General features: G+C 48.9%; 104 protein-coding genes and 1 tRNA gene (1 of these 105 cut by a window edge). 59 read left to right on the top strand and 46 right to left on the bottom strand.

Annotated elements, in window-relative coordinates; all coding sequences use genetic code 11:
- Positions 1 to 479: 479 nt before the first annotated feature.
- Positions 480 to 1,430, bottom strand: a complete 951-nt coding sequence (locus G441_RS18555) for a DUF1835 domain-containing protein (RefSeq protein ID WP_034474904.1) — start codon at positions 1,428 to 1,430, stop codon at positions 480 to 482.
- 122 nt (positions 1,431 to 1,552) lie between these two features.
- On the opposite strand from G441_RS18555, the gene G441_RS0111325 reads away from it, so the two are divergent.
- Together G441_RS0111325 and G441_RS0111320 are read left to right on the top strand one after the other, a co-directional pair.
- Entirely contained in the window at positions 1,553 to 2,479 is a 927-nt protein-coding gene (locus G441_RS0111325; RefSeq protein ID WP_026376457.1) for a hypothetical protein, read from the top strand.
- A 28-nt stretch (positions 2,480 to 2,507) separates the two neighbouring features.
- Positions 2,508 to 3,668, top strand: a complete 1,161-nt coding sequence (locus G441_RS0111320) for an iron-containing alcohol dehydrogenase (RefSeq protein WP_026376456.1) — start codon at positions 2,508 to 2,510, stop codon at positions 3,666 to 3,668.
- Between the two features lie 45 nt (positions 3,669 to 3,713).
- Here the strand turns inward: G441_RS0111320 and G441_RS0111315 are convergent, their stop codons facing one another.
- On the bottom strand, positions 3,714 to 7,046 hold the full coding sequence (locus G441_RS0111315) for an amidohydrolase family protein (protein ID WP_026376455.1): 3,333 nt from the start codon (positions 7,044 to 7,046) through the stop codon (positions 3,714 to 3,716).
- Between the two features lie 183 nt (positions 7,047 to 7,229).
- On the opposite strand from G441_RS0111315, the gene G441_RS0111310 reads away from it, so the two are divergent.
- Positions 7,230 to 8,636, top strand: coding sequence for a hypothetical protein (locus G441_RS0111310; protein WP_156896355.1), 1,407 nt, complete (start codon positions 7,230 to 7,232; stop codon positions 8,634 to 8,636).
- 2 nt (positions 8,637 to 8,638) lie between these two features.
- Here the strand turns inward: G441_RS0111310 and G441_RS0111305 are convergent, their stop codons facing one another.
- The 3 genes from G441_RS0111305 to gorA all read right to left on the bottom strand — a co-directional run bounded on the left by G441_RS0111305 (position 8,639) and on the right by gorA (position 12,252).
- The gene (locus G441_RS0111305; RefSeq protein WP_026376453.1) at positions 8,639 to 10,186 is read right to left on the bottom strand and encodes a DUF3369 domain-containing protein; all 1,548 of its coding nucleotides are present in this window, start codon (positions 10,184 to 10,186) and stop codon (positions 8,639 to 8,641) included.
- Between the two features lie 82 nt (positions 10,187 to 10,268).
- Positions 10,269 to 10,892 (bottom strand): hypothetical protein, encoded by a 624-nt coding sequence (locus tag G441_RS0111300; protein ID WP_034474901.1) that lies wholly within the window; start codon positions 10,890 to 10,892, stop codon positions 10,269 to 10,271.
- A 10-nt stretch (positions 10,893 to 10,902) separates the two neighbouring features.
- A complete protein-coding gene (gorA, locus tag G441_RS0111295; RefSeq protein WP_026376451.1) occupies positions 10,903 to 12,252 on the bottom strand; it encodes a glutathione-disulfide reductase in 1,350 nt (449 codons plus the stop codon).
- 144 nt (positions 12,253 to 12,396) lie between these two features.
- Here gorA and prlC point away from each other — a divergent pair, with 144 nt between their 5' ends.
- From prlC to G441_RS0111265, 6 genes are all read left to right on the top strand, one after another.
- Complete coding sequence (prlC, locus tag G441_RS0111290; RefSeq protein ID WP_026376450.1) at positions 12,397 to 14,436, top strand: oligopeptidase A; 2,040 nt, start codon at positions 12,397 to 12,399, stop codon at positions 14,434 to 14,436.
- Positions 14,433 to 15,125, top strand: coding sequence for a DNA-3-methyladenine glycosylase I (locus G441_RS0111285; protein WP_026376449.1), 693 nt, complete (start codon positions 14,433 to 14,435; stop codon positions 15,123 to 15,125). Before prlC ends, G441_RS0111285 begins: the two co-directional genes overlap by 4 nt.
- Before the next feature lie 72 nt (positions 15,126 to 15,197).
- Positions 15,198 to 15,995, top strand: coding sequence for a bifunctional demethylmenaquinone methyltransferase/2-methoxy-6-polyprenyl-1,4-benzoquinol methylase UbiE (gene ubiE / locus G441_RS0111280; protein WP_051275550.1), 798 nt, complete (start codon positions 15,198 to 15,200; stop codon positions 15,993 to 15,995).
- The gene (locus tag G441_RS0111275; protein ID WP_026376447.1) at positions 15,995 to 16,645 is read left to right on the top strand and encodes a ubiquinone biosynthesis accessory factor UbiJ; all 651 of its coding nucleotides are present in this window, start codon (positions 15,995 to 15,997) and stop codon (positions 16,643 to 16,645) included. The genes ubiE and G441_RS0111275 overlap by 1 nt, the downstream gene beginning before the upstream one ends.
- On the top strand, positions 16,642 to 18,288 hold the full coding sequence (gene ubiB / locus G441_RS0111270) for a ubiquinone biosynthesis regulatory protein kinase UbiB (RefSeq protein WP_026376446.1): 1,647 nt from the start codon (positions 16,642 to 16,644) through the stop codon (positions 18,286 to 18,288). The genes G441_RS0111275 and ubiB overlap by 4 nt, the downstream gene beginning before the upstream one ends.
- Before the next feature lie 63 nt (positions 18,289 to 18,351).
- On the top strand, positions 18,352 to 19,314 hold the full coding sequence (locus G441_RS0111265; protein ID WP_026376445.1) for a S41 family peptidase: 963 nt from the start codon (positions 18,352 to 18,354) through the stop codon (positions 19,312 to 19,314).
- Positions 19,315 to 19,420: 106 nt separating this feature from the next.
- Here G441_RS0111265 and G441_RS0111260 read toward each other — a convergent pair whose 3' ends face one another.
- Both G441_RS0111260 and G441_RS0111255 read right to left on the bottom strand, forming a co-directional pair.
- On the bottom strand, positions 19,421 to 20,752 hold the full coding sequence (locus G441_RS0111260; RefSeq protein ID WP_026376444.1) for an amidohydrolase: 1,332 nt from the start codon (positions 20,750 to 20,752) through the stop codon (positions 19,421 to 19,423).
- Positions 20,753 to 20,820: 68 nt separating this feature from the next.
- Positions 20,821 to 21,789 carry a hypothetical protein gene (locus tag G441_RS0111255; protein ID WP_156896354.1) on the bottom strand — a complete coding sequence of 323 codons (969 nt, stop codon included), beginning with the start codon at positions 21,787 to 21,789 and terminating at the stop codon, positions 20,821 to 20,823.
- Positions 21,790 to 21,983: 194 nt separating this feature from the next.
- Between G441_RS0111255 and tatA the strand changes: the two genes are divergently transcribed.
- From tatA to G441_RS0111205, 10 genes are all read left to right on the top strand, one after another.
- Positions 21,984 to 22,217 (top strand): twin-arginine translocase TatA/TatE family subunit, encoded by a 234-nt coding sequence (gene tatA / locus G441_RS0111250; RefSeq protein ID WP_026376442.1) that lies wholly within the window; start codon positions 21,984 to 21,986, stop codon positions 22,215 to 22,217.
- A complete protein-coding gene (gene tatB, locus G441_RS0111245; RefSeq protein WP_026376441.1) occupies positions 22,217 to 22,516 on the top strand; it encodes a Sec-independent protein translocase protein TatB in 300 nt (99 codons plus the stop codon). The genes tatA and tatB overlap by 1 nt, the downstream gene beginning before the upstream one ends.
- The gene (tatC, locus tag G441_RS0111240; protein ID WP_026376440.1) at positions 22,513 to 23,259 is read left to right on the top strand and encodes a twin-arginine translocase subunit TatC; all 747 of its coding nucleotides are present in this window, start codon (positions 22,513 to 22,515) and stop codon (positions 23,257 to 23,259) included. The genes tatB and tatC overlap by 4 nt, the downstream gene beginning before the upstream one ends.
- On the top strand, positions 23,256 to 23,831 hold the full coding sequence (locus G441_RS0111235) for a hypothetical protein (protein ID WP_026376439.1): 576 nt from the start codon (positions 23,256 to 23,258) through the stop codon (positions 23,829 to 23,831). The genes tatC and G441_RS0111235 overlap by 4 nt, the downstream gene beginning before the upstream one ends.
- Before the next feature lie 2 nt (positions 23,832 to 23,833).
- Complete coding sequence (locus tag G441_RS0111230; RefSeq protein WP_026376438.1) at positions 23,834 to 24,658, top strand: TatD family hydrolase; 825 nt, start codon at positions 23,834 to 23,836, stop codon at positions 24,656 to 24,658.
- Positions 24,645 to 26,540 (top strand): sensor domain-containing diguanylate cyclase, encoded by a 1,896-nt coding sequence (locus tag G441_RS18550; RefSeq protein ID WP_051275549.1) that lies wholly within the window; start codon positions 24,645 to 24,647, stop codon positions 26,538 to 26,540. The genes G441_RS0111230 and G441_RS18550 overlap by 14 nt, the downstream gene beginning before the upstream one ends.
- On the top strand, positions 26,537 to 27,535 hold the full coding sequence (hemB, locus tag G441_RS0111220; RefSeq protein ID WP_026376437.1) for a porphobilinogen synthase: 999 nt from the start codon (positions 26,537 to 26,539) through the stop codon (positions 27,533 to 27,535). Before G441_RS18550 ends, hemB begins: the two co-directional genes overlap by 4 nt.
- 108 nt (positions 27,536 to 27,643) lie before the next feature.
- Positions 27,644 to 29,836: an ATP-binding protein gene (locus G441_RS19330; RefSeq protein ID WP_051275548.1), complete on the top strand. Its 2,193-nt coding sequence runs from the start codon at positions 27,644 to 27,646 to the stop codon at positions 29,834 to 29,836.
- 127 nt (positions 29,837 to 29,963) lie between these two features.
- Complete coding sequence (locus G441_RS0111210; RefSeq protein WP_156896353.1) at positions 29,964 to 30,416, top strand: hypothetical protein; 453 nt, start codon at positions 29,964 to 29,966, stop codon at positions 30,414 to 30,416.
- A 1-nt stretch (position 30,417) separates the two neighbouring features.
- Positions 30,418 to 30,633, top strand: coding sequence for a helix-turn-helix transcriptional regulator (locus G441_RS0111205; RefSeq protein ID WP_051275547.1), 216 nt, complete (start codon positions 30,418 to 30,420; stop codon positions 30,631 to 30,633).
- 13 nt (positions 30,634 to 30,646) lie between these two features.
- Here G441_RS0111205 and G441_RS0111200 read toward each other — a convergent pair whose 3' ends face one another.
- Complete coding sequence (locus G441_RS0111200) at positions 30,647 to 32,158, bottom strand: Ppx/GppA phosphatase family protein (RefSeq protein WP_051275546.1); 1,512 nt, start codon at positions 32,156 to 32,158, stop codon at positions 30,647 to 30,649.
- Between the two features lie 6 nt (positions 32,159 to 32,164).
- Positions 32,165 to 33,451: an ATP-dependent RNA helicase RhlB gene (gene rhlB / locus G441_RS0111195; protein ID WP_026376433.1), complete on the bottom strand. Its 1,287-nt coding sequence runs from the start codon at positions 33,449 to 33,451 to the stop codon at positions 32,165 to 32,167.
- 99 nt (positions 33,452 to 33,550) lie between these two features.
- Here rhlB and trxA (G441_RS0111190) point away from each other — a divergent pair, with 99 nt between their 5' ends.
- From trxA (G441_RS0111190) to G441_RS0111175, 4 genes are all read left to right on the top strand, one after another.
- Entirely contained in the window at positions 33,551 to 33,877 is a 327-nt protein-coding gene (gene trxA / locus G441_RS0111190) for a thioredoxin TrxA (protein WP_026376432.1), read from the top strand.
- A 238-nt stretch (positions 33,878 to 34,115) separates the two neighbouring features.
- Positions 34,116 to 35,381 carry a transcription termination factor Rho gene (rho, locus tag G441_RS0111185; protein WP_026376431.1) on the top strand — a complete coding sequence of 422 codons (1,266 nt, stop codon included), beginning with the start codon at positions 34,116 to 34,118 and terminating at the stop codon, positions 35,379 to 35,381.
- Positions 35,382 to 35,524: 143 nt separating this feature from the next.
- On the top strand, positions 35,525 to 36,814 hold the full coding sequence (locus G441_RS0111180) for an amidohydrolase (RefSeq protein WP_026376430.1): 1,290 nt from the start codon (positions 35,525 to 35,527) through the stop codon (positions 36,812 to 36,814).
- A gap of 43 nt (positions 36,815 to 36,857) precedes the next feature.
- The gene (locus G441_RS0111175; RefSeq protein WP_026376429.1) at positions 36,858 to 39,608 is read left to right on the top strand and encodes an ATP-binding protein; all 2,751 of its coding nucleotides are present in this window, start codon (positions 36,858 to 36,860) and stop codon (positions 39,606 to 39,608) included.
- 29 nt (positions 39,609 to 39,637) lie between these two features.
- Here the strand turns inward: G441_RS0111175 and nhaA are convergent, their stop codons facing one another.
- A complete protein-coding gene (gene nhaA, locus G441_RS0111170) occupies positions 39,638 to 40,849 on the bottom strand; it encodes a Na+/H+ antiporter NhaA (protein WP_420806151.1) in 1,212 nt (403 codons plus the stop codon).
- Between the two features lie 19 nt (positions 40,850 to 40,868).
- Complete coding sequence (locus tag G441_RS0111165; protein ID WP_026376427.1) at positions 40,869 to 41,768, bottom strand: LysR family transcriptional regulator; 900 nt, start codon at positions 41,766 to 41,768, stop codon at positions 40,869 to 40,871.
- Positions 41,769 to 42,043: 275 nt separating this feature from the next.
- Here G441_RS0111165 and purE point away from each other — a divergent pair, with 275 nt between their 5' ends.
- The 14 genes from purE to G441_RS0111090 all read left to right on the top strand — a co-directional run bounded on the left by purE (position 42,044) and on the right by G441_RS0111090 (position 53,697).
- Positions 42,044 to 42,535: a 5-(carboxyamino)imidazole ribonucleotide mutase gene (gene purE, locus G441_RS0111155; RefSeq protein ID WP_026376426.1), complete on the top strand. Its 492-nt coding sequence runs from the start codon at positions 42,044 to 42,046 to the stop codon at positions 42,533 to 42,535.
- The gene (locus tag G441_RS0111150; protein ID WP_026376425.1) at positions 42,532 to 43,683 is read left to right on the top strand and encodes a 5-(carboxyamino)imidazole ribonucleotide synthase; all 1,152 of its coding nucleotides are present in this window, start codon (positions 42,532 to 42,534) and stop codon (positions 43,681 to 43,683) included. The genes purE and G441_RS0111150 overlap by 4 nt, the downstream gene beginning before the upstream one ends.
- Positions 43,684 to 43,757: 74 nt before the next feature.
- Positions 43,758 to 43,833 (top strand) — tRNA-Thr (locus tag G441_RS0111145).
- Positions 43,834 to 43,914: 81 nt separating this feature from the next.
- The gene (locus G441_RS0111140; protein WP_026376424.1) at positions 43,915 to 44,406 is read left to right on the top strand and encodes a copper chaperone PCu(A)C; all 492 of its coding nucleotides are present in this window, start codon (positions 43,915 to 43,917) and stop codon (positions 44,404 to 44,406) included.
- Positions 44,407 to 44,451: 45 nt separating this feature from the next.
- Complete coding sequence (locus G441_RS0111135; RefSeq protein ID WP_026376423.1) at positions 44,452 to 44,922, top strand: Dps family protein; 471 nt, start codon at positions 44,452 to 44,454, stop codon at positions 44,920 to 44,922.
- Positions 44,923 to 45,039: 117 nt separating this feature from the next.
- Positions 45,040 to 45,885 (top strand): thioredoxin, encoded by an 846-nt coding sequence (gene trxA / locus G441_RS0111130; protein WP_026376422.1) that lies wholly within the window; start codon positions 45,040 to 45,042, stop codon positions 45,883 to 45,885.
- Between the two features lie 124 nt (positions 45,886 to 46,009).
- Positions 46,010 to 47,179, top strand: coding sequence for an aminotransferase class V-fold PLP-dependent enzyme (locus G441_RS0111125; protein WP_026376421.1), 1,170 nt, complete (start codon positions 46,010 to 46,012; stop codon positions 47,177 to 47,179).
- 5 nt (positions 47,180 to 47,184) lie between these two features.
- Entirely contained in the window at positions 47,185 to 47,370 is a 186-nt protein-coding gene (locus tag G441_RS18540) for a DUF2065 domain-containing protein (protein WP_034474894.1), read from the top strand.
- 67 nt (positions 47,371 to 47,437) lie between these two features.
- Positions 47,438 to 48,736, top strand: a complete 1,299-nt coding sequence (locus G441_RS0111115; RefSeq protein ID WP_026376420.1) for an adenylosuccinate synthase — start codon at positions 47,438 to 47,440, stop codon at positions 48,734 to 48,736.
- Between the two features lie 202 nt (positions 48,737 to 48,938).
- A complete protein-coding gene (locus G441_RS0111110) occupies positions 48,939 to 50,336 on the top strand; it encodes an aldehyde dehydrogenase family protein (RefSeq protein WP_026376419.1) in 1,398 nt (465 codons plus the stop codon).
- 13 nt (positions 50,337 to 50,349) lie between these two features.
- Complete coding sequence (locus G441_RS0111105) at positions 50,350 to 50,772, top strand: VOC family protein (protein ID WP_026376418.1); 423 nt, start codon at positions 50,350 to 50,352, stop codon at positions 50,770 to 50,772.
- A 17-nt stretch (positions 50,773 to 50,789) separates the two neighbouring features.
- Entirely contained in the window at positions 50,790 to 51,542 is a 753-nt protein-coding gene (locus tag G441_RS0111100) for an MBL fold metallo-hydrolase (protein WP_026376417.1), read from the top strand.
- A 48-nt stretch (positions 51,543 to 51,590) separates the two neighbouring features.
- Entirely contained in the window at positions 51,591 to 52,868 is a 1,278-nt protein-coding gene (locus G441_RS18535) for a M14 family zinc carboxypeptidase (protein WP_051275545.1), read from the top strand.
- Position 52,869: 1 nt separating this feature from the next.
- Positions 52,870 to 53,697: a type 2 periplasmic-binding domain-containing protein gene (locus G441_RS0111090; RefSeq protein WP_026376416.1), complete on the top strand. Its 828-nt coding sequence runs from the start codon at positions 52,870 to 52,872 to the stop codon at positions 53,695 to 53,697.
- Here G441_RS0111090 and G441_RS18530 read toward each other — a convergent pair.
- The 3 genes from G441_RS18530 to fadB all read right to left on the bottom strand — a co-directional run bounded on the left by G441_RS18530 (position 53,662) and on the right by fadB (position 57,900).
- Positions 53,662 to 54,339 carry a YitT family protein gene (locus G441_RS18530; protein ID WP_051275544.1) on the bottom strand — a complete coding sequence of 226 codons (678 nt, stop codon included), beginning with the start codon at positions 54,337 to 54,339 and terminating at the stop codon, positions 53,662 to 53,664. The two genes, G441_RS0111090 and G441_RS18530, sit on opposite strands and share 36 nt — an antisense overlap.
- Before the next feature lie 226 nt (positions 54,340 to 54,565).
- Positions 54,566 to 55,729: an acetyl-CoA C-acyltransferase FadA gene (gene fadA / locus G441_RS0111080; protein ID WP_026376415.1), complete on the bottom strand. Its 1,164-nt coding sequence runs from the start codon at positions 55,727 to 55,729 to the stop codon at positions 54,566 to 54,568.
- A gap of 20 nt (positions 55,730 to 55,749) precedes the next feature.
- A complete protein-coding gene (gene fadB, locus G441_RS0111075) occupies positions 55,750 to 57,900 on the bottom strand; it encodes a fatty acid oxidation complex subunit alpha FadB (RefSeq protein ID WP_026376414.1) in 2,151 nt (716 codons plus the stop codon).
- A gap of 215 nt (positions 57,901 to 58,115) precedes the next feature.
- Between fadB and G441_RS18525 the strand changes: the two genes are divergently transcribed.
- The 4 genes from G441_RS18525 to G441_RS0111055 all read left to right on the top strand — a co-directional run bounded on the left by G441_RS18525 (position 58,116) and on the right by G441_RS0111055 (position 62,569).
- Positions 58,116 to 60,089 carry a lytic transglycosylase domain-containing protein gene (locus G441_RS18525; RefSeq protein ID WP_084407351.1) on the top strand — a complete coding sequence of 658 codons (1,974 nt, stop codon included), beginning with the start codon at positions 58,116 to 58,118 and terminating at the stop codon, positions 60,087 to 60,089.
- 63 nt (positions 60,090 to 60,152) lie between these two features.
- On the top strand, positions 60,153 to 61,472 hold the full coding sequence (gene pepQ / locus G441_RS0111065; protein WP_026376413.1) for a Xaa-Pro dipeptidase: 1,320 nt from the start codon (positions 60,153 to 60,155) through the stop codon (positions 61,470 to 61,472).
- Entirely contained in the window at positions 61,465 to 62,145 is a 681-nt protein-coding gene (locus G441_RS0111060; RefSeq protein WP_156896352.1) for a hypothetical protein, read from the top strand. Before pepQ ends, G441_RS0111060 begins: the two co-directional genes overlap by 8 nt.
- A gap of 40 nt (positions 62,146 to 62,185) precedes the next feature.
- A complete protein-coding gene (locus tag G441_RS0111055) occupies positions 62,186 to 62,569 on the top strand; it encodes a hypothetical protein (RefSeq protein ID WP_026376411.1) in 384 nt (127 codons plus the stop codon).
- A gap of 118 nt (positions 62,570 to 62,687) precedes the next feature.
- Here G441_RS0111055 and G441_RS19325 read toward each other — a convergent pair whose 3' ends face one another.
- The 3 genes from G441_RS19325 to ispB all read right to left on the bottom strand — a co-directional run bounded on the left by G441_RS19325 (position 62,688) and on the right by ispB (position 65,759).
- A complete protein-coding gene (locus G441_RS19325) occupies positions 62,688 to 63,233 on the bottom strand; it encodes an acyloxyacyl hydrolase (RefSeq protein ID WP_169726077.1) in 546 nt (181 codons plus the stop codon).
- A complete protein-coding gene (locus tag G441_RS0111045) occupies positions 63,230 to 64,699 on the bottom strand; it encodes an amidohydrolase family protein (protein ID WP_026376410.1) in 1,470 nt (489 codons plus the stop codon). The genes G441_RS19325 and G441_RS0111045 overlap by 4 nt, the downstream gene beginning before the upstream one ends.
- Positions 64,700 to 64,787: 88 nt before the next feature.
- Positions 64,788 to 65,759 (bottom strand): octaprenyl diphosphate synthase, encoded by a 972-nt coding sequence (ispB, locus tag G441_RS0111040; protein WP_026376409.1) that lies wholly within the window; start codon positions 65,757 to 65,759, stop codon positions 64,788 to 64,790.
- Positions 65,760 to 66,030: 271 nt separating this feature from the next.
- Between ispB and rplU the strand changes: the two genes are divergently transcribed.
- The 4 genes from rplU (at position 66,031) to folA (ending at position 68,375) form a co-directional block, all read left to right on the top strand.
- The gene (gene rplU, locus G441_RS0111030) at positions 66,031 to 66,342 is read left to right on the top strand and encodes a 50S ribosomal protein L21 (RefSeq protein ID WP_026376407.1); all 312 of its coding nucleotides are present in this window, start codon (positions 66,031 to 66,033) and stop codon (positions 66,340 to 66,342) included.
- A gap of 15 nt (positions 66,343 to 66,357) precedes the next feature.
- Positions 66,358 to 66,615 carry a 50S ribosomal protein L27 gene (gene rpmA, locus G441_RS0111025; protein ID WP_026376406.1) on the top strand — a complete coding sequence of 86 codons (258 nt, stop codon included), beginning with the start codon at positions 66,358 to 66,360 and terminating at the stop codon, positions 66,613 to 66,615.
- Between the two features lie 107 nt (positions 66,616 to 66,722).
- Positions 66,723 to 67,874: an Obg family GTPase CgtA gene (gene cgtA / locus G441_RS0111020; RefSeq protein ID WP_026376405.1), complete on the top strand. Its 1,152-nt coding sequence runs from the start codon at positions 66,723 to 66,725 to the stop codon at positions 67,872 to 67,874.
- 9 nt (positions 67,875 to 67,883) lie between these two features.
- Positions 67,884 to 68,375: a type 3 dihydrofolate reductase gene (gene folA, locus G441_RS0111015; protein WP_026376404.1), complete on the top strand. Its 492-nt coding sequence runs from the start codon at positions 67,884 to 67,886 to the stop codon at positions 68,373 to 68,375.
- A gap of 8 nt (positions 68,376 to 68,383) precedes the next feature.
- Here the strand turns inward: folA and G441_RS0111010 are convergent, their stop codons facing one another.
- The 4 genes from G441_RS0111010 to G441_RS0110990 all read right to left on the bottom strand — a co-directional run bounded on the left by G441_RS0111010 (position 68,384) and on the right by G441_RS0110990 (position 70,730).
- Positions 68,384 to 68,893, bottom strand: coding sequence for a hypothetical protein (locus tag G441_RS0111010; protein ID WP_026376403.1), 510 nt, complete (start codon positions 68,891 to 68,893; stop codon positions 68,384 to 68,386).
- A 465-nt stretch (positions 68,894 to 69,358) separates the two neighbouring features.
- Positions 69,359 to 69,673, bottom strand: a complete 315-nt coding sequence (locus tag G441_RS0111000) for a helix-turn-helix domain-containing protein (protein WP_026376402.1) — start codon at positions 69,671 to 69,673, stop codon at positions 69,359 to 69,361.
- Positions 69,660 to 69,992, bottom strand: a complete 333-nt coding sequence (locus G441_RS0110995) for a type II toxin-antitoxin system RelE/ParE family toxin (RefSeq protein WP_026376401.1) — start codon at positions 69,990 to 69,992, stop codon at positions 69,660 to 69,662. The genes G441_RS0111000 and G441_RS0110995 overlap by 14 nt, the downstream gene beginning before the upstream one ends.
- Before the next feature lie 291 nt (positions 69,993 to 70,283).
- Entirely contained in the window at positions 70,284 to 70,730 is a 447-nt protein-coding gene (locus G441_RS0110990) for a GNAT family N-acetyltransferase (RefSeq protein ID WP_026376400.1), read from the bottom strand.
- A gap of 173 nt (positions 70,731 to 70,903) precedes the next feature.
- Between G441_RS0110990 and G441_RS0110985 the strand changes: the two genes are divergently transcribed.
- Complete coding sequence (locus G441_RS0110985; RefSeq protein WP_051275558.1) at positions 70,904 to 71,950, top strand: serine hydrolase domain-containing protein; 1,047 nt, start codon at positions 70,904 to 70,906, stop codon at positions 71,948 to 71,950.
- A gap of 38 nt (positions 71,951 to 71,988) precedes the next feature.
- On the opposite strand, the gene rpoS is transcribed toward G441_RS0110985, so the two are convergent.
- The 12 genes from rpoS to G441_RS0110925 all read right to left on the bottom strand — a co-directional run bounded on the left by rpoS (position 71,989) and on the right by G441_RS0110925 (position 81,655).
- The gene (gene rpoS, locus G441_RS0110980; RefSeq protein WP_026376398.1) at positions 71,989 to 72,954 is read right to left on the bottom strand and encodes an RNA polymerase sigma factor RpoS; all 966 of its coding nucleotides are present in this window, start codon (positions 72,952 to 72,954) and stop codon (positions 71,989 to 71,991) included.
- A 72-nt stretch (positions 72,955 to 73,026) separates the two neighbouring features.
- Entirely contained in the window at positions 73,027 to 73,875 is an 849-nt protein-coding gene (locus G441_RS0110975; protein WP_026376397.1) for a peptidoglycan DD-metalloendopeptidase family protein, read from the bottom strand.
- Positions 73,876 to 73,891: 16 nt separating this feature from the next.
- Positions 73,892 to 74,470 carry a YqaA family protein gene (locus G441_RS0110970; RefSeq protein WP_026376396.1) on the bottom strand — a complete coding sequence of 193 codons (579 nt, stop codon included), beginning with the start codon at positions 74,468 to 74,470 and terminating at the stop codon, positions 73,892 to 73,894.
- Positions 74,467 to 75,105 (bottom strand): protein-L-isoaspartate(D-aspartate) O-methyltransferase, encoded by a 639-nt coding sequence (locus G441_RS0110965; protein ID WP_026376395.1) that lies wholly within the window; start codon positions 75,103 to 75,105, stop codon positions 74,467 to 74,469. The genes G441_RS0110970 and G441_RS0110965 overlap by 4 nt, the downstream gene beginning before the upstream one ends.
- 92 nt (positions 75,106 to 75,197) lie before the next feature.
- Entirely contained in the window at positions 75,198 to 75,941 is a 744-nt protein-coding gene (gene surE, locus G441_RS0110960; RefSeq protein ID WP_026376394.1) for a 5'/3'-nucleotidase SurE, read from the bottom strand.
- A 1-nt stretch (position 75,942) separates the two neighbouring features.
- Positions 75,943 to 77,031, bottom strand: coding sequence for a tRNA pseudouridine(13) synthase TruD (gene truD / locus G441_RS0110955; RefSeq protein WP_034474890.1), 1,089 nt, complete (start codon positions 77,029 to 77,031; stop codon positions 75,943 to 75,945).
- Positions 77,032 to 77,042: 11 nt separating this feature from the next.
- A complete protein-coding gene (ispF, locus tag G441_RS0110950) occupies positions 77,043 to 77,522 on the bottom strand; it encodes a 2-C-methyl-D-erythritol 2,4-cyclodiphosphate synthase (RefSeq protein WP_026376392.1) in 480 nt (159 codons plus the stop codon).
- Positions 77,519 to 78,214, bottom strand: a complete 696-nt coding sequence (gene ispD, locus G441_RS0110945) for a 2-C-methyl-D-erythritol 4-phosphate cytidylyltransferase (RefSeq protein WP_026376391.1) — start codon at positions 78,212 to 78,214, stop codon at positions 77,519 to 77,521. Before ispD ends, ispF begins: the two co-directional genes overlap by 4 nt.
- A gap of 3 nt (positions 78,215 to 78,217) precedes the next feature.
- Positions 78,218 to 78,493 (bottom strand): cell division protein FtsB, encoded by a 276-nt coding sequence (gene ftsB / locus G441_RS0110940; protein ID WP_026376390.1) that lies wholly within the window; start codon positions 78,491 to 78,493, stop codon positions 78,218 to 78,220.
- A gap of 91 nt (positions 78,494 to 78,584) precedes the next feature.
- Complete coding sequence (locus G441_RS0110935; protein ID WP_026376389.1) at positions 78,585 to 80,315, bottom strand: TIGR03545 family protein; 1,731 nt, start codon at positions 80,313 to 80,315, stop codon at positions 78,585 to 78,587.
- A gap of 32 nt (positions 80,316 to 80,347) precedes the next feature.
- The gene (locus G441_RS0110930) at positions 80,348 to 80,983 is read right to left on the bottom strand and encodes a LysE family translocator (RefSeq protein WP_026376388.1); all 636 of its coding nucleotides are present in this window, start codon (positions 80,981 to 80,983) and stop codon (positions 80,348 to 80,350) included.
- A 66-nt stretch (positions 80,984 to 81,049) separates the two neighbouring features.
- Positions 81,050 to 81,655 (bottom strand): TIGR04211 family SH3 domain-containing protein, encoded by a 606-nt coding sequence (locus G441_RS0110925; RefSeq protein WP_026376387.1) that lies wholly within the window; start codon positions 81,653 to 81,655, stop codon positions 81,050 to 81,052.
- Positions 81,656 to 81,810: 155 nt separating this feature from the next.
- Between G441_RS0110925 and G441_RS0110920 the strand changes: the two genes are divergently transcribed.
- The 3 genes from G441_RS0110920 to G441_RS19320 all read left to right on the top strand — a co-directional run bounded on the left by G441_RS0110920 (position 81,811) and on the right by G441_RS19320 (position 85,735).
- Positions 81,811 to 83,298, top strand: coding sequence for a CYTH domain-containing protein (locus G441_RS0110920; protein WP_026376386.1), 1,488 nt, complete (start codon positions 81,811 to 81,813; stop codon positions 83,296 to 83,298).
- 6 nt (positions 83,299 to 83,304) lie between these two features.
- Positions 83,305 to 84,444, top strand: a complete 1,140-nt coding sequence (locus G441_RS0110915; protein WP_026376385.1) for a helix-turn-helix transcriptional regulator — start codon at positions 83,305 to 83,307, stop codon at positions 84,442 to 84,444.
- Between the two features lie 88 nt (positions 84,445 to 84,532).
- The gene (locus G441_RS19320; protein WP_051275541.1) at positions 84,533 to 85,735 is read left to right on the top strand and encodes a GGDEF domain-containing protein; all 1,203 of its coding nucleotides are present in this window, start codon (positions 84,533 to 84,535) and stop codon (positions 85,733 to 85,735) included.
- Between the two features lie 10 nt (positions 85,736 to 85,745).
- Here the strand turns inward: G441_RS19320 and mutH are convergent, their stop codons facing one another.
- The gene (gene mutH, locus G441_RS0110905; RefSeq protein ID WP_026376384.1) at positions 85,746 to 86,426 is read right to left on the bottom strand and encodes a DNA mismatch repair endonuclease MutH; all 681 of its coding nucleotides are present in this window, start codon (positions 86,424 to 86,426) and stop codon (positions 85,746 to 85,748) included.
- Positions 86,401 to 87,099, bottom strand: coding sequence for a lysoplasmalogenase (locus tag G441_RS18510; RefSeq protein WP_051275539.1), 699 nt, complete (start codon positions 87,097 to 87,099; stop codon positions 86,401 to 86,403). The genes mutH and G441_RS18510 overlap by 26 nt, the downstream gene beginning before the upstream one ends.
- 73 nt (positions 87,100 to 87,172) lie before the next feature.
- On the opposite strand from G441_RS18510, the gene rppH reads away from it, so the two are divergent.
- Both rppH and ptsP read left to right on the top strand, forming a co-directional pair.
- Positions 87,173 to 87,703, top strand: coding sequence for an RNA pyrophosphohydrolase (gene rppH, locus G441_RS0110895; protein ID WP_026376383.1), 531 nt, complete (start codon positions 87,173 to 87,175; stop codon positions 87,701 to 87,703).
- Positions 87,704 to 87,772: 69 nt separating this feature from the next.
- Entirely contained in the window at positions 87,773 to 90,064 is a 2,292-nt protein-coding gene (gene ptsP, locus G441_RS0110890; RefSeq protein ID WP_026376382.1) for a phosphoenolpyruvate--protein phosphotransferase, read from the top strand.
- Here ptsP and G441_RS0110885 read toward each other — a convergent pair whose 3' ends face one another.
- The 3 genes from G441_RS0110885 to G441_RS19315 all read right to left on the bottom strand — a co-directional run bounded on the left by G441_RS0110885 (position 90,065) and on the right by G441_RS19315 (position 95,910).
- A complete protein-coding gene (locus G441_RS0110885) occupies positions 90,065 to 91,306 on the bottom strand; it encodes a metal-dependent hydrolase family protein (RefSeq protein WP_169726076.1) in 1,242 nt (413 codons plus the stop codon).
- A gap of 229 nt (positions 91,307 to 91,535) precedes the next feature.
- On the bottom strand, positions 91,536 to 91,994 hold the full coding sequence (locus tag G441_RS0110880) for a RidA family protein (RefSeq protein WP_026376380.1): 459 nt from the start codon (positions 91,992 to 91,994) through the stop codon (positions 91,536 to 91,538).
- A gap of 103 nt (positions 91,995 to 92,097) precedes the next feature.
- Positions 92,098 to 95,910 carry an EAL domain-containing protein gene (locus tag G441_RS19315; protein WP_051275535.1) on the bottom strand — a complete coding sequence of 1,271 codons (3,813 nt, stop codon included), beginning with the start codon at positions 95,908 to 95,910 and terminating at the stop codon, positions 92,098 to 92,100.
- Between the two features lie 411 nt (positions 95,911 to 96,321).
- Here G441_RS19315 and G441_RS0110870 point away from each other — a divergent pair, with 411 nt between their 5' ends.
- Genes G441_RS0110870 through G441_RS0110850 form a run of 5 tightly spaced genes read left to right on the top strand, consistent with a single transcriptional unit; the run spans position 96,322 to position 100,792 of the window.
- Positions 96,322 to 97,131: a sulfite exporter TauE/SafE family protein gene (locus G441_RS0110870; RefSeq protein WP_026376379.1), complete on the top strand. Its 810-nt coding sequence runs from the start codon at positions 96,322 to 96,324 to the stop codon at positions 97,129 to 97,131.
- 2 nt (positions 97,132 to 97,133) lie between these two features.
- Positions 97,134 to 97,946 (top strand): prolipoprotein diacylglyceryl transferase, encoded by an 813-nt coding sequence (gene lgt, locus G441_RS0110865; RefSeq protein WP_026376378.1) that lies wholly within the window; start codon positions 97,134 to 97,136, stop codon positions 97,944 to 97,946.
- Between the two features lie 15 nt (positions 97,947 to 97,961).
- Entirely contained in the window at positions 97,962 to 98,795 is an 834-nt protein-coding gene (locus G441_RS0110860; RefSeq protein WP_026376377.1) for a thymidylate synthase, read from the top strand.
- A gap of 9 nt (positions 98,796 to 98,804) precedes the next feature.
- Positions 98,805 to 99,815, top strand: coding sequence for a response regulator (locus G441_RS0110855; protein WP_026376376.1), 1,011 nt, complete (start codon positions 98,805 to 98,807; stop codon positions 99,813 to 99,815).
- A 5-nt stretch (positions 99,816 to 99,820) separates the two neighbouring features.
- Positions 99,821 to 100,792, top strand: a complete 972-nt coding sequence (locus G441_RS0110850) for a sensor domain-containing diguanylate cyclase (RefSeq protein WP_156896350.1) — start codon at positions 99,821 to 99,823, stop codon at positions 100,790 to 100,792.
- Positions 100,793 to 100,798: 6 nt separating this feature from the next.
- On the opposite strand, the gene G441_RS0110845 is transcribed toward G441_RS0110850, so the two are convergent.
- From G441_RS0110845 to rapA, 5 genes are all read right to left on the bottom strand, one after another.
- On the bottom strand, positions 100,799 to 102,121 hold the full coding sequence (locus G441_RS0110845) for an AmpG family muropeptide MFS transporter (protein WP_240485126.1): 1,323 nt from the start codon (positions 102,119 to 102,121) through the stop codon (positions 100,799 to 100,801).
- A gap of 113 nt (positions 102,122 to 102,234) precedes the next feature.
- Positions 102,235 to 102,558 (bottom strand): hypothetical protein, encoded by a 324-nt coding sequence (locus G441_RS0110840; protein ID WP_026376373.1) that lies wholly within the window; start codon positions 102,556 to 102,558, stop codon positions 102,235 to 102,237.
- 112 nt (positions 102,559 to 102,670) lie between these two features.
- Positions 102,671 to 103,501: a DUF3530 family protein gene (locus G441_RS18500; RefSeq protein ID WP_051275533.1), complete on the bottom strand. Its 831-nt coding sequence runs from the start codon at positions 103,499 to 103,501 to the stop codon at positions 102,671 to 102,673.
- A gap of 66 nt (positions 103,502 to 103,567) precedes the next feature.
- The gene (locus G441_RS18495) at positions 103,568 to 104,284 is read right to left on the bottom strand and encodes a pseudouridine synthase (RefSeq protein WP_051275531.1); all 717 of its coding nucleotides are present in this window, start codon (positions 104,282 to 104,284) and stop codon (positions 103,568 to 103,570) included.
- A 12-nt stretch (positions 104,285 to 104,296) separates the two neighbouring features.
- The gene (gene rapA / locus G441_RS0110825; protein WP_026376372.1) at positions 104,297 to 107,119 is read right to left on the bottom strand and encodes an RNA polymerase-associated protein RapA; all 2,823 of its coding nucleotides are present in this window, start codon (positions 107,117 to 107,119) and stop codon (positions 104,297 to 104,299) included.
- A gap of 354 nt (positions 107,120 to 107,473) precedes the next feature.
- On the opposite strand from rapA, the gene G441_RS0110820 reads away from it, so the two are divergent.
- Positions 107,474 to 108,871, top strand: a complete 1,398-nt coding sequence (locus tag G441_RS0110820) for a PhoH family protein (protein ID WP_026376371.1) — start codon at positions 107,474 to 107,476, stop codon at positions 108,869 to 108,871.
- A 3-nt stretch (positions 108,872 to 108,874) separates the two neighbouring features.
- Positions 108,875 to 109,786: a GGDEF domain-containing response regulator gene (locus tag G441_RS0110815; RefSeq protein WP_026376370.1), complete on the top strand. Its 912-nt coding sequence runs from the start codon at positions 108,875 to 108,877 to the stop codon at positions 109,784 to 109,786.
- On the opposite strand, the gene G441_RS0110810 is transcribed toward G441_RS0110815, so the two are convergent.
- The 3 genes from G441_RS0110810 to G441_RS0110800 all read right to left on the bottom strand — a co-directional run bounded on the left by G441_RS0110810 (position 109,779) and on the right by G441_RS0110800 (position 114,051).
- Complete coding sequence (locus tag G441_RS0110810) at positions 109,779 to 110,723, bottom strand: hypothetical protein (protein ID WP_240485125.1); 945 nt, start codon at positions 110,721 to 110,723, stop codon at positions 109,779 to 109,781. The genes G441_RS0110815 and G441_RS0110810 overlap by 8 nt on opposite strands.
- Before the next feature lie 63 nt (positions 110,724 to 110,786).
- Entirely contained in the window at positions 110,787 to 112,181 is a 1,395-nt protein-coding gene (cysG, locus tag G441_RS0110805) for a siroheme synthase CysG (RefSeq protein ID WP_026376368.1), read from the bottom strand.
- Positions 112,182 to 112,329: 148 nt separating this feature from the next.
- Positions 112,330 to 114,051: a DEAD/DEAH box helicase gene (locus G441_RS0110800; protein ID WP_026376367.1), complete on the bottom strand. Its 1,722-nt coding sequence runs from the start codon at positions 114,049 to 114,051 to the stop codon at positions 112,330 to 112,332.
- A gap of 216 nt (positions 114,052 to 114,267) precedes the next feature.
- Here G441_RS0110800 and prsT point away from each other — a divergent pair, with 216 nt between their 5' ends.
- Positions 114,268 to 115,343: the start of an XrtA/PEP-CTERM system TPR-repeat protein PrsT gene (gene prsT / locus G441_RS0110795; RefSeq protein WP_026376366.1), read on the top strand. 1,696 nt of this gene lie beyond the right edge of the window; 1,076 of the gene's 2,772 nt are visible here — the first part of the coding sequence; its start codon is at positions 114,268 to 114,270; the stop codon falls past the right edge of the window.

Here is a 115,343-nt window from a genome sequence, read left to right as displayed (position 1 = left end):
CCATCCTATCCGTTTGTCTGTGCACTGTAGTTGATACAGCAATCCGTCCGTGGATTTTGGCTTTCCCTAGTGCATCCTGTGTTTCGGTTGACCCCTAGCCGTGTTGCATCAATCCCTGACGCGGCGACCGTTGTTGGTCCGCCTAACCGATCCATCTCGTTGCATGACTTCCGTTTACTATTTCCGACATTCCTGACGTCTTCCATGTCCGTTACCGAAATGCGAACGCTCAGGTTCAGCTTTTCGGTGGGCATCCATGGCATCCCATTCCATGACGCCTCCTTTGCCCTTTTGCTGTATTAATTACGCAGCTGTAGAACTGTCGATGAGTAGCGTTCCTTGCTACACGCTAATCAAGATAGAAGAGAGGTAAATGTTACTGCATGCGAATTTGGGTCAGCCCTTTGCAAAACTGAGACATTAGGCTGCAACGCTTGCGGGACGCGAGGCGTACGCTGTCCCACAAATGGGACAGCGACTTATAAATTTGCTTTAGTTGACGAAAGAGTGGCTCGTACCGGATCCCAAAAATAACGATTGCCGGAAGGCTCGGAAATACAATAACCACCCAACCAGTGAGGTTGGCTGTAGGCGCGATCCCAGAACAGCTGCCCCTTAGCAACCTGCTTACCAAGCTGAGTGAGTTCAATGCCATCTGGACTTTCACAACATACCGCTGGCGCATCCTGCATCAATTGCTGCAGGTACCAGAAAAACCCGCTATCACCGTGAAACACATGTTCCTCTTTTGCTGAATAGGCCCGGAGCAAACGGCCTCTGGGCAATGCACACGGCAATAAGGACTCAATAATCATAGACTCAGTGGCATTCAGGCCATTAGTCGTAAATGGCAATTCCTGAAGAGATCGTAAAATTGCATCATGCAAAAAAGGCAGTGTTTGCGTGTCCTGATGGAGTAAAGCATGCCATTGTTCAGGAGAGGTGTGGCCAAACGCCTGCCATGCGCGACGAGCAAGCTGTAATTGCACAAAGGTGACCCTTGTTCTTTGTTGCCAAAGCGCCGGCACTTCCTCTGGCGTGTGATAATTCAGGTGTTTATCCGTGTTGATAAGCCACAGTTCAGGGAGGTCTTGCGATATCGCTAATTGTTGGCAGTGATCGAGGAGCTGTAACAGTTGTAACTGATCGTAAAGATCGTGCTCAAACCACAGGATGATCTGATCAAAACCACTGGCTTGCTTCACTACCATATCTCTTTGTTTGAAATCGCCAGCGACTTTGTTCGGCTCAAGTCCGAAAACATGCGAGATATATTGCGCGCGCTGTGCTGACAACTCAGTAAGCGATAGTTGTGTGTTGACTGGCCCCATATGCAACACATCTCGCCACGGTAAAAACTGACCCTCGATACCGCCCGCGAGCAGCAGTTCGATAGCGGCGTCACCATTTGTTATATGCAGTGTTTTCATTGAAAATGTTTCTTGGATTGATGAGTGGCCGATGCCCAATTGTATTTATTGCATCCTCGCTTGTTATAACATGAGTTTGGACTAAGACACTTAACAATTAAAAAAGGGCTTCCAGATTCATTATGGTTAGGTTTGTATTGCATACCATCATTGTTGTCATAGGGCTGGCTGCACTTACGCTTGTATCACTACGCTATCTATATTCTGAGAGGGACCAGTCGCTAAATAAAAGTCATCATTCTGGTCATCCGCCGGTTGGCGATCGACAAAAACCAACATCGTCAGATAGCAAAGTGTATGTGAATACCAGGAATAATGTGGCGACGAGTGAATTTTCTAATGAGTCTTATGAAGACTTATTTGAGGAAGCGAATCTCAATCCTCAGAATTACAATTCTTTTCAATTAAATGCTCTGGATAAAGCAAAGCGTGGGGCAAGACTGTCCGATAGAGAACTATCGGATTTATTATCCTTTTTGGTAGATCGCGAGTTTCATCGCGCTCAATGCCTGCATCCAAATAGCGAGTTCAGGAATACAGAAGCTTATGATGTTATCAGCAATCGAAATTACAGTATCGAGCACTGGAAGATTATGTCAAAACAGACAGACCCTACTGTAAAAATTCCCGCGTTACTGATGTTGGCAAATTTGTTTCGAAAAGCGAATTGGTTGGAGGAATATGAAAATGTCATTATTGCGGCACTGCCGTATTTGGAGAAAAAGAGCCAGTACGTTTTGCTAAGTCGTCTGGCAAAAACATTAAGTCGTCACGCTCGATTTAGAGATGCAGACGAATTAAAAAGCAGACTCACACCGTACTTATTTATTTTGATGAGAGACTATGACGATCTCGATAAAGAAATAGTCGAACAACGAGTTTTACTCAGCGAAGCCGACCAGACTAAAATGCTTTCAGGTGTTGAAGCATTACAACATGCACTGGTTGACCGCTCTTGGCAAGAAGAAGGGGATAAACTTATCTCAGTCATTCCTGTTAAGCGGCCTAAAACTGAGCAGCAGGCGTACTGTGAATCTCTGGACTATTAATTCTAAAAAATGTGAATGTGGGAATACTATGCCAGCAGACATATATGTACCGTCGATGATGAAGATTGGCGGCGGGTCAATACAGCAATTGCCTCAGATCCTCTCCGAGTTGGGGGTAATACGCCCTTTTATTATTGCCGATCCCATTATGGCTGAATTAGGTGTTACCGATAAGTTAAAGACAATGATGGCAGAGCAGCAGATTCATGCAGACGTGTTTTCAAACGTCATGCCTGAGCCGGATGACAGATCAATTATCGGCGCTGTTGAGCAGGTTACACGTGCGAATGCAGACTGCCTGATTGCGATTGGCGGCGGCAGCGCCATTGATAGTGCAAAAGCGATTGCACTACTGGCGAGTCACGGTGGTCACATTCGTGACTACAAGGTGCCGTATGTTATCCATCAGCAAAGCATGCCCCTTATTGCTATTCCGACAACCGCAGGAACCGGGTCGGAGTGCACCCGTGTTACGGTGATAAGCGACAGTGAGTCGGCGGAAAAAATGCTTTGCATGGGCCCTGGACTGATGCCCAAAGTTGCTATCATAGATTATGAGCTGACCCTTACCGTGCCGTTTCGTGTAGCAGCCGATACCGGCATCGACGCATTAACTCATGCCATTGAGGCATGGGTAAGTAAAAAGGCTAATCCGTATAGTGACCAGCAGGCTATTGCAGCGATGCGCATGATCTCCGCAAACCTGATTGATGCCTGTACTGACGCGGATAATCGCGCCGCAAAAGAAGCCATGATGCTCGGTGCAAGTCTGGCCGGTATTGCGTTTTCGAATGCCTCGGTGGCGCTGGTACATGGTATGAGTCGACCTCTGGGGGTCCATTTCCATGTCCCGCATGGTATGAGTAACGCCATGTTGCTGCCAGCGATAACTGAGTTTTCACTGGCGGGTGCATCGCAACGATACGCGGATTGCGCCCGACATATGGGACTGGCAAACGTGGATGACGATGATGCCAGCTGTCATGCCGCGCTGGTTACGTTTCTTAAAAAGGTGAACGACACTTTGCACGTGCCATCAATGTCTGAGTTTGGCATCGCTAAGGGTGAATACGATGATAAGTTGGCACTGATGGCTAAGCAGGCACTGGCATCTGGCTCACCAGCTAATAATCCTCTGGTGCCGGATGAGAACGCCATGATAGAACTGTACAAGCAGGTTTACCGCTAGATAAAGAAAAGGCGGCTCGAAAGCCGCCTCATGTTTTTACATTGATTAATGTACCCAGTGGTGACGTTTCGCTTTTGCGTCTACCGCCATCTGTGTGGCCGCAGGCATAAATGCCTGGTTGCGTGCCTCAAAGAAGAACGGCTTGCGCTCGCGTCCGCCTACCTCATTCATTGTTGCAGCATCATATACACGACCATTAAGTACGGTATAAGTGACGTATTCACTGCGGCTTAAATCACTCAGCACATCCCCATCAATGACGACCAGATCGGCCAGTTTGCCGGTTTCTATGCTGCCGATATCAGCATCCATTCCCAGGTGTCTGGCGCCATCAATAGTGCCACCGCGAAGCGCTTCCCAAGGCGTGAATCCACCCTGATGCATAATATCCAGCTCCCAGTGCGCAGCCAGACCTTCGCGTTGGCCGTGCGCACCAATGTGCACGCCCACACCGCGATTACGCAGTTCTTTGGCATATTCTGCGACGGCTACGTGATTGTATTGATTGTCAGGTGCCGTGGGGCGACGAATAGAACGACGGTCGACAATGTAGTACGGCGTGTAGCGCATCAGACGCTCGTTTTTCCACACTTCTCTACGGTCATAGAAGTATTCTTCGCCCATCATACCGCCGTAAGAGACCACAAATGTTGGTGTGTAACCGAATTTTGTGGCACCCCACAACGCGCTTAGGTCATCATAACCGCGCGCGATTGGAAGTGCGTGCTCGAGACCGGTATGACCGTCAACTAGCATAGAAATATTCTGCTGGAACTTACCCCCACCCTCGGGGACGACCATCATTCCTAACTCGCGGGCCGCTTTAAGAATTTGCTGGCGCTGATCGCGACGTGGCTGGTTGTAGCTTTTCACCGAGATTGCACCGACGTCTTTCAAACGTCTGACGTGGAAATACGCATCCTCATAGTTATTAACGATGGCTTTATATCCAAGTGCTTCTGCGCCATACAGAATCGTACCGGTTGAATAGATACGAGGAGCAACAATCTTGCCTGCCTTTTGCAGCTCTGCAGCGGCAAAAATTTCGGTCGTGTCGTTGGAAGGATCGTGGATCGTTGTCACGCCAAACGCAACGTTAGAGTACTGGCTCCAATTCTGTTGTGGGATCAGTTCTTCACGACCTTGCGCACCGTGAGCATGGGTGTCAATAAGACCCGGGATAACGGTTTTGCCCGATGTATCAATTACCATCGCATTATCGGGAACACTGACCTCATCAGCACTGCCTACCGCCACGATGCGGTTGCCATCGATAACGACTACGCCATTGTCGATAACTTCCTGCACATTGTCAGCGTCGCGCATGGTGACGACATTACCACCAACCAATGCTTTGACGCCTTCAGGTTTATCGGTTGTCTGCTTGAACGACAGGTTCAGGCCTTCTTCGACGGGCTCAGGCATATCCTCAGCGGCACCAGCAACAAAATCAAAGGCTTGATTCAGGCTGCGCTCAAAGAAGTAAGGACCGTGGAACCAGCCAACAGTCTGACTGTCTGCTGACCAGGTTAAGTATTCGCCCGCACGCTTGGATAATTGCTTAACCGGCAGTGAGGTCATTTTGGGCCCCAGATTCAGTTTTTGGCCATTGTCAGCAAACGGTGCAACAAACGCATTGTATTGGTGTACAAACGCAACCCATTGACCGTCAGGTGACAGGCGGTACTCGCGTACCATATCTCCGCCATACAGGTGTACGCGTTTATCATCACCCTGCAGATTCACACTCACCAGCTGTGTTTCAGGGTAGTCTGTGCCGGGGACGGACTCGGTGATATAGACACGCTCGCTGTTGCCCGCAAAATGAGGCTCACGTCCTGATGTGGCAATGCGTGTGTTGGTTTCTTCCTCCAGATCATGGAGATAAATGCCGGGTTCAACCGAATTACGAGAATCCAGCAGGTAACCGCCAGTGAAACGACGGTATGTGATCATATTGTCATCTGTTGAGAAACTGGGCTCGACATAATGGCCGGCTACATCAGTAATGACTTCTCCGCGACCACCCCTTGCAGATACGACACGAACGCTGCCAAGCTCCTGATCGTGCCAGGTGGTATAGACAATCTTTTTACCATCGTGCGAATAACGAGGATAGTATTCGTCATGGTCGTTCTGCTTGGTCAGGCGTTTGGTTTTGCCTGATTTGATATCCCGCACGTAGAGTTTGCCCAGCGCCTGGAATAATACAGACTTACCATCCGGTGACTTTTGCGCCCAGCGCACCATTTTGATATCAAATTCATCTGGCGCCACATCAACATTAAAACGAACAGCATCTGCGTATTGCAGTTCTGTGTTCACTGACACATTCAAGGTTGCCAGTGTCTGGTCTTCTACATTGAGTTTATGGAACTTGCCAGCTGTCCAGAACATGATGTGCTCTGAATCTGGCGTCCAGTCAAAGTAAGAGAAGTAACCCTCTGTACCAAAGCCTTCCTGCATATCACGTTCAAGGCCCATAAATAGTGGCGCTTCTTCTCCGCTCTGGACATCTTTTACCCATAACGTCGTTTTATCTTTGATACGTCGAATGAAAGCAACATGCTTGCCATCTGGAGACGGAGTAGGCACGACGGCACCGCCGGTGCCACTGATATAACGCTCTTCTTCACCCGTTTCACGATTGTAGCGAGTGATAGCGAAAATACCCTGTAATGGATCGCGGTTATATTCAAATCCGGCGCCCGGCACCGTATTTTGTGTCCAGTACAGGTATTTGCCGTCTGGCGAAAATGCTGGATCGGCAATGTTGTTCTGTTCACGGTTGCCACTCGGACGGGCTTTGATTTTCATGCCGTCACCACCGCTCTGGTGATACAACCAGATTTCGCCAGCCGGAATACTGCGGCTGGACATGATCCCCTTCATTGCCACAATGTACTGGCCATCCGGGCTCCACTTCGGTGCGTGGATCAGGTTTTTCTTTTCTTTGGTCACCTGACGCAGATTACCGCCATCAATATCCATGACCCAGATATTCGATAAACCGTCACGGTCTGAGATAAACGCAACCTTTTTGCCATCCGGACTGACTGTGGGGTGCAGGTCCCAGGCAAAGTCATTGGTCAGAGACCTGGCTTCACCACCGTCGATGCCGGCAATGTAGATGTTACCCAGCATATCAAAAACAAAATGCTTTCCATCTGGGGTAATGTCCAGACTGGACCAGGTGGTTTCGTCAGTATTTATGGATACAGAGTTAAGCTCGAAAGGTGGATTTAGTACATCCCAGTCTTCATAGCTGGAAGTTGCTGCTGCGCCATCTGAGGTTTCTGTCTCTGCAAATGTGAGACCTGAGTTTACAGACAACGCCAGGCCAAGCGCGAGGGCTGCTCGCGTGAGGGTATTTTTCATAGTGTTTCCCGGGAATTCAGTATCGTTATTGTTGTCACTGAATGACTGTCGTTATTTATGACGCATCAGTTTACGCCATGTAAATTACTATACGCCAATTCACCCTGGGTTTGTTCACAAAACTTTTACAGGCATCTGCATTGCTGTATGTTTTGCTTTACTTTGTAAAAGCGATGAACCCTTATGTCGACAGGAAGTACCCACCACAGGTTTTGGATTGCCGCCCTATTGCTGAGCGTTTCTAGCACGCTAAGTGCTGTGGAGTTTCTTGACTATTATCCGCGCTGTGACTATCGCGTTATCGATTCTGTGAACGTCAAGCGTAAGATGCTGATGGAGAATGCCAAACTAACCGAAGAGCAGCGGAATATTGCCCGAGAAAAGGTGCTGGAGGCCATTCGCAACATGGCCAATGAACGCGCCGCGCAAGGCATTATCCTTACCGCGAGCCGCATTATCTCACCATCACAAAACGCCAATAGCCGTATCGGACCAGATGCATTCTTTTATGAGATGGATGCGCAATTAATCACCCTATGCGATGAAAACGAAGAATTAGATCTTGTTGCTGCTCCCGTAACAGCGAGCGGTGGAAAGGCCGTATCTTTGGGTAAGATAGGTTTGGCCTTTGAGATTGAGTTAACTCTGCCGGAGAAAGCACGGTTTGACTATCCTGACATCGATTCGGCAGAGCTTATTTCTACAACTGACATTGCTGGCGTACACTTCGGCGATACACCAAAGCAGGTTAAAGCGAAGCTTGGGCAACCGAGCGTTGAACTTGCATTGTCAGCGAAAGAGGGATTACTCGGGTTTGGCCGTTCTTTATGGTTATTGTTTCAAGACAGTCGGCTGGTTGAAATTGCCAGTCAGAATAGATGGCTGAGCACCGAGTTTGTTAACCTGTTGAATTTTGATCAACGCTTTGACGAGCATCCCTGGACCGTCGAAGGTCAGCGCCTATACGATGCACCAGTCGAGCAACTTGCCGCACATCTGTCCATTCCCTTCGAGCAGGGCCAACAGAGATTACAAAGAAGCGTTGGACAAGCTCAGTTATATCTTGATGTTGAATACTTTCTTGATCACAGCGGTGGCGACGCTAATGGCATTGTTAAATCATTCTCCATTCAGCATGCTTCTCTAGAGTCAACACTGACGTCGTTTACCAAAACCGTCACGCCGGATTTTTTTGGTTTGTTGTATGAGTTAGTCATACGTCATGAACAAGGACTGCCGTTGACGCCGGAGGATATTAAAACCGCACCCATCGGCCAGTATTTTACTGAGCCTGGCAAGCGTCACTGGATTTATCCGAATCACGTGATCATTGAAGCCGATACATACGCGATCTCGCATGTTCGCTTATTGTCATCAATTTACACAAGTAGCCAGAATCATGTTGGTTGGCGATGGGGAGAGCTAAAACAGGGGATGGCATTGGATAATGTGCGGCCATTACTGCCAGACAATCATTTTGAGCTGTTTGATGAAATTGAGGTGAACGGCGCACATTACTTACAGAAGTTATTCTTTTATGAAGAAAAGGGTGACACCTTACTCAGTTCATCTACTATCCAACTTTTTTAAAGTTAAGAGTGTGGCTTTTCATTCTCCGGGTCGGGGAAGGCCTTTCGAATCGCGACAAACTGGTCAATATTTTGTAAAAGGAGATCGACAAGTTTGGGGTCGAAATGTTTTCCTCTCTCCATCTCAAATAACTCAACAATACTATCCAGCGACCAGGGTTCCTTGTAGCAACGGCGACTTCCCAATGCATCAAACACGTCTGCCACGGCGGAGATGCGTCCTGCAATGTCAATTTGTTCGCCTGCCAGACCGCGCGGGTAACCTGTCCCGTCCCATCTTTCGTGATGCTCCCTTGCAATCACCGCACCCACATTAAGAATAGGATTATCTGATTTTTTCAGCATGTCGTAGCCGATGTTGGCATGCGTTTGCATAATCTGCGCCTCACGCTGATCGTGACGACCGGGCTTATTCAAAATGAGGTCGGGTATCCCCACTTTGCCAACGTCGTGTAGCGGTGAAGCCAGCTTGATCATTTCAGCTTGCTGCTCTGACAAGCCGTAAAGTTTGGCGAGTAAGTAGCTGTAATGAGCAACCCGTTTAACATGGCTACCGGTTTCCTTGGACCGCATTTCGACTGCTTCACCTATCACATAGGACAGTTCTTTTTGCGATTCTCTGATCACTTCACGTAATTTCAGATTCTCGTGAGCAACCGCAATATTATGTGCGAAAAAGTCCAGTAAGTGGTGCTGCAGAGGGTCAAGATCTTTATCTCTGGCGACGTACAGCAAATTTTCATTGCCACGTTTGGTAGTGAAGTAACCGATAAAATAATCGCTCTCATGAATCGATTCCCTGCGGTCTAGCGCATCCTGTAAACGCTGATCAACGCGGTTACAAATTGGTGAGCTGTTTTCTGAATCGATATTACTGGCAAGAACATTCACTGTAGCGCGACTGGATGTAGCTTCCCGAGCGGCTGCGCAACAAATGACGTCACTGGTTTCGATGCCGAGTACCACCACAATTTGTTTGAGGATGGCTGATGCAAACTGAGGCAATGTATCGCACTCGATAAATTCTGTGGTGGCGGCGATGATTTTTTCCAGGCCGGCACGATGTCGCTCTATGGTCAGAATATCCCTGTATCCACGCAGCGCCGAATAAACAACGGTTTTGAGTCTTAGCGCGGTAAGCTCGGTTTTATTTTTATAATCATTGATATCGTAATCATGGATAACCCGCTCCTCAGGCGCCTCACCAGGTTGTCCGGTTCGCAACACCAATCGAACTTTATGGTTGTCCAGTTCCTGACGAACCCATTGCACAAATTCAAGGCCAGCATGAGAGGTTTCCATGACAACATCGACAAAAGCGACGGCAATATCATCACCAATTTCGCTGAGCATGATTTTTTTCGCCTCAGCAGCCGAGTGGGCGCTTATCAGTTCGAGAGAGCGATTATCAAAGCGGAAATCACTTAAGACCAGGCGGGTGATGTTGTGGACTTCTTCTTCATCATCGACGATTAGAATGCGCCATTTGGCTTTTTCCTCTTCGACCTCTTCAATCTCGTCATCTTCAGCAAACAGGAAATCACTACTCATCGATATTTACTCACGACATATCACTAACACTAACTATAGACCGTTCAATCTATTAACGTGTCCATTTCGTTAATCAAACGTTTCAATTTGCTTGTTTATACAGGCTTCGCAACATGTGACCGCGTTCAGTATTGTGAAAAACCAACCAAATGGGCTGTTGTGGCAACACCGGGAAGGCGCTGAGTTTGTCTCTCATGCCCTCAGGGACGTTATGTTCATAGTCGAGGATGATTGAAATCTTGCCTACTGACAGCAACCTGTAAGCAAGCTGTGAATCCTCGTAGTCAAAATGGCCTTTATAGTCTGGAATGAGATGCTCAAATGAGTAACCTCTGCGCCAGGCAATCATAGTACCGTTAAGATTCCTTAACTCGATGAATTGAACGCCGTTTTTAAGAAAATAAGCAAATAGCTCATTTTCAATATCAAGTGGAGCATCGGGGTATAACTCTTGCGGGTAATCATCGCGATACGCACCAATCAGTATGTCAGCTCGGCCAGATTCGAATAGCCGCCTGGCCCTGGCAAACTCGCCAACATCCCATTTTATCTTTACGTTTTCAGGAAACGATTCGCGTATTTGGGTCAGATAAATACCGGTGCCGTCTGGATTAATATAATCTGGCCAGTGAGCACCCGCTACCACAATATTAGTTTCCTGAGCGGCAGCCGAAAATAAATTGGTGATGACCCATAATAAGGCCACACACCCGGCTTTACGACATCGTGACATATTCTTCAGCCGACGTAGGGTGAATCGCCACACAGGCATCAAAATCCGCTTTAGTCGCGCCCATCTTAATTGCTACGGAAAACCCTTGCAGGATCTCATCCATGCCATGGCCAATACCGTGCAAGCCCACTACTTTTTCATCAGGACCTGCACAAATGAGTTTCATTCGTGTGACCTGACGATGGCGGGTTACAGCGGTATACATGGCACCGAAACTTGAACGGTATACTTTGATGTTACCGTGTCCGTACTTTTCCTCTGCTTCCGGCTCTGAGAGGCCAATTGTGCCAATCGGTGGATGGCTGAATACGACGGTTGGTATGGTGTCATAATCCATCTTGGCATCGGGTTTATTGTTAAACAGCCGTTCCGACAACAGTCTCCCCGCTTTGACGGCAACAGGCGTAAGCGCGACTTTGCCGATGTTATCTCCTACTGCATAGATTCCTGGCACGCTGGTGTTCTGATATTCATCAACTTTGATATTGCCCCAACGATCTCGCTCTACACCAATATCATCGAGGCCGATGCCATCGGTCATCGGCACCCGACCAATTGCCCATATGACACAGTCAGTATCTATGTTTGCGCCGTTAGTAAAATGGATTGTCAGGCTGCCATCTGCATTTTTATCGATTCGCTCTGTTGCACAATGGGTATGGAGGTTCGGACCTTCATCGGCCATCACTTCCATCAGTGTGTCGTATAGCATGGGGTCAAAATTACGTAATAGTGCGTGCTTGCGCACTACCAGATGCGTCTCACTGCCGAGTGAATGCATCACGCCCGCCAATTCAACACCGATATACCCGGCGCCGACGACAACGACCCGCTTGGGCTGTTCTTGTAAGGCAAAAAATCCATCCGAGTCTATCCCATATTCAGCACCCGGCACGTCCGGGATCATCGGCTTGCCGCCAGTAGCAATAGTGATGTGGGGCGCCGTGTATCGCTCGCCATCGACTTCGACAGTGTGTTTGTCTACAAATTTTGCGAAACCTTTGATGAGGGTAACCCCATTGTTGTTCAACACATGGTCGTAGGATTGATGAATTCGGGATATATAGGCTTCGCGGCTTTCAACCAGAGTATTCCAGCTGAATCCATTTACCTCGAGGTCAAATCCATAATCCGGTGCATAGCGATTAATCGCCTCGGCGACCTGTGCGCCAAACCACATCGCTTTTTTAGGTACGCAACCTACGTTGACACAGGTACCTCCAATCGCCTTTGCTTCGATAATCGCAGCGCGTTTACCATAACGTGCTGCGCGATTGGCTGACGCTATGCCGCCGCTTCCGCCACCGATACAGATATAATCGAATTCTTTCATGAATGATGTTCCCGAGTATTCGTGCGTTATTTGTAGTAAATAATGACATCGATAAAAGTGACTTACCAGCCGTTAAAGCGCTTGTGTTTTGACTCATCACCCTTATGTTTAATGCAGATCAAATAATTAAGTACAAGGCGATTCATGAGTAATAATCCACTGACCGATCTTAACGGCCTGCCACGTTTCACGGATATTCGTCCTGAGCACATACAGCCAGCCGTTGAACAAGCCATTGAGATGTGTAAACAAGCGATAGAGAAGGCAGTTTCTGGTGACTCAATCAGCTATGAGAGCATCGTAGAATCGGTCGAAGAAGCGGACGACAAACTGAGTCGCATATGGTCACCGATCTCACATATGAACTCAGTAGTGAGCAGTGAACCACTTCGTAAAGCCCATGATGCCTGCCTTCCTCTATTATCTGAATACGGTACCTGGGTAGGTCAGCATCAAGGTTTGTACAATGCTTATAAAGCGTTGACTGAGTCTGACACCTTCGCATCGCTTGATGAGGCAAAGCGCAAAGTGGTCACCAATGCACTGCGGGATTTCACTCTGTCAGGCGTGGCATTAGAGGAAGATAAGAAAAAACGTTTTGCACAAATCAGGGCGAGACTGTCGGATCTTGCCTCGACCTTCAGTAATCAGGTCATGGACGCGACCATGGGCTGGCAAAAACATATTACTGACGAAGCGCTGCTGTCAGGCATGCCGGAGTCTGCTCTGGCTGCCGCTAAACAGGCCGCACACAGCAAGGACCTGCAGGGATGGCTGTTCACTCTGGATATTCCCAGCTATTTGCCAGTGATGATGTATGCTGACAACCGCGAGTTGCGTCAGGAAATGTACTTTGCCTACACCACAAGGGCATCAGATCAGGGACCTAACGCAGGCAAATGGGACAACGGCCCCATCATTGATGAAACCCTGGCGCTCAGACACGAGCTTGCACAGCTGCTTGGATTTGATAATTACGCAGAGTATTCTCTGGCCACCAAAATGGCAGATTCTACGCAACAGGTTGTTAGTTTTCTGACCGATCTGGCCACCCGTTCGCGTCCTCAGGCGCAAAAAGACTACGAAGAGGTCGCCGAGTTTGCCGAGCAAGTTGCTGGAATTTCAGACCTTCAAGCCTGGGATGTCGCCTATTTTAGCGAGAAACTTAAGCAGCAAAAATATGCCATTTCCGACGAAATGCTGCGTCCTTACTTCCCGAAGGACAAAGTGATTGCGGGTCTGTTCGGTGTAGTGAATCGACTCTACGGAGTAAACATTACTGAGCGAACCGACGTTGATACCTGGCACAACGATGTGCATTTTTATGACATCCAGGATGCTCAGGGTAGTGTACGCGGCAGTTTCTATCTTGATTTGTATGCCAGGGCGCACAAGCGCGGTGGCGCCTGGATGGACGAATGTCAGGTTCGCCGAATAACAGCAAACGGAGAGTTACAACGACCTGTCGCTTATCTGACGTGTAACTTTAATGGTCCTGTAGGGTATACACCGGCGCTGTTCACCCACGATGAAGTGATCACGCTATTCCACGAGTTCGGTCACGGTATTCACCATATGTTGACTAAAATAAGTGTTGGCGGGGTGTCAGGTATTCATGGTGTGGCCTGGGATGCCGTCGAATTGCCCAGCCAATTCCTGGAAAACTGGTGCTGGCAGGACGAAGCATTGGCATTTATTTCAGGACACTATGAAACGGGTGAAGCGTTGCCACATGATTTGCTGGAAAAAATGCAGGCCGCACGTAACTTCCAGTCAGCGATGCAAATGCTCAGACAACTTGAATTCAGCCTGTTTGACTTTCTGCTACACAAGGATTACCAGCCTGGTATGGATGTGCAGACACTGCTCAATAAGGTTCGTGAAGATGTTGCGGTGGTCACGCCACCATCGTTTAATCGGTTCCAGCACAGTTTTGGTCATATTTTCGCGGGGGGCTACGCTGCAGGATATTACAGCTACAAATGGGCAGAGGTATTGTCTGCTGATGCATTCAGTCGATTTGAAGAAGAAGGCGTGTTTAATGCCAAAACAGGACAGGACTTTCTGCATAACATTCTTGAAATGGGTGGCAGTCGCGAACCAATGGAGTTATTCGTCGCATTCCGCGGACGAGAGCCAAGAGTGGATGCACTGCTGCGCCATTCAGGTATAGAAAGCGCATGAGTCGGGCCGAACCTTTCAGCAAGATCTACCAGCGCGCCAGTCAGCGCAAGGGGGGAGATGGTGTGCTTGAGTCTTTGCTGGGGGCGCCGTTGACTGAGCAGCAGTTAGCGCGCGTCGGTGATGATCGCTTTCTGGCAGAATTTACCCGCAAGGTGTTTCAATCGGGCTTTGTGTGGCGCATCATTAATCAAAAGTGGCCAGACTTTGAGCGACTGTTTTTCAATTTTGATATTGAGAAAGTGTTGCTGATGCCCGACGAAATGCTGGAGCAGCGCGCTCAAGATAAAAGTATCGTGCGCAACTTCAACAAGATTAAAACCATTCGTGATAATGCCCTAATGATTGATGATGTCCGCAGTCAGCACGGCAGCTTTGCGCAGTTCGTTGCGGCGTGGCCAGGCACAGACATTGTTGGTCTATGGGAGTACCTGAAAAAGCATGGTGCCCGACTGGGCGGCAACACCGGACCGTATGCCCTGCGATTTGTTGGCAAAGACACCTTCCTGCTCAGTAAAGACGTGGTGGATTATTTCCGTCAACACAACCTCATCACAGGATCTGAGCGCAGTAAATCGAATTTAGCCACCATTCAAAAGCAATTTAACGATTGGCAGCAGCAAAGCGGCCGTTCGTTGCAAGCCATTAGTCAGGTCGTAGCATTCAGCTGCGGTGATAATCACGTTAACTGAGTGACATCGCCAGACTGTTCGTGACAGGCGATTTTCGCTAGACTTGCCGGCAAACAAAGTACGGAAATGATAATGCGCGACGACAATTCGCCTGCATCTGATGTGTCACCAGGTGCTAACCAGGGCCAGCAGGAAACGACTCACTTTGGCTTCAAGCAGGTTGACGCTTCTCAAAAAGCGTCATTAGTGGCTGGAGTCTTTGATTCTGTGGCAGCGAAATACGACGTCATGAATGACATGATGTCCATGGGGATCCACAGACTATGGAAACGCTATACCCTCGACTGCAGTGGGGTTAGGGCGGGGCAGCACGTGCTGGACCTGGCGGGTGGTACAGGCGACCTGGCTGCCAAGTTTTCCAAGATGGTTGGCGCTACCGGCAAAGTTGTGCTGGCAGACATTAATGACTCCATGCTGAAAGTAGGGCGCGACAAGCTTCGCGATAAAGGGCTGGTTAGTAACCTTGAATATGTGCAGGCTAACGCCGAAGCCCTGCCGTTCCCGGACAATTCCTTTGACTGCATTACCATTGCATTTGGTTTGCGCAATGTGACAGACAAAGACAAAGCGCTGGCATCAATGTTTCGCGTGTTAAAGCCTGGCGGTCGGTTGCTGGTGCTGGAGTTTTCCAAGCCCACCAATGACACGTTCAGCAAAGTGTACGACTGGTACTCATTCCACATTTTACCCAAAATGGGGCAGGCGATCGCCAATGACAGCGAAAGTTATCAGTATCTGGCCGAGTCTATTCGTATGCACCCGGATCAGGAAACCTTAAAAAGCATGATGGAGAACGTCGGGTTTGATCAGGTGACCTATCACAACATGACCGGTGGGATTGTCGCGCTGCATCGCGGGTTTAAGTTTTAATGCCAGCCGCACAGCTTGCTTGTGCAGCGATTGAAGCTGTACTCAATGCGCTGATTTCATTCGATCGCAGTGCAACCTCACGGGGTAAAGCGCTGCAAAGTAAAAGGGTCGGCGTGACACTGGCAGAATCTCCCTGGCCGCTGGCCTTCCAATTTGACGCGGATGCGCCGTTGACCGTGAGGGTTCATGAGCGCGTCGATGATGACAGCACGCCGGTGGACTGCGAAATTTCATTGTCTATTAGTACGTTAAGCGAGCTAAGCGACGCCAGTCAGATAACAGGTTTAATCAAACAAGGCCGTCTCAATGTTGATGGTGATATTCAGGTGGCTCAGGCATTCAGCCAGTTGCTCGGTGAACTGGACATCGACTGGGAAGAGCAGCTTGCGTCTCGGACCAACGATGTGTTCGCCCATCAGTTATTTTCTAGCGTAAAAAGTGCTGCCAACGGCTTTTCCCGAGTTGCCACCTCATTACACAATACTGTAAGAAATGCGGTTCTGGAGGAAAAGCCCATTGCCGCGCATCCCATTGCTATTGCGCATTTTTCAGACCAGGTAGATGCGTTACGGCAGGATACTGACCGCTTAATGGTACGTCTCGAACAGCTCGAAAACTCAGCAAACTCGCCACAGGGCAAAAACGCATGAGACTGTGGCGGCTATACACGATTAACAAAATCGTACTTGAGCACGGTCTGGATGAGTTAATTCCAGATAAGTGGTTACCCTGGTATGCGCGCCTTGGCCGGGCCTGCATATTCTGGTTACGCAATAAGCACAAGGATAAACCGGTTGCCGTACGTTTACGTCTGGCGTTGCAATCGTTGGGTCCGGTATTTATAAAATTTGGCCAAATGCTGTCTACCCGCCGTGATCTGCTTGATAAAGACATGGCAGATGAGTTGGCGATGTTGCAGGATAAAGTCCCCCCTTTTGCAACCGCACTAGCAAAAGAGATCGTCAAAGCGTCGTTGCAGCTAAAATATCTCGAAGAAGTCTTTGCTGACTTTTCCGAACAGCCGCTCGCGTCGGCGTCCATTGCTCAGGTACATACGGCAACGCTGAAAGCGACAGAGCAGCAAGTCGTCGTCAAGGTTATTCGTCCTTCTATCAGACACACCATAGAAGCCGATATTGAGCTGTTGCAAGCTATCGCCCAGGCGGTGCAGGCCTGGTTGCCTGATGGTAAGCGGTTACGCCCTGTAGAGGTGGTTGAGGAGTATCGCAAAACCATTATTGATGAGCTGGATCTGCGTCGAGAGGCAGCCAATGGTATCCAGCTAAGGCGTAATTTTGAAGATTCTCCAGCGCTTTATGTGCCCGAAATCTATAGCGAGTTTTGTCATACCAATGTCATGGTCATGGAACGAATATATGGCGTGCCCATTTCTGATATTGCCACCCTGAAGCAGCGGAACGTGGATATGAAAAAACTTGCTGAGCGGGGCGTAGAAGTCTTCTTTACGCAGGTTTTTCGCGACAGTTTTTTCCATGCCGATATGCATCCGGGCAATATTTTTGTCTCTATTGCTGATCCGCAGGAACCACAATACATTGCCATTGACTATGGCATTGTTGGTACCCTCAATCGTGATGATAAACGCTATCTGGCAGAAAACTTTATCGCGTTTTTCAACCGGGATTATCGCAAAGTGGCGGAGTTACATGCAGACTCAGGCTGGGTGCCGTCAGATACCAATATCGATGAATTTGAAGTGGCTATTCGTACTGTTTGCGAGCCGATATTTCAAAAGCCGCTGGCCGACATTTCATTTGGGCATGTACTGCTGCAGCTTTTCAATACCGCGCGACGCTTTAACATGGTGGTGCAGCCACAGCTTGTGCTGTTACAGAAAACATTACTCTATATTGAAGGCTTGGGCCGCCAGCTCTATCCACAACTAGATTTGTGGCAGACGGCCAAACCATTTTTGGAAAACTGGATGAAACAGCAAGTTGGCTTTAAGGCCATGTATAAAAAAGTCTATGAAAACCTACCCTATTGGTCAGAAAAATTGCCTGAAATGCCAGACCTTCTGCATGACAGTCTGAGGCAACTTAAACAACTCCCGGAACTTCAGCAAAAGCAGTTTGAGTTGCAGCAACAACAGCAAATGCGCGCGCAAAAGGGACTTTGGTATACCCTCGCTGGCTCTACCATGCTGCTGATGTCAGTGATGGTGTGGGCGCTGACTGAACATCGTGAAATAGCCGTCATTATTGGTGCTGTTGGTCTGTTGGGATGGGCTATGGGCTGGCGAAAAAGTCATCCGTCACCGAGGCACGATTAGTCATCTGAAACGAATGGTTGTGCATACAAATCAATAAAACAGAAACACGCGAAGCAACGTTACTTGAAAACTTTCTTACCAACTATCCTGACATTACTTTTTTCTGTTAGTGCTTACAAAATCGCTTATGCAAGACAGCCAGCATTTCAGTTACAACACGAAGAAGTGGTTGAAATCGTGCAGAACACCGCGAGTGAGTTTGAGACGCGTTATCTTTTTCCTGATAAAGGCGAGCACGTCGCAAGGTTACTGCGAAAGAAGCTTGCCGCCGGAGATTTTGACCAGGCTTTTGATTTTGACCGACTTAAACACAGTCTTGAAGCAACCGTCATTCGCACAACTAACGACAGTAATTTCGAACTCGTTAAAAGGGAGGCGCTCGCAGATACACCGGATGATGCTGATTCACAGCAAGTTAGCGTTATAGATGCGCAGATACTGGATAACAACGTTGGCTATCTGACGTTGAAAGGCGACTTTGTATTTAATGAATCTAAGCAAAGCATTACGGCAGCTTTCCGACACATCACTGATGTTAACGCATTGATCCTGGATGTCAGAGATGTTGGTCTGGGTAACGTTGAGCTGACGCAACATCTGATAAGCTTTTTTACCGCACCCAACACCCATCTTGCAGACATTCATTTTGGACATGGAAATAAGAGGCCGTTAGGCTCATTGGAAATACAAGGCTTTACCTTCAAGAACAGAGAGTTGCCAGTTTTCATACTGACGTCTTCATTTGTCTCCGGTCCCTGGGAGCTGCTTGTTTACACACTTAAAAAGTTAGAAAAGGCCACGATTGTCGGTGAAGACACTATGGGGTTGGGCATTATGACAATACCCACCACTGTTAGTGAACATACGAGTATTTTTCTCTCTTATGCTGAGATCAAACTAGAGTCAACAGGTGATAATTGGCAGACGTGGGGCGTTGTTGCCGACTACCAAACATCTGCCGATGCGAGTTTTGAACTGGCTGTTAAGCTTGCACATGAGATTGATAAACCAACGACATCCGAATGAGCTTTTTTGGGTGAACCAGCCTGAAATAGCGTGTTTGGTTACACCCTCCGTCGAACGTCCGCCTATGCGGACGTGACATGGCGATTCTTTGTTTGCGTGGTAGGCGTTATTGCAAACGCCCCATAAGGTCAAGTAGCGCGGTTACCGTGGAATCGACAGCATAAGCAACGGATTCAGGTTCGACCTTAAAAAACGGGGAGTGATGAGAAGGGATCTTATACTCACCTTTTTCCTGCGCCTGGATATCTTCACTACTGGCTCCACCCACTGACCAGTAAACGCTTGGAATATCGAAGCCGGTGACGAAGAAAGGAAAGTCTTCAGCGCCCATGCCCTCGTCAGGCACTGATACAACATATTGCTCACCGTATTGCTGCTGCCAGCGCAGCGTTAACCGCTGAGTCAGTTCCCCGTCATTTATCTGAGGAGGCGTATCTTCATCCTTGGAAACAATTACTTCGGGCAATTTATCTTCCGGCATTCCGGCAACTCGCCCCATATTCTCGGCAATGCGTTTGATGCCCTCAAGGATGGTCTGCTTGGTTTTCGGGGACGTGTAGCGGGTAGTGATTTTCAGATGAGCACGGTCTGAAATAACATTATGTTTAAAACCGCTATTAAATGCCCCCACGGTAACGACGGCTGGTTCTTTCGGACCTATTTCACGCGACACCAACGTCTGCAGCGCCATAACGATTTGTGAACCCAGTACCACAGGATCTATGCCACCTTGCGGATAGGCGCCATGGGTACCCTCACCGTGAACAATGATATCAACACTGGTAGAGCCTGCTGATATAGGTCCTGAACGTACGTCGATTTTGCCCATTTCCACTTCAGCAAAGACGTGCAGAGCGAGCGCAAAGTCGGGCTTGTCAAACTTCTCCCACAGGCCGTCTTCAATCATCTTGCGGGCACCCATAATGCGCTCTTCGGCGGGCTGCGCGATCAGCATCAGCGTACCTGACCATTGGTCTAAATGTGATGCCATATAGCGGGCAGTACCAACCAGACCTGTGATATGCACATCATGGCCACAGGCATGCATTACTGGGCGAACTTCCTTACTGATGGGGTCAAGCTGTTCAGCCTCTGACATGTAAGACAGACCACTATCTTCTTTGACAGGAAGCCCATCCATGTCGCCACGCATCATTACCGTTGGACCGTCACCATTTTTAAAAATGGCAACCACACCGGTTTCACCAATACCCTCGTGCACGTCAAAGCCCAATGACGAAAATTCCTTTGCTAACCTGGCCGCAGTGTTCACTTCGCCCATTGATAGCTCTGGATTCTGATGAAAATGCACAAACAGGGGTTTGAGGTAGTCCTCATAGTCTTTGCTAACGGCATCTCTGACCGCTGGTGCAGCGCATACTGAGAAAGTAACAAGACTAAAAAACAATGAGCTGGTGAGGCGAACAAAGATAGACATGGTGCCAAATCCCTATGGAATTATTATGTAGAATGTTCAGCATAGCTGAAGTGTGGGAAAAGACCCTATTATCTTCCGTAGTAGTATTCAAAACGCATGCCCAATCCGAAAGACGGGGCAAAATCCTCTTCCCTCAGCCACAAAACAAAGGGCTCGACTTCGAAATACAACCAGTCGCGAATACGGTTGTCACGCCAGCGTGCAGATAGATAAACCTGCTCGACCTGATAACTGGGTTTATTCAGTCCTTCGGCGGAAAAGGTGAAAATCAGTGCAGAGTGAGAGGTGAGCTGTTCAAGCCTCTGTAATTCGTGGGTCCAAATCCAATGGTTTTCGTCATCGCGAAAGTACAGCTGATTGCGAAAGCGAAATGCGCTACGTGCATCATGGTCATGTTCATAGTTGAATCGTAGTCGTGTGCCAAAGCGGTCACGAGTGTAATAATGAAGCTCTGCCTCGTAGACGAGTCGGGATGACGGCGAGAGGCGATAGTCGTCTCGATAGCGGACTCTGTAAAACAGCTGGTCGCGTCGACCGGCACCAATACGCTGGGAAATTTTGGCGTCTGGAGTGCTGCGAAAGCGCAGTGCAAGGTTGGCTGAATCGCGCCTTTCAAGTGCGTCGTTTCGAGCGGCGGCAATGGAATCTGCAGGCTGATCGTCTTCATCATCAGATAGCAAAAGATCTACCCGATCTTTCAGAGCAGGTAGTTTGACGCGAATGCGGAATCGCAGATCAAATTCTGCAATGTCGCGCGTACGAGGCTCCCAACCAAGCCGGATCCTTCCCTCAGCCTTGGCATCTTCGTTATTGAAGGTGTCTTCATCAGCAAAGAAATTATCCAGTTGCTGGGCGGTACTTGTGAAAGCATCAGACACGCTACGGTGCCAGTTGTCGAGCCACACGTTTTCTTCCTGAGGGGGTTTCTGAGTGTCTTTGGATTCATCCTCACTGGTTTGTTGCGCAAGCGCTGCGGAGCACATGAAGCAACACATCAACATTGTGGCCATCAACATTGTCGCAGTGGATAAATGCATGAATTTCCGCAGTTAGGGATCCTTACCCAAAGCATGAATTGAAATTTCAGATTGATCAAATTGTTACGTGAATTTGCTCACTGATTTACCGGATTAAGATTATCGATTTATAATGGCGTATAAACATGGTTTTCGCCCAGCATTTATCGTTGCAATCAGATATAGTACAGGGCAAACGACATTAAGGAGTCGCTATGGGTGGCATCAGCATTTGGCAATTGTTAATCATATTCGCCATTATTCTTTTATTATTCGGCACCAAAAAATTACGTTCGCTGGGCACAGACTTGGGCTCAGCAGTAAAAGGTTTCAAAAAAGCAGTAAGCGATAAAGACGCTGATTTTGAGGAATCTAAGAGCGTCGAAGACAAAACGTCGCCATCGACTGAACAACCACAGAAAAAGACTGAACAAAAAGATCCGCAGTAATGTTTGATATCGGCTTCTGGGAACTGCTGGTCATTGGGGTTCTGGCACTGCTGGTGCTGGGGCCTGAGAGATTACCTGGTGCGGTGCGTTCCACAGTGCGTACGCTGCGAAGCGTGCGTAATATGGCCAATGGCTTCAAACAGGAAGTCGAAGAACAGCTGCGCGTACATGAACTGCATGAGAACCTGAAAAAAGCGGAACAACAGGGGCTTAAAGACCTGTCTCCTGAGCTTCAGGAAAGTGTAGATGAACTTAAAAAAGCGGCCGAGTCCGTTAACCAGCCCTATAAAAAACAATGACTGATCAGGCAAGTAGTTTGATTTCGCACCTCATCGAGCTGCGAGATCGCATTTTGCGGGCGTTACTGAGCGTGCTCGTGGTGTTTTTATGCCTGGCGTATTTTGCTCACGATCTCTACGATCTCTTGTCTGCACCGTTACGAGACGTTCTGCCTGAAAATGCCAGTATGATTGCGACAGATGTGGCAACACCCTTTTTCGCGCCGTTCAAACTGACGTTGGTGTTGTCATTTTTTATCGCCATCCCCTACGTGCTCTATCAGATTTGGGGATTTGTTGCGCCCGGCTTGTACCGCAATGAAAAAAAGCTGGTTGCGCCTTTGTTGGTGTCAAGTACGCTGCTGTTTTATGCAGGCATGGCATTTGCCTATTTTGTGGTATTCCCCATCGCGTTTAGCTTTTTCACCGGTATAGAATTGAACTCCGTTGTGATTAGCACAGATATCAACAGCTACCTCAATTTTGTATTGAAACTGTTTTTTGCGTTCGGCATTTCATTTGAAATTCCCATCGCGATTGTGTTGATGTGCTGGACCGGTATGACAACTGCCGACAGTCTCAGGCAAAAACGGCCTTATGTGGTCGTCGGCGTTTTTGTGGTGGGCATGCTGCTTACGCCTCCCGACGTCATCTCACAAACACTTTTAGCTATCCCGATGTGGCTGCTATTTGAACTGGGGCTGATCATCGGGGGTCTATATGCCAGAAAAAAACCAACAGACGAACAACAGGAAGTACCATGAATAAGAAACATGTTGTCCATGCGCTTAACGCCAGTGCGATACTGGCTATTGCCATGGTGTCAACGACAGCTGCCGCTAAAACCTTATCCGACGCCATTGCCGAATGCGGTCGCGTTGAAAACAGCTTGAAGCGTCTGGTTTGCTATGACCAGGTGGTAAAAGATATGCAGCAATATTCAGGGCTTGATGAGGTCGTTTCTAAGGGGATACCCGCCAGACCAGCCGCACCGGCGATTGCTAACGCGCAGACGGCGGCGCCGCAAGCGGCGGTGAACAGCCCGGCACCAACAGCATCAACCCCAGAAAATGCGGAGGATACGTTCGGCAAAGCGATTGTTCGTCCTGATGCTGATATTGAACGTTTGTACTACGAAGTCGCTGACGTTGATATTAACCGCAAGAAGCGTGCAACCGTGACCATGACAAATGGCCATATCTGGAGGCAGACAGATTCTGGTTCATTTCGCGTAAGGGAAGGCGAAAGAGTCTACGTTGAACGCGGCGCGATGGGGGCATTTTATCTGAGTAAGGATGATGTGAATCGTCGCATGCGAGTTGTTCGCGCCAATTAACCATGCAGGCCAACGCGCAACATGAGCAAGGCTGGTTTGACTGCGGCGTAAATCTTATCGATGAACGTCTCGAACCAGCTTCTGTGCTTGTGCAAAGCCGAACAGCTAACGTTAAATACCTGTGTGTGATTGCCACTGATCTTCAACATGCCCAGCACGCAGTCAATCTTTGTGAACAATATCCTGAATCACTGGTGTGCACTGCCGGAGTCCATCCACACTATGCGGATGGATTTACGGCGCAATCAGCCGAGCAGATACGCCAACTGGTAGCGTCTCCACATGTTGTTGCGATTGGTGAGTGCGGTTTGGATTTTAATCGCAATTTCTCCAGTCCCGATAATCAGAGACAAGCGTTTGAAGTGCAGCTTGAGCTTGCCTGTGAACTGCAAAAACCGGTATTGCTGCACGAGCGCGATGCATTCGATGAGCAATATCGTATGTTATCCGGCGTGATATCATCACTGCCCGGTGGTGTGGCCCATTGCTTTACCGGTGATACTGGGCAGATGACCGCCTATCTTGAGTTGGGACTGTATATCGGTATTACAGGCTGGCTATGCGATGAAAAGCGCGGTCTGGCACTGCGGGAAGCCGTGCACAAGTTACCGCTTGAGCGTCTCATTCTTGAAACTGACGCACCCTACCTGTGGCCAAAAACACTGCGACCAAGAAAACGAAACAATCATCCAGCTAACATACCGCATATCGCTGAACAGCTATCTGCACTGACTGGGCACAGTGTAATGGATATACAGCAGCATAGTTGGCGTAACAGTCTGACGTTGCTGGGCAAGCCTGGGTGGGGTATCAATGAAACTGCCTAGTTCCAAAGATGCGAGTCCATACTGGCTACTGCTGACAGTGGGCTTGGCTGCCCTGGTATTCTTTGTGAGCCTGACGGTGATGGGCGAACGTCAGATTAACCCCATGCAGATATTTGATGTCGACATGGTTCAGGAACAGCAGGCCATGACGCTTTCCGACGTGATGGGATTACCGGGATCACGCTGGCAAGATACCGAAGCCGATTTGTCCTTCGGCATGAATGATAACGCGCACTGGTTTAGATTCACGTTGCCCAACCTGAAAAAAGAGCAACACATACTGGAGGTGGGTTACAGTCTGCTGGATAGTGTGAGCGTGTGGTTTGTGAGTGACGGCGACATTCTTACGCAGTATCACAGTGGTGATGCACAACCGTTTTACGAGCGGATGATACCGCACGAAAAATTCTTGTTCCCTGTGCCTCAAAACCACTCGTCAGTGGACGTTTATCTGCGAGTCAAGACCAGTGGAACCCTACGTGTACCTTTATTTTTGTGGACCGAAACCGATCTGCTGGTGGATTCCTCTGAGCACAATCTGATTGTCGGTATCTTCTTTGGTTACATGCTGGCGATGGCATTGAGTAATCTGTTTTTCTTCGTTACCACGCGTCGGGTCAGTTTTATTGTGTACTGTGGTTATGTGGCGTCTTTAGGACTCACGCTGGCGGTATTGCATGGTCTGGCATTTAAGTATTTATGGCCGGAGGCGATATGGCTGCAGGGCAAAGCTGTGGCTATCTTTGCCAACCTGGTGATCATGTTTGCCATCATCTTCACCTATCATTTATTGCAACTGAAAGAAGTCAGCCCGCTGATCTACAGGGGTATGCGCTATTTGTTAGGCGTATTTGCGCTCAATTTGTTGGTGGCACTGGTCATTCCGTACAGCATTCAAATAAAACTGTTCATGGTACTACTGCTGCTCGCAGTCAGTATTATCTTCGGAGTGGGGCTATGGCTATCTCTTCGTGGGCTGGTGATGGCGCGATATTTCACACTGGCGTGGAGCATTTTGCTGGCAAGCGGTTTTATTGCTGCGCTGGAGAACTCAAATATTATTGATCTCGCCATTCCCAGCCAGTATCTGCTGATGATTGGCGCCAGTATTGAAACCTTGCTTTTGGCACTGGTGCTGGCCATGAGTTACAGCCAACAGCGTGATGAGTTGTTTGCTACACAGGAGCAGGCATTAGCCCAGGAAAAAGCGGCGCGCGTGGCGAAGGAACGTCTCTATGAAGTTGAACAAAGCGCGCGAGACGAGCTTGAGTACAAAGTTCAGGAACGTACGCTGGAACTGGAAATTGCGCTGCGTGAACTGTCTGAAGCCAATCGGGAACTGGAGCGTAAAAATACCCTGGATCCTCTGACTGGCATTAACAATCGCCGCTTTATGGATAAGCGTTTACAGGCGGAAACGCGACGAAGTCGCAGAGAGCAGACGTCTCTGTCGCTGGTCATGTTGGATATTGACCATTTCAAACCCATTAATGATAACTATGGGCATCAGGTGGGCGATGAATGTATCAAGTATGTCGCTAGTTTGTTAAAGGAAAACCTTAAACGCAACAGTGACGTCGCCTGTCGCTATGGCGGTGAGGAATTTGCGTTAATTTTGCCAAATACCGATCTTGAAGGTGCCGTGGCGGTGGCCGAAAACATCCGCATGGCTTTGCAAGCCAGGCCTGTAAATGTAGACGATGTAATAATTAATTTGACATTAAGTGCCGGTGTGGCCAGCTGCGTGATCCAATTTGAGGGCCAGGAACAAAGTCTGCTGCGAGTCGCCGACCAGTGTCTTTATCAAGCTAAGCAACATGGCCGGAACAGGGTCGTTGCAGACAGAATTCAAGATCCCAAAGATAAACAGGAAAACCAATGATTTCATCCCGTTACCCGCTGCACAGACCACGACGTCTGCGCCGCAGTGCCGCACTTCGAGACATGGTGCGTGAGTACACATTAACTCCGGCAGATTTGATTTATCCAATGTTCGTTGTGGAAGGTAAGGCGCGCACAGAATCTGTGGCCTCGATGCCAGGTGTAGAACGGGTGTCGATTGATCTCCTGCTTAAGGAAGCGGAACAGTGCCTGTCTTTGGGGATCCCTGCGTTGGCATTGTTCCCGGTCACGCCACCAGAGTTAAAAACAGAATGTGCGTCACAAGCCTTTCATGAAGATGGATTGGCACAGAAAGCGGTACGTGCGTTAAAAGAAACGTTTCCAGAGCTGGTGGTTATTACTGATGTAGCGCTGGATCCATTCACCTCGCACGGACAGGACGGGTTGCTGGATGACAGCGGTTATGTGATGAACGATGAAACCTGTGAGGTGTTGGTTAAACAGGCGTTGTCTCATGCCGACGCCGGCGCAGATATTGTCGCACCCTCCGACATGATGGATGGCCGGGTAGGACTGATTCGCCAGGCGCTGGAAACTAGCGGCTTCAAGAACACCTGTATCATGGCATATTCTGCCAAGTATGCCTCTAGCTACTATGGCCCGTTTCGTGATGCAGTCGGCTCTGCCGGGAATATTAAAGGTGGCAATAAGTTCAGTTACCAGATGGACGTCGGTAACAGTGATGAAGCCTTGCGTGAAATTGCCCTGGATATCGAAGAGGGCGCGGATATGGTTATGGTTAAGCCTGGTATGCCGTATCTGGATATTGTACGTCGCTGTAAAACCGAGTTCGGCGTGCCGACGTTTGCTTATCAGGTCAGCGGTGAATATGCCATGCATCAGGCCGCATTTGCCAACGGCTGGCTACAACCTGACGCGGTCATTTTGGAATCATTGCTGGCATTTAAACGCGCCGGCGCAGATGGCATTTTAACGTATTTTGCCAAGCAGGCGGCGATGCTGCTGGCTAAGTAAGTTTGCCAGACTTTTTATTATGCTAGACTGCTTGTCGATATTTCTCTTACGGGTAGTGACGACTTGCTATCGCATCGTCTCAAACTTGCATCACCAAGTGGTATATTTATGGGGTTGCTGTTGCTGCTTGCGATGGTTTTTGCCCAGACAGCCCAGTCACAACAGCAGCACGAATACGGCATCATTCTGGTGAACTCGTTTAACGAGTCTGATTTCGAAGCCAGAATGATGTATCGTCTGATGGCGGATATTTCTTCAGACGATCGTGTACTTGTTCTCACTGTACCTCCTTTTTATGCAGACTCAGTAGACGCGTTGGGAGATGAGGTCAAGCAAGTCACGCTGGAGAGTTTTCGCTACCAATTGCAAAGTATTATTCCGGAAAATATTGACGCGTCATTTTCTCGCATCGTTGCCATCGGACGTCATGCCAGTGTGTTTTTGAATAGCAATACGTCGCTATTACCTTCCACACAACGCTATTTTTTACACATCGACTGGCAGCCGACGCGAGGCACCTTGATCCCCTCTGATTACGAACCTACTGAGTCTTATCGACAAATAATGTCGGTGTTTCCAGGCACCAAAGACATTGTGTTTATTCACGGCTCGCAGGAACTCGAGCTGGACCAGGGACTGGTCGAAAACTTTATAAATAAAGCGCCCGAGGGAGTGAAAGTTCACTACCTTAATCCAATGTTACGCCCAGAGCAGGCGTTATCTGAACTACAGAAGATGCCTGCGCAAACGCCGATTATTTACATAAATTACAAATCATTTGAGCGAAATTGGGAGACGGTGCACAACTGGTTGGTAACCCAGGAGCGCTTCCCAATCTTTACGATATTTGCGCACAATGTTGCCCGATACGCTGGCGGTGCCGTGGTAGTGCCTGAAAAACTGGCTGATACAGCAGTCGCGTTGGCCCGTGGCGAGGACTTTCCGGTCAATCAAAATCCTGTCATAAGCTTGCAGTTTAATGCTCAGCAATTGCAAAAATGGCACTTGGATGAAGACGCGCTGCCCGCCGATGCTGAACTGGTTAACCAACATCCATCAGTTTTCTCACGCCAGACTGTCTTGATGATTGTGATCTTCTTTCTCGCGGTCATCTTTTTCATGGCAGTCGTTATGCTGTATAGAACGCGTCGTCATGCTGCGGAGTTAGCAAGCGCTGCAGAAGTAGCAAACAGTGCCAATCGAACTAAAGGTGAGTTTCTGGCAAACATGAGCCATGAAATCAGAACACCCATGAATGGTATCTTAGGCACGCTTCAGATTTTGTCGCGTTCTGAACAAGATGCCCAGTCACGAGACATGATAAAAAAAGCGCTATTATCAGCGAATTCTTTACTGACCATCATCAATGATATTCTGGACTACTCGAAAATTGAGGCGAATAAGTTATCACTGGAAAATGTGTCTTTCTCAGTGCGTGATGTCGCTGAATCAGTCCTATCCGATGTTAGCTTGAGCGCGTCATCAAAAGGATTGGCGATCCATCTTTTGATCGACGAAAGCTTTGTTGACGGTTGGCTAGGGGACCCGGTAAGGGTCAGACAAATCTTACTGAACCTGATGTCAAACGCGATAAAGTTCACAGCGCATGGGAGTGTAACGCTTTCACTAGACGCTGTGCGTGAGCGTGATGATTGTGACGCTATTCGTATGTCAGTGACGGACACAGGCATTGGCATGGATAAAGACACCCAGCAGAGAATATTTGCACGGTTTAGTCAGGCTGATACGTCCACGACGAGACGATTTGGCGGCACGGGGCTGGGAATGTCAATCACGACCAGTTTGGTTGAGATGATGGACGGTACTCTTCAGCTCTTCAGCGAACCGGGGCAGGGGACAACCGTAACCATAACCCTGCCACTCACCCAAGCGACAACCGCGTCGGAAGATGTTCAGAGCGAACATATGAGCGCCCCCGACATGTCAGGCAAGCGTATTCTTATTGCTGAGGATAATGATATAAATCAAGCAATCATTGGCTCAATGATGGAGGCGACCGGCGCTACGCTAGACTTTGTCGTCAACGGTAAGCAAGCGGTGGAAGCCTGCCATCAGCAAGTTTACGACCTTGTCCTCATGGATATACAAATGCCAGAGATGGACGGCACGCAGGCCCTTTCTTTGATTAAACCCGACCACCCTGAGCTGCCGGTCATTGCGCTGACAGCAAACGTTATGAGTGAAGAGGTAGCAAGCTATTTGCAACTCGGGTTCGCTCATCACATTGGCAAGCCCATCGACACCAACATTCTCTATTCGACGCTAAGACAATACTGCTGAGCGAGTTGATGTCAAAAATATTTGACATGTTTGTGGCATAAGACTACGCTTACAAATGTAAAAAATATTTGACATGGTGTCGAGAAAATCATTCATGGGGATTGTTATGGGTTATAAAGAGAAAAGTGTGGCAGCGTCGTTGCTGCTGTCTGTGATTATACTTGCGGTGTATCTCTACGATGTGTTGCATTTAGTCAATGCAGGACAACTATCGCAGTCTGCACTGATGGGCGCTGTGGTTAAAATGGTGTTATTGAGTTTGATCCTGGAAGTCGTCACACATTCGGTTTTGGCTGGCCTCAATGCCAAAGAAGCCGATCGTGGAGACGATGAGCGCGACAAGTTAATTGCGCTTAAATCTAACAGGTGGGCATATGCTGTGTTGACCAGCGCAGTGTATATTTCAATTTTCTTTATCTGGCTGAACAGTGTCGCGCCAGAGCGTGCAGTACAAACACCTTTCATATTTGATGATATTGAATTTGTTTACAGTATTTTGCACTTACTCTTGTCAGGCTTTATTTGCGCAGAAATTACGCGCTATGGGACGCGTTTGATTTATTATCGCAGGGGTGCATGAGGTGAGTGCGCATATTACCAATGCCATTCGAAAGCTGCGCTTTGAGCATAATGAAATGACTCAGCAGCAGCTTGCAGACGCAGTTGACGTGTCCCGCCAGACCATCGTTGCCATCGAGAAAGGCAAGTATTCTCCGTCCCTCGAAGTGGCGTTTAAGATAGCTCGACAGTTCGACAAAAGCGTTGAAGAAGTGTTTTTCTGGCAGCAGCAAGGCTAACCGGGATACTGCGCTACTGACAGTGCAGTTTCCAGCCAGCTTTGTGTTGTAGCCACGTTTCATTGGCGAGTTCTGCGTCAATCAACGGGTGTGCTTTTAACCAGCCATCCGGAAACGTTAGCGTCCAGTCAGTGTCATTGATGCTTAGCGTTACCTCTGGGACATGGTTATCCTGACGGCGGATACACAGCATGCAGGCAATACGTAAAATTCTGACCAACCCAATCATTTGTGCTTTCACTTCTTCGTGGTAACGGTCGAATAAGGCAACATCTATTTCCTGGCGATGGTTCTGTACCAGGTCACGAATGCCTTCCTGCTGCAGTTTTGTATAACCCGGCAGGGGCAAATGAGTGAGAATGTAAGCGCCGTGCAGATGGTACTTTTTGTATTCGATATGCAACCCGGTTTCATGCAGTAGCGCGGCAGCAGCCAGTACCGCATCCGTGTCGAAATTACAGACATTGGCCTGAGCACACATTTGTCTGCACAACGTCTGTGCTATCTCATTGACCCGCTTAGCATGGTCGATATCGATGTGGAATCGGCGCATCGCGTCAGTTAGGGTGAGCTGCCGACGATCGTTATCCTTGAGATTATCCAGCATCCCGTAAATCAGACCCTCGCGCAGGGCGCCGCCTGAGATGTTCATATCCTTGATCTGCAGTTGTTCAAATAAAGCGATCAAAATCACCAGGCCGCTGGGAAAAATGGGCCGACGAGATTCCTCAAGCCCCTCAATGGACAATGCATCAATATGGCCACAATCGATACACTGCTGCTTGAGAATATTCAGATAATTGAGACGGATAGCATCACTGATCCCCTGTGCCACTAGTATTTCAAGTACCGCCTGTGGGGTACCCGATGCGCCAAGGCAGTTTTGCCAGTCAAAAGCCAGAAAATCGTCTTTAATTGGCAGTAAATGCTCGACTGCGGCGCGATGAGCGCGTTCAAAATTGTCGACACTGAGCTGACCATCTGGGAAATAGCGCTCCATAAACGTCACGCAACCCATCTCCAAACTCACTAGTCGCAAAGGCGTCATGTCATTGCCGACAATGATCTCCGTGCTTGCTCCACCGATATCGATGACCAGTGAGTTGCCCTGATTAGCAGACGTATAAGCGACGCCAAGATAAATCTGACGTGCTTCTTCTTCACCACTTATAACATGGATTTTGTGGTTCAGAATCTGTTCGGCTTTGCGCAAAAATACGTCGGCATTCGCTGCAATGCGTAATGTCGCTGTACCTACAACCCGAATATTTGAGGCGGGAATATCCTGCAGTCGCTCTGCAAACGTAGCAAGGCAGTTCCAGCCTCGCTGCATGCTGTCTTCATCCAGCACCATATCGGCATCAAGGCCAGCGGCCAGTCTGACTTTCTGCTTTACTTTGCCAATAATCTGAACGCTGCCCGCAGTGACTTTGACCACTACCATGTGGAAGCTGTTCGAGCCAAGGTCGACAGCTGCATATAACTCCTCTTGAAGCATCACAGAGCGAGGCGGCACGTTGCTCATCACTGATTAACGTCCGCGTCCATTACCACGATTATTGCCACCTCTTCCAGATGGTCTTCTGCCGCCACGGCCCTGAGGTTTGCCAGCAGTGTTACGTCTTCTGCGACGTGGGCTAGGGGCGCTGATGTCTTGCAACAATGCATCGTGGAAATAGTCGGTTACCGGGATGGCGTGGCCAATATAGGTCTCGATGGCTGGCAGATTTAACGCATATTTTTCACACGCAAAGCTGATGGCGTGACCACTCTTTCCTGCACGTCCCGTTCGACCAATGCGATGTACATAGTCTTCGGCGTCATCAGGCAAGTCGTAATTGAACACATGCGTCACTTTCTCGATATGCAGGCCACGTGCGGCAACGTCGGTGGCGACCAGAATGTCGAGATTACCCTGGGAAAAATCGTCGAGGATCCCCAAGCGCTTTTTCTGCGGCACATCACCGCTGAGCAGGCCCACGCGATGACCATCGGCGCGCAACCAGTCATTAATGTTTTCACAGCTGTGTTTGGTATTAGCAAAGACAATGGCTTTATCTGGCCACTCTTCTTCTAGAAGCGTAAGCAATAAGGCCATTTTGTCATCATCAGACGGATAAAAGAGCTCTTCTTTAACGCGACTGGCGGTTTTTTGCTGAGGCTCAACCTGCACATGTATTGGATTGTTCATGTGCTCATAGGCTAATTCCTGAACACGCATAGACAACGTCGCAGAAAACAGCATGCTTAGTCTTTCTGTAGGCGCTGGCATACGACGGAATAAATAGCGGATATCTTTGATGAAGCCTAAATCGAACATCCGATCGGCCTCATCCAATACCGCAACCTGAATATTCTTCAGGCTGAATATGCCTTGTTTGTAATAATCGATAATGCGGCCCGTGGTGCCGATGACAATATCGACGCCCTGTTCGAGAGTCTCCCGTTGACTTTGATAACCCTCACCCCCATATATCAAACCTAGGCTAAGTCCGCTGTGTTTACTCAACAATTCAGCATCGTTATAGATCTGTACGGCGAGTTCGCGCGTAGGTGCCATAATGATGGCTCTGGGCTGACCCGGTTCCTGCTGGGGGTTATTCAGCAGGTAGTGAAATGTGGCGACCAGAAACGCAATAGTTTTACCGGTTCCGGTTTGCGCCTGTCCGGCAATGTCGAGCCCTTCCAGTAAGTGAGGAAGGCTCATTGCCTGAATAGGGGTGCAATGGTTGAAGTTAGCTTCAGACAGTGCTTTGATGACGTCCCCGTTTATAGGCAGATCGCTAAAATGGGTGTCGGTTAAGTGAGTTGTTTGCATAGCTTATAGCTTATCAGTGCTTGCATTAAAAAACATTTTCTATATAACACTCATGTCCGCGCTGAAACAAATCAGTAACGGTTAAATTTGGAGAAACGAATGAGCGACAAAATTTCCGCGATATCTGACGATAGCTTCGAAGCAGATGTTATCAATGCTAGCGGTCCTGTATTAGTTGACTTCTGGGCCGAATGGTGTGGCCCGTGTAAGATGATCGCGCCTATCTTGGCAGATGTGGCTGACGAATTCGACGGCAAAGTAGCAGTTGTGAAGCTGAATGTCGATGAAAATCCGGATACCCCGTCTAAATTCGGCGTGCGTGGCATCCCAACTTTGCTGTTGTTCAAAGATGGCAACGTGGTAAATAAAAAAGTCGGTGCGCTGTCGAAAGCGCAGCTGCAGGAATTCCTGAACGAAAACCTGTAACTGATGTTGGCCCGGGTCTCCGCCGGGCCATCTCGTATCTAGCCGGCCCATAGCGACCTGTAGATAAAATACGGTAAGAAGCTAGACGGACTGATAATTTGGTGCTAACGTTACATCGTTCTTACCCGAACACCCCTTTTTGTAGTTCATACTCAAACCAGAGTTAATAAATAACAAGCCAAACCCTAATGGTAAATTTTGCTTTTTATAGCGAAGTTCAAGCACAAGACCCACCGATATGAATTTAACGGAACTCAAGAAAAAACCGATCAGCGAGTTGGTTGGACTGGCCGAGCAAATGGGCCTGGAAAACATGGCTCGCGCCCGCAAGCAAGACATTATTTTCTCCATACTGAAAGCACACGCGAAAAGTGGCGAAGACATTTTTGGCGATGGCGTGCTGGAAATTCTGCAAGACGGCTTCGGCTTCCTGCGTTCCGCCGATTCCTCATATCTGGCTGGCCCAGATGACATTTATGTCTCGCCGAGCCAAATCAGACGCTTTAACTTGCGCACCGGCGATACCATTTCAGGCAAAATAAGGCCGCCTAAAGACAGCGAACGTTACTTCGCGTTGCTGAAAATTAATCAGGTCAATTTCGATAAACCTGAAAACTCGCGCAACAAGATCCTGTTTGAAAACCTCACACCACTACACGCAAACCAGCGATTCCGCCTTGAGCGTGGTAACGGCAGTACCGAAGATATCACTGCCCGCGTGTTGGATCTGGCGTCTCCTATAGGTCGCGGACAGCGTGGTCTGATAGTGGCACCGCCGAAGGCTGGTAAAACACTGCTGCTGCAGAATATTGCACAATCAATTGCTGCAAACCATCCAGAATGTACGTTAATGGTGCTACTCATTGATGAACGCCCTGAAGAAGTCACAGAAATGCAGCGATTGGTGCAAGGCGAAGTCGTTGCCTCAACATTTGATGAACCTGCCAGTCGTCACGTTCAAGTCGCTGAGATGGTTATCGAGAAAGCCAAGCGTTTGGTTGAACACAAAAAAGACGTAGTTATTCTGCTGGATTCGATTACTCGTCTTGCACGAGCCTACAACACTGTGATCCCTTCCTCTGGCAAAGTGCTCACCGGTGGTGTAGATGCCAACGCTTTACACAAACCTAAGCGCTTCTTTGGTGCAGCCCGTAATGTTGAAGAGGGTGGCAGCCTGACAATCATTGCCACGGCATTGATTGATACCGGCTCGAAGATGGACGAGGTCATTTACGAGGAATTCAAAGGCACCGGTAACATGGAACTTCACCTTAATCGTAAGATAGCCGAAAAACGTGTATTCCCAGCCATTGACTTCAATCGCTCGGGCACGCGTCGCGAAGAGTTGCTGACGACCCAGGATGAACTGCAGAAAATGTGGATCCTGAGAAAAATTGTGCATGAAATGTCTGAAATCGATGCCATGGAATTTTTGATTGGTAAACTCTCCATGACTAAAACGAATAACGAATTTTTCGATGCGATGAAGCGTCAGAAGAGTTAAGACAGTTCGTTAGCACTCAATTTGTAAGCCGCTGCTATTGTCAGCGGCTTTTTTATACCAATGACCAATGGTTTGCGAGTTGTACTCGGGATAGGCTGGGCATACACTGAAAGGCTCAACTATAACGATAACGAGAGCAAACTATGAGATACCTCAGCCTTCTTGCCCTGCTAACTTTCGGCGCACTTGCCGATAATCACGAGTCTGTTGTTGCCCAAAAAGCCGATGCAATTGAATCCCAGGTGATCCAGTGGCGTCATCATTTCCATCAGTATCCTGAATTGTCCAACCGCGAGGTGAAGACCGCCGCGTATATAGAAAAATACCTGCGCGAACTGGGATTGGACGTGACCACCGGTGTTGCAATGACCGGCGTAGTAGGTGTGCTGGATAGCGGTAAACCTGGTCCAGTCGTGGCGCTGCGTGCCGATATGGATGGTTTGCCGGTGCTGGAGGATAACGACCTTCCTTATCGCAGTCGCGAACGTGGAGAATTCAATGGTAACGACGTGCCTGTCATGCACGCTTGTGGGCATGATACTCACATGGCGATGCTGATGGGCGCAGCCTCTATTCTTGTTGATATGAAGGACCAACTGCGCGGTCAGGTAAAATTTATTTTCCAACCTGCTGAAGAAGGATCACCAGAAGGTGAGCGAGGCGGTGCAGAGGTGATGGTTGAAGAGGGCGTTCTGAAGAATCCTGATGTGGACGCAATCTTTGGTCTGCACATCAGTGCAGATACCGATGTGGGCAAAGTACGCTGGCGTGAGGGTGGCATTATGGCTGCTGTGGACCCATTCAAAATTGTGGTGAAAGGCAAGCAGGCTCATGGAGCCTATCCTTGGCTTAGTGTTGATCCTGTTACGACATCAGCACAAATTATCATGGCATTACAGACCATTGTTAGCCGCGAGCTAAAACTTATCGACGATGCTGCTGTTATCACCGTCGGTGCTATCCATGGCGGTAATCGCTCCAACATTATTCCCATGGAGGTGGAAATGGTTGGCACTATTCGTACCCTGAATGAACAGGCACGTGAGCATATATACGAAGCGCTTCCGCGCAAGGTAAAGGGCATCGCTGACAGTATGCGCGCCACGGCAGAAGTCACGCTGCCACTTGATTACAATTATCCCATTACCTACAACGATCCGGCATTGATGAAAAAGATGTTGTCTACGCTCAATCGCACGGCGGGAGAAGAAAATGTTATCAACAGTAAACCGGTCACCGGCGCTGAAGATTTTTCTTTTTTCCAGGAGGAAGTGCCCGGCGTATACCTGTGGGTGGGAGGCAAACCTCTGGATGTGAAGCCTGAGGACGCGCCCGCGCACCACACTCCGGAGTTTTATGTGGACGACAGTGGCATGAAGTTAGGTGTTAAGTTGTTGACCAACCTAACGCTGGACTATATGCAGCAGCACTAGTACCCGGATTGGTGCAGAGATTCGCTTGTTTCCTGAGGTAAGCATGCTTCATAAACTGAAGACTATCGCCTTGATATCGATAGTCGGCCTGTTGGCAAATGCCTTGCCAGCACCTTTTATGACCAATGGCATGTTTGCCTGGGGAATGTTTGCTTCAATTTATGCCGGGCTCAAATTTGGCTGGCGCTGGTGTGTTTTTTCAACGCTTTTAGTATCAGTACCACTATGGTTCGAGCCTGTATCGATAATTTCAGTATCGCTGGTACTCCTCCACCCATTGATACTGACCGTCATTTGTTACCGCAAATCTCAAGTCAGACCAATTACTATCAGTATTTTGTACTGGTTGATGCTGGGTTTACCATTATTTGCCCTGTCTGCATGGTGGCAAAGCGGCAATCTTGACCTCAGTGTTTTTGGAGATGGTCTATTAACAATACTTAATGCAGTGGGCGCCGCGTTGTTGGGCCATTTTCTAGTGATTGCAGCAAATATGCTGCGCCCATCTGACAACGTGCCACCGCAAAAAATCCGCTTTTTATTCCAGTATCTGTTCAGCGGTGTGTTCTTTTTTTCTATATTGGCCGTCTCTTTTGTTTACATAGGTTTGCATCAGCGCAGTACACAGATTCAGCTAAGTGACTATCTGACAGATGCAGCCGAAACAATAGGCATTGGGGTTGAATCTTATCTTCACAGTCACGCTAAGGCGCTTCGCGCGGTCAGTGATATTGTCAATACTACTGAGCAGGGGCAACGTGTATTGCAGTCATTGGCATCGGCGTATCCCGGCTTTTTAACCATGCTAATGACGGACGCCAAGGGCACCATTATTTCATCTCAGCCAGCATCTCTATTAGAAGTCGCTACTCAGCAGGGACATGTCGACGTAGCCTATCGTGATTATTTCAGCGTGCCTAAGCAGACCGGACAGAGCTACGTGTCAGATGCTTTTCAGGGCAAAGGTTTTGGCAGTGATCCCATTGTTGCGCTATCAGCCCCGGTGTTTTCACAAAACGGTGAATTTGAAGGCATCATTGAAGGCTCGTTGGATCTGTCGGGATTTGCAACCTACGACCGACTTCCACAAAAAGCCGACAGTGCGATCATTATCACTGACAGTCAGAATAAAGTCGTGTTTGCTTCTCCTTCCTTAAATCAACAAGCATTGCTGGAACTCATGGTCATGGAATGTGAGCATTCGCGATGTTTAACGCCTCTTGAGGGGCTGTTCGCTGGGCAGAATTGGCTGGCTATGCAATTCGTCAGCAGTGACCTGAAATGGAATGCCTATGCGTTATATCCGCGCAGTGCATTTGAAACCGGCATAAACCGTTATTTAATTATCACGCTGATTGTCGTTATTGCGCTGGTCGGGCTGGCATCTGCTGCCGGCTATTTGGTCGCAGTGGTGCTAACCCGTCCTCTCTCGGCATTAATAAATGACTTCAATCAGTTCGATCCGCACGGTGACTACTTTGTAGGAGTGACTAACAACAGTCGACGCTATATTCATGAAATCAGTGAATTGGACAGAGGCTTTTCAGAGCTTAAATTACGTCTGATGAGCTCGTTTCGACAGCTGGCGTATGCAAGAGATAAACAGCAGGAATTGAACGACACGCTGGAGCAGAAAGTCCGGGAAAAGACTGCGTCGCTTGAAATCGCACTGCAACGAGCCAATGAAGCGAGCGAAGCGAAGTCTCGATTTCTGGCCAACATGTCCCATGAGATACGCACACCGATGAACGGTATTCTGGGTACCTGTGAAAATATGCTGGACGGTAAATTGGATGCAGATACGCAGCGCAGGATAGAAATCATTCAGCTGTCTGCCAAAAATTTGCTGATAATCCTCGACAGTATCCTTGACTGGTCGAAGATTGAAGCGGGAAAGATGTCGGTTGAGTATCGAAGTTTTGCGCCCCAGCCCTGGTTAAATGCCTGTGCGGAATTACACAAACAGGCGGCGGAACAAAAAGGGCTTATCATTAACGTCGACTGTCAATCTCCTCTGCCCGATGCGGTTAAGAGCGATCCGACAAAACTTACCCAGATCCTTAACAACCTTCTTAGCAATGCCATTAAGTTCACCACTAACGGCAGTGTCACCGTAAAGCTAGCATATACTGACAACCGGCTTGAACTGTCTGTGCAAGACACGGGTATTGGTATAAGTGAGGAGCAACAGGAAAGTATTTTTCAGGAGTTCTCTCAGGCCGATGTGTCAACGACGCGTGTATTTGGCGGCACCGGACTGGGCTTAACGATTTGTAAGGAACTTACCCAATTGCTGGGTGGCTCGTTAACCTTGTCGAGTAAGCCAGAGCAAGGGACCCGTTTTGATGTCTCGATTCCTGCTGACATCGCCGAGCTGCAACCTGCTACGGACAGGGAAAGTGAAGCGGCAGAGTTTATCGAAGGGCTGAAGATCCTGATCGTTGAGGATAACGATATTAACGCATCCATTATTCAGGATATGTTGCGTAGCTTAGGTGCTCGCTTCTTGCGCGCCAGAAATGGCAACGAAGCGATTGCCGTGCTTGAGCAAAAACAATTCGATTTAGTCCTGATGGACTGCCAGATGCCGGTGATGGACGGATTCGAGGCCACACGGCAGATTCGCACCCGACAAACATCCTGGGCGACAGTGCCTATCGTCGCCCTGACTGCTAACGCGTACGCTGAGGATCGCAGCGCATGTCTTGATGCTGGAATGGATGACTATCTCAGCAAGCCGGTAGGCAAAGCGGAGCTGATTAATGTGCTAGGCAAATTGCTTAACCCAGGATAGACATCCGGTTCTCTATTATTGGCCTACCGTTATTCATTACCTGACGGCTGTTCCTGCACGGGCTTGGTAAACAGGCGCAATACGAGATAACCACATAAAGCTGAGACAAACGAACCGCAAAGAATACCTAAACGTTCATCGGCCATCTGATTTACACCGGTTTCTTCAAATGCCAGAGATCCAATAAACAGACTCATCGTGAAACCGACACCACACAATAGCGACACACCATAGATGTGACGCAGGGTGACGCCTGTCGGCAATGATGCCAGCCCGGTTTTAATTGCCAGATAGCTGAACCCAAACACGCCAATCTGCTTGCCTATCACCAACCCGAGGAAAATGCCGATGGTCACAGGATGGAAAATGGCGTCGGCTGCAATAGTGCTGAAATCGATACCTGCGTTGGCGAACGCAAATAACGGCAGAATGGCAAAGCTAACAGACGGGTGCAGATCATGCTCCAGCGTTTGCACCGGTGAACGTTGCGGGTTCTCCCGGTCGCGCATAGGGATAAACATCGCCAGCAGTACACCGGCCAGCGTCGCATGTACGCCAGATTTCAGCATTGCCACCCAAAGTACCAATCCCACAAATATGTATGAGGGAACAGAAGCGACACCTCTGCGATTCATAGACCATAGCAAAAGTAAGCAGCAGGCAGCGATGACAAGCGCTGTCGTGGTAATATTGCTGGTGTAAAACAGCGCAATGATAACGATCGCGCCAATGTCATCGATGATAGCCAGTGTGACTAAAAAGACTTTAAGAGCAACGGGTACACGACTGCCAAGCAAAGCCAGAATACCAAGTGCAAACGCAATATCAGTTGCGGCCGGAATGGCCCAGCCAGACATGGCCGTCGCGTCACCCTGATTAAAAAAGACGTAGATCAAAGCCGGCACCAGCATACCCCCAACGGCAGCCGTGGCGGGCAACGTAATATCTGCGGGATTAGATAATTCGCCTTCACAAATCTCTCGTTTTAATTCCAGTCCTACCATAAAGAAGAACACCGCCATCAGACCGTCATTGATCCAAAGCAACAGGGGCTTATCGATACTCCACGTACCCACAGCTACCGTGACAGGTAGTTCTACCAATTGGTCGTAAATAGGTGATAGGGGCGAATTGGCGACAATCAGTGCCAGTACCGTAGACAACATCAGCGCAATTCCGGCCGAGGATTCGCTGCGTAGCAATTCGTGGACAGGTAATGGCTTATTCAGGATGTTATTAATCAAGGTGATAGCCCTCGTTTTAATCTTCTAAGTGAAACTGTTTACCATAGTCAGCTAGGTGCTTCGCAAAGCTTTGACTCGCCAGACTAAGTGGTCGGTTACTCAATGTCACTGCATGCCAATATGACCGCAGGGGAAACCCATCGATATGCAGAATTTTTACTCTCGGATCGGGTGATTGTGCGAGCGTATATTCGGATAAAATGGCCAGTCCAAGGCCTGACGCTACGGCGAGTTTTATGGCCTCATTACTTTCTATCAACATGGTGTTATGCATGTGGATGTCGTGACGCTCACAAAACTCATCAACCGCCAACCGCGTGCCAGAGCCTGGTTCACGTAGCAAAAATTTGTATTCGATTATGTCTTCTAATCGACAGTTATCTGGACCGCGATAGTCTGCGCTGGCTATGACATGCAGGCGATTGGGCATAAACCGTTGAACATCAACCTTCAATGCTTCTGGCGGGTGGCTGAAAATATAAATATCGTCGCGATTTTGTTGTAATCTTTCGATGATCTGGGCGCGATTGCCAACCTTTAAGTGCACGTCAATCCCAGGGTGTGCTTTACAAAAATCAGCCAGCAAGGGCGGAATAATGTATTTTGCTGTGGTGACAACGGCCAATCGTAATGAGCCTACTTCTACGCCTTTGAGTGCTTGTATATGACTCGTCAACTTAGCCTGTGCATTAAGTACATCCTGCGCACACCGATAGACGGCCCGACCTGCTTCTGTCATGTGCAGTTGGCCCTGATGAGTCTCAAGCAGAGGTAAGCCACACATTGTATTTAGTTTCTTTAATTGCAGCGATACGGTGGGCTGTGACAATGACAGCTGCTCAGACGCGGCGGTAACTGACCCGCAGTCTGCGACGTGCTGAAAAACTTCCAGTAGACGAAAGGTAAGATTATTCATTTGTCCGCCTGCGTTATTTATTATGATAAATATATATTCTATTTATATATCTTTAAATCTATTTTTAAGATCATCCTGCAACCCTAAGCACATTGATGTGCTTTTTTGAGGCGCTGCAGGGCATGGGATTTGACTTTGATTTGAGCTACAATCTGCGCCCTTTTTATGCTGAGACGCGATTACGCTTCTAACCCCTGTGAGCATTCAGGTGCTTAGGTGGATTCGGAGTGCATTGCAACAGTAATCAATTTTTAACGCGATGAGCAGGAGACACTATGCCTAAGGTGGCTATCGTTATGGGGTCTACATCTGACTGGCCGACCATGCAAAATGCAGCGAAAATGTTAAAACGCCTGGGCGTTGACTTCGAAGCAAAGGTCGTATCCGCACACCGCACGCCAAACTTGTTGACCGAATTCGCGGAGACCGCCGATAAGAACGGCTTCGATGTCATTATCGCTGGTGCTGGCGGCGCTGCCCATCTGCCTGGCATGATTGCCGCCCATACGCATTTGCCCGTATTGGGGTGTCCGGTGCGCTCTAGCCAGCTCAACGGCCTGGATTCGTTACTGTCAATAGTGCAGATGCCAAAGGGAGTTGCTGTGGGTACGTTGGCAATTGGTGATGCTGGTGCCGCCAATGCGGGCTTATTGGCTGCCCAGATTGTTGCCCTGCAAAGTGACAACGTCAGAGATGCAGTGAAGTCATTCCGCTCAGAGCAAACAGAGTCAGTGCTTGCAGCAGGTGATTTGGAGCTTGACCAGTGAAAGTCCTGGTATATGGCGCTGGCCAGCTCGCGAGAATGATGTATCTTGCCGGAACGCCGTTGGGCATCGATGTGCAAGCCGTGGATGTCAACTCACAGGCAGTTGTCAATCCGATCAGCAAGGAGCCCCTGAATACTACCCTTGAGCAGGCTATTTTAGCCGCTGAATCCCTTACTGCTGAGTTTGAACATGTGCCAGAGGCATTGCTTCAACAAGCGCATGACAGTGGCAAATTGCGACCGGGCATGCAGGCGATTCTGACGGGTGCTGATAGGGTCAGAGAGAAGGCGTTACTGGAAAAGTTGCATATCGCTAATAGCGCTCATCGTATTGTGACCGATATTCAGCAGCTCGACGATGTCTTATCCGCCATTGGTGCAGATTTAATTATCAAAGCCAGCCGTGACGGTTATGACGGCTATGGTCAATGGCGATTACGCAGTCAGGATGAGTTAGCTGAGTTAAAACTGCAACTTGCCGATCTAGACTTGCAAGCCGTTCCATTAGTTGCAGAGAAACGCGTTGAATTTGAGCGTGAAGTGTCATTAATAGGCGTGCGAGATACGAGCGGCAACGTTAAGTTTTATCCCCTGGCAGAAAATCTTCATCATCAGGGGCAGCTGCATGTGTCCGTAGCGCCGGCCACTGATGTGACAGAAGCACTGCAACGTCAGGCTGAGGATATCTTCACCTCGCTGGCTAACGAGTTAGACTATGTTGGTGTACTAGCAGTAGAGATGTTTCAGGTTGGCAGTTCATTATTGGTTAATGAAATTGCACCACGAGTGCATAACTCTGGCCACTGGACTATGCAGGGCAGTGTGACTTGCCAGTTTGAAAATCATTTGCGCGCCGTGACTGGATTACCCCTAGGTGATACCCGAGCCATCGGGCCAAGTGCGATGATTAATATTATCGGTTGTACGTCCTTTTCACGACAGTTATTGAGTATTCCAGGATGTCATCTGCACTGGTACGGAAAAAGTGTCCGGAAAAAGCGCAAAATGGGTCACATCAATGTCGTTGGTCAGACTCATAAAGAGCTCGGTGAGGCATTGCAAAAGCTGGCCGAGTTCTTACCATTGGAGCATTTCCCGAAGCTGATTTCGGAAGCGAAACGCTTACAAGCGATCGTGCTTGACAACTGATTCGGAATGCTTAGAATACCGCCTCGCTGTGAGTGACACGCATCGCTGACACCGCAGTAGCACAGTTTTAGTGTGCCGGCTTAGCTCAGTTGGTAGAGCAACTGACTTGTAATCAGTAGGTCGCCAGTTCGACTCCGGCAGCCGGCACCATTCTTCTCTTCGTACGTTCTGAGTTGCACCAGCAATATGTATTAGGGCTATAATCTTCTAAATCACTTAGGAGTGCCTACATTGTTGTATCGCAAATACGTCAAGTCTTTCTTTTTATTCGTTTTCATTTCTCTATCTACATGTGTTAGTTATGCCGCAGATATTGTAGTCAGCGACGCATGGGCGAGACCCACATTTGCATTAGCGACTACCGGTGCAGCCTATATCACACTTGAAAATCAGGGGGAGTCTGATGACGTCCTTGTTGCTGTAAGCGTTAGCGAAGACGTGGCGGCGAAAGCCGAAATTCATGACCATATTATGCAGGGAGATATGATGCTGATGAGACATTTGCAGGATGGTGTTCCCCTGCAAAACGGGTCAAGGGTTGAATTCGCACCCGGTGGTAAGCATATCATGCTTATGGGGCTGACCGGGCCATTGCTTGAAGGACAAAGCATACAGGTGAGCTTGTTTTTTGAATATGCAGCTACGCAAGTCGTCACCGTGAACGTCGGTGACGGGCCGATGCAAGATAATGATGACGAACATGGTCATCATCACCACGAATAACATTGCATCGCTATAGCACTGCGTCAACTTTAGAAGGAAATGAATATGAGCAAGATTGATATTGGCATCAATGAAACAGATCGTCAGGCTATTGCCGACGGTTTGAAACGACTTCTGGCAGATTCATACACCCTCTATCTGCAAACCCATAATTTTCACTGGAATGTAACCGGACCACAGTTTCGTGAACTGCATCTGATGTTTGAAGAGCACTACACAGAGCTAGCTGTGGCTGTGGACGATATTGCTGAGCGTATCCGCACTCTAGGCGTTGCAGCGCCGGGAACTTACAAAGCGTTTACCGAATTGAGCTCGATTGCCGAAGTAGAAGGAGTGCCCGCAGCCAAAGAGATGGTATTGATCCTGACACAGAGTCATGAGCAGGTGGTCAAAACGTGCCGGGAAGTGCTGGTGCTGGCACAGCAGGCAGACGATGAATCGACGGCGGCACTGGTGTCCGATCGTATGCGGGTGCACGAAAAAACCGCCTGGATGTTGCGTGCCATGGCGGAATAATATTCATTGCTATACTGCACGATGCGCGCGCAGTATAGTTCTGTCGATACAGACAAGCTTGCATTTCAGCGGTCAATCCCCACTATATCGCTAACCAAAACAATCACGAGATTGCAGATGCAGAACATAATCGACATGACTCTGGAGAATTTCCAGCAGGTCATCATGCATGATTCTCAGCAAAAGCTGGTCATGGTGGACTTCTGGGCTGACTGGTGTGAGCCCTGTAAAAACCTGATGCCTGTATTAGAAAAGCTGGCTCAGGAATACAGTGAGCACCTACTGCTCGCTAAAGTAAATTGTGATGAGCAACAAGAGATTGCCGCGCAGTTCGGTGTGCGCAGTCTACCGACTGTGATGCTGGTTAAAGATGGACAACCGCTTGACGGGTTTGCCGGTGCGCAGCCTGAATCGGCCGTCCGGGAAATGCTCGAAAAACACCTGCCAAAACCTGAAGACGGTCTTCTTCAGCAGGCTCAGGAACTGGTCTCTGCGGGTGATTACGCTAACGCATTCGGTTTCGCTAAGCAGGCCTATGACCTAAACGCTGACAATGTTGATATCAAGTATGTGTTGGCTGATTGCTATATCGAGACCGGCAGGCTCGAAGAAGCCAAGGGAATTCTGGATACCATCGGCCTGGTCGATCAGGATGGCCGCTATGCGTCACTACGCGGCAAAATAGAGCTGGCCGAACAGGCTGCAGACACGCCAGAAATCCAGGCATTACAAGAGCAGCTCGAAGCAAACCCGGACGACATGCAGTTAAAGGTCGACCTTGCGGTGCAGTTGCAGCAAGTCCACAAAGTCGAAGAAGCGATTGCATTGTTGATCGAAGTGTTGAAAAAAGATCTCAATTTTGGGGATGCTAAGAAACTGACACTCGACGTTATCAATGCGCTGCCAGATGGCGATCCACTCAAGTCCAGTTCGAGACGTAAACTTTACAGCCTGCTGTACTAAATAAGTACGACTCAGGTGAGCGCTGGGCTCACCTGAGTCAGTGCGCATGCTCGTCAAATTCCTCTAACGATCCTAGGACGCCCGGTGTTACCCTTGTTCCGACTGCAATAAATTCTTACTCGCTATGTTTCAGACTTTTTATCGACGTTTTCTTGAAGCCAACCCTGGCGTTCAGCATTTTGCCTGTCACAGTCATTATTACTGGCCAGATATCACCCGCCAGGCGATGCTTGATTACTGGGATGACAGCGCGCGTTTTGTCGACGATAAATGGGATTATTGGTTTTCTGAAAAGATCCCGGCCGTTCAGCAACATATCGCCCGGGTACTGAACACAGAACAGCCCGAACAAATTGTATTTGCGCCGAATACCCATGAATTTGTGTTCAGGTTGATGACCTGCCTGCCATTTGACAGACCGATCAGCATTCTGACCACCGACAGCGAATTTCATAGCTTCAATAGGCAGTCGAGACGTTTTGAAGAGTTAGCCAACGTGACTGTTCATCGCGTGCCGGCTGCGCCTTTTGAGACATTTAATCAACGCTTTGAGCAGGCGCTGGCAAGCCAGCATTATGACATGGTGTTTTTGAGTCATGTGTTCTTCAATAGCGGCGTGCAGGTAGACGCATTACCTCAGCTTGTGAATGCTGTGCAGGATGACGATACAATGGTTGTCATAGATGGTTATCACGCCTTTATGGCTGTACCGGTAGACCTGAGTGAAATTAAACACCGGGTGTTTTATCTGGCTGGCGGTTACAAATATGCCCAGGGCGGAGAAGGCGGGTGTTTTATGCATGTGCCAAAAGGCAGTGCCCAACGCCCGCTTTACACAGGATGGTTTGCTGAATTTGGCGAGCTGTCGCAGTCAAAAGGGAATGAAGTCAGCTACAGCAAGGATGCAATGCGCTTTGCTGGTTCAACTATGGATTTTAGTGCCTTGTACCGCCTTCATTCGGTATTTGAACTGTTTGCAGAACACCGCCTCGACGTCAGGCAAATCGATGGGTTCATCAAACAACGACAGCAACAGTTTTTGACGCACATCGATGGACTGCACTCACCCTGGCTGAACCGCCAGCGGCTGATTCAACACGATGCGCAGCTGCATGGGCATTTTCTGGCTTTTGAGTTAGATAACGAGCAGCAGGTCGGCAAGTTACAAGCGTATTTACACGCGCACAACATCGCAACGGACGGTCGTGGCAAACGACTTCGTTTTGGATTTGCGTTATACCATGATGGCCTGCAATATGACCTCAGTTGTATTAAGGAATTCAGCGGAGAATAAAAGCGATGGATGCGTTATGGATAGCGCTCGCACTGGTACTGGTACTGGAAGGTCTCGGGCCTATGCTGTTTCCGAATAAGTGGCAGCGGTTTATGTCAGAGATGGCCAATCAGCCGGTGCAGCAGCTGCGAACCCTCGGCGGAGCCATGGTAACCATTGGCGCCGTGGTACTGGTGTTCTTATTATCCTAGAAAACAGGTGATTTGCGCCCTCTATTTTTGATAGAATCCCCGCCTAATTTTTTTACACTTGAGTTCCATGGCTAAAAACGTTGTCGTGCTCGGCACCCAATGGGGTGACGAGGGTAAAGGTAAAGTCGTCGATTTGTTAACAGATCGTGCCAAATATGTGGTGCGCTATCAGGGTGGCCATAACGCTGGCCATACGCTGGTAATTGATGGCGAGAAAACCGTACTGCATCTGATCCCTTCAGGGATCCTGCGCGATAATGTCACCTGTATCATCGGCAATGGCGTGGTACTGAGTCCTGAAGCCCTGATGGCCGAAATCACCATGCTGGAAGAGCGCGGTGTACCGGTCAAAGAGAGGCTGCGTATCAGTGAAGCTTGCCCTCTTATTTTGCCCTATCATGTTGCGCTCGATATCGCTCGTGAAAAAGCCCGTGGCAGCAAAGCGATTGGCACGACCGGACGGGGTATTGGTCCCGCTTATGAAGATAAAGTGTCTCGTCGGGGCCTGCGCGTAGGGGACCTGTTCAATGCAGAGGATTTCGCCGCCAAGCTGAAGGAAGTGCTGGAGCATCACAACTTCATGCTGACTGAATACTACAAAGCGGAGCCGGTCGATTTCGATAAGACATTGAAAGACGCATTAGCCGTTGCCGATATTCTGAAGGCGATGGTTGTAGATGTGACCGACGTTCTGGATACCGCGCGCAAGCAGGGCGATGAAATCATGTTCGAAGGCGCACAGGGCACGTTACTGGACATTGATCACGGTACTTATCCCTACGTCACGTCATCGAATACGACCGTGGGCGGTGTCGCCACTGGGGCGGGATTCGGTCCGAGACACATCGACTATGTACTGGGTATCGTAAAGGCGTACACAACCCGGGTTGGTTCTGGTCCATTCCCGACTGAACTTGATTGTGACGTAGGTGAGCACCTTGGTGTTAAAGGCCATGAATTTGGCGCGACTACCGGACGTAAGCGTCGAACTGGCTGGTTTGATGCGGTCGCCATGAAGCGTGCCGTACAGATCAACTCTATTTCTGGTTTTTGCCTGACCAAGCTGGATGTGCTGGACGGTCTGGAGACGTTGCAAATTTGCGTCGGATATAAAGACGAGCAGGGTAATATCCAAACCGTTCCACCCATGGCAGCAGATGGCTATGATCTGGTTGAGCCAGTGTACGAAGATATGCCTGGCTGGCAGGAGAGCACGTTTGGTGTGACGCGCTATGAGGATTTGCCGCAACAGGCAAAAGACTACATCAAGCGATTGGAAGAGCTGACTGAAGTGCCGGTAGATATTGTCTCCACCGGGCCGGATCGCAACGAAACCATTATTTTGCGCCATCCTTACGACGTGTAAGGTTGTAAGTAGATTCAGAAGGCCGCTTGATGCGGCCTTTTTATTGCTGCGCAGTCAATGTTAATGGTGTTAACTTGCTACTTCACTCAGGTTGTCTTTATGCCATAATGATGGCTCAATAATCCCACGCAAAAAGATTGAGAGCATTATGGACGCCACAACTAACGGGAATACGCAGGCTGAAGCGGCTATTCATCAAACCATGCCGAATGAAGCATTTGATACCCCTCTAACCGATATTGAAGGGCTTGTTAAACGGTCTCATAGCGCCTTTGCTACTGGCAAGTCCAGAGATATTGAATGGCGTAAGTCGCAGCTTGTAGCGATTAAGCAAATGACGCTCGATAATGAAAAAGCGCTGCTGTCGGCACTCAAGCAGGATCTCAATAAGTGCGAGCAGGAAAGCTGGATATCAGAAATTGGCTTTGTTACGACAGAAGTCGACCATACTCTTAAGCATCTGAAAAAGTGGGCAAAGCCATGTAAGGTATCCACGCCTATGGTAGCGATGCCCGGGAAAAGCTTTGTGTATCCTGAACCGCTGGGCTGTGTGTTGATCATTGGAGCGTGGAACTACCCGTATCAACTGGTCCTGGCACCGCTTATTGCCGCCATTGCCGCGGGTAATACGGCGATAATCAAGCCATCTGAGTTGTCCACCCATACCGCCAAGCTCATCGCCGAGCTGGTGCCGAAGTATCTCGATAATGACGCCTTTTCCGTGGTTAATGGCGGTAAGGAGCAAACCTCTGAACTGCTTAAACATAAATTCGATCACATCCTGTATACAGGGGGCGAGACAGTCGGAAAAATCGTCATGCGGGCAGCGTCTGATTATCTAACGCCGGTAACGCTGGAATTGGGGGGTAAAAGCCCCTGTGTGGTAGATAGCAGTGCAGATTTGAATGTGACAGCGGCGCGTATTGTCTGGGCCAAATGGCTTAACGCAGGGCAAACCTGTGTGGCGCCTGATTACGTGCTGGTGCCTGCATCTTTGGCGGATACGCTGGTCAGTAAAATTAAGACTAAACTCACCGAGTTTTATGGACAGGATCCGGCTAAAAGTCCGGATTATGGGCGCATTGTTAATCAGCGCCATCATGCAAGGCTGTGCAATTATCTTGAGGGGCACAATGTCGCTCATGGTGGGCAGGCCGATGCTTCTGACTGTTACCTGGCACCGACCATCGTGATCAACCCTGCAACGGACAGTGCGCTGATGCAGGAAGAAATATTTGGACCGATTCTGCCTATCATCACAGTAGATGACGTAGAGGCGAGCATAGACATTATCAATAGCCGCCCTAAACCATTATCAATGTACGTGTTTACAAAAGATAAAGCGTTTGAGCAACGTCTGCTTGAGCGCACCAGTGCCGGAATGGTGTGCGTAAATGATGGGTTCATGTTTGCGGTTAACCCCGAGTTACCGTTTGGCGGCGTCGGCAATAGTGGTATGGGGGCTTATCACGGCAAATATGGCTTCGATACCTTCAGTCACATGAAAACCGTGATGAAGCGCAGCTTCCTGTTCGATGTCGCCGTGCGCTATCCACCGTTCAGCAAAACTAAACTGAACCTCATGAAAAAGCTTCTTTAGGATGAATACCAGCATGACACTGAGTCCTTTTCACCTGGCGATCCCAGTTGATGATCTTGATGTGGCCGAAGAGTTTTATGGTCTGCTGTTAGGCTGTGAAAAAGGTCGCTCATCATCCCATTGGATAGACTGGAACTTCTTTGGTCATCAATTGGTGACCCATCAGGTTGACAATATGCCCGCGCCGCTAAAGCCTAACGAGGTGGATGAAAAAGCCGTGCCGGTACCCCATTTTGGCGTGGTATTGCCCTGGCAGGATTGGCACAACCTGGCTGAACGGCTTAACGCTGCGAAGGTAGAATTTGTCATCGAACCTTATATTCGTTTTAAAGGACAAACCGGCGAGCAGGCCACACTTTTTCTACTTGACCCATGCGGCAACGCACTGGAGTTCAAAGCCTTTAAAGACATGTCCCAGCTATTTGCTCACGATTAGAGACATCGCGACGGGATATGAAGCTGCACCAACTGAATGGCTATATTCAGAAAATTTACCTGGTTGAATACGACCATGGATTATTGTTACTTGATGGCTGTTGCAAGCCTGACGTATCGCTTCTGCGACATTTTATCGAGCAACAACTCGGCAGGCCATTCAATGATTTAAAGCTGGTGGTTGTGACGCATATGCATCCCGATCATGCTGGAGCTGCACACAAACTCCGAGCCTTGACAGGGTGTCAGATTGCCAGTGCCAATATCGACACGCCCTGGTATCGGGGTCTTAATGGCTTGTTGATGTACCTGATCGATGTGGTATTAACGGTCTGGGTGGCAGGGCGCCTGAACAAACCGGCTAAAAATGTGTTGTATCCAATGCGTTTGAAGCCGGATGTTCTGCTTAACGATAATGACCTATTGCCTGGTTTTGAAGAGTGGCAGGTGCTAACTACCCCAGGGCACACAGACCGTGATTTGTCACTGTGGCACAAGCCCAGTCACAAAGTGTATGTTGCAGACCTCATCGTGCAGGTGAAAAAACGCTTTGCTCCACCTTATCCTGTTTTTCATCCGAATAAGTACCGTGCTTCGCTGGCGCGAATTAAAGATTTGCTGCCAAACGCCCTGTGGTTGGCTCACGTCGGAGAGGTCAGCCTGCGAGAGGCGGATTATCAACACATGATGACGGTTTCGCCGACTAAGCCGAAAACGCCATGGCGAACTACCAAGTTAAAATGTAAGCAACTTCTGATACGCACCCGCTAATTATCGGCTAGCCTTTATAGTAACTCCTTTGCCATTCGTTCAGAACTCATGACCATTGTGCCCGTTCCTCATCTCGATAAACTGGTTGTTCAGCATGCAGACTTGCAACCACATCTACAGGCATTGCAGGCGGCGGGAGTAAGTAGCCATAACGTAGGGCAGTCATTGCTGGGACGCGATATCGTGGCGTTGAAGTTTGGCAGTGGGCCACACAGGGTGCTGGCATGGTCACAAATGCACGGCGACGAATCGACCGCGACGGCCTCGCTGATTGATCTGGCAACACACCTGCAAACTAGCCCGCCTGATTGGTTGTCTCAGGTCACGTTAATGTTGGTGCCTATGTTAAACCCGGACGGTGCGCAGCGGCTAAGTCGCTACAATGCCGCTGGCATTGACATCAATCGCGATGCACTGGCACTCGCTAGCCCTGAGGGGAAAATTCTCAATGACCTGGTCAGTGACTTTGCACCACACTGGGCGTTTAACCTGCACGACCAGGATCGCTGGTATCGTGCGGGTATTGACGGTTTGCCAGCGACGCTGTCTTTTCTGGCTACCGCAGCCGACCCCGACAGAAAAGTAGGCGAGACACGTTCAAAAGCCATGGCGCTGATTGGCCAATTGCTGCAGGATATGCAGATTGAACAGAAAGTTGGGGTGGGACGCTACAGTGATGAGTACAATCCGCGTTGTTTTGGTGATGCCATTGCTGCTAAAGACATTGCCGTGATCCTGGTTGAATGTGGATTTGCGCCCGACGATCCGGCCAGGCAGGAAGCACGCAGACTTACCGCTGAATGGCTGTTTTTTGCCTGTGAAAAAATTGCGATACAGCAGCTGTCACAGGACACGACGTGCTATTTATCGATACCGATGAACCAAGATAAAGGATGTGCCGATTTGGTCATTGAAAATGTCCAGTTAGCACCTGACGTGCTGGCTGATGTGGTCATACGTGGCGATAAAGTAGACCCGCATAGTGACCAGCGTGTTATCGACGATATTGGTGACTACCAGCACTTGCATGCCTATCAGCGTGTCGATGCAGCAGGGATGCAACCTATCCCAATGCTGACCTACTGGATAGAGCAGCCGTTATTTCTAGATGACGACACCTATCGAAAACTCATTGATATGGGTTATATACGTTTTGCAGGCGACAGAGAGCTGCTCGAGGTCGCGACGTTTTGGCCTGTTGACTGGCGTAACAGCAGAGTTGAACCGCAAGCCGCGCTTTGTCGTGGAGACAAGGCGACGATGGCACTGGGTCAAGACGAGTCTATTCAGTTAGCAATCATTTGTGGTCAGGTCATCCCCCTCTGATATGCGTAAATCCATCATATTCTGGAACGGAAACAAGTCGCCTACGCGCCAGCAATATGAGTTGGATATATTGCGGCTGGCATTGCGTAGCAGTAGCGCCGGGTTTGCAGACCTGCATATTGTTGAAGACAGACAAGACTATCCTGAACCAGAGCAAGAAGGCGCAATTCTATTAAACAGCGCTGATGTGTGTGTCACGGTAGCCGGCAACCCCAAGTTCCTGCCAGATACCTACATCCCCATCCATATTCCCTTGATGAAAGGGCTGCTTGGACATCGTTTGCTTATCATCCGGGATGCGGAACAGCCGGTTTTCGCCGATCTTAGTAGCATTGAGGCACTGCGTGGTAAAACCGCAGGTATTCCTGCCACCTGGGCAGATGCCACCTTGTTTCGACATAATCACTGTCTGGTCGATGAATATGGTCAACTACAGGATGTCATGAATCGACTGGCGGATGGCCACTGCGATTATGTAGCCCTTGGCGCTAACGAGATACATGATGTGTTTGACCAGCTTAGCGATTACACCGAAAGTCTGGTGATTGAGTCAACACTGCGCTTGTACTATCCCTATGCATTGGTGTTTTACGTCAGTCCACGACGAGAGGAGCTGGCCATAGCCATCCAACAAGGTCTACAAACCGCATTGCTTGATGGAGCCTTCGATAAGTTATTTCACGCCCATAACCAAGCCTGCCTCGCGAGTGCAGATCTGTCTCACAGGCGTGAGATAGCATTGGTCAACCCGTTGTTGCCAAAGGAAATCATGCCCTCGCTTAAAGAGGTTAAATCAAGCTTGCTTGCAGAGTCCGTTAACAGGTTTTAATGCGGAACTTGTTTCTGAGTCAGATACATCTGCCGCGGTAATCTGCACCACTTTATAACGCTCGGGTCTGTGGTTTACCGCAATAACCACATTCAGCGCAACTGCGCCAGCAATAGAATACAGAATCAATTCCAATAGGATAAAAAACAGTGACACTGCCAAAATGGTGATGTCGATACCCAGCGTCACATTACCAGCGCGGTAGCCAAATTTATTCTGGATCCACAGCCCCAATACACCGACCCCGCCCAGGCTCGATTTATGGCGAAACATGATTAAGATGCCCGTGCCGATCAGCAATCCTCCGACAACAGCGGCGAATAGCGGGTGAATATCATTAATATCGATAAAGTGCCCAATATACTCAGAGAACACTGACACAACGGATACTGAAATAAAGGTATTCAGGGTGAATCGTTTGCCTAGCTGTGTCAGAGCCAGCGTATAAAACGGCAGGTTGATCAGAAAGAACAGGGCACCAAAGCTCAACTCACTCAGATGTGTACCAAGCAGTGCGATCCCGGCGGCCCCGCCAATCAGCAACCCTTGAGCATTAAACAGGTATACACCCAACGCCACAAAGATGCTGCCGCATAGCAAAGCCAGCAGGTCTTCATATAAATGGTGCTTGGGCGAGTTCATGTGCTGTGTTCCGTTGCCATCTGATTGCTAAGAAAGCACGCATTTTAAAGCACGAGTGTCAGGATACAGAACGTTGATGGATAATTAGACGAGCCAAGTTGAGTGATAAAGGTACACCCAGCTTTACGAGTTATTAAAGCCTTGTGGTTGTTGTGTAGACAGGCTGTTATGGAAATGAAAATGGGCCTCTGTGAGGCCCATTTTTTTACTTAGCGTTGAGTATGGCTTAAACGCGCTCAAATACGGTTGCGATACCCTGACCCAGACCGATACACATGGTTGCCAGACCGACAGATTTGTCATTGGCTTCCATCAGGTTGATAAGGGTTGTAGAGATGCGTGCTCCCGAGCAGCCGAGTGGATGCCCCAGGGCAATCGCACCGCCATTCAGGTTAACCTTCTCATCATACACATCAAGCCAGCCAAGCTGTTTGATACATGACAAGGCCTGCGCGGCAAACGCTTCGTTGAATTCGGCAATGTCAATGTCGTCCATGGTCATGCCGGCACGTTTCAGCGCTTTCTGCGTTGCCGGTACGGGGCCGTAGCCCATGATGGCCGCATCACAGCCGGCTACACCCATTGCGCGGATTTTAGCTCGTGGCGTCAAGCCCAGTTCCTTTGCACGGTCGGCTGACATCAGTAACATTGCAGCTGCACCGTCTGAGATCGCAGAAGATGTGCCAGCAGTAACCGTCCCATTTACCGGATCAAATACCGGGCGTAGACTCGCCATGGTTTCTACCGTGCTGTCCGGGCGGATCACTTCATCATGATCGATAAGCTGTAATACGCCATCGGCATCGTGACCTTCTGTGGCAACGATCTCGTTTGTCCAGCGCCCTTCAAGGTGGGCCTGATGAGCGCGCTGATGAGAACGTGCACCAAACACATCCTGCATTTCGCGGCTGATTTGATTCTGGCGTCCGAGCAATTCAGCAGTCATGCCCATATTGCCTGAGGCTTTGGCGGTATATTTAGCCAATCCTGGGTGGAAATCCAGGTTGAAGGTCATCGGCACATGCCCCATGTGCTCCACGCCACCAATCATGTAGATATCACCCTGGCCAGTCATGATCCCTTTGCTGGCATCATGCAGTGCCTGCATGGAAGAGCCGCACAGGCGGTTTACTGTGACAGCGCCGGTACTACGCGGAATGCTAGTCAGCAGTTGAGCATTACGGGCAATGTTGAAGCCTTGTTCCTTGGTCTGCTGAACACAGCCCCAGATGATGTCTTCAATTTCTGCAGGATCAACACCCGGGTTGCGCTCCAATAATTTGCTCATCAGATGCGCAGAGAGGGTCTCAGCACGGACATTACGAAATACACCACCCTTGGAACGACCCATGGGTGTACGAATACAATCGATAACTACGACGTCTTTCATTGTCTGTCTCCTTGGGTCGATTAAGCGAAGTAAGATTTGCCGTTGGCGGCCATTTCACGGACGCCATCGCTGATTTGATAGATTGGACCAAGCTCAGCGTACTTGTCAGCCAGGGCAACAAAGTTGTCCAGTCCCATGGTTTCAATCCAGCGGAAAATGCCGCCTCGGAAGGGAGGGAAACCAAGGCCGTATAACAGTGCCATATCAGCTTCGGCCGCGCTGCCGACAATCCCCTCTTCAAGACAACGAATGGCCTCGTTAGCCATAGGGATCATAAGACGGGCGATGACCTCGTCGGCGTCAAACTCTTTGCGCTCGGCACAGTGGGGTGCAAACAGCGCGTAGGCATCGTCAGATGGCGTCTTGGTTGGCTTGCCGCGTTTGTCAGTGCCGAAGTCGTAGAAGCCTTTACCGTTCTTTTGGCCCAGACGATCGGCCTTGTATAGCAAGGTAACCGGGTCGTTATCGATTTTCTGCAGACGCTCTGGAATGCCGTCAGACATCACACCTGAAGCGTGATCAGAGGTGTCCATACCTACAACATCCAGCAAATATGCCGGGCCCATCGGCCAGCCAAACACTTTTTCCATTACTTTGTCGACAGCGACGAAATCTGCACCGTCTAATATCAACTTGCTAAAGCCGGCGAAATACGGGAACAACACTCGGTTTACCATGAATCCTGGGCAGTCATTGACCACGATAGGTGTTTTGCCCATCTTCAACGTGGCAGCCACAACCGCAGCAATGGTTTCGTCTGAGGTTTTTTCTCCGCGGATAATTTCAACCAGAGGCATACGATGTACTGGGTTGAAGAAGTGCATCCCGCAGAAGCGCTCTGGCTTATCCAGATTCTTGGCCAGCTCAGTAATTGAGATAGTTGAAGTGTTTGAACAGATAATAGCGTCATCGCTAATCACCTGTTCTGTTTCCTTCAGCACAATACCTTTGACCTTGGGGTTTTCTACCACGGCTTCGATCACCAGGTCCGCGTCTTTGATGGCTGAATATTCTAAGGTCGGTGTAATGCGGTTCAGCGTCTGTGCCATCGTTGTGGCATCCACTTTTCCGCGTTGCATACCTTTGCCCAGGATCTTGGCTGCTTCATTAAGGCCAAGGTCCAGCGCCGCCTGATTGATGTCTTTCATGATCGTGGGGGTGCCTTTTACCGCGCCCTGGTAAGCAATACCGCCGCCCATGATGCCGGCACCCAGCACTGCATGCTGCTTAACCTGTTTAGTGGCCGCTTTAGCCACTTTTTTACCTTTACCTTTGACCAACTGATCGGCCAGGAAAATGCCGACTTGTGCGGCAGCAGCGTCGCTCTTGGCCAGTTTTGCAAAGCCCTGGTTTTCCAGTTTTAATGCGCCATCCCGGTCTAGGGTGGCGGCTTTGGCTACCGTATCTACCATCATGTTAGGGGCTGGGTAGTGTTTACCTGCTTGAGCAGCGACCATGGCTTTGGCCGTAGAAAAACTCATTACCGATTCATTGGCATTGAGGTTAAGTGGTGCCTTTTTCTGCGCGCGGCGAGCCTGCCAGTCAAATTTCCCGGCGATGGCATCTTTGACCATGCTGAGCGCTGCCTCGGTTAATTTTTCAGGCGCAACAACGGCGTCTACCGCACCTTCTGCCATAGCTTTTTGGCCATTACGGTCTTTACCGGTAGTCATCCACTCCAGTGCGTTATCAGAACCAATCAGACGTGGTAATCGCACTGTGCCGCCAAACCCTGGCATCAGGCCAAGCTTAACTTCCGGTAGGCCGATTCTGGCGTTAGTGTCGGCAACGCGCATGTCACATGCCAGAATCATTTCACAACCACCACCCAGGGCGAAGCCATTTACGGCCGCTACAGTGGGGAAAGGCAGATCTTCAAAGCGGTCAAACACTTGAGATGTGTTTGCCACCCAGGCGCAAATCTCTTCTTCTGGCAAACTAAACAGTGAAGTGAATTCTGTGATATCGGCACCAACGATGAATACGCCTTTGGCTGAACGGACGATTGCGCCTTTGACATCGCTATTATTTTTCAGTGCCTGAGTTACTTCATCTAACTCGCGGACGGTGTCTTGATCGAATTTATTTACCGATCCCTGTGCATCGAAAACGATATCGGCGATGCCGTCGTCGAGCAGGGAGGCGGTCAGGCTGTTGCCTTGATAAATCATTGTAGTCTCCTTAGACCCGTGAATTGATGGCACACGCTGTGCCTTGGTAGGGTGGCTAGATTCTTGTAAAAGCCAACGCAAATTTCAATAGCATTTAAACAATTGTTTAAATGTGTGCGTTCTGGCGGCTTTCAAGTAGGACTTGCATCCTGATGCGGATCTTTTATGGTTTGTCATGGCGAACTAAAAATTTCGGGTTATATTGATTGTCTCGCATGCCAGAAAATCGCGCTGTGCTTACGCTGCATTCTATTCGTTCACGGTCTCTGCTACTCAGTGTCTTTACACTGTGGCTATGGGCGTGCGCGACATTCAGCGCGTATGCTGTCGATAATGATGCAAATCTTGAGCAACAGCGCAAATGGTTTGAACGGGCTGAGAGGCTTGCCACCAAACCTCGCAACAGCGAATTTCAACGCCTGAAAGAAAAATTAGCGGATTACCCGCTACAGCCTTATCTGACATATCGTTACTTACACCAGTTCCCTTACCTTTCAAACCTTGAGCAAATCGATGATTTCCTTACTGAATACGCCGATACGCCCATGGATGAACCCCTCAGAGAGCGATGGCTCAGTTATCTGGCGAATAAAAACCGGGTCGACTTATTTATCGAGTACTATCGCCCCACAGGCAGCACCAAACTGGATTGTACCTATGCTGACTATTTGGAGCGCGCCGGACAGACAACATTGGCCATGCAAAAAGCAGAACAGCTGTGGATGGTCGGCAATTCCCAGCCGTCAGCATGCGATCGCATATTTGCTGTCTGGACAAAAGCAGGATTGCGCACTGAACAGCATGTGTGGAAACGATTAAGTCTGGCAGCCGACGGTGGCAGCGCATCACTGGTGCCATACCTGACTAAGTTACTGCCGGAACAAAAAAGGTATCTGGGCGAGTTGTTTTTAAACGTTCGACGGTCACCAAGTCAGGTGAGCAAGCTGTCGAAATTTCCCGCGACCTTTCCAGAGCAAGAGCAGCAAATCCTGATTTATGGCCTCGGGCGACTTATATGGCGCAACGCAGATCTGGCATTGGTGACCTATCGCAATGCACAGTCACGCTTCGCATTTACCATAGCTCAGCAAGCCGAACTGGCGCAGCGTTTTGCCATTGCTCTCGCTATTGAAGAACATCACGAGGCGGAAGTATGGATGGAAACAGCCGCGACGCTAGGCAATGATGAAGAGGTACTACGTTGGCATCTGGCCCATGCCTTAAAGCATCAGCAATGGCACCACGTCATGGACATTACTAATATCGCTGACACGCAAGAGCTGTCTTTTGCGTACTGGCGGGCACGTGGTTTTGAGCAGCTTGGTTCTCGGGACGCTGCATTACCGATTTTCAACCAGTTGGCTGAGCAGCGTCATTATTATGGATTTCTGGCCAGTGGCAAGCTTAAGAAAATGCCATCATTATCCGATGCGCCGCTTAACTTCAGTGCCCAACAGCTTGACGCAGTATCATCATTACCTGCTGCAAGACGTGCCTATGAGTTTCTGCAACTTGAGCGTTATACCAGTGCCAGACGCGAGTGGCTGGGCATGCAAAACGGTCTGCCTGAACAGCAGCGCTTAGTCGCTGCAGTCATTGCCGATCAGTGGGGGTGGCACGATCAGGCGATTCTCGCATTTGGCCGCACAGGCTACCTGGACGATGTAAAACGACGTTTCCCGTTGGCGTACACGGAACAGCTATTGCCTCGCTCGGAAAAATATAATGTTGAACCGGAGTGGGCGTTGGCGATTACCCGACGGGAGAGCTCATTTATGGTCGACGCCAACTCTTCGGCTGGCGCGCGGGGACTGATGCAATTAATGCCAAGTACTGCACGTTACCTTGCCCAGCAAAAAATCAGTAACCGGGCGCTGTTTGATCCCGAGCAAAATGTTGAATTTGGTACGCAATATATGCGTTATCTAATGGATAAAATGGACAACAATCCATTGTTGGCGACTGCATCATATAATGCTGGCTGGAGAAGGGTGAAAGAATGGGTGCCTGCAAACGGCAGCATGCCGGCTGATGTCTGGATAGAAAATATTCCTTATAAAGAAACCCGCAATTATGTAAAAGCGGTAATGGCTTACAAGCAGATTTACGCCACCCTGCTGGGTAAACAGTCAAGCCTGTTCGAAGAATTAGTGGAGATGCAAATTTCTGCCTCTAATCTGACTTTTTAATTTGGTCATGCTAGAGTCGCAGCCCATCTGATAGCACCACACACGCTTGTTTTTGAGGAGTCTATGCAACAACTCGCACCGCTTTATCCCGATCATATCGACACCATGCAGACTCGTACTCGTGAAGCTTTGCAGCGCGAGGGAATTGATGGTCTGGTCATTCATTCAGGGCAGAGTAAACGGATGTTTCTGGATGATAATCACTATCCATTTCATGTGAATCCGCAATTTAAAGCGTGGTTACCGGTTATCGATAACCCCAACTGCTGGTTAGTGGTTGATGGACAGTCAAAGCCAAAGCTTATTTTTTATCGACCGGAAGATTTTTGGCACTTTGTACCGGCCGAGCCTGACACCTATTGGAGTGGTCAGTTTGAGATTGTCATGCTTAAGCATGCTGATGCGGTAGAAAAGCACCTGCCTTTTGATAAAGCCCGGTATGCCTATATCGGTGAGTATATTGAGGTTGCCAGAGCGCTCGGTTTTGACAACATTAACCCGGATCGCGTACTGAACTACCTGCATTACCAGCGTGCTTATAAAACTGACTACGAACTTGAATGTATGCGCGAATCAAACCGCATTGCCGTAAATGGCCACAAGGCCGCCAAGCAAGCGTTTGAAAGCGGCGCCAGTGAGTTCGACATCAATCTGGCCTACGCAAACGCCACCCGTCATGGTGATAATGATGTGCCTTATACAGGCATCGTTGCCCTGAATGAAAATGCCGCGATATTGCACTATATGGTGCGAGATAAAACCGCCCCCGATGAGCATCGTTCGTTTCTTATCGACGCCGGCGCTAACTTCAACGGTTATGCAGCAGATATTACCCGTACCTACACAACGCAGGGGGGACTATTTGCTGACATGATTAAAGCGGTAGATAACATCACACTGTCGCTCATTGAAAACCTGAAACCTGGTGTCAGCTATGTCGACATTCATGTTATGGCACATCAGTTACTTGCACAAACGCTTCAGGATGTCGGGCTTATTAATCTGCCCAGCGACGATATTCTTGCACAACAGCTCACAACGCCCTTTTTCCCTCATGGTATAGGACACTTTTTGGGGCTACAGGTGCATGATGTTGGCGGTCACGCTGCTGACGATAGAGGAACACCAAAGGCGCCACCAGAGGAGCACCCATTCTTGCGTTGCACCCGCACGGTAGAGGCTAGACAGGTATTTACTATTGAACCCGGCTTTTATTGTATTCCCAGCCTGCTGGCTGAGCTCAAGTCGTCAGAAAAGTCTAAATATATCAATTGGGACGTGGTCGACGCCTTGCGTCCATATGGTGGTATTCGTATCGAAGATAACGTTATCGTACATCGTGAGCGGAATGAAAATATGACTCGGGAAATGGGCCTTGAATAGAGCACTGGCATGCTTAGCGCTTGCCATAACGGTAAGCGCATGCCAGCCGCCTCCCACAAAAACCGAGTCGATGCTGCGCCTGGAAAATGCACAAAAAGACGTACAGCAGTATGTCGAGAAAGCTAATCTGGTGCTGGATAAGGCGACTGATAAGGCCTTGCCACAGGCTCTACCGGACTTAGTTTATGCAAAGGAGCTTCAGGACAATGCATCAGCCGTGTTCGTTAAGCTGCATATCCGTGATTTAGCGCAACCTGAACTGGCGCAGCTTACGACCCGCTTGCAGTCATATCATGCGGCTTTGAATGACTACACTCAGAATGTAATCGAAAAACTGATTACCAAAACACTGACGCTACAGAGTAAAGTGTTGGAAATAAATTCCAGGCCGCTGTCGGGCAGTGCATCAGGCTCGTCAGGTATGGTCGATTTTCTTGGCGATGAATTTAATAAAGATATTCAAGACTGCTGTCTTGAAGACCTGTCTCGCATTGCCATTCTCTTGCATGACAGCCCAATTGCACAGGAGCGGCAGATGAGTCGTCTGCTTGCCCAGATACCGTCACAATTAAATAAGATCCTTGCCGACCCAGCCTATGCAGAAGAGTTGCGCGAACAGGTCCAGGTCCTAACTGTTGACGATAAACTTGAGATCCCAGCTCGGCTGGACTAGTTTGAAAGCTTACTATTATTCTTGTTTATGGCGAGAACACGTGCGATTCCAACCTTGTGTTAACTATGTTGTAGCAGCTTATCTGGCCATCGCACCATTGCAGTCATTCGCTGACGTGAAGGATTTACAAGCTGCTTCGCAGGCTTTATGCGATAAGCTGCGGGAGTGTACGCTGCAAAATATGCAGCAGGCTGAAAATATCACGCCAGAGATACGCCAGATGGCGGAGGCAATGGTGAGTGGTATGTGCGCGCAATTTGTTACGGCCGAGCAGATTAAGCCATATCCTGACCTTGTAGAGCCCGCCACCGCATGCCTTCAATCCGCGGCGGCATTATCCTGTTCGGACTTTGAACAAAATCCGCAAACACCGGCGTGTCAGGCATTTGAGCAGAAAGCGGCAAAGTATGGTGTGGTGAATTAGATGCCCGCCTTCGCGGGCAAGACAAGATTTTCGCGGGCATGACACCCTCATCCCGTCTTGCCCGCAACGCTTTTGAGTGGGTATCTTGTTTCGGTCACGCCAATCAGGCAGGAACCCCTCACCACATCAATGTGTAACTCACGTAATACACATTTACACCATGGTTAATATCGGCCAGATTAGCGTTGGAATAATGACTCAGTGTGGCCGCTAAACGATGGCGTCCAGCTTGCAATCCGAGTTCGAATTTATCTTCGAACTGGGAGTGAGAGCCGAGCAGTCTGTCCATCCACTGATCATCATCGATGAACATAATGCCTATGCCCAAACCGGCATACAGGCTGATTTCACTCAATTCTAAATGCCAGCGAAACATCGGCACTATTGATACACCGCTGACATGCTTATCCCGCCATGGATCATTCCAATGATGTGCACTGAACTCTGCATCTAGATCGATCCGGTGGGAGGTTGCTACACGCCAGGATATTAACTGAGGTGAAATATAGGACAATCTGTAGGCATCAGGGGTCATTTCACGATCGCCAAGCAGCGTCCAGCGCGATGAGCCTTCTCCCCATGCCAGTGCAACGCCATGACTATAAGGTTGCGCATATCCCTGCAGTGGTAATAAAAAACAAAGAATGCCCAGCAGTCGTATCAAACCTGTTCCCATTTTTTGAGATTGAGAAATTCACGCCGGGTTTTCGGGCCATAGGTGCGAAAGTGCGGACTGTGTTGATGCTGCTGTTTCATTTGTGCCACTTTATCGTGTTGCATAAACCGTAGCACTTCATCAGCACTGATGGCGTAGGGCTTGGTTGCATTCAAACCAAAAATCTTGCGGCGTAGTTCATCGGTCATTTCACGGTAAGCATATTTTTCCTGAAACTGTTCGCTTATTTGAAATACACGGAAAGCCTGCATTTGATCCTGTGGAGAGCCATACCATATGCTGTCAGTTCCCCACAGCACATTATCTTCGCCTATGTATTTAACTAACTTGCCAATTAAATGCGCTGCTTGCTCAGGATGACGCATAACAAAGCGCCAGGTTGAGCCTAGCTCTGCATACACGTTGCTGTTCGGTGCAACATCGTTATCCAACATAGACTGAACAAGAGAATCTATGCCAGCTTTCCCCGCGCCCTCTGCAAATTCGGTTTCCTCAATCTGTGGGTCAAAACCGCTGTGATAGATGATGAAGTTGACATCTGGATAGCGTTTGGCAACACGACCAATATCAGTACAAAGGCTGTGCTCGTATGAGCGAGGTCCAAAGGGTATACCTTTATGTATACAGATGTTTTTCACTCCCAGTGCGCGTGCTTTTTCGATAAACGCCAGACCAACGTCATCATCAAGATAAAATCCCTTACCTTCAGGTCCCCACTGGGTGTAGGTTTTCCAGGCGCTGACGTGCCACTTTTCTGCCAGCTCATCCATACCCTGTAAATCGCCATCCTGATTCGGGTTCACCCTACCATGTAGTAGCAGACGATGATCACCTTCCATACTGTCTATAATGTGGCGAGTGGCATCTGCTTCCTCAATCGTCAGTGGCTCAGCCTCGCGACGGGAAGGGACAAAAGACAGCACCATCATACTGGTGTCACTATCTACAAAAACATCCTTAACGAACTGTTCTGGTCCAAGACAATTTAAGTAGCTTCTGTCGCCAGGCATATCCGCCAAATCACAGCTCGCATTAGGAAGACCAGCAAAGGGAGTGGCGGAGGCGGGTAGGCCGTTAAGCCAGCGTCCGTTGGGGTCAACAAAGTGACCCTGAATGTCAAAGATAAATTCATCACCATGTAAACGAGACGCAGCCTCTGGCTCACTGGCTGCGTCTGCTGCCAGTGAGAAAAAGCCGCCACTGATATTGTGTGTCGCATTGACTTGATTAGCGGTAAGTAAGGTGGTGGCAACGGCACAGCTGCTATAGAGAAATGTGCGTCGGTCCATGCCCAAGCGGCGACTTTGCCTCTGCATTGCCTCACGTGCCATGTCATTAATCATATTCTCCCGCGGTGATAGCTCAGGAGGAATGAATTCACCGTTTGATGTACTGTCAAATTTGACTGGCAAAACATCATCTGTGGGATGAAGTGCAGAGCGGGAGCTGGCCATACTGGATTCCCTGTAAAGGCTGGATGAATTCAGTATAGTCAAAAAATAAAAAACGCAGCTGATGCTGCGCTTTTTACTAAAAAAAGGGTTATGCGATCCTGTTTACTGCACTATGAGCGAGGGCAATTAGCGCGTGCTTGTAATCACTGTCGGGGATACAAGACAATGATGCAACTGCGTCTTCTACCGCACGTAGTGCGAGTTTACGTGTGTAATCTAACGCACCCGTCTCATGCATGGCGGCGACAATAGCGTCGAAATGCTGCGTACCGTCAGCATGTTCAATGGCATGCCTGATCATGTCGCGCTGCGTGTCATTGCCATGCCACATGGCATAGAGAAGCGGTAGGGTCGGTTTTCCTTCTGCCAAATCGTCACCAACGTTTTTACCCATCTCTTCAGCGTCGGCAGCGTAGTCCAACACATCATCGATAAGCTGGAACGCCGTACCCAGAAAACGGCCATATTCAGCCATTGCATTTTCAATATGCTCTGGTTTGTCAGTCAGCACGGCAGCAAGCTGTGTAGCGGCTTCGAACAGTCTTGCCGTTTTACTGTAAATGACCTGCATGTAGCGCGCCTCTGTGGTGTCCGGATCGTTGCAGTTCATTAACTGCATCACTTCACCTTCGGCAATAACATTGGTTGCGTCTGACAGGATCTCCATCACACGCATTCGCTTCAGACTCACCATCATCTGAAAAGATCGGGTATATAAAAAGTCTCCGACTAGCACACTGGCCTGGTTACCAAACACTGCGTTGGCCGTCTCTCTGCCTCTGCGCATGGTTGACTCATCAACCACATCATCATGCAGTAGGGTCGCGGTATGTATAAATTCAACGATGGCGGCCAGAGTATGATGATCGGTCGAGTTTATACCCAATGCCCGTGCTGCAATCACACTTAACATTGGACGAAGACGCTTCCCGCCACTGTTGACGATGTAAAAGCCTAGTTGGTTAATGAGGCTGACATCAGACTCGACCTGCTGTTGGATGAGCTGATTGACAGCGCGCATGTCTTGTTCCGCTAATTCGCGAATGGTTTGCATATCCATGTAAGTGGAATACACCTTTATTTTACTACTTAACATTTATGGCTCGTAGTTTAACTGAAAGCGCATCGTGATGTCCTGTTTGACGTCATTTACAAATGTGAATACTGTCTGCCTGTGATTCGGTTCACAAAGCACTTTAAGCTGCTTATCTATGCTGCTGTAAAAATACACAAATTTATGTGTTTTGGGGCTTGCGGCTCGCAGGGGCTTCGCGTACAATTCGCGCCCTGTTTTTGAATTGTCGCGCATGATGCGCAGAGCGGAGTTAACTATGTACGCGGTTTTCCAAAGTGGTGGCAAGCAACACCGTGTGGCTGAAGGCCAAACCGTTCGTCTCGAGAAGATTGAAGTCGCCCCAGGTGACACTGTTGAGTTCGATAACGTATTAATGGTCAGCAATGGTGACGATGTAAAAATCGGCACACCTTTCGTTGCTGGTGGTAAAATCACTGCAGAGGTTGTGACACACGGCCGTGGTGAGAAAGTGAAAATTGTAAAGTTCCGTCGTCGTAAGCATTCACGCTCACAGATGGGACATCGTCAGTGGTTCACAGAAGTGAAAATCACTGGTATCAGCGCTTAAGAGGAGTACGAACACATGGCACACAAAAAGGCCGGTGGTAGCACCAAAAACGGTCGCGACTCAGAAAGCAAACGCCTTGGTGTAAAGCGTTTCGGTGGTGAGTCTGTATTAGCAGGTAACATCATTGTTCGTCAGCGCGGTACTCGTTTCCACGCGGGCGACAACGTGGGTTGTGGTAAGGACCACACGCTGTTTGCTTTGTCTGACGGCAAAGTACAGTTTGAAGTGAAAGGTCCTCAAAACCGTAAGTATGTGAGCATCGTTGCAGAGTAAATCTGTCACGGTCTGACATTCAGATTACGCAAAAGCCCCGCTCATGCGGGGCTTTTTTGTTAAACTCTAATAAGTGCAACTGTTCGCAACAGCGTTAAGAGAGTCCAATGAAATTCGTTGATGAAGCCGAAATCAGGGTCGAGGCCGGTGATGGCGGCAATGGAACAATCAGTTTTCGACGTGAAAAGTATGTCGCAAAGGGCGGCCCCGATGGCGGGGACGGTGGAGACGGCGGTAGTGTTTATCTTGTTGCTGACGAGAACCTGAATACCCTGATTGATTTCCGTTTTGAACGTTTTCATCGCGCTGAGCGTGGCCAGAATGGCCAAAGCAGTAACTGTACGGGACGCGCTGGCAACGACCTTGAACTTCGCGTGCCAGTAGGTACTCGAGCGACTGACGCTGAAACTGAAGAAGTGCTGGGTGATTTGACCAAGCATGAACAACGCCTCAAAGTCGCTCAAGGCGGGTTTCATGGTCTCGGAAACACGCGATTTAAAAGCTCAACTAACCGCGCCCCGCGTAAAAAGACCAATGGCTCTCCAGGTGAAATTCGTAATCTCAAACTAGAATTGTTGCTGCTCGCCGATGTAGGTCTGCTTGGACTGCCAAATGCCGGCAAATCTACATTTATTCGTTCAGTTTCTGCGGCTAAACCCAAAGTGGCCGATTACCCCTTTACCACGTTGGTACCAAACCTTGGGGTGGTCAGACAGGATGCGCAGCGTAGTTTTGTGATCGCTGACATTCCCGGGCTGATTGAAGGCGCTGCCGATGGAGCAGGGTTGGGTATTCGCTTTCTCAAGCACCTTGAACGCTGCCGGATCCTGTTGCATTTAGTTGATCTATATCCATCCGATGGTTCTGATCCGGTTGAAAATGCGAAAGCCATTATCAATGAACTGGAAAAATATAGCCCCAAACTTGCACAGAAGCCGCGCTGGTTAGTGTTCAACAAAATTGATCTGCTGCTGGATGAAGAAGTCGATGAAATTGCTCAGCGTGTCATCGATGAACTTGAATGGCAGGGAGAAACCATGCGTATTTCTGCTTTTCAAAAGCTTGGTACAGACGAGCTGTGCCAGCGCGTGATGAGCTTTATCGAAACGCTTCCTGCTGAGCAACACGATGACGCTGAGCGAGATGTCGAGTTTAACTGGGACACCAATCAGGACGACACTTCGTCGGAGTATGACGACGATGATGATTGGGACGACGATGACGATGATTACGATGTGGAAGTGATCTACCAGCGATAGGCAAAGTCGATGATTATTTCAATGATTGCTGCCATGGCAGACAACCGGGTGATTGGCAAAGATAACGCAATGCCATGGCATCTGCCCGCAGATCTCAAGCATTTTAAACAGATCACGCTTGGTAAGCCGGTGGTGATGGGGCGTAAAACCTATGAATCCATAGGTAAGGCGCTGCCAGGCCGATTAAACATCGTGATCACTCGCGATACAGACTATGTCCTCGAGGATGCTGTGGTAGTGAATACGCCAGATGAAGCCGTCAAAGCAGCCGGAGATGTGGAAGAGCTAATGGTCATTGGCGGCGGTGCCATCTACACATATTTTCTGCCTCTGTGTGAGAGACTCTATCTGACGCATATTGACCTGGCAGTAGACGGTGATACCCAATTCCCTGACTACGAAAGCCAAGGCAACTGGCAACTGACTGATGAATCAGAGCATGTTGCCGATGAGCGTAATCCTTACGACTATCGATTCATCACGTTAGCGCGAGTACGTTAGTTCATTGTTTACTGCTGTTGCCGATATAACGCGGCAACATAGATATACCCATATATTGCACTAAACATAATGCTCGGTGCGACTGTCAGCCACAGGTTAGGTGTCTGGTTGATAAGGTTCACGCATACCACTAACGCGCTTTGTACCAACAGCGCGGGTAAGGGAGAAAGCAACACTGCGGGAAGCCTCAACCCTCTGAAAAGCGTTGCCGATGCATCCAGAGCCTCATTAAAACTGCGCCTTATGGCCAGATTCTGTGGGGTGGTTGAATGGAATGCACACATCACCGGAACGATAAAGGCTAAAGAAAGGCAAGTGCCATGCGAGCGCGTGTACACCCATTCAACCAGTGACGTAAATACCAGCGTCACCACTGCGCTGTAGCTTCCCTGCACCAATGCACTCCTGAGCAGTACATAAATATCATCAGTGGCCAGCATATTTGCCCAGTAAGCCCAGCCTGCATAAAACATAAATGCCGCCGCTGACGTGGTAATAAGTCGAACATTAATATGCATTGACAAGCCTTAGAATGAGGTTGAGTTACTGAGTATAGTAGGATGCTGCCAGCGTTGTATTAACGCTTATGTTAAACCCGTCTCCAGTTGATAGAGTTAGTCACCTAAAGATAACTCCCCGCCTGTCACCACCGCGAAGGCGGTGGTCTGTTTAAGACAAGCAACAGACGTTCGATACGACCTTAATTAGGGCTTAATGAAGGTTCCCTTTTATTGTATCGAAGACATTAAATTGAATGTTTGATACGCTATTCAACTCTATATAAGACTTCAGGGCTCTAGCTTCAGGACTAAGGGGCAACACAGCACCATGGGTGATGAAAACAAGAATGAGCAAGTCGAATTGCTTAGGAAAATCAATTCGAGATTACAGGCGATTACTGGAGCTCTTGTCGCTATAATTTTACTCCAAATATTCAAATTTTGAGTATTCACATGGGTCTTCGAGCGCCACAAACTTCTATCTTACAGCTCCGCAATGTGAGTTAATGTTTCTGGGTGAGATTGCACCAGTTTAAGTAATGTAATCGCTTGGCCATTGGGCGCACTGCGGCCTTGCTCCCAATTCTCTAAAGTGCGTACAGATGTATGCAAATATTTGGCGAAAACACCTCGCGACATATTAAATTTTTCTCGTATAGATAAAATCTCATCCGGCGAAATATCTAGCTCACTAACTGTTCTGACTTCGTGAGTCTTAAGGGTTAATTTACCCTCGCTATGAGCTTTTGTTTCATTAAGGGCTGTTGTAAGTTCTGAAAACAAGTTACGTTTGCTCATTTTTCCAAACCTCCATAAAGTCTTTCAACTGCTTCTTTTGTTCTGTCGTCAGGTCTTCCATCTCATTCTTCGCGTAAATGGTTAGTAGATAAAACCTATGGGCAATACTAAAGTGATAGTAAATCACTCTTGCGCCGCCCTGTTTGCCTTTACCTTTTATCCCAATTCGCACTTTTCTGAGTCCACCAGTCCCTTTGACGACATCTCCTTTCAAGGGATTTTCTAGCAATTCCTGCTGAAATTCTCGAAACTCATCATCGGTTAGATAGTCACCGCGGTGGCTCGCAAAAATGCTGGACTCAACGAATATCGCTTTCATAAGAGCGAAGTGTACGCACTCTGCGTATAGTAAGCAAATTTTAAACTTGGAGGATTATTAAAAAGTTGGAGAAACTATTGAGAGGCAGCTGTTAGCCCCTTTCTTGCCACTGAGCACTACCAAAAACCGACTGTCTGTATCACGTACCAAGGAGATCCTGATATTCATCAGGATGACAGACTTATAGCCATACAATTGAGACGGCTGCCTCCACATGCGGGACTCTCAGTTTGTGTTAAAAAACAGTCCGCCGCCGCGGCAGAGATGGACTGGACATGGCGCATAACCATGTTATGTAGTCCACGACGTTACTTTTTTCTGTAACACATAAAATGACTCTTCTAAGTCAAGCACTTCGAAGCCGTGATTAATGTAAAAGTTGAAGGCGCTTCTGTTTATCTTAAATACTCTCAATTGGATTGGCTTTGTCACTGATTTTTCGCTGAGCAGCTTCAGAGCGGAAGCACCAAGCCCTTTGTTTCTGAACGTCGTATCAAGAATAAACATTATGACGTACGTAAATTCGATGTGGTCTTGGGTTTGAATGAAACCAGCTGGCCGACCCTCAGTGTGTATTATCAGATTGGTACTATCTAGCCAGCGTTTCTCAAAATCTTGTTCTTGCCATGTTGTATCCCAGCCCCAAATTTTATCTATATAGGGTCGCATGGCCTTTACATACAGACTCCAGAAATAGGCTTTGTCATTCGCTGTCGCGGATTGGAATTCTACGTCCATTGGTAAGGATACTCTCAGCCGCCCTAGCGACTCATGTTATCACCATCTACACATTTCGATACGAATACCGAGTTCGGGCAAGCGTACTTTCGTGACATACTGAACGTCAAACTGCACAAAAGATACATTCCGATAAACTCTAGAATATTGAATCAGCGATAAGGATGACCGTTATGAGGAGAAAAATACTGTTAGCTCTGCGGTTGTCATTGCTGGCGGTTGGTATCGGATCGCTGGCGTTTGTGCCCTGGACTTTTGTACTGGCGTGGCTGGCGCCCTTGCCTGATACCGTTCAACAACAGGTCAGTAAAGTACACAACTATGATCTGGACGGTATCATCGTCTATGTTGACCAGGCAGGTGTTGAACCGCAGCTCTATGCAGCGGGCTGGAAAAACAGAGAAAACCGTATTCCCGCTGATCCCGATGCGCTATTTAAGATTGGCAGTATCAGTAAACTGTATATCGCGGTGGCGGCTGCAAAGCTGATTGTTGAAGAAAAATTGTCGCTCGATACCACACTCGCTGAATTTTTTCCCGAATACGCTGAACGCATTCAGGGCTCAGCATCGATCACCCTGAGGATGATGATTGGCCACACCAGTGGCTTAACGAATTACACCGATCATCCGGACTATCCTTGGAGTGACCTGTATAAACATACCGATGAAGTGATGGAGCTCATTCTTGACCAACCCGCAAATTTTTTGCCGGGAACGGCATATGGTTACTCCAACACCAATTACTATTTTCTTGGCCGGATTCTAGATAACACACTTGGCTATAGTCATCACCGCTACATTCGCGAGCAAATCGTTGAAAAACTCGGCTTGCAAGATACCTATAGCTTACTGGATGAGGTGAATGCTGACGAACTGACCAGTGGTTATTTTGTTGGTTATGAGGCGGATCTGAAAATGAACAGTCACGTGCACGCTGGCGGGTCAATGATTGCCACGGCACGAGATGTTGGCGTGTTTATCAGAGCCCTGAACGATGGCTCGCTGTTAAGCCAAAAAGAGCAGGAGGTATATAACCATATTTATTCTCTTGGCCATACAGGTTCGCTGCCCGGCTATTCAAGTCAGGCGTGGTATCACGAAGATATTGATACCGTTGTTGTGCAGTTAGTCAATACAGGTGGCGGTATGACATGGAACCTGACGGAACTGATGTACAACCGGATTGTGGATATCATTCGTAAAAAAGCCCGCACGTAATGTCCCAAGCGCGGGCTTATACTGATATTGCCTTATTGTCAGGCGAATTTATTAAACAATGCTTCCAGGTTTAATCCCTGATGGCCCAGCATATCCCGAAGGCGACGCAGAGCTTCTACCTGTATTTGGCGGACCCGTTCGCGGGTCAGACCTATTTCAGCGCCAACATCTTCCAGCGTTGAAGGTTCATAACCCATAAGACCGAAACGTCTGGCAAGCACTTCTCGCTGCTTAGGGTTAAGCTCCTGTAACCAGCGCACAATGCTGGATTTGATGTCATTGTCTTGCAAGTCTTGCTCAGGGCCACAGCCTTTCTCGTCGGCAATGATATCCAGCAGGGCTTTGTCGTTGTCACTACCGATTGGTGTGTCGACTGAGCTGATACGTTCATTCAAACGCAACATCTTAGTCACATCCTCAACAGGACGATCTAACTCTGCGGCGATTTCTTCAGCCGTGGGTTCATGGTCAAGTCTCTGTGACAGCTCTCTGGCAGTGCGCAGATAGACATTGAGCTCTTTAACTACGTGAATTGGCAGACGAATGGTGCGGGTCTGATTCATGATGGCACGTTCAATGGTTTGTCTGATCCACCATGTTGCATAGGTTGAAAAACGAAACCCTCTCTCAGGGTCGAATTTTTCTACCGCTCGAATCAATCCCAGGTTGCCCTCTTCAATTAAATCCAATAGTGCAAGACCACGATTGTTGTAACGTCGTGCAATTTTAACCACCAAACGCAGATTGCTGACGATCATGCGCTTACGAGAGGCTTCATCACCTTTTAGTGCACGTCGTGCAAAGTAAACTTCTTCTTCTGCAGTGAGGAGCGGGGAATAACCTATCTCTCCTAGGTAAAGCTGGGTAGCGTCGAGATTCTTGTGCAGATCTTCCTGGTTGGCAACGAGCTCTTCAAACTGTTCGTTCTCGCTTTCGATTTCTTCGAGCTCTTTTTCGATAACATCTTCACTGGCTTCTAGAACAGCGGTTTTTGATGTACCCATAACACATCTCCTTGAGATAATACTTTTTGGTTACAACTCCCCCTTTCTTGTTCTTTTTGTAATTTATTGTTGTTATCGTTTTGGCAAATAACGAAGCGGATCTACTGCCTTTCCTTTATAGCGCACTTCAAAGTGCAACTTAATTTGGTCAGTGCCACTGTTTCCCATTGCCGCAATCTGCTGTCCTGCATGCACCCACTGTTGCTCTTTAACCATGACCCTGTCGTTATGGGCATAGGCACTCAAGTACGACTCAGTGTGCTTGATAATGATCAGATTGCCATAGCCGCGCAGTGCATCTCCCGTATAAACCACTTTGCCATCAGCGGCTGCCAAAATCGGTGTGCCAAGCTGATTTGCAATGTCGAGGCCTTTATTCCCCTGCTCAGATCGTGAAAACTGCGAAACAATTTTCCCGCTAGCTGGCCACTGCCATGCACTTACGCGAACTGGAAAATCTTTAAATCCCGTACTAAATTTCTGGTTGTTAACAAGATTTTCACTTTCACCATACGCCTGCCTTGTTGGTGGGTCAACTTGCTTTTTCGCTTTTGATTTCGTGGTCCGACCAGTGTCTGTAACTTTAGTCGAAGTGATTTTATTGCTACTTGATGAAGTACTGTTTGAGGTTGGCGAGAGCAGCTTAAGGCTTTGACCTGGAAATATCTGATAAGGCGGAGCAATGTTATTCAGACGAGCAATATCGCGGTAGTCATTGCCGCTGAAATATGCGATCGCGAATAGGGTATCCCCTTTTTGCACCGTATATGAGTCGCCATCAAACGTATCGGCTTCATAATCCAGATATGTCTTGCCCTGATAGACTTCGACCACCGGTGCCGGCGAGCTGCGACTGGTGCAGCCGCCAAGTGTAACGGTAATCAGCACTAATATTGCCACACCAATCCATTGGCGTGCCACGTTGAGCACCTGAGACCTAGCGCAAAACAAAGTAGGCGATAATGGCAAGCGCCACAACCAGCCAGCCGATGTATTCAACATAGTCTCTAAGCTTCTGTTCCATTGACGGGCCACCCCACTTCATCAATCCGGCGACCAGATAAAAGCGCATTCCTCTACCTATTGCCGATGCAATTAAAAAAGGCAGAAAAGCCATATGCAAAAAGCCAGCGCTGATAGTAAATATCTTATAAGGAATGGGAGAGAATCCAGCGATAAACACGACCCAGACCCCATAGATGTCAAACCACTCGACCGCACGTTCAAGTTTTGCCTGATAACCCATACTCTCGACCCATGGTTGGATCAGTGTGTCAAACGCAAACCAACCTAACAGGTAACCGGCTATACCGCCCAATACGGATGCGACCGTAGTGATCAGTGCAAAACGCCAGGCTTTGTTGGGTTGGGCCAATGACATGGGGGCTAGCATCACGTCGGGAGGGATCGGGAAAAACATCGATTCTGAAAAGCTTAACCCAGCCAGATAGCTCGGTGCATGACGGTGTCTGGCCCATTTCAATGCCAAGTCATAGCAATACTGGAATATTTTCACTGCAGGTCTCCAGCCACTAACGGCACAAAACGCACGGCTTCAATATTCTGCTGGTCGAAACCGTCCTCATTGCGAGTAATGCACAGTAAAGCCTGATCGGTGTTGCCGACTGGAATAATCAATCGTCCGCCTTCTTTTAGCTGTTCACACAACGCTTGTGGAACATCACTGGCAGCAGCAGTCACAATAATCGCGTCATAAGGTCCCTTACTTGGCCAGCCCTGCCAACCGTCGCCATGTTTCATTGAGACATTGTGCAAATCGAGCTGGTTCATGCGCCGCTTAGCCTGAAACTGTAAGGCCTTGATCCGCTCGACGCTAAATACATGGTCGAATAACTGAGCCAGTATTGCCGTCTGGTAACCAGAGCCGGTGCCGATTTCTAACACGGATTTGGGAGAATTGGGACTATCCAGTAACAGCTCGGTCATTTTAGCCACAATATAGGGCTGAGAAATGGTTTGTCCCTGACCAATAGGCAGCGCGGTATTATGGTAGGCTTTGTGTTTCAGCGCGTCAGGCAGAAAATGTTCTCTCGGCGTACTGGCAATGGCCCGTAAAACCCGTTCGTTTTTGACGCCTTCCTGGTACAGCAACTGCGCCAGTGCTTCTCCTTTGCGCGATGGTCCTCTCATGTATGTTCTCTTGTGCGATGGTTGTTTTCGTTATTATTGTTTGCGTGCGGCTGGCCGTCCGCGACTAGCCGTCCGCGACTAGCCGTCCGCGACTAGCGTTCGAGCCATTGTTGCATGTCTTCCATGCTTTGGTAAGCCGTCATATCCACTGACAAAGGCGTCACTGAACAATATCCGCCTTTTATGGCGTGAAAATCAGTGCCGGGACCGGCATCCTGCTCCGCACCGGCCGGACCGTACCAGTAAATATCGCGGCCAAACGGATCGCAATCCTTGATCATAGATTCGGCACGGTGTCGTCGCCCCTGCCTGGTAACCTGAATACCATTCAACTGAGCAAATGGCACATCAGGCACATTAACATTCAGAATCTGGTCTGCGGCCAGCGGATGAGCGCGCATACGGTCTATAATATCGCATACTACTCTGGCTGCTGTATCAAAGTGCTTCCCTCGCTTGTCAGTTAATGACACCGCGATTGCCGGTAAACCCATGTAGCGTCCTTCAGTCGCGGCCGCGACAGTACCCGAATAAATGACATCATCACCCAGGTTTGCACCATGGTTGATGCCAGAAACAACCAGTTCCGGATCATCCTCCAGAAAGCGGTTTATACCCAGGTGCACACAATCTGACGGAGTACCATTGACGGAATAAAATCCGTTTTTCATTTTCTGTATGCGTAAAGGCTGATGTAAAGACAGGGCATTGCTGGCGCCAGAATTGTTTCTGTCTGGTGCAATCACCGTCACATCATGTTGTTTACTCAATGCTTCAAACAACACGCTTAGTCCTTCAGCAAACACGCCATCATCGTTACTCAGGAGTATCTTCATGTCATTCGCCTCCGTTATCAGCGCCGGTTACGTTGACGATCTCACGTAATACCGATGTGGCAAACGCTCCGGCAGGCAATGAGAACTGTAGGCGTAATGTATCATTTTCAAACTGCCAGTCCATATCCTGTGGATACAGACTGATAGCTCTACGTTCCTGTTTTAAACCCAGAGCGGCCAGGCATTCACATACGTCGTGATACTCATCCGCAATGGCTTGCTCATACTGTTTTGCCAGCGCTGTGGTGGGTAAGTCACCGCTGCCCCATATAGGCGCAGTGATCTGAATGTCCTGACTGATAAGTCTTTCTTTGAGGGCGTCATCATTTTCAGCGGCGATAAAAAAACTGTTGCTGCCAACCAGCTGCATGGCATCGCCCGGCAGGATTTGCTGCCATTTTCCTGCTGATAATCTGGCGCTGACATATTGATTGAACAACCAACTGCGTAATGCGGAGATGGCCATTGAACGTTTATTACGATTGCGAATGGTTTCTCCGCTCAGCATTTTTTGCGCAAGTGCCAGGTTTCCGCCTATCGCTGCTACCTGTTCGCCCATTCCTGACTCAGACTGACGGATCACACCAAATCGTTGCTCACCAAAATAATTGGGTACACCGTGTTCACTGATGGATTGTAATCGTTGGTTGAGTTCATCAGATTGCTGAACCTGCCTGAGCGTAATATCGAACCGGTTGCCCTTGAGGTTTCCGGTCCGCAGTTTCTTATCATGCCGGGTTGCTTCAAGAATGCTGAAACCCGGTAGTGACATATTGTGCCAATCAATGTCCTTTTTGCCTGGCAGGTGGACACCGAAAAATTGCTCCGTCAGTGCATACTTGTCTTTCCTGCCTGCGTAGGTAACGGCCCGCAGCGGCAAGCCTGCATACTTTGCAAGTTGTTCGGCAACATAGGCTGTATTTAACCCCTGTTTTCTGGTCCAAAGATAAATATGTTCGCCGCTTCCACAGGGCTTATAGCCGAGCTGCTCTGTTACACGAAAATCAGCTTCCTGCTGTTTGAATAGAGCATTAGTGTTCGGCGGATTATGAAGGTATTGCCAGTGTTCATTTTTGAGCTCAGTTGTCATCACCACACCGCTTAGGACACGTTTTGTAGAATAACCACTGCGTGGCAGGCAATGCCTTCTTTGCGACCGGTGAAACCGAGCTTTTCTGTTGTTGTTGCTTTGACGTTGACCTGATCTGTGCTGGCCTCGAGATCTGCGGCAATGTTGGCTCGCATGGCACTAATATGTGGCGCCATTTTGGGGGCCTGAGCGACAATCGTGACATCCAGGTTGCCTAGTGCGTAGCCGCGCTGTTTGGCCTGAGCAAATACCTGTTTAAGCAACTCTCGACTATCGGCGTCGGCGTATGCTGCATCTGTATCGGGAAAGTGATGGCCGATATCGCCAAGTGCCAGGGCGCCAAGAATGGCATCACACACCGCATGCAGTGCTACATCACCATCGGAATGAGCAAGCAGGCCCTGCTCATAATCAATGCGCTGGCCAGCAATAATAATTGGCCCTGTCCCGCCAAAGCGGTGCACATCGTAACCGTGTCCTATTCGGATCATACTGTTCTCTGTTGGGTTAGATAAAATTCTGCCAGTGCGAGGTCTTCCGGGCGGGTTACCTTGATGTTACTGGCACTGCTTTCTACCAGTTTGACTGAGCCACCGTACCATTCAATGGCAGAGGCTTCATCAGTCACCTCAACACCTGATGCCAGCGCTTGCGTTAGCGCTTGCAGAAGATACTGACGCCTGAATAACTGCGGCGTAAGGGCATGCCATAGCCCTTGTCTGGGTTCGGTGTGACTGACCCGCGAGCCATTTGCCTGCTGTGCACGCTTCATCGTATCTCGCACCGGGTACGCAAGTATGCCGCCGTCTTCACCGGTCTCACACAGCGCCAGCAACCGGTCTATATCGTCGTGCAATACGCAAGGGCGCGCAGCATCATGCACCATCACCCAGTCGCAGTCCGTAACCTTCTGCAAAGCGGCGAGCACTGAGTCTGCTCGCTCCTGCCCTCCTGCTACCGTCGTCAACCAGTTGGCGCTGGCGATATCCAGTGACGGGAAAAATGGGTCTTCAGGATGGAGCGCAACGACAATATGCACAATACTTGGGTGGGAGATAAGATTTTCCAACGTGCACTGGAGCAGGGTCTTGCCAGCCAGGGGCAGGTATTGCTTGGGTCTGTCAGCCTGCATACGACGACCGACACCGGCTGCCGGCACAATAGCGGTGATGTTGTCAGTCATAACTTATTCTGCGGGCAAAATACGGTAAAAGGTCTCACCTTTTTTGATCAGGCCTAGCTCATGACGAGCGCGTTCTTCAATGGCTTCCATACCGATTTTTAAATCATCGATGTCTGCTTTCAACAGGTTGTTGCGCTGCCGCAAATTATTATTCTGCTGACGCTGGTGCTCAACCTCTTCCTGCATGGCCAGGTAGTCAGGAATGCTGTTTTTTCCAAACCACAGTCGATATTGAAGGGCAGCCAATAACACCAGTAGTAGTATACTGACCCACTTCATTACTGTATGCCTCCCGTGGTTTGACCGATTCTTAATTCGGCATTATGCCGATGATTACACCATATAGCTATATTGCGATTGCCCCTGAAGCCTACCCATTGCCTAATTTTTTCAATAATTTGTTGAGCACTTTCCCTTTTTGTTGCTCGACAAGATCATTGAACTTTCCTTGCATCATACCCTCGATGTCACCTAGTTGTCCCTGTGCGAGGGCTTGCAGATCCAGCCACTCGGCGACGCGTTCCGAGGTTGTTCCGAGCTGACTGGCTGCCATTGCATTAAGCTTGTTTTGTAACTCGTCAAGTTTGCCTTTCTCGCTGCTACCCAGTGATGCCAGCGACAATTTAGCCAGCTGTCCGGCGGCATTGGAGCGAAATTTGAACTCGGGGGCCAGCGTTGAGCCAGAAAGCATTGTGGTCAGCGACAGTGATGTCATCTGGTCGAGAGCGCCGGCCAGCACCCGAGCAACGCTGCTATCTCCGTTTGCGTTTATGCTCATGTCGCTAAAATCAAAGTTGCCACTGCCATCGAGAAGGTTGTTATCAACCTTAAGACTGCCCGAAGCCAGAAGGCTGGCAGATTCCAGTATGCTGGAAAACGTATCACTTTGGGCCAGCGTCAAGCCGGCCAGCTTGACTCCCGCGACCTGCCAATTTTGCTGACCAAACAAAGCGCCATCCCGCACCGCTAACTCGCCACCAATCATCAGTTTCTGCCAAAGCGCCCCCGCCGCAGAGTCAATCGAGAAGCGTGTGGGGTTACCTATCAGATCGTGCTGAGTGGTAATGTCCTGCCATTCACTGATCACAGATTCGTTTGCCAATTGCAGCGTCACTCTGGCCTTTTTTATCCAGAAGTCTGGAATGCCGCTGTCATCAACGGCAATTTCCTGTGGGCTATCTTCAGATGCCGCCAGCATTGGCTCGATAAGCTGCCACGCTGTCAATAAGTGTCTGCTGTATTCAGCAGCCTGGCGACCAAACAGCGTCTGCGTCAGCAATGCAATGGATTCGGGGTCGCCTGAAATGAGCCCTTTGAGCTGCTGATAATCCTGGCCTGGCGCGTCCTTCAGGGCCTTTAGATCCGCCTGCATTTGCTTCGTCGCCTGCTGAGCGGTATCGGTAAAAGTACTGAGGCGCTGCTTGTCCTGACCCAGTTCCTCCTTCAGTGCATTGAAGGTTTCTTGTGCCTTAATGACGTCAGCGGGGTTATTGAAATCCGTATTCTTCAATGCTTCAAATCTGGCTTTGTAATCTTCCAGTTTTTTCTTATTGGGCAATGCCTCGTACTGCGCTTTGAGGGTGTCATCATATTGCTGGTAGGTTTGTTTCGCCTGCTCCACTGCTGCAGCGGTTTTTAATGGTGAGTCAGCCAGTAATTCATCGACGCTGGGCACTTTCGGCAGCTTAAGTAACTCTTTCATTTGCGCCATGCTGCTGTTGGGGTCTGGCTGACGATATACCTGACCAGGTTGCCGGCGAGGCTGCGAAAACGCCATCTGCTCTACTACTAAGTTAGGCACGATGACTTTGCCTTTGAGTAATGGCCAGAACTCTACATCTGCGTCCGCTAATGCCACCTGCACACGATTATTATGAGGCTGAGCAGGGTCAGTCAGCTGAATATCTTCGATCTGCACGCCAATGGGGAACAGCCGATGAGAAACGCTGGCAATGTTGACTTCCGCCCCTGTTGCCTGCTCAAGCTGATCTGTCACGACCTGTTTGATGATTGCATCAACCAGCAGCAAATATACAACCAGCAAAATTGCCAGAATGGCAGTTCCAGCAGTGACGAATGGATGGCGGCGAGCAAAGGACATGACGTCTCCTTATTTGACTGTCTTTGTTTCTACTAGCGTTCTGTGTAGTGCTGAATGACCAGGTAACTTCCCAGGCCAATAAGAATGCTGCCTGACAGGCGATCTTGCCAGCGCTCAAACCAGGGATGATGAGCCAGCCAGCGCCCCAGTTTGCCGGACAGCGTGGCAACCATCAGGTCGCTGATGAACCCTACAATAGTGTAGGTTAGCCCAAGTGCCATCAATTGCACGCCAAGATGTCCCTCAGGATTCACAAATTGAGGTAGAAATGCCAGGAAAAACAATGCAGTTTTAGGGTTGGTCAGCTCTACCACAAAGCTTTGTTTTAACAGCTTGTAGGTTGGCTGCGATACCTGTGCTGAAGCACAAGGCTGATGCAGCGGTGCCTGACGAAAATACTGAAATCCGAGATAAATGAGATAGACAGCACCACATAGCTGCAGTGCCGTATAGGCAAGAGGAGAGTAGGCAATAATTGTGGAGAGTCCAAGCGCCGTTAGTACGACATAAAGGATTGAACCCGCCGCCATACCTGAAGCTGCTGCATACCCTGCCTGCCGCCCCTGCGCCATACTGCGGGCCATGATATATAAATTCGATGGGCCCGGCGATAACGCAAGTACGATCACGGCGGTCAGAAATGTCAGATACGCTTCGGTGCTAAACATGGCTGACCCGGTTGTCAGACCATGCGTGCATTACGACCCTAAGAATGACACGGCGGATTATCAGACTTACATCCAATTGTCTTGTCGACGCTTTTTCTTCGGCAAGTAGGTTAGCAATACCCCGAGCACCAATGAACCTAATGCCAGTAGTCCACCGCGCAGGGCCCATTGCATCAACTCTTTTTGATCTGACTCAGCAACCTGTTCGCGGAGCGTCTGATTTTGTTTCTGTAGCTCAGCCAGTGTGCGTCTGAGTTCAGCAATCTCATTTTGCTCGCTGGACAACTGCTGATTTAACCTGTCATAGGCCTGCGTTGAAGACGCTAATTCTTTCTGCGCCAGGTCGAGCGCTTCAATCAGTTGTGGTACCTGTTCCTTTATGCTCGGGTCGCTAGTGATAAACTTGGCTTCTACCCAGCCGGTGCGTTGCCTGTCGTCAATAATTTCTACGTAGCCCTCTTCAGCGTCGATCTGCAGTTGTTGCACTTTGGTGCCTGCTTCTACAGAACCTAAAATTCGGTAATTCCGGCCAGGACCAGCATGCATGAACGTGTACAGATTATCTGTCACGTAACGGACCTCTCCGCCTTGATCGTTAGGCTCTTGATTTTCCTGAGCAATGCTCGAAAACACGAGAGAGGAAAGGGCGATGAGCAGAAATGTTTTTATCATAGTGAAAATACACGGGCGGTTTGTTTCGTTGCCTGACGCAACATCAGTATGTCTATGGTATGAGCAGCTCGCCATAAAGGCAAGGCACTGCGAATTGCCAACAAACTGGCACAAGGGTATCTTGGTCGCGTGATGATATTTACCACGTTGAGAGCATGGAAACCGAATTAAAGCTGATTGTGCCCGAGCAGGCGACAGATGCAATTGAGCAGTGGCTGGAACAGCAGTGGCAAGGTAATGTGACCAAAAGCCATAGCTTTCTGAGCAATGATTATTACGACACCAGTGCCCGAGATTTTCATGCAAATAAAATCGGCTTTCGCGTGCGCGGTAAAGATGGCCGCTATGAACAGACTGTAAAGCTGGCAGGCCAGGTACTGGGCGGATTACATCAGCGTCCGGAATACAACCAGCCATTAAATGATGCAACACCCGACCTTAGCCTGTTTGATCGTCAAATCTGGCCTGATGGGGTTGACCCCATGTCTGCCCAGGGGGAACTCGAAAAAGTCTTTTCGACTAATTTCTCTCGGCAAATTTATCTGTTGCAGGATGATGACTGCGAAATTGAGATGGTATTTGATCAGGGCAATGTGGTCGCCGGCAACGCGCAACAACCAATCTGTGAAATAGAATTGGAATTGTTCAAAGGTGAGCCAACCAAACTGGTCGATATAGGTGAACAACTGTTGGAGCGGATACCGCTTACTCTGGGTAATGAAAGCAAAGCCGCCCGGGGGTGCCAGTTAGCGTCCGGTAACATGGTCGACAATAAGCCCTTACCTGCGGCGGTGCCGGTTGAACAAGGTGACACCACAGAGCACGCGTTTATAAAAGCACTGCAGGTGGGTCTCAGTCATTGGCAACATCATGAAAACCAGTTTTTGCTTGCCCGAAAACCGAAATCAATTACTGAGCTGACTAAAGGTTTAAAAGTCCTGTTAGATGCCGTTTCCCTCTATTTGCCAGTATTGCAGTGCGAGCCGCTGCTGCAGGTGCATCGACAATTAATGGCCTATTCGCGACGCTGGTACTGGCAGCAAGAGTTGCAAAACCTGATCGTGCTGCGCGCCAAAAAAGGCCTGTTAAGTAAACGTTTACAGGCTGACAAGCCGCTCATGAGTTATTTGCGTGGACGTATCGAAGGGTTACTGCAACAACATGGTCCGGAAGACATTATTCGCAGCAAGGATAACGTCGCTCTGCAACTGAGCATTACTCGCCTGATGCTCAGCCATCCATGGCGGGGCAACTCTCAAGCCTGGGAACAACGGGTGGATGAACATGTTAAAGGATGGCTATCACAGGGTCTGCAGACCATTATGCAGAGCATGCCATCTGGCAAATTAACCATGACCCACTATCTGACATTGGAAAGCATACTTCGTCAGGTCATCAGCTGTGGCTATCTTGTCACTGTTGGGTTTGGTGACGACCGCGACCGTTTCAGAGCGCCCTGGCTTGACCTTCTGGAGGGTATTGATGAATTAAAGGCGTTGTCACTGCTGGAGAAAATGCTTGATGATGCCGATATCGACAATACAGAGGAACTGCGTGTGTGGAGCCATGAAAAAATGCAGGCACTGTTAGACGTGATGGAAAAGTCCCGACGCGTGGCGTTGCAGGCCGAGGCATATTGGTAAAAAAACATGCCTGCATCCTTTCATAGTGCGCTCATCTTTATTCTGATCTTAGCGTGGTTGCTACCATTGGTGACCATCTGGGTGCGTTATGACAGTTTGCGACATGCAAAAATCATGTGGATAGCGGTACTCCTGTGGCCTTTGATGCTGGTAGATGAAGCGATCAAAAGTTTTGATTCATGGTCATCGCTGGTGTTTATCAGCGGGGCATTTCAGTTCATTCCTGCTCTGTTGGCGCTCTTGATGTTCTATGCGTTGCACAGTCTGCTGCTAAAAGCGCCGTTCAAGCAACAGGCGCTGTGGCTGTTTCCCGTTGCGCTGATGGCGATATTGCAGGTGCCATTTCTTATTCTTCCCGCTGAGTTTAAAACCATGATGCTCAACTCCCCACCGATTGGAGATCCGTTGGGTAACTGGTCAGTTTATCTGCTCACCATTGGCATCGGCTTTATGATGCTGGTTGCAGGGTTACGCAGCGTCGATTTATTGCAGCGGTACCAGTTTTTCCTATCCGATCTCGTAGTGGATGTGCACCTTTACAAACTGCCGATGCTGATGGGGTGGTTTGCCATTCAGGTATGCCTTGCGTTTGGCATGATCATCTTCACTGTGCTGATTGCATTAGGATTGTTACCGTTTGAAGGGTGGAAATCCACCTTCAATCTGGCAGTAGCAGCGTATTATCTCGGCTCCTTGATGCTTATGTTACAGAGACGTCGATATGCCACATCGTCTGTAAATTATGCACAGCTGATTGCTCCAAAATTCAACCAGACCTTACTGCAAGATACGCTGCTAAAAGCCGAAAGTGCGGTGATTCAGCACAAAGCGTATAAAAAAATTGGTCTTAGAATTGACCAACTGGCTAAGGTAGCGGACGTCGATCCTACGGCACTGGCTGTGGCCACACGGACAATTTTGAACCGTAATTTCAGGGCGTTCATTTATCACTATCGGCTTGAGTATGCGAAAAAAGTGTTGATGCAAACCGATGCAAAAGTGTCTGCCGTTGCCAGACGGCTGGGATTCAATTCTGAAAAGTTTTTGAGCAATATGTTTATCAAATACATTCAGCAGATGAGCAATGAATCACTGATTAAAGAAGAACGGGATGCGGACCCATTCTCCTCGGTTATAAGGCGCTAGTAAGCTTAATAAGGAGACTTCTGACGCTATCCACTTAATGCGTATTTATGGCATACTGCGAGCAGACATAAGTGACTTATACTGAGTTATGCCAGCCTATTCTCTGAGCGTTCAATTGGTACTTGTGATTGTGTTTATCACGTCACTCTCAGCCATTGCGTGGATGCTCATGGCGACGCCCTTACGGGTTTACCGCGCTGCGAGCACACGCTTTGCCATTGGCAACGTTGTGATGGCCGCGGGATTCGCTATCAGCCTATTTCGCACAGATGATAGCTCGGTCACATTTTGGTTGATCAACGACCTGTTTCTGGTTGCAGGCTTCCTCTATTACCGCCTGGCAACCTATCAACTTTTTCAAATGCCTAACAATGGCTTATTTGATAAAGCCGCTATCGTCGCGATTGGCTTACTGCTTCTCTGTGCACTAATGTTTTCACCAAGTATCGAAGCCCTGTCTATTGGCACTACCATCATCTGCGTCACGGCGTTAACGCTCACTGCAATGGCCAAGTATCGCGGTTTGCGCAATGAAATGGGATTGCTGCCGGCAGTGTCGTTTATTTTTCCGGCGGTGGTGATCTGCACTATCCTCGTGCTAAAAGGGTTGTTGATTGCACTTTATCCTGACACTGCAGAAATCTGGTTTATCCGTCCGCAAGTTGACAGTGAACCTCTGCTCTGGGCTTACCTTGTGGCTCTGGTGACGGCTAACGCCGCCTCTTTTGGTGCAGCATTAACGAAATTGATCCTTAAAATACGCAAGCTCGCTGAGCATGATCAGTTAACGGGTTTGTATAACCGACGCGCCATAAAACTGAGGCTTGCGCAGGCCTATAAGCTTTACAAACGCAGCAATGTGCCTTTTAGCGTAATGCTGGTTGACGTTGACCACTTCAAACGTATCAACGATGAGTATGGTCACGATGCGGGTGATGAGGCAATTAAGTTTGTAGGACAGACAATGCATGACAGCCTCAGGGAGACAGACATCATTTGTCGCTACGGTGGTGAAGAGTTTCTGATCTTGATGTCAGGCAGTACGCGCAGAGACGGTATCCCCGCCGCAGAAAAGTTGCGTATCAATATCGCCTCGCGACCACTGCATTGGAACAAACATAACATTGATCTCAAGGTCAGCATCGGCTGCGCCTCAATCGATGATCATGACTCTATTCAGTCTATGTTGCGTGCTGCAGACAATGCGCTCTACGTCGCCAAATCAAAAGGACGCAATTGTGTTGAACCGTCCATTCCCGCTAGTCAGGAACCCATAGCTACATCGTCCTGAGATCGCACTGTTACAGAATGCTGAATGCGTCGGCAAGCAAAGCCTTTGTGAACGTCTTACGAAGATAAAAACCTCTGGGCCGCGTCTGTATGGAGGTGCCATCAAAACCGACCGCATCGGTTAATTTGGAACCATCTGCTGCTTTTGGACGAAGTTGCAGCGCAACACCTTGACGCGCGGTGATGGCCTCAACCTGGCCCAAAGATATCATATCCATGAGCTCTTCCCAGTCTTGTCTTAATTGCTCCAATTGTGAGCCGGTTGGTGTCCACAAAAATGGCGTCGCCATGCGACGCTGCGCAGGGGGTAAGTGACGCTCACCCTGCACCGGACACCACAATACGCGAGATAGCTTGTTACGCACATTAGAGTTTTCCCAGGTTATCCCCGCTACGTTAGTTAATGGTGCGTAGCATACGTATGTGGTTTCCAAAGGGTTGCCAGCATCATTAATGGGCAGAGTTTTCAGTTCTATGCCCAGATGCGGAAAGTCTTGCTGCGGCTTAGAGCCTGCGGTTGCCCCGAGCCACAGCTCAATCAACTGGCCAGTCCACCCTTTTTCACGCTTAAAATTTTCTGGGGTTTTTATGCCAGCAAGTGAAGCCAGCGTACCCAGAGGCAAACCCGCTAGTTGACGTGCTCTGCAGAGCAGTTCCTGCTCAGAATCAGGAGGTGTGGTTGGCGGATGCATGACGGGTCAATGTTAATACTAATATCAATTGCGCTAGATAATAGCTGCTCATGATAGCGATGTCGGCCATTGGGATGGATAGGACAAATTTGTTGATGCCAATGACGGTATCTGACAGCACAAAGGTCAATGCGCCAAAGCCCAGCATGGAATGTTGAGTTTTTATTGCCAGTGCCCCCATCACGCAGATTGTGAGTGCGTAGACCGACACAGGGACTGCAAGAGCGCCCGCAGCAGGTATGAGTATCGTGAGCAAAATGATTAAATATAGAGTCAGGAAAACTACCTTGATAGTGGGCCATTGACGCCCTTTCGCGAGTTTTATGAATATCATGCAGTAGGCAAGGTGGGTGAGCAGGAAACTAGCCAGACCAAAAATAAACTGATGAGGCAGGCTGCTGGCCAGAAAAATATCGCCTAAGGCACTGAGTAAAACCGCCGCACACAGCCATCGCCTGTAAGGGCTTGGCGTGCTAACACTTAACCAAAGCAGCATCGCAATTGGCAAGACTTTAAGTGCTATTTTAGGAACACCACTTATTTCTGGAAAAAGCATGAGCAATGCCAGATAAAAACCTGCCAGCGTGGCGTAAACAGAGAGAAAAACGGCGTTGTTCAAGTATGTTTCCCGGCTAATGATAAGGCCCGTAGTTACTTGGGCGCCAAGCGTCATAATGCTATGAAAGATAGCGAGTTTATGGAAGAATGAGGCAATAATAAACCTGATATTTTGTCGTGGAGTCCACGTGATTGATGCCGAAGGGTTCCGAGCGAATGTGGGTATCGTAATATGTAATAAGGTCGGAGAGGTGTTCTGGGCCAGACGATACGGCCAGCATTCATGGCAGTTTCCACAGGGTGGTATAGACCAGGGGGAGACAGCTCAACAGGCAATGTACAGAGAGTTACACGAGGAAGTCGGCCTGCAGCAGCAGGATGTGAAAATATTAGGCGAGTCTCGTGGCTGGCTCCGGTACAAATTGCCAAAACGTCTTATCCGCCAGGGCAGCGACCCAGTGTGCATAGGCCAAAAGCAGAAATGGTTCTTATTGCAGCTCACCTGCAAAGAACAGGATGTCGACGTGCTCAAATCTGGTCATCCAGAGTTTGATGACTGGCGTTGGGTCAGTTACTGGTATCCGATAAGAAACGTGGTGTCATTTAAACGCGATGTTTATCGCCGGGTGATGGCCGAGTTCGTTAACATTGCGATGCCACAACAAAGCAAAAACCAGCCTCCGCCACAGCGCAGGCCAAGACGACGAAGGAAACAATAATATAGGCAGCACGCCAAGGGTAACCGTGAAGCGTGTGGACCAGTATTTACCGATGAGGCTGCAATCCCCATGCTGATGACACTTAAACGGATCGTTCAGGAAGTCAATCAGGTGCCGGTTCTCCATGACGCACTGGGGTTACTTGTAAAACGCGTAAAAGAAGCCGTAGAGGTTGATTCATGCTCCATTTATCTGGCCGACTATGAGCAACAACATTTCGTGTTATCTGCAACCGAAGGTCTGGCTCGTGAAGCCATTGGTAAAGTTTCTGTCGGATTTTCCGAAGGACTCATAGGTCTGGTTGGACAGCGAGAAGAACCGCTAAATATTGACGATGCACCCTCTCATCCACGCTTTAAGCAATACCCTGAAGTAAAAGAAGAGTCGTATCACGCTTTTCTGGGTACCCCGATTATTCATCAGCGCAAAGTCCTTGGAGTACTTACCCTTCAGCAATCAGGATCGCGAAAATTCAGTCAGGACGAAGAGGCATTCCTGGTCACTCTGGCCGCTCAGATCGCACTGGAAATTTATCACGCTAATGCCAGGCAGTTAATTGCCACCGAAGGGGTGGTTGACGTCAAGCGCACGCAGAAGTCTGTACTCGGGATCCCCGGCTCAGCGGGGCTGGCAATGGGCGCCGGATTCATTCCGGATCGCAAGGTCGATTTACAGTCACTGGTTGTGTCTCGTTGCGAAGACGAACAGACAGAGATTGCAACCTATCGTCAGGCTGTGCAGCAAACCCGTGAGCAGGTGGCCGAACTATCTGGCAGTCTGGAAAAGGCAATTCCCGATGACGTCAGGGCAATTTTTCAGCTATATCATCACTTACTCGATGCCAACAGCCTCGGCAGAGAAGTAGAAAGTAAAATTCGCGAAGGCTGGGATGCAGCTTCAAGTCTGAAAATGGTGGTCGAAAGTTATGCCAACCAGTTTCGCAACATGGATGATCCCTACATGCAGGAGCGCGCGATAGATATCATCGACCTGTCTAATCGTATCCTGGTGAATATGCTTAGCATGACCTACGGACAGGCCTTTATGACAAGGCAGCCTGAAGGTGATTGTATTTTAGTCGCTGAGGAAATTAGCGCCTCAATGCTGGCGGAGTTTCCCAAACAGTATCTGCGCGGGATCATCTCCATGCGTGGCTCGAACAATTCTCATGCCGCCATTCTGGCTAGAGCCATGGGGGTGCCCGCAGTAATGGGGGTCAGCAATGTACCCATGTCGATGTTGGAAGGTAAAGATATCCTATTAGACGGCTATTCAGGTGAAGTTATCGTGTCGCCTGGCAAGACGATTCGTAAGGAATTTGCCCAGCTTATTCAGGAAGAACAGGAGCTCTCAGTTCTGATTGATGCACAGGCAGACCAGCCATCGATCACCCAGGATGGTTGCGAGATGGCCCTTTTCCTGAATGCCGGCCTGTCAGCAGAACTGGAAATTACACAACAGTCAAAGGGCGATGGAGTGGGGCTATTCCGCACGGAGGTGCCCTTTATGCTTCGTGAGCGTTTTCCATCGGAAAGCGAACAATATGAATTATATTTAAGTGTTCTGCGTGCTCACAGTGGTAACGCAGTGACCATGCGAACACTGGATGTAGGGGGAGATAAACCATTACCTTACTTCCCGATTAATGAAGAAAACCCCTTTCTGGGATGGCGTGGAATTCGGTTAACCCTGGATCATCCGGAAATATTTCTAGTCCAGATCCGCGCAATGTTGCGCGCTAGCATTGAAGAGCCAAACTTACATATCATGCTGCCGATGATCACCTCCGTTATGGAAGTAAAAGAAGCTCGGCGCTTGATTAGCCAGGCATTTTATGAAGTGTCGGAGGAAGCACGGGCGCAGGGAAAAAAGCTGGAGATGCCAAAAATTGGTGTGATGCTGGAAGTGCCTGCGATTTTGTATCAAATTCCCCATCTGGCCCGCAAAGTAGACTTTTTCTCGGTCGGCAGCAACGATTTGACGCAATATCTGTTGGCTGTAGACCGCAATAACGCGCGAGTGGCCCAGCTATACGACAGCTATCATCCGGCTGTACTTTCGGCGCTGAACGATATTATCAAGCAGTCTAATGAGCATGGTGTGCCAGTTACTGTGTGCGGAGAATTGGCTGGAGAGCCTGGCGGCGCGATCCTGTTGATGGCGATGGGGTATCGAAAATTAAGCATGAATGCCCACAACCTGTTGAAAGTGAAATGGGTGATCCGCAGCGTGAGCCTGATGGAAGCAAAGGACCTGCTCGAAGAAGTGCTTACCCTTGCTGACCCCGAACAGGTCAAAGAATGTATCAACCAATTCCTTGAACAGATGGGCTTGGGAGGATTGGTCAGAGCGGGTCTGTGATCACATCCCCGCGCCTTCCTGCTTGTAAACAACGCCTTGCTTCATCACAAACGTCACGTCTTCCATTGCCGTTATATTTTCAAGTGGATTATGTTTAACGGCAATAATATCCGCTCTTTTTCCCGCGACTAATTCGCCACGGTCATCAACGCCCAGCAGTTTAGCCGCATTGATGGTCGCCATACGTATTGCATCCACCTCGCTTATACCCATTCTAACCAATGCGGCAAATTCCAGTGCCGTTTTGTGATGAGGAAAAACACCGTTATCTGACCCGAATGCCATATTGACACCGCCTTCATATGCCAGTTTGAAGCTCCTGACAACCAGCGGCTTAAGATATTCATTTTTTGCTACTGTGGCAGGTGGCGTATCTGGTGCAAGCTCAAATTCGTTCAGGTAGGCCTGAGGCACCAGAAATGTACCTCGCTCTTTCATCAGTCGCACAGATTCTTCAGTCAGAATGGAGCCATGCTCAATTGAATCGACTCCAGCACGCACAGCCGCATTGATGCCCACTGTGCCATGAGCATGCGCGGCAACCTTCAAACCTAACTTATGGGCTTCTGTGACGATTGTACTGAGCTCGTCAATCGAAAACTGTTGCGCACCGACTTCAGCGTTTTGCGAGAATGAAAACACGCCGCCTGTCGCACACACTTTGATGACTCTGACACCGTGTTTTGCCTGATAGCGCACGGCTTTCATTACCTCGTCAACGCCATCTGCAATGCCGCCCTTAGGACCCAGTTCCAATACGTTCGGCGCATAACCGGTCCAGTCGCAGTGTCCACCGGTAATTGAAATCGCGTGTCCAGCAGGCCAGATGTCAGGTCCGGCGACATGTCCAGCGTCGATGGCCCGCATTAGGGCAACATCCGGAAAGCCCGGTTGCGCGCCAAGATCCCGAATGGTGGTGAAGCCTACAGCAAGTACGTCTCGGGCAAAGCGCACCCCCTGTAGAGCCCAATCCGGCGCGGTTTGCCTTGCCACAGCCGTAGTCCAGTCATCGCCTGTAAAGTAGTCGCCGGTGATGTGCGTATGCATATCAATCAGCCCCGGCAGTAACATCGCATCGCCCAACTCGACAATTTGAACATTACTCGGTGTGTTGCTCGGATTAACGTCTGTAATTTTTCCATCGCTGATAAGAACGTTCGCAGGCGACAACACCTTCCCGGAGCGCACATCCAGCATACTGGCTGCCTGTAATAATAAGGTTTCTGCTTGCGCAGCGCTCACCGAGATTAGAAAAGAAAATACAATAAATAAAAGCCGATATGACGAAAGGGGGGATTGTGGGCCCATCTTGTGTCACTTCCTTGCTGTGATGAAGTACTACAACGATAGACGCAGATGTCAGACTATTCAAAGTAAGCTCTCGAATGTTTACGATGCGGTGATTCACATTCTACTTTTTGTTCACGATTACTTCGTCTGAGTTAATGCTGAAATTAGAGGAGAAAAGGGTTCACTGTGAACCTACATAAGCCCAGCATTCGACCTCTATCGCCCCACCTTCAGCTAATCCATTTGCGCCAAACGCACTTCTGGCGGGATAGGGTTTGTCAAAATAGGTCACATAAACCTTGTTGAATTCTCCCCAAAGGCTGATGTCATCTATCATGACCGTACATTTGAATATATCGTTCATGTCATATCCCAACCGAGTTAGTGTGCCTTTAATATTGTCCATGGTTTGTATGGCTTCTGCTTTCATGCCTCCAGGCGCCAGCTCACCGGTGGTTGGATCAAAGCCCATTTGTCCGGATAGAAACAAAATGTCACCCACTCTGACCGCTTCTGAAAATGGCATCGAGTCGTCGTGTAGGTTTGTATTAAGATGAGTCACTGGCTTATCTGAAGCGTAAGAGTCCGCACTCCACAAGGAAGACAGAACGAGGACAAGCACACATAGAAATGATTTCATTCGTTGACTTCACTATCGCATCGATAATTTGAAATATAGCATCGCATGGTGAAAAGCAGGGGACTATTTCTATTTTTCCAATGCGCTGTATCTGCCATATCCATCAGGCTTTTGGCTTGTTAACGCTTTTCATAACCCACTTTGTGGCCTTCTCTTGAGAGAGGGGCTTACTAATAAAATATCCTTGTCCGTAATCGCAATTATGCTCTACCAGAAAGTCCCACTGATCTTGCGTCTCTATGCCTTCTGCAACGACTTTAATATTCAGATTGTGGGCTAATGAGATGGTAGCTTTGACAATTTCCTGTGCACCCTCGTGCGCTTCGTTTCGGTTTATCAACGAATCTACAAAGCTACGATCAATTTTAAGTACCTGGACCGGTAACTTATCTAGATAAGACAGTGATGAATATCCAGTACCAAAGTCATCAATTGCGAGCTCTATTGACCTGCTAATTAAGTCATCGAGAAGCGTATTCACATTTTCCGAGTTGTCCATTAACGCGGTTTCAGTAATTTCTAACTTCAGTTTATCCGCACTGACCTGTGTTTCACTGAGTATATTGTCGATATGCTCGAGTAGATCTGGTTGATTGAGCTGCAGTGCAGACAAATTGACTGCCATGGTTAACTGCGGGTCAACATCAGGTAGGGACTGCCAGCATTGCAGTTGCCGCACTGCCTCGCGAATGACCCACAGTCCTATGTCAAAAATAAGCCCTGTCTCTTCAGCGATTGGAATAAAACGATCGGGAGGGATCAGTCCTTGAGACGGATGCTGCCAGCGTAACAAACACTCAAAGCTTTTTAATTGTGATGTCTTGAGATCGATAATTGGTTGATATTCGAGGAACAGCTGCTCTTTCTCGACTGCATGATAAAGATCAGACTCAATCGTCGCCTGCTCGACATCTTTATCTCGCATTTCCACATTAAAAATTTGATACGTCCCTCGACCTTTTTCTTTCGCCTTATACATCGCTGTATCTGCGTCTCTAAGCACCTCTTCAGATTTGGTATAAGTTCTGTTACAGATGACCATACCAATGCTGACACGAAAATAGGTGGTTAAGTGTTGCAGTTGAAACGGTTGATTAAAAAGCTGAATGATAGATTCTGGCACCTTTGTCACTGACTGCTGATGTTCTACATCATCTATCAGAACAGTAAATTCATCCCCTCCTAACCTTACCGCATGACAATTTGCAGGTAAGTTATTAGCAAGTCTATTCGCCGCTTCCTTAAGGAGTAAATCACCAACACTATGTCCATGAGTGTCATTGATACGTTTAAATCGGTCACCATCGATGAAAAGAAGTGCAAAGCCACTATGGCCATGTTGTGTTTTGGAAATAAGTTGCTCTAACTGCTGGAGTAACCAGGGGCGATTATGCAGACCGGTAAGAGGATCGTGAAACGCCATATAAAACAGCTTCGCTTCAGCTTCACGACGCTGTGCTTCCTCAGCGGTTAGCTCTTGAGTGCGTTTTTCGACCTTTTTCTCTAGTTCTTTGTTCAATGCTCTGATGAAATTATTTGCAGATGCAAGCTGAGCTGTCTTATCTGCAACCAGACTCTCTAATTTAAGCTTTTGCTGACCTGCATGCCGCAGTCGCAAATAAATGATCCCGTAAATAAGCAGCAAAGCAGACAAGACATACAGTGTCATTGCCCACCATGATTGCCACCAGGGTGTGAGGATAGTAATTGCTACGCTAGCGGGTTGCGCACTCCAGATACCGTCATTGTTTGCAGTATAAACTTCAAAGGTATACGAACCTGGATCCAAATTGGTGTAACGCACACTACGTTGACGACTGTCAATTTCAGTCCAATCTGTCTCTAATCCTTGCAGGCGATATTTAAACCGATTCTTTTGCGGTGAGATAAAGTTCGTAGAGACAAAACCTATAGAAAAGTGGCGTTGTTCATAAATCAGGTTAAGTTCTGCTTTAGTCCTTAGGTTGATATCTTTGGGTGAAGTGTCCGACCCCGAAGATGACTGGGGTAGAAATCTTAGCTGGGTAAGATATACGTTCGGCGGTGTACTGTTAACCGGCAGTTTTAGCGGATTAAAGAACGATATTCCGTCTGTACCTCCGAAGTACATGGTGCCATCGCGAGCAAATAGGTGGCTAAAACGATTAAGCTGGTTACCTGCCAGGCCATCCAACTCGTCGAAGATTTGAAATGACTCGCTTTGGGGATCAAAACGATTGAGACCTTTGCGAGTGCCTAGCCATAAGTAGCCTTTATGATCCATTTCTATGGATACCACACTGTTGTCGCTTAATCCCTGATTAGTGGAATACGAGCGTATATCACCCGAATCTGGTTCAAACCGTGTTAAGCCTTTTTCACTGGCTATCCATAGTGGACCGTTGGGCTGTTGAAACAGGTCGTTGACACTACCAACATCCAATTGTGAATACCGCTCAAACTCTCGTTGGTCCTTGTCAAAGAGTTCTATGCCATCTAAACCACCAATCCAGTACTGATACTCCCTGTAAGGTTCTATTGCGTTTATTGAATGATTTGTAATATCCGTTTGAGTGCGAGAATTCTGGCTAAGAAATGACTCAAACGTCAAATTTTCGGGATCAAGAACTTGCAGGCCTCTGTCCCACACACTGATAAGCAAGTGTCCGTCATGACTGCGGACAATGCGGAATATGTTATTTTCTGCCAATCCATTGCTATTCTCAGCTGTGATATTGCTGAAGTGCATTGCTGCACGGTCTAGTTTAATCAGACCGCCAGCCCAGGATCCTAACCACAAGTTGCCGTTAATATCTTGTTCAATGGCTAAAATTGAATTACTGCCCGGTGAATTTGGGTTGTCAGGCTGATGGCTGAAATTTGTAAACTGCTTGGTTTTAGGATCATATCTGTCCAGTCCCCCGCCATCTGTCGCTATCCAGATCTTGCCTTGTTCATCCTCATGAAGGTCGAGGACATTATTGAACGACAGACTGTTCTTATCATTAATGTCGTGCTTAAACGTAGAAAATTTTTCCAGATGTTCGCTAATTCGATAAACGCCGAACTTAGCTGCGGTGAACCAGATTGTCCCGTCATCATCTTCGACTATGTCCGTAATAGACGCGGGCGGAAAACGATTGTCTCGTGTGGACGATGCCGGCATGTGGAAAAAATTATCGGTTTCAGGTTGATATTTGTAGACGCCCTGCTTGTCACTGCCAATCCATAGCTCTCCTCTCGAGTCCTCAAGCAACGATGTCATTTCCATGCTTTGCAGTGCGCCGGAGACATTAGGCTGTGCGGTATAATGTTTAAACGTCTGCTGGTCAGGCGAAAATCTATACACACCAGATGAAGTCGCAAACCAAATGTGGCCAGACCGGGTTTGGGTTATATCCCAAATCCATCCATCTGGAAGAGGATGTACTTTTTGCTCCAGTGACTTTCTATCAAATTCAACAAGTCTGTCACTAAGTGACACCCATAATTTACGGTCATCTTTGTGGCGAAAAATTGAGTGCACTATCGATGATGACGTTTCAGTGAAATATTGCTGAAGAACACTGCCGGTTTCCGGATCCAGAAGTTTGAGGCCGAAACCATCTCCCCCAATCCACACCAGGTCATCTTGATCGATAAAGATCGACCACACGCGTTTGTTATCACTCACATTGTATTCGGTGAACGTATTGCGAGTTGGATCGTAGCGAACTAATGTGTTGCCACCTATCCACAGATCGCCATTTGGCGCTTCAACTATTTCGGCGATACTATTATTCAGGGCCTGAGGGACATTGGGAGATGTTTTGAAGTCGCTAAGCGTGTATCCGTTATATCGCTTAAGACCGGTGTCTGTGCCAATCCACATCATACCGTTCTTATCTCTGAGCAAGGTAAGAAAGTAGTCTCTGGGTGAGCCATTTTCCAGATACATCGGGTGGACATTTGGCTGCGCTGATAATGTGAAACTTATCAAAAAAAACAGCGCGCTCGCCCATACATGAACGACGCTAAAAACGCGTTTACGTGAAAAGTGCAATATGTTCAAAGTGTGTTAGCCACATCTACCACTACGCAGTACCCTACTACCTAGGAATAACGTTTTTTCTTCTTACCTGAACGAATCATTTCCTTATCTAATGTAAGAAAGATGAGTGAAAATGCAAGTGCGGAAGTGCCAGCATTCATACTCCACATGGTCAATAGACTAAGAGATCTGCACCCGCTCTGAAAATTAGTCATTAGACTAATAAATCAAGTGCTCAACATAACCGAAACTCTGAAGCAGTTAAGATCCAGTCCTGTTATACTTTGCGGCCACTTTTCAGGAGCGGGTTACGTCGGTTTGGACGCTGTGTTATTCATTATTGCTATCTGTGCGGCGCTAGGGATCATCGTCGGCTTTCTGGCCGGGATGCTTGGCATCGGTGGTGGCTTAATCATTGTCCCGGTGTTGAGTTATCTGCTCGCTTCTGTTTTACCCCTGGATATGTCAGTGGCAATGCCAATGGCCATTGCGACGTCGCTATCAACCATTATCCTAACCGGTTTATCTTCGTCTCGAGCCCACTTCAAACTAGGCAACCTGAATCGATTTGTGGTGCTGTGGTGCGCCTCTGGTATTGCGGTCGGCGCGGTTATAGGCGCGCAGTTAGCCACGCGCATGCCGGTCGAGTTATTAAAAGGGACTTTTGCCGCACTGGTGCTAGTGATCGCATCACATATGGCCTTTGGCGGTCGAAAAGAATCAAAGCACGAAGTCAACCGCGGAATATTACTCACAATAGGGCTAGGCACGGGCATCATTTCTGCGATTATGGGGATTGGCGGCGGTGCGCTATTGGTACCAGCACTAGTATGGTTCAGGGTGAATGTACGTCAGGCAATTGGCTGTGCAGCACTTTGCGGTCTGGTCATCGCTCTGTTCGGCACCATCAGTTTTGTCATCGCTGGTTGGCAAGACCCGCGTTTTCCTGATTTTTCGCTAGGTTACGTCTACCTGCCAGCATCTATCGGGATCGTGCTGACGTCAATGGCCATGGCTGGGGTCGGTGCCAGGGTCGGGCAATCGATGAATACTCAGTTGTTGAAAAAGATTTTTGCGCTGTTTCTGGTTATCATCAGCGTGCGCATGATGTTAGGAATTATACAATAACAATGACAACACAAAGCTTTATGCAATTCCCTGCTATTGACCCGGTAATTTTTTCAATTGGTCCCGTCAGTCTGCGTTGGTATGGACTGATGTACCTGGTTGGATTCATTGCCGCCTGGTGGCTTGCCAATAGACGTATGCAGCGCGTCGGATTGAGTAAAGACGACGTAAGTGATTTGCTGTTCTGGTCATTTTTAGGCGTGATTATTGGTGGCAGGGTCGGATATGTCATGTTTTACCAGTTTGACCTGTTTTTATCTGACCCGGTTTATTTATTTAAAATTTGGACCGGTGGCATGTCTTTCCATGGCGGCTTGCTTGGTGTGCTGGCAGCTATGTGGTTTTTTGCAAAGAAAAAAGGTCAACATTTTCTGCAGGTCGGTGACTTTGTTGCGCCTCTAGTGCCCATCGGACTCGGCGCAGGGCGACTGGGTAATTTTATCAATGCTGAACTGTGGGGACGAACTACGGACGTCCCTTGGGCCATCATTTTTCCGGGCGCGGGACCTTCTCCTCGACACCCATCACAGCTATACGAATTTATGCTAGAAGGCGTCGTGCTGTTTGCGATACTCTGGTGGTATTCCAGTAAGCCTAGAGCAACTGGCGCGATTGGCGGTTTGTTTTTATTGGGTTATGGGGTGTTCCGGTTTATTGTCGAATATTTTCGCGAGCCGGATGCGCATCTTGGCCTCTACTCGTTTGGGTTATCACAAGGGCAGCTACTCTGCGTTCCGATGATCCTGCTGGGACTCTGGCTAATGATGTCTGCCCGAAAGCGCGGCATAATAAATCATGCGACCGGCAACTCTTAAATTCAGGAAATCTTGATGCAGCAATATCACGATTTAATGCGCCATATCCTTGAAAATGGCACCCGCAAAGAAGATCGAACCGGCACGGGTACAATCAGTGTATTTGGTTATCAGATGCGCTTTAATCTGGCCGATGGCTTTCCTTTGGTGACAACCAAAAAGTGTCACATGCGCTCGATCATCCATGAACTTCTCTGGTTTTTGAAAGGCGATACCAATATCGCTTACTTGAAAGAAAACGGCGTCTCTATCTGGGATGAGTGGGCTACTGACGAAGGCGACCTCGGCCCTGTATATGGTCATCAATGGCGCAGTTGGACTGGCGCGGACGGACAGGTTGTAGACCAGATAAGTGAAGTGGTCGAGCAGATAAAGCACAATCCAGACTCACGCCGACTCATCGTCAGTGCCTGGAATCCTAGCGTTCTGCCGGATACCCGTTTTTCTCCGAAACAAAATGCTGAGCAAGGACGTCAGGCGTTGCCGCCATGCCATACCATGTTCCAGTTTTACGTGCTTGACGGAAAGCTCTCTTGTCAGCTGTATCAGCGCAGCGGTGATGTGTTTCTTGGCGTACCTTTCAATATTGCCAGTTATGCACTTCTTACCATGATGATGGCTCAGGTGTGCGGTCTTGAGCCTGGCGAATTTATTCACACGTTCGGCGATGCGCATCTGTACGTCAATCACCTGGAGCAGACAAATCTGCAATTAAGCCGTGAGCCCTATCCACTGCCAACAATGAAAATTAATCCAGCAGTGAACAGTATTTTTGACTTTACCTATGACGACTTCGAGCTGTGTAACTATCAGGCTCATCCGCATATTAAAGCGCCGGTGGCGATATAGGATGAGTGAATGACCACGCAAGTACTGATTTGTGATGATTCGGGTTTTGCTCGTCGCCAGATGGCGCGTTCAATTCCTGATGGCTGGGATGTTGAGATCAGTTTTGCTGAGCATGGTCAGCAAGCAATAGAAATGATTCGACAAGGTAAGGCGGACGTAATGTTCCTTGACCTGAATATGCCCGTCATGGACGGTTACCAGACCATGGAAGTGATCCGCAAAGAAGACCTGCCAACGATGGTCATTGTCGTTTCAGGAGACGTTCAGCCAGAGGCCCGTGAACGTATGGTGGGAATGGGCGCACTGGATTTTATTCGTAAACCCATCGATAACGAAAAGCTGGTTACAATCCTTCAGCAGTATGGATTATATAGCGGCGCCTCTAGCGCTGAAGGTCGCCAAAAAGATGTTGCTGCGCAGGTCAAAGGTGGTGCGGAAGACCGGCTTGACGCGTACCGGGAAATGGCTAACGTGGCGATGGGGCAGGCTGGCGAAAATCTGGCGAAGCTGCTCGGCGAGTTTATAAATCTGCCTATTCCAAACGTCAATCTGATTGAGAATAACGAGCTTAATATGGCCATCGCTGATATTAATCGCAATGAGCGGGTATCGGCAGTCTCCAAAGGTTTCGTCAGCGCAGGGATTCAGGGTGAAGCACTGGTTATTTTCAGTGATGCTAACTTTGCCAACATGCTAAAACTACTGAATTATCAGGGTCATAAGCATGATGAACAGCTGGAGTTGGAAGCACTGATGGATGTGTCTAATATCTTGATAGGGGCCTGTTTGAATGCGCTGTCAGAGCAGTTAAATGTTAATTTTAGTCATAATCATCCGATCATACTGGGGCGTCATTGCGATCTGAACGCCCTTTTGGGAAATAAAGAGCGACGATGGCAGCGTATACTGGCAATAGAAATTGCCTATGCGATCGAATCACAGGACATCAACTTCGATTTGTTACTGCTGGTGCCTGACGACTCTATTGATATCATGTTCAATAAGCTGGTAAGTGAGTAACCTGAATGAGCACAGCAAACAGAGTGGCAGATAACGACCTGTCAGACATGCATTGGCAGCATGACCTGCTTGGCTCCATTGAAGTAGGGATAGTGGTTATTGACCGGGATTATAAGGTCAGCGTGTGGAACCAGTTTATGGAAAACCACAGTAACTTGCTGCCCAGCCAGGTAAGGGGGAAATCGATATTTGAGTGTTTCCCGGAAATGGACGTGGAATGGTTTAAGATCAAGGCTGAGCCCGTCTTTACCTTGCGTACCCCGGCATTTCTGATTTGGGAGCAGCGTCCTTTTCTGTTTCGATTCGGTTCAAATCGACCTATCACTTCAGCGTCGGATTTCATGTACCAGAATGTGACATTATTTCCACTGGCATCGCTTACCGGTACTGTCGAAAAAATTTGTCTATTAGTGTATGACGTGACGGATGAAGCTATCAGTAAGCTTAACAGCGAGCGCTTGAACTCACAGCTTCAGCAAATCAGTCGTACCGATGGACTTACTGGTCTATTCAACCGTCGATATTGGCAGGAACAGTTTGAGCTGGAATTTAAAAGGATCCGACGTAATGCCAAACCTGCATCGGTTCTGATGCTGGATATCGACCATTTTAAAGCCGTCAATGATACGCACGGCCATCCCGCTGGCGATCAGGTCATCAAACGGCTAGCGAAACTGATCGGCGAATCAGTTCGCGAGACGGACGTTGCAGGTCGTTATGGTGGTGAAGAATTTACTATTTTGCTACCAGATACGACGGCAAGCTGCGCTAAGCTGGTCGCTGAGAGGATCCGCAAAACCGCGCAAAAATGTGTTGTTACCCATGAGGGTGTCGATATCACTTTTACAATTAGCGTTGGTATCTGCGAGTACACGCCTAACCACAAAGAGCCCATGGCGTGGCTGGAACATGTCGATCAGGCGTTATATAAAGCCAAGCAGGACGGGCGCAATCAGGTAGTGATTAATCAGCCATAACGGTGATTATGTTCTAGCCAGCCCCTTCTCAAGTCGTATTACATCGTCTTTGATGGTGCGTAAAAATAGCAGGCTGGGGATCACCATCAGCGCAGTGAGAATAAAAAACAGACTCCAGTTACCACCCATGCCGTCCACAATAAAACCGCTCGCGGATGCCATAAATGTTCTTCCGGCGGTACTTAGTGAAGCCATCAGGGCATACTGCGAGGCTGAAAATGCTTTGTTGCACAGCAGCGAGATGAACGCGACCAGTGCCACAGAGCTCCAGGCTGCGGTGAACCCATCCACAATTACAGCGGCAGCAAATAAGACCTTGTTCGGGCCGACTTGAGCCATCCATGCAAACATAAGATTGCTTGCTGCCATGGCGATACCTGCAATCATTAGCCCACGATAGATCCCGTAACGGATATTTACCATGCCGCCAATCAGGGCAAACACAATCGTGACCCACCAATTTAACAGCTTCGAGTAGGTCCCTATATCACTGTTGCTAAAACCGATTTCCTTATAAAACACAATACTCATGCGACCCAGGAAGGCTTCGCCAATTTTAAACAGGAAAATGAACAGCAATACGGACAGCGCAAGTTTGACGTTATTGCGTTTAAAAAAGTCACGAAATGGCTCGACCAGCGTCACCAGTAGCCAGCAGCTTATGGCCTGCCACATCGTTGGCGATGCGCTATTGCCCAATAGTGCCTGATAACTCTGCGTAGCTTGCTGTTGCGCCTGCAATCGATGGGTTTGTGGCTCGGGGATAAAGAATGCGGTGCAGCTGAGCAGTAACATGATCCCACCGAGTACCAGATAGACTTCATTCCACTGCCAGCCAGGCATATCCGCCAGAAAAAAGGGAATTGCCCCCAAGCCGCCGTAGCCGGTCCACCAGCCAGCTGTCGCAAGGGCCGAGGCAAGTGACAGTTTGTGTTTTTCGTTGTCACCAATCACATCGATACGGAATGCATCGATGGCGATATCCTGTGTAGCTGAAAAGATGGCAATAAGCAGACCGAACAGGGCAACATTGAACAATTGCTCACTGGCTGTCAGCCTGGACATCAATACACAGCACAGTGAGATGGCCAGTTGCGTGATGACAATCCACCCGCGCCGCTGTCCAAGGAACGGGGGACGGATTCTGTCCAGCAGAGGCGACCACAAAAAATTAATCGAATAGGCAACGAACATCACGCCAAACAGGCCGATAGCTGAGCGTGACAGGCCTTCTTCCTTGAGCCATGCTGACAGCGCAGAGCTGATCATAACCCAGGGATAGCCGCTGGCAATACCAAAACAAAACACGGCGATAAGACGTCTGTCCAAATAGTCTCGAAAATGCTGAAACAAGGGTGATTAACTCGGCGAGAAATAGTCCAACGCTATTGGATCATTTCATCGCAGCGGATGCAAGCAGACTGAGGTAAATGGTTACCTATCTAAGGGCGAATGCCGACGCAGTCAAACGGACAGAATCCTTCGCCATCAAGATACGCAATGCAGGTTTGTAATTCGGTTTTGAGGATCGGGTCCTGACTCAGCTTATTATCTGGCCAGAAATGCATTTGATGAAGAACGTGCCAAAATACGCGCTCTTTCTGACTGTAAGGTTCCTGAGCGCTGCCCTTAATTTGCGCCCATTCTTCCAGCGTGTCCCAAAAGTAAAGATCTAATTCTGAATAAGGTAACAGGCCGCGCCAATAGTTGTGCAGATAATAACTAAGCTGTTGTACTTTGTTATCGATAAACTGGGTGACAGTCACGGCGCTACAGGCGATTTGTGGGTGGTTTATGCTCGAAGTATAGCCGTTAACAAAAAATTTACCTGCAGTAGGCGGTCTATAAGGGCTAGGAAGTTGAATACTCAGCAGATTTTTACCAACCTAAATAGACTAACCAGCCTTGAATCTCCTTTCCAACCCGAGCCATTTGTTGTGCATCGAGTGGCTGACCAATAATTTCCCGTTGTCTGTAATGCATTTTCAGCTCACGTTCCGCCTCTATCTTTCGTTGCTCAATGTGCATTCTGCTCCAGCCGTTATCCCAGTGACTGAATAAGTCCAGAACCGGCATTGGCGTGCGAGCCAGTCGACGGGGTAGGTCATCATTCATTGGCCTGTTTGGTAAGTAAGGTGATAACACCACCAATGCGTCTGGCGCAGCGAGGCTTCCCTCTGCGTATGAGGTGGCAAGCGAGGCGGCTGTGATCCCCTGGCTGATGACCAGAAAAAAGCCAGGATACCTTCCGGCGCGGTTAGCCACTGCGTTAATTCTTTCTCCTAGCGCCTGGGCATTCTGCGTAAACTGTGTGTCAGTCAGAAGCGGCGCAGTATGGAAGCTAGGTACCTGATCGTCTGCTGGAACAGGCTCTTCATCTTCTAAGACACTTTCAGGAGAGGGTGCGGGAAGCTGCATAGTGACCCATCCCCAGCCAGTAAGTTGATTGACCAGCATAGACAGCCCCTGTCCATGCAGCGGGCTTTGTGACGTATCCGAGATAATCACCACCACGCCTTTAGTCAGCGAGGTGCGTGATTCGTGAACCAGCAAAGGTACTTCCTGTTCACCCACCAACAGCACATCGAACTGACCATCGGGCAGATGCTGTCGCCAATCCTGTAAAAGCAGATCGGTAAAGTCGAGCTGCTGTGCCAGAACCTTTGAGGTAGAGCACAGCAAACAAATGAAGAGGAATAACATACGCATAGTAAGATTATCGGCGACAACACTCGATCCCTGAGTGCAAGGTTAACTCAGCGCCTCAGGCAAAGATTAGTTATTCGCCATGTAAAGCGTAGCCGCGTGCTCTAATTCATCGTTACTGGCAAATGGCGCATCACTTCGAAATTGCACCCACTGCTGTTGTCCAGGATGGAAAAATCCCAGCTGCCACGCGTGTAGTTGTAGTCTCGGTGCCTGATAACGAGCATAAGGCTCTCCATACAGTCGATCGCCAAGTATAGGGTGGCCGAGTTCCAGCATGTGTACACGTAATTGATGGGAACGGCCAGTTACAGGTTGCAGTAACATCAGACTCGATGTCCCATCACCAGATACTTTTTGAAAGTGAGTGAGGGACGGCTTTCCTGACGCTTCATCAACCTTCTGTTTTGGGCGGTTTGGCCAGTCGACAATCAGCGGTCTGTCTATGCTGCCCTGAGACTGCGTGACCTCACCATACACTCTGGCGAGGTAGGCTTTGCGGGTCTGTCGCTCTGCAAATTGACGGGATAGTGCCCTGTGAGTGTCCATATTAAGGGGCATAACGATTAAACCAGATGTCGCCATATCAAGACGATGAATAATGGTGGCAGTCGGATAGACTCGCTGCACACGCGATTCTAAGCTGTCCTGATGTGCCAACGCCCTGCCGCGCACGCTGAGTAACCCACTGACTTTGTTTAATACCAACAGGTCATCGTCTGCATGCACGATGGGCAGAAGAGGATACATGGGGGGATCATAAACAAAGTCAGGGTTATACGGCATCGGAAGGTCCAATCACTTCATGTTCACCAGCAACCGCACTGCATCCAGGCGTATTCCGGCGTCTGCAATTGCCGCGTGTAATTGCGTGCGTTGCTCACACAGATAATCTATTTCATCGTCTCGGATCGCTGGATTAACCTTTTGCAGCGCTTTCATGCGCACAATTTCTTCATCCAATTCAGCCTGCATTTTGCGCTGCGCCTCAGCTTTGATGAGCTCCGCTTTGTCGGTAGCGATGTGCTGGCAACGTTCAACACTCTGCTCAATAGCCGGCCTTAGCGCATTGATCAGCTTCGTTGCGATATCTTGTTTCACGCCGGCAACCTGAATAAAGCCGTCATTCAGGAATTCCTCACCATTGGCATCAAGACACAGTCTGATAGGAGTGACGGGTAAAAAACGAGTTGGCTGTAAGCGTTTTGGCGCACTTATCTCGATAACATATAAGGTTTCAATGAAATAGCTGCCGTTTGGTAAAGTCGCGTCACTGATGGTTGCAATGCTGGCGCTGCCCTGCACGTCTCCGATAATCAAATCAATTGCGTGCTGGACAAGCGGATGATCCCAACTTAGAAAGTGTACATGCTCAAGCTGAGTTGCAATCTGGCGTTCATAAGTGACGGTCAAACCTTCTTCATCCAGACCAGGCAGATGGTTAACCAGCGCTTCAGTGGGTCTCAACAGATAGGTCGTTTCATCTTTGTCTTCCTGCAATACGCCGATAGCATCAAAAAGACGTGTCATAAAACGTTCTAGGGTAGGAGACTGATCGGCTTCATGGAGCGTCAGTAACAGATCATCAATGCGGCCTTTGCCAGACGAATTCAATTCCAGCAATCTGTCTCTGCCTTGCTCAAGCTGTGCTCGCATGTGATCACTTAACGAGTGTGTCTCAGCCAGTAAATTTTCACAGGCGCTGGTGTCGTCAGGTGATACAAGACAATAATGCAATGCGTCTTTGACCTGCTCGTACACTGACGTCCCTATTGGGCAGGTCGACGCAAAGGCGTTTAATCCATCGTGATACCAATTAAATAACACCTGTTGTGCTGAGTGTTTAAAATAGGGCACATGAATTTGTACATCTTGCTTTTGGCCTATGCGATCCAGTCGGCCAATTCGCTGCTCAAGTAAATCTGGCAGCAACGGTAGATCAAACAGCACCAGATGATGAGCAAACTGAAAATTGCGGCCTTCGCTGCCAATCTCGCTGCATATCAATACCTGTGCGCCATCTTCCTGCTGTGCAAAGTAGTTGGCTGCTTTATCTCGCTCGATGATACTCATACTTTCATCAAATACCGTATGGCGAATACCAGTCTGCGTTCGTAGCGATTCAGCCAACGCTCTCGCAGTAGACGCACTGGCGCAGATTGTCAGCACTTTGGCCGGGCGCAGTGATGCCAATAATTCATGCCACCAACCGACGCGCGTATCCCACTCAATCCAGTCATGCTTGTCTAAGCAGGTCTCAGGTACCAGACGCTGAGCAAGTCGGTTGTATGTCAGTTCAGTATACTGTTCGGGCATGTCCAGGGGGTAGGCATGTAACTGTCGTTGAGGAAACCCGGCAATACCGGCTCTGGAATTGCGAAATAACATACGACCGGTTCCATGGCGGTCAATGAGGGTTTGCAGCAGACGTTGCTTTTCAACATCGCTGGAAACGTCACACTCCTGCATTGTTGCAACACCGACAAAACCCTCCAGAACGGCGAGTTGAGAATCACTGAGTGGCGCATCAGACAACAAGGGGGTAACGGCATCAGCCAGCTGCGCGTATTGGTTCTCCTGTTCAACAAATTCCGTATAGCTGTGAAAGCGTGCCGGGTCGAGCAGACGTAATCGAGCAAAGTGGCTCATATGCCCTAACTGGTCAGGGGTGGCAGTCAGTAGCAATATTCCTCTGGTCGCTGCAGCAAGGGTTTCTACCAGCTGATATTCTGTGCTGGGGTGATGTTCATCCCATCGCAAATGGTGAGCCTCATCAACAACGACCAGATCCCATTGTGATGCGATGACTGCCTCGTTGGCACCTTGGTGATGCGCAAGAAAGTCCAGACTACATAAGATCAGTTGCTCGTTGTCAAAAGGGTTTTGCTGTTCTTCACTTACTGCGCTGAAGCGTTCCTCGTCGAATACCGAAAATGACAAATTAACTTTACGCAGCAGCTCAACCAGCCATTGATGCACCAGACTGTCAGGGACGATAATCAGCACGCGTTGTGCAAGGCCATTAAACAACTGTTGCTGAATAATAAGTGCAGCCTCAATGGTTTTACCCAAGCCCACTTCATCAGCCAGTAATACCCGCGGAGCGGCGCGCTGTCCGACTTCCCGAGCAATATGCAACTGATGGGGGATCAGTTGCACTCTGGCAGACGCGAAGCCGACCAGACCTGACTGCACATGAGTGAAACGATGATAGTGGCAGGCTTCTCGAAGACTGAACCATTTAGGGGAATCGAGTTGCTGGTTTAGTAATCGCAGTTCGGGTTGATTGAGTTGATAATGGTGATCGAGCTGAATCTCCGCTATTACCGCTTCGCTGCCGTTGTCATCCCTGTGCCCGAGATAATACAGCAGCCCTTCTTTGTGCTGCACATCTGTGATGGTCATCTGCCAACCATCGACGCTAGTAATTGTTTCCCCCGGCGCAAAGGTTACGCGCGTAAGTGGCGGATTCTGCCTGGCGTAATGCCGGGTTTCTTCTGTAGCAGGAAATACGATTTCGACAGTACGTGTTGAGAGTGAAATGACGACACCCAGCCCAAGCTCGCTTTCTGCGTTACTTAACCAGCGTTGACCAACGGTAAAGTCGACGTGATGGGGCATGAGACTCTCCACAACAAAATTAATAAGGGCACTAAAAAGGGCGCAGATTCTAGCGCGAATATGAAGGTCTGTCTGTAATGGCCGACTAAATTTTCGACGCTTGGCAGGGAAAGCGAAAGAGGGGCAGACACGATTGTAAAAATGCATGCACAAAACAGATGATTACCATGTAAAAGTGGTTTAAGGTGATTACTGAGAGTTCACGTTAATGTGGATTCTGGCCGACCCCATTTGGTCGGTTGTGCTGCCAGTTCGGATTTACCTGGCCACGCACCGGCCCGGAGTAGGACTGGCATGTTGATGCAGAAGTTGACCTTCTGCATTGTGAGCCTTGTTTGCCTACCGGAGCGATGGATGCCAAGAAAAAAAGACGCCTCGACTAAACTGTACGTCCTCGATACAAACATTCTTCTGCACGAACCTTTCGCCTTTCTCTCCTTTAAAGAACACGATGTTGTGGTACCAATGACGGTACTGGAAGAGCTGGATTATATAAAAGATAGTAAAAAGGACGTCGCCAGGGATGCGCGGGTATCAATTCGCGCAATGGAAGACTTGCTTCACAACGCCAGCCCTGAACAAATGATCGAAGGTGTATCAATGGAGGGCAATGGCTCTGGTGCGAATGCACCCACCGGACGTTTGTCGATTTTTTCAGATCATGGACTGGACAAACAGCATCAGGTGTTTACCAGTAATGAAAATGACAACCGTATTATCAATGCGGCACTGCATTTACAGAAAAAGAAAGCTCCCCGCCAGGTGGTACTGGTTACCAAAGACATCAATATGCGCCTTAAAGCCAAGGGTGCAGGTTTGGAGCTGGTTGAGGACTATCGAACTGACCAGTTGATTAGCGACATCAAGTATCTCACTAAAGGTTTCCATCAATTTGAAGGGGATTTTTGGCAGCAGGTTAAACAGGTCGAGAGTCGTACAGAAGGACGCGATACCATTCATACCATACCCAAGCAGGTCCTGCCCGAAGCCTATATCAACGAATTTCTGCTGGATGATTCGCAACATTTTGCTGGCCTGGTCGAGGCCATGAGCGACGAGTCTCTGGAAGTACTAGACTTGGGTTACGAGCGACTGATGGGTAAACAGGCATGGGGTATCAGTCCTAAGAACATCAATCAGGCGATGGCCCTGCATTCGTTGTTAGATCCCCATATCGACCTCGTGATCCTGACCGGTCCAGCAGGCAGTGGTAAAACACTATTGGCGCTGGCAGCTGCGCTTGAAATGGTGGTTGAGCAGAACATGTACGATAAGATTATCGTTACGCGCAGTACCCCGGAAATCGCAGAGTCTATTGGTTTTTTGCCGGGCACAGAGGAAGAAAAAATGGCGCCATGGCTGGAAGCCATCACCGACTCACTTGAGGTGCTGCATAAAAATGATGAAAACACCAAAGGCTCAATGAGCTATATCATGGAGAAGGCGAATATTCAGTTCAAATCAGTGAATTTTATGCGTGGTCGCAGTATTCAGAACGCCATAGTCATTCTGGATGAGTCACAAAACCTGACGGCCTCACAGCTAAAAACCATTATTACCCGCTGTGGCGAGGGCACTAAGCTAATCTGTAGCGGCAACCTGGCACAAATTGACAGTAACTATCTTAGCCCTGTTACCTCCGGTCTCACGTACCTGGTGGAGAAGTTTAAGAACTTTTCTGGCAGTTCGACGGTGTATCTTAACGGTGTGGTGCGCAGCCGTTTGGCCGAGTTTGCTGAAGAGCGAATGTAACCATTGGCAGCTGACCCCAGTAAGGCAACAGTACTGATCGTTGACGATGAAAAAGTCAACTTGCACATCCTGGCCCAGGGGCTGAGTCAGGAGCATCATGTGCTGTTTGCAGAGTCAGGCAAGCAAGCCATAAAGTTCGCCCACGAACAGCTTCCTGATCTCATTCTTTTGGATATCGACCTGCCCGACATGAACGGCTATGACGTATTAAGACGTCTAAAAGACGATCCAGAGACGATGAAAATCCCGATCATCTTTATAACCGGCCATGATTCAGATGAAGATGAACTGCATGGTTTGGAGTTAGGTGCCGTCGATTATTTTACCAAGCCGTTCAAAATGGCACTGGCGAAAGTCAGAATTAATAATCAACTGGATTTAAAACGCAAAACGGATTTGCTTGAGCAGCTAGCCAGTATAGATGGACTGACCGGTATCCCTAATCGCCGAGACTTCGATCAAACCCTGGAAAATGAATGGCGACGAGCAATGCGCTCTTCCTCTGCGCTGGGCCTGGTGATGATCGATATCGACTTTTTTAAACAATTTAACGACCATTACGGGCATGCAAAAGGCGATGCTTGTTTAAAACGTGTGGCAAGTAAAATTGATAGCATCGCCAGACGTGCCGGCGAGTTTGCCGCCCGCTATGGCGGTGAGGAGTTCGTGGTACTGCTGCCGGGAGCAAATGAGGCTGAAGTCACCAAAATGGCCGAAAGGGTTCGCGCTGGAGTGGAAAAACTTGCCATCAAGCATGAATACTCGGGATGCAGCGAGGTAGTGACAGTCAGCGCCGGAACCGCGTCTTGTGTGCCTGACAAATTAGGTGGACAAACCGAGTTATTGCAGCGAGCTGACGATAATCTGTATGCGGCTAAAGAAGAGGGCCGCAACAGGGTAATTTCATCTAATTAAAGGATTCAAAGGTATAGGCACCGTTACCCAGATCCTGCAAACTGCGTTGAGCAACCTCGCCAAGCGGCAGCAGTGCCGGCCCTGTTGGCTCCATCAACAGATAACTGATGCCATCCAATTGCACATAATTTTCATTGCTTCTATGTGGCAACGCAACGCCCAGCAGGGCGTGGTTGGGAAGGTAGATCATGGCCATCGGAAGCTGTGGGAGCAGTGCTCTTATCAGCGCACCGGCAAGTACGCTCTTGCTGTCACAGTCGCCGCGATTATTAACTAATACCTCGATGGGCGCAGCATAGCCTGAGCCGTTACTACGCAGTCTGTCCTGCAATGTGCTATACGGAATGGATTGTACCCAACTTAGCAGCAAATTGATGTAAACCCTGGATTCACTGTCCTCAGGAATTTTCTCATATAGCGCCTGAACGGCTGGCACCAGCGCATTAACACTTTCTTGGGCATACCGAATGTGATCGGGTTTTACCGCTTGTTGACCGAAATGATTGCGAAACAACGTGTAGTAATTCTTTTGCAAATAGCCGTCATACGCCTGTTGTTGCGCTTGTTGCATACTTTGTTGCCACTGCTGCACCAGAGCGGGAGAGCTTGCGGCGACATCAATCATGATCTGGTCGCCACGCTGTTCAATGCTGATGCGAGCCTGTTTGGGGTCAATCTGCCGGGCTTGTTTAAGAAGTTCAACTGCCACATGTCGCTGGGCAATCTGAGGACGGTACTGGGTTCTGCTTTGCTGGCTTTCTGGCATGTCAGCCATATTTAAGTCAAATGCTAACTCATGGACCTGTTGAGCCGCATCCTGCCATTTATAGAAAAAGCTGGCCTGCTGGCCTGTGATGGATTTGGTAAAAGTAAGCTGACGCGCCTGACACGTTTGATTCAGGAGCAGAACTAAAAACACAGCAAAAACGTAGCGCAAAAATACACCCCGCAACATGTATCGCTATCTAAGCTTAGCTTACAACCAGCAGTAGCGGAAAGTTTATGCTCTGTCTTGATGAAACCAGTTCAGCTGTTTATGTAAGGACACCACGCTACCGACGATGATCAGTGCAGGCGGTGATATCCCGGCCTGCGCTACCAGAGATTCAATGCTGGTCAGCGTGCCTGTGACAACGTGCTGATGAGGCAGTGTTGCAGAGGCCACCAGAGCGATAGGTGTGCTCTCTGGCATGCCGTGCTCTATCAGCTTCTGGCAAATAATGCCTAAGCCTGTAAGCCCCATGTAAAACACCAGTGTCTGCTGCTTTTGCACCAGAGCTGGCCAGTCCAGGTCGATGGTGTTGTCACGCAAGTGTCCCGTTGCAAACACCACTGACTGCGCATGGTCCCTGTGTGTCAGAGGGATCCCCGCGTAGCTCGCTGCCCCCGCTGCTGCCGTGATGCCGGGCACAACCTGAAAACGAATGTTGTTTTCTATTAATGGTTCGATTTCTTCCCCGCCTCGACCGAATATAAATGGGTCGCCACCTTTTAACCGCACCACCCGGTTGCCAGCTTGCGCCTGATCGACCAATAGCTGATTAATATCTTCCTGAGGAAGCGTGTGCTTGCTGCGTGCTTTGCCGACGTAAATTTTTTCTGCATCACGACGTACCAGCTCAAGTACAGCAGGGGATACAAGACGGTCATAGACCACAACGTCGGCTTTTTGCATTAACCGTAGCGCGCGAAACGTCAGCAAGTCAGGATCGCCAGGGCCTGCACCGACCAAATACACTTCCCCCTGCGTGCTGTTGTCATGTTGGTAGTCATGCAAACGTTGTTCAAACAGCTCCTCAGCATGCTTATCGTTGCCTTGTAATACCTGCTCAGCAACGTCGCCATCCAGAATATCTTCCCAAAAATAGCGGCGTTGGGTAACAGAATTGAGCGACTGCTTGACACGCTCACGGAAACGTTCTGAGAAACGGCCGAGTCTGGCTATGCCATGTGGTATGACAGACTCAAGCTTTTGTCTCAAATAACGAAGCAGAACGGGGGCAACACCACCGCTGCTCATCGCAATAATGATAGGCGAACGGTCAATAATGGATGGCGTAATAAATTGGCACAACGGCGTGTTATCCACCACGTTAACCAGGATATCTCGCTCACTGGCATCATGGTGAACCTGGCGATTGACGCTGTCCTGATCGGTCGCGACGAAAATCAATCGCATTCCGTCAAGATCATCCGGGTGATATTCGCGCGGGATATAGTCCACTTCGCCTGCATCAATCAGTTTCTTCACTGTATCACAGGCCCACGGCGCGACGACGGTGATATGAGCTTCTGATTTGAGTAACAGTTCAATTTTGCGCGCAGCAACTTCTCCTGCACCTACGACCAGGCAGGGCAGTTCAGCGGTATCGATAAAAATCGGGAAGTAGCGCATAGCGTGTTAGTAGCGAGCAAGTGGAAACAACATAACGCTATTTTGCCTGAACGTTATATCGTGAAAAGAAATAAAAAAGAAATTATTATAACTAAATTGGAGATTACATCAGGCTGCACAGTGCTTGCACAGCCTGATGCTCCATTTATTAATTGCGGCGCTTTTTCGGTGGGTTGTCCTGCCACTCGCGAATAGACAGTCGCTGCCCTGCGACTCTGGCTTTGGACAATACTTCGCGAGTCTCGGCGGGCATGCCCTCAGGCAAGTCGACGGTGCTGTAGCTGTCAAAAATTTCAATCGCGCCAATGTGTTTACTGTCTATGCCTGCTTCATTCGCAATTGCACCGACTATGTTTCCGGGTTTGACGTTGTGGGCATAGCCAACGTCCAGTCGATAACGTTGCATGCCAGGCTGCGGTTTGCCACCACGCTGACGAGGCTTGCGCTTGTCATCGCGCGGACCTTTGCCACGCTCACCGCGATTTTCACGGCGGTCAGGACGGCCACGATCTTCCCTAGCTGGCTTTTTATTCAGATCCGGCCGGTCTTGTTCACTGAGTAGCAGCGGCTCATCACCCTGGGCAACCTTTATTAACGCTGCCATCAGCTTCTCGGGAACGACTTCGGTTTCCTTCTGCAGAGCCTCGACAATCGGCATCAAACTTTCCAGACTGTCATCTTCAATCGCGTCATGTACGGATTGCTTGAATCGACTCAAACGGGTTTCATTGAGCTGCGTAATCGACGGGATAGGCATGGGCTCAATGCGCTGTTTGGTGGTTTTTTCAATCGCAAACAATAAGCGTTTTTCACGATGTGAAATAAACAAGATGGCATCCCCTTCACGCCCGGCACGACCTGTACGTCCGATCCTGTGTACATAAGACTCAGTATCGTAGGGGATATCATAGTTGATAACATGGCTGACGCGCTCTACATCGAGACCGCGGGCAACCACGTCAGTGGCAACCAGAATATCTATCTGTCCCTGGCGCAGTCTATCAACGGTGCGCTCTCTGGATTTTTGCGGGATATCACCATTGAGGGGTTCAACATCATAACCTCGGGCCGCGAGTTTTTCAGCCAGCTCGAGTGTAGCCGTTTTGGTGCGCACGAAAATGATCATGCCGTCGAACTCTTCGACCTCCATAATGCGAGTCAGAGCTTCCAGTTTATGGTGTCCGGCAACCTGACAGAAACGCTGTCTGATGGTGCTGGCGGTGGAGACTTTCGATGCAATTTTGACGTGCTTCGGCTCGTTCAGATAGCGTTGCGCAATCTTTTTGATTGGCTCTGGCATCGTGGCTGAAAACAGTGCCGTCTGACGCTCTTTCGGCGCATGGCTCAGGATCAGTTCAACATCATCGATGAATCCCATGCGCAGCATCTCGTCCGCTTCGTCGAGTACTAGAAATTTTAGATTGTCGAGCTTCAATGTACCGCGCTGAATATGGTCGATAACGCGCCCAGGCGTGCCTACTACCACTTGCACACCGCGCTTTAACTGACGTATCTGATTATCGTAGGCCTGTCCGCCATAAATAGGTAATACTTTGATCTTACGAGAGAAACTGGCATAAACCTGAAACGCCTCCGCAACCTGAATCGCCAGTTCACGGGTGGGGGCAAGTACTAATAACTGCACATGGTTGGCCTCTGCATCGAGGTTAGCCAGCATAGGTAAAGCAAATGCGGCTGTTTTGCCTGTACCGGTTTGCGCCTGACCCAATAGGTCATGGCCTTGCAGGAGCAGCGGAATACTCTCGGCTTGAATGGGAGATGGCTTCTCGTAGCCTACTTTTTCAAGTGCCTGAAGAATATGTTCAGGCAAATTAAGGTCGTGAAAAGTCACGTTAACTTCGGTTGTCATTTAGTATCCTGATAGTGTCGGTCTGGCTGGGGGCGGTTTGACCGGAATGACCAATGACTATCCGGAAGAGGCCCTGCGAGAGACGCGGTGTCGAAGACCAGCGTAAAGACTGCTGGAAAACCGTAATTATATGCGATTCTGTGACCTGTTACCATTTATTCGCGTTCAGATAGGGCGTATGCTTGAAATGTTGGGGTCGTCACCGAAGGAGAATATGTGAAGACGTTTCAATTTTGTAGCAAGCCTGTTAGAAGCTTGTCGTTAGCAGCAGCACTCGTTGTACTTTCAGCATGCAGTCAAAAAACCAGTCAAGAACATATTGAGGCTGCACAAGCCTTTGTCCAGAATCAACAGCTTGATGCTGCCATCGTTGAACTCAAGAATGCGGTTCAACTTGAACCTCGCTCAGCACAAGCCCGCTTTGAATTAGGTAAAGTTTACGTACAAACCGGCGATTTCGCCTCAGCAGAAAAGGAACTGAACCGAGCCCTGGAATATGGCTACTCAGCGGCCAAAGTTATTCCGTTGCTGTCACAGGCCTATCAGCGCACCGGCGCTCTCAATGCACTCAGTGACGTTGACCATAACGCCGAGGGATTAACAGCAGTAGAAGCCGCAGAGGTCGGTTTCTATAAAGTGCAGTCGCTGGTGCAGCTTGAAAAATTTGATGAAGCTAGAGTACTCATAGAAGAACTGCAGAGCATTGATACCAGCTCGGTTTATAAAGGTCTGACGCAAACCTTTGTGCCACTACTGGACGAAAACTATGACGCAGCGCTAACGCAACTTGTGGCATTGCGCGAGCAATCGCCGCTCAACCGTGATGTGTTGACGCTGCTAGCCCGCACATACCTACTGACTGATCAGCGTGAGCAAGCCGCCGAAGTTTATAAAGATTATTTACGTACCGGCGTTGATGACATTCAGACGCAGTTTGTGCTGGCGAATTTGCTGGTAGAGCTGGGTAAGCCCGCAGAGGCCGAGCCCTATGTTGATGAGTTGCTGGAGCGCGGTGCTGAAAACCCTACGCTCGATCAGCTTAAAGGTATTATTTTGGCGTCTCGCAACGACCACAAAAATGCCCTTGAGTATCTGGAAAAATCTATTCGCGAAGGGCTCAATGCGCCCGTTGCCCGTTTAGTGGCTGGGTTTTCTGCCTATCAGATACAGGACTATGAAGCGACCAATCGCCACCTTTCCATGATCGCAAGCATCCTGCCTGATAACCATCCAGGTTTGAAACTGCTGGCAGCCAGCCAGTTGCAACTGGGTATGAGCAGTGAAGCCTCAGA

This window comes from Aestuariibacter salexigens DSM 15300, assembly GCF_000429145.1.
Lineage (GTDB): Bacteria > Pseudomonadota > Gammaproteobacteria > Enterobacterales > Alteromonadaceae > Aestuariibacter > Aestuariibacter salexigens.
The sequence above is the reverse complement of the archived record's forward strand: the minus strand, read 5'-3'. Positions and strand labels throughout refer to the sequence as shown.

What these genes read in the sequence shown, in the direction of transcription:
- G441_RS0110965 (WP_026376395.1), bottom strand. Translation starts at nt 75,105, where the DNA reads ATGAGAGGACCATCGCGCAAAGGAGAAGCACTGGCGCAGTTGCTGTAC.
- G441_RS0111000 (WP_026376402.1), bottom strand. Translation starts at nt 69,673, where the DNA reads ATGAGCAAACGTAACTTGTTTTCAGAACTTACAACAGCCCTTAATGAA.
- G441_RS0111010 (WP_026376403.1), bottom strand. Translation starts at nt 68,893, where the DNA reads ATGCATATTAATGTTCGACTTATTACCACGTCAGCGGCGGCATTTATG.
- G441_RS0110860 (WP_026376377.1), top strand. Translation starts at nt 97,962, where the DNA reads ATGCAGCAATATCACGATTTAATGCGCCATATCCTTGAAAATGGCACC.
- rho (WP_026376431.1), top strand. Translation starts at nt 34,116, where the DNA reads ATGAATTTAACGGAACTCAAGAAAAAACCGATCAGCGAGTTGGTTGGA.
- G441_RS0111110 (WP_026376419.1), top strand. Translation starts at nt 48,939, where the DNA reads ATGCCGAATGAAGCATTTGATACCCCTCTAACCGATATTGAAGGGCTT.
- pepQ (WP_026376413.1), top strand. Translation starts at nt 60,153, where the DNA reads ATGCAACAACTCGCACCGCTTTATCCCGATCATATCGACACCATGCAG.
- G441_RS18500 (WP_051275533.1), bottom strand. Translation starts at nt 103,501, where the DNA reads ATGCGTATGTTATTCCTCTTCATTTGTTTGCTGTGCTCTACCTCAAAG.
- fadB (WP_026376414.1), bottom strand. Translation starts at nt 57,900, where the DNA reads ATGATTTATCAAGGCAACAGCCTGACCGCCTCCCTGCTCGACGACGGC.
- G441_RS0111260 (WP_026376444.1), bottom strand. Translation starts at nt 20,752, where the DNA reads ATGTCTATCTTTGTTCGCCTCACCAGCTCATTGTTTTTTAGTCTTGTT.
- G441_RS0110995 (WP_026376401.1), bottom strand. Translation starts at nt 69,992, where the DNA reads ATGAAAGCGATATTCGTTGAGTCCAGCATTTTTGCGAGCCACCGCGGT.
- G441_RS0111275 (WP_026376447.1), top strand. Translation starts at nt 15,995, where the DNA reads ATGCCAGCCGCACAGCTTGCTTGTGCAGCGATTGAAGCTGTACTCAAT.
- tatA (WP_026376442.1), top strand. Translation starts at nt 21,984, where the DNA reads ATGGGTGGCATCAGCATTTGGCAATTGTTAATCATATTCGCCATTATT.
- G441_RS0111045 (WP_026376410.1), bottom strand. Translation starts at nt 64,699, where the DNA reads ATGGCCAGCTCCCGCTCTGCACTTCATCCCACAGATGATGTTTTGCCA.
- hemB (WP_026376437.1), top strand. Translation starts at nt 26,537, where the DNA reads ATGATTTCATCCCGTTACCCGCTGCACAGACCACGACGTCTGCGCCGC.
- rplU (WP_026376407.1), top strand. Translation starts at nt 66,031, where the DNA reads ATGTACGCGGTTTTCCAAAGTGGTGGCAAGCAACACCGTGTGGCTGAA.
- trxA (WP_026376432.1), top strand. Translation starts at nt 33,551, where the DNA reads ATGAGCGACAAAATTTCCGCGATATCTGACGATAGCTTCGAAGCAGAT.
- G441_RS0111135 (WP_026376423.1), top strand. Translation starts at nt 44,452, where the DNA reads ATGAGCAAGATTGATATTGGCATCAATGAAACAGATCGTCAGGCTATT.
- G441_RS0110850 (WP_156896350.1), top strand. Translation starts at nt 99,821, where the DNA reads ATGAGCACAGCAAACAGAGTGGCAGATAACGACCTGTCAGACATGCAT.
- G441_RS0110925 (WP_026376387.1), bottom strand. Translation starts at nt 81,655, where the DNA reads ATGATAAAAACATTTCTGCTCATCGCCCTTTCCTCTCTCGTGTTTTCG.
- gorA (WP_026376451.1), bottom strand. Translation starts at nt 12,252, where the DNA reads ATGAAAGAATTCGATTATATCTGTATCGGTGGCGGAAGCGGCGGCATA.
- G441_RS0110915 (WP_026376385.1), top strand. Translation starts at nt 83,305, where the DNA reads ATGCCTGCATCCTTTCATAGTGCGCTCATCTTTATTCTGATCTTAGCG.
- purE (WP_026376426.1), top strand. Translation starts at nt 42,044, where the DNA reads ATGCCTAAGGTGGCTATCGTTATGGGGTCTACATCTGACTGGCCGACC.
- cgtA (WP_026376405.1), top strand. Translation starts at nt 66,723, where the DNA reads ATGAAATTCGTTGATGAAGCCGAAATCAGGGTCGAGGCCGGTGATGGC.
- G441_RS19315 (WP_051275535.1), bottom strand. Translation starts at nt 95,910, where the DNA reads ATGTATCTGGAAAATGGCTCACCCAGAGACTACTTTCTTACCTTGCTC.
- G441_RS0111230 (WP_026376438.1), top strand. Translation starts at nt 23,834, where the DNA reads ATGCAGGCCAACGCGCAACATGAGCAAGGCTGGTTTGACTGCGGCGTA.
- G441_RS0111310 (WP_156896355.1), top strand. Translation starts at nt 7,230, where the DNA reads ATGTCGACAGGAAGTACCCACCACAGGTTTTGGATTGCCGCCCTATTG.
- G441_RS0110880 (WP_026376380.1), bottom strand. Translation starts at nt 91,994, where the DNA reads ATGAAATCATTTCTATGTGTGCTTGTCCTCGTTCTGTCTTCCTTGTGG.
- G441_RS0111235 (WP_026376439.1), top strand. Translation starts at nt 23,256, where the DNA reads ATGAATAAGAAACATGTTGTCCATGCGCTTAACGCCAGTGCGATACTG.
- lgt (WP_026376378.1), top strand. Translation starts at nt 97,134, where the DNA reads ATGACAACACAAAGCTTTATGCAATTCCCTGCTATTGACCCGGTAATT.
- ftsB (WP_026376390.1), bottom strand. Translation starts at nt 78,493, where the DNA reads ATGAAGTGGGTCAGTATACTACTACTGGTGTTATTGGCTGCCCTTCAA.
- G441_RS18540 (WP_034474894.1), top strand. Translation starts at nt 47,185, where the DNA reads ATGGATGCGTTATGGATAGCGCTCGCACTGGTACTGGTACTGGAAGGT.
- tatB (WP_026376441.1), top strand. Translation starts at nt 22,217, where the DNA reads ATGTTTGATATCGGCTTCTGGGAACTGCTGGTCATTGGGGTTCTGGCA.
- ispB (WP_026376409.1), bottom strand. Translation starts at nt 65,759, where the DNA reads ATGGATATGCAAACCATTCGCGAATTAGCGGAACAAGACATGCGCGCT.
- G441_RS18510 (WP_051275539.1), bottom strand. Translation starts at nt 87,099, where the DNA reads ATGACGCTTGGCGCCCAAGTAACTACGGGCCTTATCATTAGCCGGGAA.
- G441_RS0111175 (WP_026376429.1), top strand. Translation starts at nt 36,858, where the DNA reads ATGCTTCATAAACTGAAGACTATCGCCTTGATATCGATAGTCGGCCTG.
- G441_RS0110920 (WP_026376386.1), top strand. Translation starts at nt 81,811, where the DNA reads ATGGAAACCGAATTAAAGCTGATTGTGCCCGAGCAGGCGACAGATGCA.
- ubiE (WP_051275550.1), top strand. Translation starts at nt 15,198, where the DNA reads ATGCGCGACGACAATTCGCCTGCATCTGATGTGTCACCAGGTGCTAAC.
- G441_RS0110800 (WP_026376367.1), bottom strand. Translation starts at nt 114,051, where the DNA reads ATGACAACCGAAGTTAACGTGACTTTTCACGACCTTAATTTGCCTGAA.
- rapA (WP_026376372.1), bottom strand. Translation starts at nt 107,119, where the DNA reads ATGCCCCATCACGTCGACTTTACCGTTGGTCAACGCTGGTTAAGTAAC.
- G441_RS0110820 (WP_026376371.1), top strand. Translation starts at nt 107,474, where the DNA reads ATGCCAAGAAAAAAAGACGCCTCGACTAAACTGTACGTCCTCGATACA.
- trxA (WP_026376422.1), top strand. Translation starts at nt 45,040, where the DNA reads ATGCAGAACATAATCGACATGACTCTGGAGAATTTCCAGCAGGTCATC.
- G441_RS0111320 (WP_026376456.1), top strand. Translation starts at nt 2,508, where the DNA reads ATGCCAGCAGACATATATGTACCGTCGATGATGAAGATTGGCGGCGGG.
- G441_RS18535 (WP_051275545.1), top strand. Translation starts at nt 51,591, where the DNA reads ATGACCATTGTGCCCGTTCCTCATCTCGATAAACTGGTTGTTCAGCAT.
- ubiB (WP_026376446.1), top strand. Translation starts at nt 16,642, where the DNA reads ATGAGACTGTGGCGGCTATACACGATTAACAAAATCGTACTTGAGCAC.
- surE (WP_026376394.1), bottom strand. Translation starts at nt 75,941, where the DNA reads ATGAAGATACTCCTGAGTAACGATGATGGCGTGTTTGCTGAAGGACTA.
- truD (WP_034474890.1), bottom strand. Translation starts at nt 77,031, where the DNA reads ATGACAACTGAGCTCAAAAATGAACACTGGCAATACCTTCATAATCCG.
- G441_RS0110855 (WP_026376376.1), top strand. Translation starts at nt 98,805, where the DNA reads ATGACCACGCAAGTACTGATTTGTGATGATTCGGGTTTTGCTCGTCGC.
- mutH (WP_026376384.1), bottom strand. Translation starts at nt 86,426, where the DNA reads ATGCATCCGCCAACCACACCTCCTGATTCTGAGCAGGAACTGCTCTGC.
- cysG (WP_026376368.1), bottom strand. Translation starts at nt 112,181, where the DNA reads ATGCGCTACTTCCCGATTTTTATCGATACCGCTGAACTGCCCTGCCTG.
- rpoS (WP_026376398.1), bottom strand. Translation starts at nt 72,954, where the DNA reads ATGGGTACATCAAAAACCGCTGTTCTAGAAGCCAGTGAAGATGTTATC.
- fadA (WP_026376415.1), bottom strand. Translation starts at nt 55,729, where the DNA reads ATGAAAGACGTCGTAGTTATCGATTGTATTCGTACACCCATGGGTCGT.
- rpmA (WP_026376406.1), top strand. Translation starts at nt 66,358, where the DNA reads ATGGCACACAAAAAGGCCGGTGGTAGCACCAAAAACGGTCGCGACTCA.
- prlC (WP_026376450.1), top strand. Translation starts at nt 12,397, where the DNA reads ATGAGTAATAATCCACTGACCGATCTTAACGGCCTGCCACGTTTCACG.
- G441_RS0111090 (WP_026376416.1), top strand. Translation starts at nt 52,870, where the DNA reads ATGCGTAAATCCATCATATTCTGGAACGGAAACAAGTCGCCTACGCGC.
- G441_RS0111315 (WP_026376455.1), bottom strand. Translation starts at nt 7,046, where the DNA reads ATGAAAAATACCCTCACGCGAGCAGCCCTCGCGCTTGGCCTGGCGTTG.
- G441_RS0111325 (WP_026376457.1), top strand. Translation starts at nt 1,553, where the DNA reads ATGGTTAGGTTTGTATTGCATACCATCATTGTTGTCATAGGGCTGGCT.
- G441_RS18525 (WP_084407351.1), top strand. Translation starts at nt 58,116, where the DNA reads ATGCCAGAAAATCGCGCTGTGCTTACGCTGCATTCTATTCGTTCACGG.
- tatC (WP_026376440.1), top strand. Translation starts at nt 22,513, where the DNA reads ATGACTGATCAGGCAAGTAGTTTGATTTCGCACCTCATCGAGCTGCGA.
- G441_RS0110990 (WP_026376400.1), bottom strand. Translation starts at nt 70,730, where the DNA reads ATGGACGTAGAATTCCAATCCGCGACAGCGAATGACAAAGCCTATTTC.
- G441_RS0110930 (WP_026376388.1), bottom strand. Translation starts at nt 80,983, where the DNA reads ATGTTTAGCACCGAAGCGTATCTGACATTTCTGACCGCCGTGATCGTA.
- G441_RS0110985 (WP_051275558.1), top strand. Translation starts at nt 70,904, where the DNA reads ATGAGGAGAAAAATACTGTTAGCTCTGCGGTTGTCATTGCTGGCGGTT.
- G441_RS18495 (WP_051275531.1), bottom strand. Translation starts at nt 104,284, where the DNA reads ATGCCGTATAACCCTGACTTTGTTTATGATCCCCCCATGTATCCTCTT.
- G441_RS19320 (WP_051275541.1), top strand. Translation starts at nt 84,533, where the DNA reads ATGCCAGCCTATTCTCTGAGCGTTCAATTGGTACTTGTGATTGTGTTT.
- ptsP (WP_026376382.1), top strand. Translation starts at nt 87,773, where the DNA reads ATGCTGATGACACTTAAACGGATCGTTCAGGAAGTCAATCAGGTGCCG.
- G441_RS18550 (WP_051275549.1), top strand. Translation starts at nt 24,645, where the DNA reads ATGAAACTGCCTAGTTCCAAAGATGCGAGTCCATACTGGCTACTGCTG.
- G441_RS18530 (WP_051275544.1), bottom strand. Translation starts at nt 54,339, where the DNA reads ATGAACTCGCCCAAGCACCATTTATATGAAGACCTGCTGGCTTTGCTA.
- G441_RS0111165 (WP_026376427.1), bottom strand. Translation starts at nt 41,768, where the DNA reads ATGAATAATCTTACCTTTCGTCTACTGGAAGTTTTTCAGCACGTCGCA.
- G441_RS0111285 (WP_026376449.1), top strand. Translation starts at nt 14,433, where the DNA reads ATGAGTCGGGCCGAACCTTTCAGCAAGATCTACCAGCGCGCCAGTCAG.
- G441_RS0111180 (WP_026376430.1), top strand. Translation starts at nt 35,525, where the DNA reads ATGAGATACCTCAGCCTTCTTGCCCTGCTAACTTTCGGCGCACTTGCC.
- folA (WP_026376404.1), top strand. Translation starts at nt 67,884, where the DNA reads ATGATTATTTCAATGATTGCTGCCATGGCAGACAACCGGGTGATTGGC.
- ispF (WP_026376392.1), bottom strand. Translation starts at nt 77,522, where the DNA reads ATGATCCGAATAGGACACGGTTACGATGTGCACCGCTTTGGCGGGACA.
- G441_RS0111200 (WP_051275546.1), bottom strand. Translation starts at nt 32,158, where the DNA reads ATGAGCAACGTGCCGCCTCGCTCTGTGATGCTTCAAGAGGAGTTATAT.
- G441_RS0111125 (WP_026376421.1), top strand. Translation starts at nt 46,010, where the DNA reads ATGTTTCAGACTTTTTATCGACGTTTTCTTGAAGCCAACCCTGGCGTT.
- G441_RS0111100 (WP_026376417.1), top strand. Translation starts at nt 50,790, where the DNA reads ATGAAGCTGCACCAACTGAATGGCTATATTCAGAAAATTTACCTGGTT.
- G441_RS0111255 (WP_156896354.1), bottom strand. Translation starts at nt 21,789, where the DNA reads ATGCATTTATCCACTGCGACAATGTTGATGGCCACAATGTTGATGTGT.
- rhlB (WP_026376433.1), bottom strand. Translation starts at nt 33,451, where the DNA reads ATGCAAACAACTCACTTAACCGACACCCATTTTAGCGATCTGCCTATA.
- G441_RS0111115 (WP_026376420.1), top strand. Translation starts at nt 47,438, where the DNA reads ATGGCTAAAAACGTTGTCGTGCTCGGCACCCAATGGGGTGACGAGGGT.
- G441_RS19330 (WP_051275548.1), top strand. Translation starts at nt 27,644, where the DNA reads ATGGGGTTGCTGTTGCTGCTTGCGATGGTTTTTGCCCAGACAGCCCAG.
- G441_RS18555 (WP_034474904.1), bottom strand. Translation starts at nt 1,430, where the DNA reads ATGAAAACACTGCATATAACAAATGGTGACGCCGCTATCGAACTGCTG.
- G441_RS0111105 (WP_026376418.1), top strand. Translation starts at nt 50,350, where the DNA reads ATGACACTGAGTCCTTTTCACCTGGCGATCCCAGTTGATGATCTTGAT.
- G441_RS0111305 (WP_026376453.1), bottom strand. Translation starts at nt 10,186, where the DNA reads ATGAGTAGTGATTTCCTGTTTGCTGAAGATGACGAGATTGAAGAGGTC.
- ispD (WP_026376391.1), bottom strand. Translation starts at nt 78,214, where the DNA reads ATGACTGACAACATCACCGCTATTGTGCCGGCAGCCGGTGTCGGTCGT.
- G441_RS0110935 (WP_026376389.1), bottom strand. Translation starts at nt 80,315, where the DNA reads ATGTCCTTTGCTCGCCGCCATCCATTCGTCACTGCTGGAACTGCCATT.